Consider the following 103993-nt stretch of genomic DNA (forward strand, 5'->3'; position numbering starts at 1 on the left):
GATGTGTTGAAAAATTACACCGCGTTAACCGGACGACCGGCGTTACCTCCGGCTTGGTCCTTTGGATTGTGGTTAACCACTTCATTCACAACGGATTACGACGAGAATACGGTCAAACATTTTATTGAGGGAATGTTTGAGAGGGATATTCCCTTAAGGGTGTTCCATTTCGACTGTTTCTGGATGAGAGAGTATCAATGGAGCGATTTTGAATGGGACACTCGCGTTTTCCCGGATCCTGAGGGAATGATCCGGAGACTGAAAGAGAAAGGTCTTAAAATCAGCGTGTGGATCAACCCGTATATCGCCCAGAAGTCCCCTCTGTTCAAGGAGGGTATGGAAAACGGCTATCTGCTAAAGAAGCCGAACGGGGATGTATGGCAATGGGATATGTGGCAGGCCGGCATGGGAGTGGTCGATTTTACCAATCCGGCCGCCGTCAAATGGTATCAGGGCAAGCTGAGGCGTTTGCTGGACATGGGGGTTGACTGCTTCAAAACCGACTTTGGCGAGCGCATACCGACGGATGTCGTATATTACGACGGCTCAGACCCGAACAAAATGCACAACTTTTATACCTACTTATACAATAAGGCCGTTTTTGAACTGCTGGAAGAGAAAGTGGGCAAGAACGAAGCGTTGGTTTTTGCGCGCTCCGCGACGGCGGGAAGCCAGCAATTTCCGGTTCATTGGGGTGGCGATTCCTCATCCACCTATGAGTCCATGGCCGAGTCGCTGCGTGGGGGACTTTCCCTGGGTTTGTCCGGGTTTGGCTTCTGGAGCCATGATATCAGCGGATTTGAGAAGACGGCCACGCCCGATCTCTACAAACGCTGGGTGGCTTTCGGATTGCTCTCGAGCCACAGCCGACTCCATGGAAATGTTTCGTATCGAGTGCCGTGGCTGTTTGACGAGGAGGCGGTTGATGTCTTAAGGCATTTCACGAAATTAAAATACCGCCTGATGCCATATCTCTTTGCCATGGCCGTTGAAGCGGCGGAAAAGGGGATTCCGATGATGCGCGCCATGATGCTGGAATTTCCGGATGACCCTACTTGTGAGTATTTGGATCGTCAGTATATGTTGGGCGACGGACTGCTGGTGGCCCCCATCTTTCGGGAGGACGGCACGGTGAAATATTATGTTCCGGAAGGACGCTGGACCCATTTCCTGACTGGGGAAACCATCCAAGGGAGCGGTTGGAGGACTGAAAAGCACAATTACTTTAGCCTTCCGGTATTGGTAAGGCCAAATACGTTTTTGGCCATAGGAGCAGACGACCATCGCCCTGATTATGATTATGCCGATCAGGTTACCTTGAAGTTGTATGAGCTGGAGGATGGCAAGAAGGCAAAAGCAGTGGTATACGACGTAAAAGGAAATATCGAGCTCGAAGTGGCGGCCGAACGATCAGGCCAAACGATCGCCGTTGAAAGCCGGGGATCCGGGAAACCATGGAAAATGGTGTTGGCGGGCATCCCGCGTATCCAATCGGCAGAAGGGGTGAATTGGGAAAGCGATGGATTGAATATCGTCCTGCAACCTTTTACCCATCCGTCTAAATTCACCGTTACCGTATCATCGTGATCCTGGGCGTGAATAAAGGCTACTCCCTTTATATCGGTAGTAGCCTTTATTCGTTTTGCCGCCACATCCCCCATTTTCGTTCCGGGGACCAGGAAATTTATCCCTTTACGGGTTGAATTAACCTTTGACCGCTCCGGAAGCTACGCCTTTGACAATGTATTTCTGCAGGAAAATAAACGCAATGACGGAAGGCAAAATCGCCATGACCAGTGCGGTCATTGCATATTGCCAGTTGGTATTGTACTGGCCCACGAAAGTATAGATCGCCAGGGTTAATGTCTTGGTCTCCGCTGATCCGTTGACCATGATCAACGGAAGTAAGAAATCATTCCAGATCCACATGACATCAATCATGATGATGGTGGCGGTTCCACCAAGGATCAGGCGATTGACGAAATCGAAAAAGGCTCTCAAACATTGGTTGAAACCCTCTTCTAGGTTTGATATGATTTTTCTTATGATAAAAAATTGATAAAAGAAACAGGGCTCGAGAGAATTGGAAGGGAAGTGGCAGGATGCGAGAAATTAGTCGCGAAGAGGCGAAACGGGTGGCGGAGCTGGCTCGGCTTGCCTTAAGCGAAGAAGAAGCAGAGAAGATGGCCCGCACCTTAAACCAGATTCTCCGCTATGTGGAGAAGCTGAATGAGCTGGATACCGAGGAGGTTCCCCCAACCAGCCATGTGTTGGGAATTACCAATGTGATGAGGGCAGACGAGGTGCGTCCTTCCTGGCCCATCGAGGAAGTTTTAAAGAACGCCCCCGACAAAGAGGAGCGCCAATTTAAAGTCCCGGCGATCATGGGCGAGTAGGAGGAGGGAAGAGATGGCACTGTTCGATAAACGTCTGCAGGAGATTCAACAGGACCTACATAACGGGGAATATAAAGTGGCTGATCTGGTAGAAGAATCCCTTCGGAGGATCGAAGAGGTGGATGGAGAGATTCATGCCTTTCTCTCTGTGAATCGCCAGGTGATGGCGGAAACGGAGCGACTGCAGGAGCGCCTGGATAAAAAGGAAGAGAGGGGACTCCTTTTCGGTTTGCCTGCGGGGATAAAAGATAATATCGTAACGAAGGGGTTTAAAACCACCTGTGCCAGTCGCTTGCTGGAAAATTATGATCCCATCTATGACGCCACGGTTACCGTAAAGCTGAAACAGGCGGATGCCCTCATCCTAGGAAAACTAAATATGGATGAATTCGCCATGGGCTCTTCCACGGAAAACTCGGCCTTTCAAAAGACGAGGAATCCCTGGAATCTGGATTATGTTCCGGGGGGATCAAGCGGTGGGTCGGCGGCTGCGGTGGCGGCCGGGGAGGTTTATTTCGCCTTAGGCTCCGATACGGGAGGATCCATCCGTCAACCTGCCTCTTTTTGCGGAGTTGTGGGGCTTAAACCGACCTATGGGCTCGTCTCCCGCTTCGGCTTGGTCGCCTTCGCCTCCTCCTTGGACCAGATCGGTCCCTTGACGAAGAATGTGGAGGACGCCGCCTATGTCTTGCAGGTGATCGCAGGGCATGATCCCCAGGACTCCACTTCGGCCAAGGTGGAGATTCCCGATTATCTCAGCGCCTTGACCGGAGAGATTCGCGGGTTAAAAGTAGGGCTGCCGAAGGAATACTTGGGTGAAGGAATTGATCACGAAGTTCGACAGCGGGTTTACGAGGCGGTAAAGGTATTGGAAGGACTGGGGGCCGAGGTGATGGAGGTTCGCCTCCCCCATACCGAATATGCCGTTGCTACCTATTACATCCTGGCCTCCTCGGAAGCCTCTTCCAACCTGGCGCGCTTTGACGGGGTACGGTATGGAGTGAGGGTGGAAGGGGAGAATCTCATCGACATGTATAAAAAAACGCGGAGTGCGGGCTTCGGGGATGAAGTGAAACGGCGCATCATGCTGGGGACCTATTCTCTAAGTTCCGGTTATTATGATGCCTATTATCTAAAGGCTCAGAAGGTGCGGACACTCATCAAGCGGGACTTTGAGGAGGCTTTCCAAAAAGTAGACGTTATTGTAAGCCCCACCGCTCCCACCACTGCCTTCCCTATCGGGGAGAAGGTGGACGACCCCCTCACCATGTACTTAAACGATATTCTCACCATTCCGGTCAACCTGGCGGGTATTCCTGCCGTCAGCGTGCCGGCGGGATTTCATTCGAACGGTCTTCCGGTAGGCCTTCAAATCATGGGTAAGCCCTTTGCCGAAGCGACCATCCTAAACGCCGCTTATGCCTATGAACAGCATACCGACCATCACCTGAAACGTCCGGCTTTTGAAAGGGGGGTCAGATCATGAAATATGAAACCGTGATCGGACTGGAGGTTCATGTGGAACTTTCCACCGCTTCGAAAATCTTCTGCGGCTGTTCCACCGCCTTTGGGGCTCCCCCGAACCAGAATACCTGCCCGGTCTGCTTGGGGCATCCCGGTGTTCTCCCCGTTTTAAACCGGCAGGCCGTGGAGTTCGCCATGAAAGCGGCTTTGGCCTTACATTGCGAGATCGGCGAATATACCAAATTTGACCGGAAGAATTATTTTTACCCCGATCTTCCGAAGGCTTACCAGATCAGCCAATATGATCAGCCCATCGGGAAGAAAGGTTGGCTGGAAATTGAGGTAAACGGCGAGAAAAAGCGAATCGGCATTACCCGCCTTCATCTGGAAGAAGACGCCGGGAAATTGGTTCACCTGGAGGGAGAGGATGCTTCACTGGTCGACTTTAACCGGGTCGGCGTCCCCCTCATCGAAATCGTCTCCGAACCGGACCTTCGCTCTCCGGAGGAGGCCAGAGCCTACCTGGAGAAACTGAAGGCGATCATGCTCTATACGGAGGTCTCCGACGTTCGCATGGAGGAAGGCTCCCTTCGTTGTGACGCCAACATCTCCCTCCGCCCTTGGGGAGAGCAGGCTTTCGGTACCAAGACCGAGCTAAAGAATCTCAATTCCTTTAGCGCCGTCCAAAGGGCTCTCGAGTATGAAGTAAAGCGGCAGACCGAGATTTTGGAAAGAGGGGGGGTAATCCAACAGGAGACCCTCCGCTGGAATGAAGACAGGAAAGCCACCGTTACCATGCGCTCCAAAGAGGAAGCCCATGATTACCGCTATTTTCCTGACCCGGATTTGGTGGTACTTCATATCACCCGGGAATGGGTGGAAGAGGTGCGGGCAGGAATTCCGGAATTACCCGATGCCCGTAGGGAGCGCTATGTCCGCGAGTGGGGGATTCCCGAATATGACGCCGGTGTCCTAACCCTGACCAAGAAGACGGCCGATTTCTTTGAAAAGGCGGTGGCCGCAGGGGTAGATGCGAAGGCGGTCTCCAATTGGATGATGGGAGAGCTCATGGGCTATTTGAACAAAAACAACATGGAAATTGATCAGATTCCCATGACCCCTGAACAGCTGGCAGAGATGATCCGCCTGATCGAGAAAGGGACGATCAGCGGGAAGATCGCCAAAACCGTATTCGCGGAGATGCTTGAGAGCGGGAAAGATCCGGATCGCATCGTGAAAGAGAAGGGGCTCGTCCAAATTAGCGATGAGGGGGCCATCCGCCAGATCGTGGAGAAAGTGATAGCGGCCAATCCCCAATCGGTGCAGGATTATAAAGCGGGGAAAGAGCGGGCCATCGGATACCTGGTGGGACAGGTGATGAAGGAGACGAAGGGAAAGGCGAATCCCCAGATGGTGAATCAACTGCTCGTGGAGACGTTAAATCGGGAATGAGATCACTCAGAAGAACATAAAAAGGGGGGCAGGAGGAATCCTTGAGGGTCTCCTGCTCTTATTATGAAGCCACGAATGCACAAAGGAGGGGTCGTTACCATCGGACCGGGTGATGAAGATGCTCCACGATGATCATGTCCGTCAAGTGGATCTCGGAATGTGATTGATTTGAAATAGAGAAAAGGATAAGATAACAAAAGAAGTCGGAAAGTGAAAGGGAGAGCCAGTTGGACTTGCAATTTTTAACCGATATCGAATTTTGGCGCAGGATGATGGATCAGTATGCGGCCTTTGGCCCCTTTGTGGCCATGGGACTAGCTGCGTTAGAATCGATTTTTCCTCCTTTGCCCCTTTTCGCCATCGTCATGGCCAATGTGAATGGATTTGGTTTTTTGGGGGGAGCTCTCTTCTCCTGGATCGGCACTGTGGTGGGATCGGCGTTGGTCTTTCTCTTTTTTCGCTGGCTGAGCAAGAAGAGAATGCGCGCCTATTTTCTCCGCCATCGGAGGATGAGGCAGTTCCTTCAGTGGGTAAAGCGCCGCGGATTTACCCCGGTCTTTCTCCTCTACGCTTTTCCCTTTACCCCCTCATCTATCGTCAATGTGGTGACCGGCTTATCCACTTTGCCCCTCGTCTCTTATTTCGTTGCTTTGATCGGTGGAAAGGCGATTATGATCCTCCTCATGTCCTGGGCCGGGAACGACATTTTCGCGATCACGAATCATCCGTTCCGTTTGATTGCGGTGGCCGCCGTTCTCTTCCTTCTTTGGTGGGGAGGAAAAGGGGTGGAGCGGCGTTATCTCGCCAGGGAGAAGAAAACCACCGTATCAGCAAAGGAGTAAAAGGATTGGAATATTGGAATTATGCTTATTCTATAAACCTTTAAGCGTGAAAAGCGCTTGCTCCTTGTGATAATATTTCTCATAAGGACTCCGTTTTAGGAGGTTCTTTGATGTCAGAAACGGGAGAGGAAAGAGAAGGAGAGAAGATGGAACCGATCGTAAAAGAAAAGGTACAATCTATCCTTGAGCGTTTTGTCCATCAGGAGGCATATCTCCATCTGGAGACGACGAATGGCGCCTACGCCGCCCATCATCGCGGGGGCTTGAATGCAGGGGCGTATATCCGCAACGGCCGAATTCATGTGGAAAGGGCAATCATCGCAGGAAACGGCCCTTATCGGGTAGGGCTTAAGATCTCTCAAGGTTGGGTCTATGCGGAAGGATTGACCGATTGGGAAGTAGACCAGAAAGGCCGACTCCTGTTGGCCGGGCATGATCAGGAAGGCCACTTGGCGGTAGCGATGGAATTAAGCCGCCATCCATTCGAATGAGGGAGGAGAAGATAAATGGCAGCGAGACTAAACCGACATCTGCTCGTCGTCCTTCCCCATCCCGATGATGAAACCTTCGGATGTGCAGGGACGATTCTTTTACACTCCAGGGATCATATTCCCGTCACCTATCTTTGCGGGACAAAAGGGGAGATGGGCAGGAATATGGGGAAACCTGTCTTTGCCAATCGGGAAACCTTGGGGAAGATCCGGGAGAAGGAGCTTCGGGATGCATGCCGGGTTTTGGGGATCGAAGATCTCCGCTTCCTCGGTTTAAGGGATAAGACCATTGAATTTGAAGATCCGGAAGTGATTGCGGACAAAATTGAAGAAGTACTTCGGGAGATCCGCCCCTTCCGAGTCCTTACCCACTACCCGGGACAGGCGGTTCACCCGGACCACGATGCGTTGGGGGAGGCCACGATTCGGGCAATTCGTCGGCTTCCGGCAGAGGAGCGCCCTGAGGTGTACGCCCATGCCATCACGAAAAATCGGGAAGAGGTCTTGGGCCCGCCGGATGTGGTGGTGGATATCCGCGAGGTGGTGGAGGGGAAGATTGCCGCCATCCGCGCCCATCGTTCCCAATCGGAACAGATGTTTGAAGGATTGGGTGAGAATGCTGCGTCCGATCCGAAGTTCAGGGAGCGCTGGGGAAATGAGGTCTTTTGGAGATACCGATTCTGAGAGCCTATTTTGAAAGTATATTTTAAAAGCCTATTTTGAGTGTATATAAAAAGATCCCGCCGGTGAAGGATGCGGGATCTTTGTTCTGGCATCTATTTTCTGCTTCGTTTCGAAGATTGTTTTAGAATCTATGTATGGTGACCCTACAGGGATTCGAACCCTGCTTTCCGCCGTGAGAGGGCGGTGTCCTAACCAATAGACGATAGGGCCATTCTACCGGGATAGCACCTTGGCTGATTAGAGGTAACTTGTTCTATTAGATCAGGTGACATCTCTAGATTATACTCGGGAGTAAGGGTGTTGTCAATCCCTACTCCCGTTTTTGGGGAAATCCATTATTTACCTATGATGGATGTCTGTGCTATCCGGTATAAATGTCGGATTGTTAAACGGAGTTTTTTTCCTTATTGGCTAAATCCCCGCTCCTTCCGTCTTATTGCGCAGGCGTATTGCAGCTTGCCGCATCCTTTTTTGGCATTCCTCCCGCCCCAGCAGTTCCATGAGATCAAAAAGACCGGGGCCTACGGTGACGCCGCTTATGGCAAGGCGCGTCGGATGGATCAATTCCCCTCCTTTGATCTGCCAGGTATCGATCAACCTGCGGTAGAGGGTTTCAATGCGGCTTGCCAGAAAGGGCTCCGCCTCACGAAGGGCATCCGCCGCCCGTTCCAGGAGATCCGGAACATTCTCCTGCGCAAAGTATTTTTTCACCCCTTTCTGATCATACGCATCGATGGGCTGGAAGTAATAGGTGAGGCGTTCGACGAGGTCATCGATGGAGTTCGACCTTTCTTGGGCGAGGCGTATCATCCGCCGGATCCAGGCGATCTTCTCCGGGGTGGGATCCGCTTGTGCCCATCCCCTTTCTTCGAGCTTAGGCCAGACCCTTTCCATCAGTTCCGTCTCCGGCATGTGGTGAAGATATTGGGCATTAAACCACTCCAGTTTTTTGATGTCATAGATGGCCGAATGCTTCGTCACCTTCTCAAGCTCGAAGGAAGAGACGGCCTCTTCCCGGGAGAGAATCTCCTCTCCGTTCGCGGGGGTAAAGCCAAGCAGCAAGAGGTAATTGATCAAGGCTTCCGGAAGAATCCCCGCCTCCCGATACTCCTCCACGCTCGTTGCCCCGTGCCGTTTGCTCAGCTTACTCCGGTCCGGAGCGAGAATCATGGGCACATGGGCGAAATGGGGAACCGGGGCGCCCAAAGCATGGAAGAGAGCGATGTGGCGGGGGGTATTGGAGAGGTGCTCCTCCGCTCTGATGATGTGGGTGATTTCCATTAAGGCATCATCGATGCAACTGGCAAAATGGTAGGTGGGGGTTCCGTTCGCTTTCCAGATGATGAAATCATCAATCTCCCGATTATCAAAGATGACGTCACCGCGGACGAGATCATGGACGATGGTTGTCCCTTCTTTCGGGGAACGGAGGCGATAGACATGTGGCTCCCCCCGAGCCAGCCGCTCCCTTTGCTCCTCCTTGGTAAGGCGGGCGCATCGTCCCGCATACCGGGGCGCTTCCCCTTTTGCTATGGCCTCCTTCCGATCCTCCTCCAACTGCTCCGGCGTGCAGAAGCAAGGGTATATTTTATCTTCTGACAGAAGTCGATTAAACTCCTTCTCATAAAAGGACTGCCTCTCCGATTGGCGATAGGGACCGAACGGTCCGCCTACCTCCGGGCCTTCATCCCAATTTAAGCCTAACCAGCGCAGACCCTCGAGAATCTTACGGTAGGACTCCTCGGTAGAACGGCTCTTATCCGTATCGTCAATGCGCAGAATGAAGCGACCTCCCGTTTTACGGGCGAATAGCCAATTAAAATAGGCGGTCCTTGCCCCGCCGATATGTAGAGCCCCTGTCGGACTGGGGGCAAAGCGGACGCGTACTTTCTTTCCTTCCATGTTATAACTTCCCTTCAGCAAGATAGTACAAGAAGACCAACCTTAGTCTATCCCAAAAAAACAAGGGAAGCAACCGTTCTCATCGCGGGCAGGTTTCTTGACGCTCCCCGCTTAACTCCGATCGTGATCCGAGGAAAAACTTTCTCTGCCATCGCGGTGTTGCTTACATCGGAAAATCGATCCCTCGTCTCCCAAGGTCCGGAAATCATCGTGACGGTTCGTAAGCTCGTTACGTTAGAAAATGATTCTCCCCATGCGCTATCCGCCGATGACCCCTTAAGAGAAAGGGTAGGAAATATCGTTGATTTTTGCTACGATGGAGTTATAAGCCGAACCATTTTCTTTTCATGCAATTTATTCAAATCTTATTTGAATCTTATTTGATGTTTTTTCGCGGATTCCCCTCTTTTTTTATGAAGGATGGAGGGAATACGAAACGGATGGTCATCTTTTTTCAAGGACAGGGGGAGTGATCATGCTGTGGGAGGAATATCGGAGAAAGGCGGTTTCCGCAGAAGAGGCGGTGAAGGCGGTTAGAAGCGGTGATTGGGTTGAAATGGGATTTGTCGCCAATATTCCCCGCCTATTGGATGAGGCGTTGGCCGCAAGAAAAGAGGAATTGAAGGAGGTAAACCTGAGGGGAGGGATGCTCCTCGCCCCACTGAAAACCATCGAATCTGACCCAACCGGAATGCATTTCCGATGGAACAGCTGGCACATGGGCCGGATGGAGCGCAGATATTATGAAGTAGGCCTTGCCTATTATATCCCGATGAAATTTTCCGAAGTTCCCAGGTATCTCCGGGAAAATCTCCGAACCGATGTGGTCATGATCCAGGCGGCCCCCATGGATGAACATGGCTATTTTAATTTAGGGGTAACCATTTCCCACTATGCCGCTGCCGTGGAGATGGCTCGAACGGTGATTGTGGAGGTGAATGAGGAGATGCCCGTGGTGCATGGGGGGTATGATCACGCCATTCACCTCTCCCAGGTTGATTATATCGTGGAGGGGGGGAGATTAGAAATTCCTCAAATTCCGCCCGCTGTTCCTACCGATGTTGATCGCAGGATTGCGGAGTTCCTCCTCCCTGAAATCAGGGATGGCGCCTGCATCCAATTGGGAATCGGCGGCATTCCCCAAGCCCTCGGAAGGATGATTGCCGAGTCCGACTTAAAGGATCTGGGTGTGCATACGGAGATGCTCACGGACGCTTTTGTAGAGATGGTGGAGTCGGGGAGGGTGACGAACCGGCGGAAGCAGATCGACCGGGGGAGAATGGCCTTTACCTTTGCTGCCGGAACGGAGAAGATTTATCACTTTATCCATGAGAATCCCATGGTGGCCGCCTACCCTGTCGATTACACCAATGAGCCACGCATCGCCTCGGCAAATGATAACCTGATCGCGATAAACGGCAGCCTGGAAATGGACCTCTTCGGCCAAGTGACCTCGGAGACGGCGGGGGTGAGGATGATCAGCGGCTCCGGCGGCCAGCTCGATTTCGTCGAGGCTGCCTATCTTTCAAAGAATGGGAAGAGTTTCCTCTGTCTCCCTTCTACTTACATCGATGCGAACGGTCATCTCCATTCCCGCATCAAACCGGTTCTAACTCCAGGATCCGTCGTTACAGATCCCCGCGCCTCGGTTCATTATATCGTGACCGAATATGGGAAAGTGAATATGAAAGGATTATCCACCTGGCAGCGGGCAGAAGCTTTGATCGGGATCGCCCATCCCGATTTCCGGGAGGAACTGATCAAGGAGGCGGAGAGGTTAAGGATTTGGCGGAGAAATGAGAAGAGGTAGGGAGAAGGCTCCAATCAAAACGATTGGGGCCTTTTTTGCGATCAGTTGAACAAATGCAAAAGTTACATTAATAGAACATACGTTTCCTGACAAACTATTGTCAAAAAGGTTTGTTATCCTTAATTTAATCACCAATTTAATCGCCCGTAGGCATCACCGCTTCAAGAAAGATTTTTCATCCTCGCCTACACTCAAAAAGGAATAGTGCTCAACTCCTCAAACAAATCACATTTACATGAGGAAATCACAGCAAAAAAGATTGACAGTACCAACTTTTTCTATTATGATGATTTTGAAGAGAGGATTAAATGACAACACTGAAAAAAGAATACATAGAAGAAAGGAGGTGATACAATAATGGAATTGATGTCCCACGTTCCACTTGTTCGTATCCGATTTCCGGTGTTAGGGAGTGAGGTGCCCATCGACCACTATGAAGCCCTTTACGCGAGTTTATCCCGAAATAATTCACAATTCCATCAGTTGGAAGGACTTTCAGTCTCCCCGATTACTGGCGGTGAATCGGCAGGGGAGGTTCTTCGCCTCACCAAGGATTCTTGCCTTTATTTCCAGATGCCATATGAGAGTTTAAACCATCTTGTTCAGCTGGCAGGGAAAAGACTTCAAATTGGGGATAAATTAATTCGTCTTGGAGTTCCTCATCTAATACCGTTGAATCCGCACCCCCGTCTCTATTCCAGATTTGTCACAATTAAAAACGCATTAACGGAAGAAGTTATGCGTTCAAAAGTTCAAGAACAACTCCTCAACATGGATATTACTCTAAGCGAAGAGAAGATTCAAGTTCTGAGACGCAGAGTAATTACGATTCATGATCGAAAAATTGTGGGTTTTGGGATCTTGTTGGAAGGATTAGATGATGAAGCATCCATAAAGGTGCAATTGCTGGGCGTTGGGGGACGACGCAGATATTCATCCGGGTTCTTTTTACCGGTAAAAGGAGATCATTGGGATGAATAGGTTGCTTGCAAAAAAAATGAAGCTTGGGACGGAGTTTGGTGCGTTGTTGCCAGGGCACCTGACCCAAGTCAGGGATGTGGCGAAAATCTTTGTGAATACCCCTGATCTACTTAACCATACAGGGCTGGGAGCAGATGAACTATCTTATTTTCGGAAATCGATCCAGTTGGTTTCCATCTTGCATGATTTGGGGAAAGCCAACCCGTATTTTCAGGGGATGTTAAGCCAGGAAGGGAGGAGGATTACACAACCGATCCGTCATGAAGTCGTTTCTGACTGGATTCTAAGAAAACATGAAGGAATTTACCGCGCAGTCCTGAAATGGATTGATTTGCCTAACCATGAAAATTCAATCCATGATTGGAAATTCGTTTCCCTACGTGTTGCCATCCTTGGGCATCATCTAAAATTTCCGGGATCTGATCATGGGCAGGGGGAAGAAATAACGATTCAGACGGATCACAACGACTTTAAAAATTCGTTACGTTTACTAGAAGAGTTAACAGGGGAAGAGATTAAAAATTTTTCTGTGCCGCCTCTCATAGCCGATTATCGTTGGTTGGACAAAAATGTAAAAAAAGATTTTAGACATTCCCTGGTACAATCCGGTTTGGGAGAAGAATTAAGCAATGAGAAAGGGAAATACGCTTCCCTGCTTAGAACCTTTCTTTTATCCATGGATAGTCTTGGTTCTGTTGCGAGTGAAACGGAAGAAGACTGGCAACATTACCGATCAGTGATTCAGGAATCGATTCAAGGGTCAGATTTAACAAAAACGTTGAAAAAGATGATCGACTTGCGACTTGAGGGGCGTACACCCGATCCCGAGATCAACGATTTTCAAATTCGTGTAGGGAAAAGTGAAGCGTCTGTCACCATCGTAGAAGCCGGATGTGGCTCCGGGAAGACCATCTCCTCCTATTTATGGGCGGAAAAAAGGAATGCGAAAAACTTCTTTCTGGCTTACCCCACCACGGCGACCGCTACACAAGGTTATCTGGACTATGGCCTTCTTGCTCCGGAGGCGAGTAAACTGCTTCACTCCCGCAGTACCGTAGATATGGAACTATTAGCCAACGGTGAAGAAGAGAATGATGAAGATACAGCTGCTGCAATGAACGCAATGGATCGTATACAAAAACCGTTTGTTCTCTGTACGGTGGATACTATCTTAGGGGTGGTTCAGAATTACCGTTCCAGCGCCATTTTATTCCCCAAATTATTAAATGGTGTGGCTGTTTTCGACGAAGTTCACTCCTATGATGATTCATTGTTCCAGCATTTGCTGGAGTTTCTAGATGCCGTATCGATTCCTACTCTGGTGATGTCCGCCTCTCTGCAAGCTCATCGAAAAAAAGAGATCCTAAATCTATTAGAAAAACGGGGGAGGTCGGTGCAATGGATTAAAGGACCAGAAGCGTATGAAAGGAGAATTCGTTACCGGATTCGTATGCGAGAACAATTGGACGAAGAAGTAATTTGGAGTGCTCTGAGAGAAGGGAGAAAGGTTCTCGTTATCGCCAATCAGATAAAGGCAGCAAGAGGCTATTATGAGATGTTAAAAGAAAAAGCCGAAAAGATGGGTATCGAGGCGAAATGGTTCCTATATCATGCGCGATTTGAATATCAGGATCGCGTTGAAAGACAGCAAGAGATCGTCTCTCATTTCCGGGAGGGTGGTGCGGTCTGCGCGGTAACAACACAGATTGCAGAAATGAGCTTCGATATCTCCGCCGATCTCCTCATCTCGGAAATCTCCGATTTTCCATCGATTATCCAACGTTTGGGACGACTCAATCGCTATGCTAAAGAAGGCGATCCGGTGAAGGAAGCCTACTTCTTTAAACCTAAGGAGGTATATCCTTATACCTCAGAGGAAATTACCCAGGCGGAAGAAGTTTTATTGGAGCTTAAAGACCAGGATATATCCCAAATGGATTTAGCCGTTCAACTAAATCATTTGGAAGGCAGAAAACTTCAATCCTCAATTGTTTTTGCTTGGCAGAGCCTTTTATCTGCCAAAGCGGATCAGTCCCTTCGAGAACCTGGATATAGTATCGATTGCTTAAGAGAGCTTCACTATGAGCCTAGGCAACGGCAACCCTGGTCAACTTTGCAAAAATATCTCATACCCATGCCTGGAAACGGCATTCCTCCGGGATTGAGGAAGGTAAGATCAGCCTATCTTATTCCGGAAGAGAAAATCGATTATACCAAAGAGAAAGGAGGTAGATGGAAAGATGAATGATGGATGGGGAATTTTTGATCTGAATGCCCCAGGGATGAGCCCTCTACATCGGGCGGGAATGACGGGATTGGTGGCAAGTTTAAAAAGGATGAAAGAATTGGATTTTTTACGCGATGAGTGGCGGTATGAGATTAAGGGAAACATGCTTCGTCTTCCCCATCTTGGCACAGAGACCGAGGCGATTGCAGAATTGTTTCGAAACGTATACCGCATTGATGAAGATGGCTTAATCGACTTTCCCCTGTATCATGGATTATCCCGGGTGTATAAAGCCCATGTCCAGCAGGTCCTTCTTGGAACCTTCCTACAGCATCCTCGTACCAGAAAAGCGGCGAAGCACCCGGTAAAGATCAACGATCGTATCGATGAAAAAGATATAGAAGTCTCTTTCCTTCCTCTCTATGATTTCCAACATCGAAATGAATCGACTGCAAAAGAGATCAGTGAAGGAATAAAAAAGCAGAAGAAAATCGAGATTGCGGGATGGGCAATGCCCGGGGGAATGGTACGCCACAACGCCGTTAAAGGCACGGCTTTACAAGAGACTCCGGATCGATATTTTCTGCTCATGTTCGCTCCCCTGGGATGTTTGTATTATCTGGGCAGCTCCTTTTTAAAAAATGGAGATTTTGATCCAAAAACCCAATATCTATTGGGAATCCCCCGACCTACCCGACTACAGGAACAGACTGAACAATTGATTGATTTATACAAATACCATAACGGTATTTTAACACGGCATTTGGTCGTGACGGGGGAATCGGATGCCACCCTCCTTTCGGCAGCCTTTTTTCACATCGATACTCATGCATATGAATTAGGGTATGATTTTCAAATTCAGGAAAAGGGAGTACGAAATTTCCAGGTGATGCGCTTTGGCACGGTGGGCTGGAGCAAGCAGCAAAAGACAAGAACCGGTGTAGCCTCGGTCTCTGAGATTAAAATGGAAGTTCTCAAACGGTATCTACTTGTAGATGAAAAACTTTCTCCACGGAGGAGGGTTAGTCAAGCCGGTGAAGAGTATGAGGAAGTAATGCCCATGCGGGACAAGATCTCTGAGAATCTTATTCAGGGGAGGCCGTGGTATGCCGGTTTTGCCGAATATGTGCAGGACCGACGGGGCAGAAAAGTATTAAGTTGGGGAAAGGAGTTGGCTGAATTGACAGAAAAAATCGTTTGGAACGATGAATCGAAAAAACAATTCATTCGTCTCGTGCAAGTAGCCATTAAGAACCGTTATGGGAAAGTGGCGGCGGAGGCGAAACAAAATAATGCAGATCTGTTTAGCCTTTTAGACCGGGAATATGACCGCTTGGTCTTAACCTTTAGCAAATGCAGAACCCGTGAGAACTTTCGAGAAGAACTACTCCGCTTTATCGCTCAAAACCATGCCAATCTTCCCGGTTTAACTCAAGAGCAGAGGATTTCACTTTTATATCTGGGGGCTATCGATACGAACTGGAAAGAAGCCAGGGATCTATGCTTACTGGCCCTCGCCACTTATCAGGGTACAGATCGTACCGATGATAAGGACGCCAATGATAAGGGCACCAAGGGAAAGGATAAGGCTACTGATTTAGGTCAAAACAAACAATCATTATAAGGGAGGAATGAAATATGACGATTCATGTGCATGGAACCGTGGTTACTCAATATGGAGTGGCCGCCAACAACCGAGGGGAAAACGAAGGGAATCTGACGACGTTGCAAAAGGTCCTTTGGAAGGGAGAACTGCATACTAGCGTATCTGCAGAAGCCATTCGCTTTGCCATGCGCTATTACTGGCAAACGGTCTATGATGATACAAAGGATGAAATCTTACGGGTGAACCGCCGCTGGAATGAGGATAGTCAGGACTATACCTTTGAAGACCAAGCTTTTTCCAAAAAGAAGTATATTGATGATGACGTGATGGGGTATATGGATGCCAAAGCGGCGCAGGCTGAGAAGGAAGACGAGGAGGGGGAAGAAGAGAAGAAGCCGGCGAAGAAACAGAAAGGGACGACGAACGCGAGGAGAGGAGCTCTAGAAGTTTCCCGCGCCATATCCCTCTATCCTTACTTTGGAGAGACTTCTTTCAATGCACGGGGAGGGCAAAAAGGGAAGACTTCCCTCTATGCGACGGAGATGCATGCAACTTCATATCAATATAGCTTTTCCTTCACTCCAACCCAATTGGAGAAGCCTGAAAGGGCATCAGCCGTGTTAGATGCGATTGGGGATCTCGCCCAGGTAGGAGGGAATCAAGGACGCTTCCTCTATGACTTCTCTCCCCAGGCCGTTGTTTTTCGGATTACACATGATCCTGCTCCGAGAATTCTCTATGTTTTCAACCAGGAAGTGGGCGGGCCGTTGCAATTGTCTGAACTGATTCGTCGCACACAGGTTGGAGATATTGCAGCAAATGAATTAATTGTAGGCGGATTATTGGAGAGTTCCGAGGCCGCAGTCATCTTACGGGATTATGGAGCCCAAGTCTTTAACGGTGTGCGAGATGCGGTTGTTGCTGCTAAGGAGAGGATCGGAAAGGAAGTGTAATAGATGGCCGATAAAGGGAAGTCACTTTGGTTATCCATTTCGGTACCTATATCTAGCTTTGCGATCCCCCAAGCGAGGGAGTTCGTGGAGAGTTTTCCGTTCCCGCCGCCGGCTACGGTGTATGGGATGCTCCTTTCCTTGATCGGGGAGAAAGACCGGTCCAAGTATAAAGGGACCCGGTTAGGGATTTTGGTAGAATCCCTACCCGCAACATCTATGATCCTGAGAAAAATTCGACGCGTAAAAAATAAGGATTTAAACCACCCCACGAATGTAAAACCGGATTACCAAATGCTTTTAACCGGGCTTTCTTTTATCGTTCATGTGTCGGAAGGGGAAGATATGAAGGAATCGATCGTCACCCATATCGAAGAAGCGGTTACTCATCCTGAGAGAATCAACCGTTTCGGGGGATTATCTTGCGGCGAGAGCCACCACCTCGTCGACCAGATTAAACTCATCTCTTCCGAAGAAGTGGTGAAACGACTGTCCGATGATGTATGGGTCTTAATACCAACAGATGAGGGAGATTGGGCTTGCCCTGTCTGGGTGGATCATGTGGGTTCGGAAAAGACGGTTTGGGAAAGAGCGCAGTTTAGACCCATCCCCTCCGATTTCACGTTAGATGATATGGTCAACTTCCAGATTAGAAATAGCTCTTCAATTTGAGGAAATACGAAATATAAGGGGAGGGATGGTGTGTGGATCCGGCCGAATCGATCGAGCCCTTGATCCGGGTTATGGCTCTCCACGCATTGGAGTATTGTGAACGATTATATTATCTTGAAGAAGTTGAGGAAATCCGTATTGCGGATAAAGCGGTCTATGACGGACGAAGGTTCCATCAACAACTGCCGGAATATGTAGAGATTACTTCATATCCACTTCAAAGTGATACCCTGGGTATTTTCGGAAAGGTTGATTGTGTCCGGTCAGAGGGGGGAGAATGGATTCCCTTTGAATATAAGAAAGGGCATTCGAAGAATTACGAAAAGGACAAGATTGATGCGTGGCCACCGGATAAACTTCAGGTGGCCGCCTATGCCCTTCTTCTCGAAGAACATTTTGACCGAACCATTTCAGAAGGAAGAATCTATTATGCTGCCGATCATCGAACCGTACGTATTCTCATTAATGATGAAATGCGGGAGTGGGTTAAGAGGTCCATAGAAAGGGCTCGATATTTGAGGAAGACAATAAAACGCCCCCCAATTTCAAAGAATGAAAGACTTTGTGCAAGATGTTCATTGGCTCCTGTATGCCTTCCGGAAGAAGAGAGGTTGATTCAAGAGGGAAAAGAAGATCTTCCCCGTTATTTCCCTCCGGACCGGGACCAGGTAGATTTGCACATTCTCCAGCATGGCACAACCATTCGCCGATCGTCCGGGACATTCATCTTAGAGAATCGGGAGGGGATAATTGAAGAGGTATCCAGTGAATCCATCGGATCAATTACTATTCATGGCCATAGCCAGATAACCACGCAAGCCATCCATCTTGCCTCCATGAAAGGAATCCATATTCACTGGATGACCTCAGGGGGTAAATATGTGGGAAGTTTGGTTCAATCGGTGGGTGGTACGCAGAGAAGGCTTAGACAGTATGAGGGTTTGACCAATGAAAGCTTGACCATTCGACTATCCCAATCATTGGTATATTCAAAAGTAGAATCGCAATTACGATATATTCTAAGACTCACCCGGGGAACAAAAGAACGCGATCACCATGAAGAAAATTTACAGATTATGAGGGAATCCCTGCGAAGAATACGTTCCGATTCGCCAAAGCGGGATGGTTTATTGGGATATGAGGGGATGGCGGCAAAAGCCTATTTTAATAGCCTTTCTCTCATTATCTCTGAAGAAGGAAATCCGATGTTTTTTAATGGAAGAAATAGACGACCACCACGGGATCCTGCCAATGCCATTCTTTCGTTCCTCTATAGTTTGTTGTATCGAGATGCAGTACAAGCCATCGTAACCGTTGGTTTAGACCCTACCATCGGTTTCTATCATCAGCCACGATCCCAAGCATATCCGTTAGCTTTAGATCTGATGGAATTGTTTCGGGTTATGCTCTGTGATACCATCCTGGTAGGAACAATTCACAGAAGACAATGGGATGTAGAAAAAGATTTTGAGACTGCAGGGAAGCAAGTCTGGCTCAGTGAGGAAGGGAAAAAGAAGGCAATTAGAGCTTACGAAAAGAGAAAGCAAGATACTTGGAAGCATCCGGTTGTCGGTTATTCCTTAACTTATGATCGAACGATGGAATTGGAAGTCCGGTTATTGGAAAAAGAATGGTCCGGTGTGCCGGGATTATTTGCAATGAATAGGATTCGATGACGATGAGTAAAAAGACACACTATCTTATTTGTTATGATATCACTGATGCTAAGAGGTGGAGAAAGACGTTCAAATTATTAAAAGAATACGGTAATCGGGTTCAATACTCAGTATTTCATTGCGAACTCACGGATATAAAAATGGCAAAATTAAGAGTTGAACTCGACCGATGTTTAGCCCCGGAAGACAGGTTGCTAATTGCTCCGATTGACAATATTGATTCCAATAAATTTGTGATTCAGGGACCCAATCTGGGATGGGATTATCAGCAGAACGAACGTTTCGATTTTTTTTAATCCTCGGATTCAAGGATTACATTCCTTTGTTCATTTACTTTTAATAGAAATCGAAAAAACATAGAAACATTATCGGATTCGATGAACAAACGACTCAATGAGATTCTTGAAAGTGAGACAGGACATACTGTTAAACGCCTTGTATAATGTATCTAGTGGATAATAGGCAGGATTCCATGGAGGGAAAAACAATGGTACTTGAAAGGAGGTTCGAAAAATCCATACGTGAAGAGGGGTTATTGGGAATGCTCCGATATTAGCAGTGACGCCGAAAGGCGTTGAGCACCGAAACGCAGGATACGACAATAGCAAGATAGGCTATCCGATATTAGCAGTGACGCCGAAAGGCGTTGAGCACATGTGATCAGACGATGAGGGATACGGAATCCCTCGAAACCGATATTAGCAGTGACGCCGAAAGGCGTTGAGCACATGAAAAGTTTAATCAAGCTAAGGAGAAAGCGATGCCGATATTAGCAGTGACGCCGAAAGGCGTTGAGCACATTACAACCCGAACCACGTCGCTCCTCCGGAAATGCCCGATATTAGCAGTGACGCCGAAAGGCGTTGAGCACAGATGCCGGAGGTGAGAACGTGAAAAACGGAAAGCCGATATTAGCAGTGACGCCGAAAGGCGTTGAGCACTAGTACAATATGGCGCGTGATATCTGCGTTTCTGTCACCGATATTAGCAGTGACGCCGAAAGGCGTTGAGCACCGGCCAATGTTATGAACGTACATTTGAAAAGGAATCCGATATTAGCAGTGACGCCGAAAGGCGTTGAGCACTTCCCGTGGAGATAAGCGACGTTCTCTGCGCCGTACACCCGATATTAGCAGTGACGCCGAAAGGCGTTGAGCACGAAGCCTTCAGCGAATTTGTAAACTATCCCGTTACAGCCGATATTAGCAGTGACGCCGAAAGGCGTTGAGCACTAATTCTCTTAACTCCGGGGTGTCGATACCCATAACCGATATTAGCAGTGACGCCGAAAGGCGTTGAGCACTACAATAACACTTGGAAATGGAGCATTCCATTTGCTTCCGATATTAGCAGTGACGCCGAAAGGCGTTGAGCACCCATCAAAAGGGCAATGGAGGCAGAGAAGATGGTCGAACCGATATTAGCAGTGACGCCGAAAGGCGTTGAGCACAGACGTGAGCGGGAACGCGCTGAACAAGAGATAACCGATATTAGCAGTGACGCCGAAAGGCGTTGAGCACAGATCATGCATGACGACTTTATTTATATCGTTGTTCCCGATATTAGCAGTGACGCCGAAAGGCGTTGAGCACTATTGGTCACTGCGAAATAGATAAATTTGCAAACAAACCGATATTAGCAGTGACGCCGAAAGGCGTTGAGCACTTGGTGCGGAGTCGCGAATACGCGGTATGACAGTTGCCGATATTAGCAGTGACGCCGAAAGGCGTTGAGCACAGAACATTGTGGATGTTCGTCCTTCCTGTTCTCTCATCCGATATTAGCAGTGACGCCGAAAGGCGTTGAGCACTAAATAGTCTCTCTACGAAGACAGGGGAGATAGAATCCGATATTAGCAGTGACGCCGAAAGGCGTTGAGCACATTATTCTTCAAAGCGAGAATCCTTCTTACCCACCACCGATATTAGCAGTGACGCCGAAAGGCGTTGAGCACATTAAGAACCATATGCAGATCATGAAGCAACTTACGCCGATATTAGCAGTGACGCCGAAAGGCGTTGAGCACAAAATCGTCCGAATCGTTAGGTTCACCGAAACTGGAGCCGATATTAGCAGTGACGCCGAAAGGCGTTGAGCACCAAAAAAAACGGCTATTCGGATTTTCGTGTTGAGACTTCCGATATTAGCAGTGACGCCGAAAGGCGTTGAGCACGTCGCGATCGCTCATCTCGTCGACACTTCGATCGGAGACCGATATTAGCAGTGACGCCGAAAGGCGTTGAGCACATCCCCCTTTCGCTCCTGCTCTACGAAAAAAGCCGCCGATATTAGCAGTGACGCCGAAAGGCGTTGAGCACATAAAAAAGTACGGGTCAGGGCAACCCCCCTGGCCCGATATTAGCAGTGACGCCGAAAGGCGTTGAGCACATACCCAGTCCCTACATAGGGCCGTTCAGGATCCGCCGATATTAGCAGTGACGCCGAAAGGCGTTGAGCACTGTATCGCCCGGGCGGGATGTTGTCATCCGCCGGCCGATATTAGCAGTGACGCCGAAAGGCGTTGAGCACGTGGCCACGATAAGTAGATAAATCGGGGAGGCATGGCCGATATTAGCAGTGACGCCGAAAGGCGTTGAGCACTTAAGCAGGTAGAGGAGATTAAGAAGGAGATCAACCGATATTAGCAGTGACGCCGAAAGGCGTTGAGCACGGGGTTAAATTCAGTCTATGTGAAGGATATTGAGACCGATATTAGCAGTGACGCCGAAAGGCGTTGAGCACAAATGTTCCTTTTCCATTGTCTTTCCCTCCTTTCACTTCCGATATTAGCAGTGACGCCGAAAGGCGTTGAGCACCTCATAACCTCTTCACACTCCCATCCGGGAGGGTTACTCCGATATTAGCAGTGACGCCGAAAGGCGTTGAGCACTCTTTTGGCGTAACTACCTCTTTCTTCTTAACATATAAACCGATATTAGCAGTGACGCCGAAAGGCGTTGAGCACTTGGGATAATTAACTTCATTTCTGTTTTAATTCTTGCCGATATTAGCAGTGACGCCGAAAGGCGTTGAGCACATCTCAAAGCAGAGAAGTTCTGTATCATGGGATAAACCGATATTAGCAGTGACGCCGAAAGGCGTTGAGCACACGCAATTCGGTCCCAATAATCGCGTAAACGTTCGATACCGATATTAGCAGTGACGCCGAAAGGCGTTGAGCACCAAATGTCCTCGATCGCCTGCCGGATCGCGTCCTCACCGATATTAGCAGTGACGCCGAAAGGCGTTGAGCACCCGTAATATAACATTTTGTGTGTTTCTCCCTTTGAGTAACCGATATTAGCAGTGACGCCGAAAGGCGTTGAGCACTGATCAGGCAGGAAATTACGTGGGACGGGGCCTTGGGCCGATATTAGCAGTGACGCCGAAAGGCGTTGAGCACAATGGTAAGAAACCGCCGGCTTCGGAGCAGATTAACCGATATTAGCAGTGACGCCGAAAGGCGTTGAGCACAGAAAATCCTTCGACGTACAACTCGGTGAAATCAACTCCGATATTAGCAGTGACGCCGAAAGGCGTTGAGCACCTGCCGGATTCATATCTGATTTCTACATGAAGGATTCCGATATTAGCAGTGACGCCGAAAGGCGTTGAGCACACAGTCGGCGAAATTAACGCTTGGATCGACCGCCTTAATTCCGATATTAGCAGTGACGCCGAAAGGCGTTGAGCACCATCGATATTTTCATCTGTTACAGGAATTCCTTCCCCGATATTAGCAGTGACGCCGAAAGGCGTTGAGCACTACCGCTCCCCGCTTCTGGAACTCTACCACAACTACCCGATATTAGCAGTGACGCCGAAAGGCGTTGAGCACGTGTGATCATTGGCCTTTAATGGTTTATCTTCTCCCCGATATTAGCAGTGACGCCGAAAGGCGTTGAGCACAAAATGGGATTTGATCTAAGTAAACTTGGAGTACAACCGATATTAGCAGTGACGCCGAAAGGCGTTGAGCACAAAAGTTATTTTGACGTTGAAATGAGTCGAACAACCGATATTAGCAGTGACGCCGAAAGGCGTTGAGCACTTTTCACTGTTAATTCATCATTATCCAAATATATCCACCGATATTAGCAGTGACGCCGAAAGGCGTTGAGCACACTTCCATAGAAACCAAGTGATAAGCCCCCCGATACCGATATTAGCAGTGACGCCGAAAGGCGTTGAGCACGTATATTATTCTTGCAAGGAAAATTCGACAAGAAAGCCGATATTAGCAGTGACGCCGAAAGGCGTTGAGCACACTTATTTTTATTGAGTAACTCCAACCATTCGTTTTCCGATATTAGCAGTGACGCCGAAAGGCGTTGAGCACATAACTTTTACCGCTCCCGGGTGTACCGGTATAACAAACCGATATTAGCAGTGACGCCGAAAGGCGTTGAGCACATACTATGCGTCTCTTTAATCTGGAACAAATTGGACACCGATATTAGCAGTGACGCCGAAAGGCGTTGAGCACTTTGAGGTAAAAAGGGGGACAAGCCTTGCGGAACCCGATATTAGCAGTGACGCCGAAAGGCGTTGAGCACAAAGATGAAATACTGGCGGTCATGCAAAAATGAAATTCCGATATTAGCAGTGACGCCGAAAGGCGTTGAGCACAAGAATTTCATAGACCGGATGATCGGGAGCACGGGTCCGATATTAGCAGTGACGCCGAAAGGCGTTGAGCACCCTTCGGCCTGGCTGCCTCTGACGCTTCCCGCGTCCGATATTAGCAGTGACGCCGAAAGGCGTTGAGCACCTCTCATCGACGACCTCCGCATTTCCTCCCGCGCCCCCGATATTAGCAGTGACGCCGAAAGGCGTTGAGCACAAATTTGAACTTCAGACCAACGTCGCATACCGGCTACCGATATTAGCAGTGACGCCGAAAGGCGTTGAGCACTTCATGATTCATAACCCCTGGTCATTTGCTGTTGGCCGATATTAGCAGTGACGCCGAAAGGCGTTGAGCACAGCTGGCACAAAATTAACGAATGGGCTTTCGGTGACCGATATTAGCAGTGACGCCGAAAGGCGTTGAGCACAGATCAATTCTGGAAAAGCGATTTTAAACGCATTTACAGACCGATATTAGCAGTGACGCCGAAAGGCGTTGAGCACATTTAAAATGCAGGTCAAAAAGAAACGAGGTGTAACCGATATTAGCAGTGACGCCGAAAGGCGTTGAGCACCACCTCCGCATTAGGCTTGTCTTCCACTGCAAGCTACCGATATTAGCAGTGACGCCGAAAGGCGTTGAGCACCACCTCCGCATTAGGCTTGTCTTCCACTGCAAGCTACCGATATTAGCAGTGACGCCGAAAGGCGTTGAGCACATGCGCTGGCCGCCACAAGATCAGCTCTTACCGATCCGATATTAGCAGTGACGCCGAAAGGCGTTGAGCACTGAACCGAATCGAAGGAAATACAAACGCAATTGAACCGATATTAGCAGTGACGCCGAAAGGCGTTGAGCACAAACCATCGAAAGTGTATCAAGGGACTTCATTCACCGCCGATATTAGCAGTGACGCCGAAAGGCGTTGAGCACGGTTATGTGAGCGTTGCGGCGGACCGGGGAAGATCCCGATATTAGCAGTGACGCCGAAAGGCGTTGAGCACTGAACCGAATCGAAGGAAATACAAACGCAATTGAACCAATATTAGCAGTGACGCCGAAAGGCGTTGAGCACTTGCTTTTGTCGTGCAAGATAGGCTCGTGGAAAGCCGCCGATATTAGCAGTGACGCCGAAAGGCGTTGAGCACAAGATGGAAAGCGGAATACACACAGGAAAAAGCCACCGATATTAGCAGTGACGCCGAAAGGCGTTGAGCACCATTTGAGGCTATCGCAGTATTTCAGAAAGTGCTGTACCGATATTAGCAGTGACGCCGAAAGGCGTTGAGCACGGGGCAAAATGATGCAGATTGCCCCCAAATTGCCCCCACCGATATTAGCAGTGACGCCGAAAGGCGTTGAGCACAAAGTAGGTGCTATTATGACTTCATTTGGAGATAGGTCCGATATTAGTAGTGACGCCGAAAGGCGTTGAGCACCCGGCCGCTGCGAACACATCCCCACCCCATGAGTCAACCGATATTAGCAGTGACGCCGAAAGGCGTTGAGCACCTCCGGACGGCGGTATATACCCATCCTGATGGGCAAGCCGATATTAGCAGTGACGCCGAAAGGCGTTGAGCACCAACCAGGCCTTGCCCTTGTTGATCGCCTCTTTACCCGATATTAGCAGTGACGCCGAAAGGCGTTGAGCACATACGTAAAACCATTATTACTTGAAACCGTAAAAACCGATATTAGCAGTGACGCCGAAAGGCGTTGAGCACACAATTCGATCCGGTACGCCATTATGACCTGGGCTCACCGATATTAGCAGTGACGCCGAAAGGCGTTGAGCACATTGTCCGGACGCATAATGTGGAGTATTTAGCCGCCCGATATTAGCAGTGACGCCGAAAGGCGTTGAGCACGCAGAGAGATCTTACTCCACATAGATTGCCGCAGTGAATAATCGCTTTACAACTTTAAAATCCCTAATAAAGTGAGCTACAAACTAGGCCGCCATGTAGATGCATAGGCGAATCAACTACTACAGCTTTTACAGATGATGATGAAAGAACCTGTGGTATATTTGGTGGTGAAGCTTCAGTGAACAGATTGGTGATTACGGTGGGCAACGAGATGATGGGCGATGATGGTGCCGGCCCGCTGTTGGCACGACTTCTGGAAAAAAATCCGATCCCCGGATGGGAAGTGATCGATGGCGGAACCATGCCGGAGAATTATTTCCATCAAGTGCAGGACATGAAACCAAAGCTTGTAGTAGTGGTGGATGCCTGTGAAATGGATCTTGAGGTTGGAAGCATACGCCTCGTTTCCGAACGGGATATTGCCCAGGAGTTCTTTTTAACTACGCATCGGCTTCCTTTGTCATTTTTTATCTCTTTTTTGAAAGAATTGGTTCCGGACGTTTTTTTTGTGGGGATCCAGCCGGCGGCCGTTTCCTTTGGCGCGCCGGTCTCTTCCGCAGTGAAGGAAGCGGTGAAGAGGGTGTATGAAACGTTAAAAACGGGAAAACCCGACTTTCCACACCTTACGTGAACAAGGAGAGAGATTGCGGAGGGTCCGAGGAAATCGCAGGAAAGATTTGATGAAAAAGGGGGATTGTTGAAGCAGGTGTTTATCAAAAGAATATCCCCCAATTAACTCGATTAATCTAACGTCTCCACAAAAATCCTTTTTCATTTCCTTTCTTTCCCCTATAATAGAATTGTGATTTATTCAAAGCTTCATAGAATAGGAGGAGAAAAAGGGAGAGTGGAGACGTTCGTTGTAGCACTATTTCTAATTTTTATTCTGGGCAGCATCGCTTCGCTCCTCTTGCGAAGGAGTCGATGGCATGACCGGGCTGCCTATATCTCTTCATTACTCGGAACTATGTTGGCACTGATTCTCTCTCTAAACGCATTGATCGGTGGAGCAGGAGGCAGCTTTTCCTTATGGGAGATCGCGCCGGGTCTTGTGCTCCAATATCGCTTGGACAGTCTCTCTTCCTTCTTCCTCCTCATCCTCTCCCTTGTGGGGATGGCCTTATCCATTTATGGATTGGGTTATGGAAAGGAGTATGCGGATAAGGGGAAAGGAACCCTCATGGGGGCGGAGTGGAATCTCTTTTTCCTCTCCATGCTCCTCGTCCTCCTGGCAGCCGATGCATTTACCTTCCTTTTTGCCTGGGAGGCCATGTCTCTCATCTCCTTCCTCCTGGTGATGACCGACCATGACAGGGAGCCGGTGCGAAAAGCGGGATATCTATATGTCGCCATGACCCACCTGGGGACCCTCTTTCTCTTTCTTGCCTTTTTTCTTCTGTATAAGGAGTTGGGAGATTTCTCCTTCCTCATGTGGGAAAAGTTGGGCCCGACGTTGGATGGCGGCTTGCGGTCAATCCTCTTCCTCCTTCTCCTGATCGGTTTCGGGACGAAAGGGGGGCTCATGCCTCTTCATATCTGGCTTCCCAGGGCTCATCCGGTGGCGCCGAGCCATGTGTCGGCCTTGCTATCGGCCGTCATGCTAAAGATGGCGGCGTATGGGATGGTTCGGTTCTTCTTTGGGGTGTTGGGGGAGGTTTCTCCTTGGTGGGGGGCATTGCTCCTATGGATTGGGGGAGCGTCCGCTTTCATCGGTATTCTATACGGAGTTGTCGAGAATGAATTGAAACGGTTTCTGGCCTATTCCAGTTCGGAAAACATGGGATTGATCGTGATGGGCATCGGGGCATCGCTTCTGTTCCGTACGAACGGAAACGAGCTCTTCAGTTCCTTCGCGCTCATGGCCGCTTTATTCCATGGGTTAAACCATGCCCTCTTTAAAGGGGTCCTCTTCATGGGGGCGGGTTCGGTTCTCTGTGCCACCCATACGCAGAATAGCAACCGTCTCGGCGGGCTGATCCACCGCATGCCGCATACGGCCTTTCTTTTTTTGCTCGGAGGGGTGGCCCTCGCGGCATTTCCTCCTCTGAACGGGTTTATGAGTGAATGGATGCTTTATCAGTCGCTCCTCCAAATCTCCTTCTCCGCTCCTTCCTTTTGGCAAGGGGGGCTCGGCATCTTAGCCGCCGTCCTATTAGGCATGGCCGGGGCGCTGGCGGCGGGAGGCGTGGTGAAACATTTTGGGACCGCCTTTTTGGCCGTTCCCCGAACGGAGGAAGCCGCTAAAGCGGAGGAGGCCCCCCTCTCCATGCGGTTGGGGATGGCTTTCCTTACGCTATTTCTCATCTTGTTCGGACTCTTTCCCGGGATCGCCACCGGTCTTATTGGGAGAGTCATTCAAAGCATCGGATTCAAAACAGGGGCCGTATTCCCCCTTCTCCTAGTTGTACCAGAGACGGAGACGGAGATATTCCTATCGCCCCTTCTCTTTCCCTTTCTCATTTTCCTCTTCATCGGTGGAGCCTGGGCCCTCCTCCGCTGGAAACTGGGTGCGACGAAGGTTAGCGAAGGGGAGACTTGGAACTGCGGTACCCCCTATACTCCTTCCATGGGATATACGGCCACTTCCGCATCCCATCCGCTCCTCCTGATGTTCCGCCCCTTTTTCCGACTGGAGCGGAGAGTCGAAATGCGGGGGGAATATGCCTACTTTCCAAAAGGGATCGCCCACCGGATCGATGCTCACACCCTCTTTGAACAATTCCTTTATAAACCGCTGCTCCAATTTGTTCTCTTTTTATCCCGACAAATCCGTAGGATTCAAAACGGGAATCTGCAGAGTTATCTCCTATATATGATCGTTACGCTCATTCTCCTTTTGTTATGGGCACAAAGGGGGTGATGATGTGGAGATTTTTTGGACGGTCCTTTTTTCGGGGGTTCAGCTCTTTTTCATCCTCCTCTTTTCTCCGCTGGTTCAAGGGGTGATCAAAAAGACGAAAGCCGTGATGCAAAACCGTGTAGGGCCTCCCCTGTTGCAGCCTTATTATGATTTAATGAAATACTTAAAAAAAGATTCGGTGGTTTCCAAGCAGGCTTCCTGGCTGACCCGGTTTACTCCCTATCTCTTATTTGCATTGATCCTTTCTGCCGGGTTGTTCATTCCCACCTTTCTTCCCATCTCTCCACTAGGGGGATGGGGGGATTTTCTGGTGGTGGTTTATCTATTCGGATTGGCCCGTTTCTTTACGGCACTTACCGCTTATGATGCCGGCGGTTCCTTTGGGGGAATGGGGGCGAGCCGGGAGATGGCTCTATCCGCCTTTGGGGAAGGAGCATTTCTCTTTACTGCCTTTGCCGTTCTCTTCGTCGTCGGGACGACTCAGTTAAATTTTTTGGCCCCAGACCTCCTCGCCCATCATTGGGGCTGGGAGAATCCGGCCTATTGGCTCACCTTTGTCGCCATGCTCATCGTGCTGATCGCGGAAACGGGACGAATTCCTGTGGATAATCCCGATACCCATCTGGAGTTAACGATGATTCATGAAGGGATGCTTCTGGAGTATTCGGGGAGGCATCTGGGGCTTGTCCATTGGGCGGCGATGATGAAACAATTCCTTTTCTTAAGCCTCTTTCTTCAGTTTTTCTTTCCCTGGGGAGTTCCGGAGAAGATGAGTGTGGGTCTTCTTCTCCTTTCCATCCTTCTTTTCTTGGGGAAGATCTTCTTGATAGGGTTTTTCCTGGGGCTGATCGAAACGCTCTATGCGAAGATCCGGCTCTTTAAGGTTCCGCGCCTTTTTTTATCGGCCATGTTTCTGGCGTTTCTCGCCATGATCATTCATCTCGCATTATAGGAGGGGGAACTCTTGATCGAACAGTGGGTGGCCATGATTTTATTTGGGAGCACGCTTCTCACTCTCCTCATCCGAAAGGTGGCGGATACGGTGGGGGTGGTCGCTTTCCAGTCGTTTATCCTCTCCATCACGGCAGGGGTGATGTGGTTTCGTACCGGTGTGGCCGATCTTCTCATCGCCGCGCTGCTCACCCTCGGTGTAAAGGCGCTCCTTATTCCCTTTATTTTGTATTACACGATCCGGAAACTGAAGATAAAAAAGGAGGTGGAGCGTTATACCTCCAAGTCGGTGACGCTGATGATCGGGCTCGCTTTGGCGGTTTTAGGGTATTACGTGACCGCCCGTTTGGACCTGCCGGGAACGGCGTTGGGCAAGATCTTCCTTCCGGTCTCCGTCATCATGATTTTTCTGGGGACGTTGATCATGATCAATTATAAGAAGGCGATCATGCAGGGGGTGGGCCTCATCACCATAGAAAACGGCCTTTTTCTCGTATCCCAATCCTTGAGTTACGGAATGCCCCTGATGATCGAACTGGGGATCTTTTTCGACATGCTGGTGATGGTGGTGATCATTGGCATTCTCTCCACCCGGATCCAGAGCACCTTTGATAGCCTGAATACAGATCGGTTAACTCGATTGAAGGGATGAACGTGATGAACAGCATACTTTTCCTTTTCCTTCTCCTTCCGTTGGCGACAGGGATGCTCGCTTGGCTTCTTCCCTGGAGGAAGATGGGGGAGATCTTACAAGGGGTGGGTTCCTTCTTCCTCCTCCTCTTATCCGTTTGGATGATGGTGGCGGTGATGAGGAAAGGGGCGATCATCGCCTGGAATGAATGGTTTTATGTGGATGCCTTTACCGCCTATTTTATCTTCTTAATCGCCCTGGTGGGTTTTACGGCTTCCCTCTATTCGATTGGCTATATGGGGCATGAACTTGAGACAGGACGGTTCACGGCGAGGCAATACCATCGCTATTATCTCTGGTTTCATCTCTTCCTTTTTGCCATGCTCCTCACCGTGGTGATGAATAACCTGGGCTTCTTGTGGGTGGGAATTGAGTTAACCACCCTGGTTTCAGCCCTACTGGTTGCCTTTTACCAAAAGGGAACCGCCCTTGAGGCGGGGTGGAAATATCTGATGATGGGAAGTGTGGGGATCGCCTTTGCCCTTTTGGGGATCCTCTTCCTCTATCTCTCCGGGGTGAATCTCCTGGGAGAAGATCCCCGGGCCCTCAACTGGACCTATTTGATGGAGTCGGCCCATCGGTTCAATCCCCGCTGGATGGAGATGTCTTTCCTCCTCATCCTGGTTGGTTTCGGCACGAAAGCGGGACTTGCTCCCATGCACTTCTGGCTCCCGGACGCCCATAGTGAGGCCCCATCCCCGATCAGCGCCGTTTTATCCGGGGTTCTGCTGAATACGGCCCTTTATGGGATCTTCAGGGTCTACCTGATCGCCAATCAGACGCTTCAAGGGGAGGCAGGCCGGTATTTGATCCTCTTTGGTCTCTTGTCCATCGCCATTGCCGTTCCCTTTCTCCTGGTTCAACATGACTTGAAGCGGATGCTGGCTTACTCCAGCGTGGAACATATGGGGATTATTACGTTGGGGATGGGTATCGGAGGACCTGTTGGAACTTTCGGGGCGCTTCTCCATATGGCCAATCACTCCATGACCAAATCGCTTCTCTTTTTCGCTGCGGGAAATATGGTTCAGAAGTATCATTCGAAGCGGATCGATCGCATTGCAGGCGTCCTTTCCAGCCAACCGGTTACGGGAGGCCTCTTTCTGCTCGGCCTATTGGCCATCACAGGGCTTCCGCCTTTCAGCATCTTTGTGAGCGAGTGGATGATCATGATGGCCGGATTCCAATCCGGATATCTCTGGCAAACCACTCTCTTCCTCGTGCTGATCGGTATCATTTTCGCAGGGATGGGCTTTTATGCCGTGAAGATCCTGTTTGGGGATAGGCCGGCCAAGATGGATAAAGGGGAGATGAGCCCGTGGTCCACCTACCCCCTCTTTCTTCCCCTGCTGTTTGTGATTTTCTTCGGACTCTATCTGCCGGAGGGGGTTCGTGAGGTGCTTCAGCAGATCGTCCATCTATTTAAGGGAGGGATTTAGGGATGGAGGCGGCGCGAAAGCAGTGGTTTTTATGGCTTCGGCGGGAGGCTGCCCCCTTTCTTTCCTGGGAAGAAAAAGCCCCGGGCGAAGTGAGGATGGAGATTTCCAGGGAGCAGCTGGAGAAAGTGACCCGTTTAGTAAAAGAGAGGGGAGGGCGCCTCTTTACCATGGTGGGAAATGATGAGCGGGAGAGGGAGGGGCATTTTGCCCTTTATTACGTCTATGCCTTTGACCCGATTCACGCGTTTGTGACGGTAAAGGTGAGAATCCCGGAAGAGGAGCCTACCTTTCCCTCTCTATCTTCTCTTTTTCCTGCCTTTAATTGGTATGAGCGGGAGGTGAAGGATCTCTTCGGTCTTCGTCCCCTGGGCCATCCCGATCCGCGACCGCTGGTCCTGCATGGGGACTGGCCGGAGGACCTTTTCCCTTTGCGAAAGGATTACCCGAAGACCATGGAGGCGCCCCGAATGGAGAGCAGGGAGACCTATATGCCTTACGGCGGTGAAGATGTGACGGAGGTGCCGGTCGGTCCGATTCACGCAGGCATTATTGAGCCGGGGCATTTTCGTTTCGGCGTGGTGGGGGATACGATCCTCCATCTGGATGCCCGCCTCTTTTATACCCACAAGGGATTGGAGAAGGAGGCGGAGGGAATGCCTGTGGAGCAGGCGCTGCTTCTCGCGGAGCGTGCCTGTGGGGTTTGTGCCTATTCCCACGGGCTGGCTTTCGCCCAGGCGGTAGAGCGGATCGCCGGAGTGGAGGTTCCTCCCCGGGCGAAGGCGTTACGGGCGATCTACCAAGAGTTGGAAAGACTCTACAACCACATTGGAGAGGTGGGGAATCTCTGCGCCGGTTTTGGCCTGGCGGTCGGGGTAAGCCATGGAGCCCGGTTGAAGGAGCTCCTCCAACAGCTGAATGAGCGCCTAACCGGACACCGTTATATCCGGGGAGCGGTATCCTTAGGCGGAGTGAAGGAGGATCTGGGGAGCCGCGAGATCCGGGATCTCCATGCCACCTTGCCGAACGTACGGGAGGATTTCTCTGAATTGGCGGAGCTCATTCTGGGACATGAGGTGGCGATCAATCGGATGAACGGGACGGGGGTTCTTTCCCCGCAGGTGGCCCAGGATTTGGAGGTGGTGGGACTGGCTGCCCGGGCTTCGGGGCGGGATTTGGATACGCGCCGGGATCTCCCTTACGGTTTTTATGAAGGGATCACGGTGAAGGTCCCCCTTCAACGTACCGGGGATGTCCTTGCCCGTCTGAAACAGCGGATCGAGGAGGCGGAGGTCTCTTTTTCCTTGATTGAGGCGATTCTCACGAAACTGCCCCGTGGCGAGATCCGCACGGAGATCGGCCGCCTTCCCTCCTATGAAGCGGGGTTCGGTTGGGTGGAGTCTCCCAGAGGGGAGACAGTTCACTGGTTGATGACGGGGCCGGAGAACCGGGTGGAGCGTCTCCGTATCCGCTCCGCCACCTATTCCAATTGGCCCGCCGTCCCTTTTGCGGTAAAGGGAAACATCGTTCCGGATTTCCCTTTGATCAATAAGAGTTTTGAACTATGTTATGCTTGCTGCGATCGGTAAGGAAAGGGGGGATGATCCGTGTTTGATCTACTTTGGAAGATGATCAGGGCAGGTCGGGTAACGCGCCGGGATCTCTTCGCCAGGCCGCTGCCAGATCGGGTGAAAGGGAGCCTGGAGATCGTGGGAGAGGAGTGTACCGGCTGCGCCCTCTGCATGGAGAGCTGCCCCACGGGGGCGATTACGTATACTGGACAGGGAGAGGAAGGGGAACTTCACCTGGATGTGGGAAATTGCATCGCCTGCGGGCTCTGCGTGGAGGTCTGCGAGACCCGAATTCTCCGCCTTTTGCCCAACTCTCTCCCTCCTTCCCGGGAAAGGGAGGGGTTTCGAATCGATCGCCGGGTCAGAAAGGGAGTTCCGGTGAGGGACTTGAGCGGAGCGGAAGAAGTGGCGGCCGGGGCGGAAATCCTTTCCGAAGAAGAGGAGAGGTTAACGGGGATGCTTTCCGTTCCTGTTCCGGTGATGCCCGGGATGCAGGAGAAAGGGGGGGAGAACGATTCTTCCGTAGATCTCCCCGAGGCATCGGAAGTCCCCCTGGAAGAGAGACTTCGCCAGCGGATTCGGGAGGTGCTGGGTCCCTCCCTCCATATCCGTCATCTTGATTCCGGCTCCTGCAACGGCTGTGACTTCGAGATGAACGCCTTAACCAATCCGATCTACGACATCCAGCGCTTTGGGTTAGATTTCGTCGCCTCCCCCCGCCATGCCGACCTCATCATGGTGACCGGGGGTGTGACAAGACACCTGGAGGAGGCGGTGCGGGCCACCTATGAAGCGGCTTCGGAACCGAAGATGGTGGTGGCGGTAGGCACCTGTGCCATTGGGGGAGGCATCATCGGACATCAATATGCCCATCACGGCGGTGTGGACGGGATTCTCCCGGTTACCGTTTATGTGCCGGGTTGCCCCCCTCGCCCTGAGGCGATGATTGAAGGGATTCTGATGGCGTTGGACCGCTATAAGGAGAGGCGAAAAAAGGATTCTTCCATTCCATCAAAGCCGCATAGTTCATAGACTCCTCATCATCCAAATAGTTTGGGATTACCCCGAGGGGAGTCCGCCCGCAGCGGAGGAGGAAGGTGATGACCGGATCTTTTAACTCTCCTTTTACGACTTTGGAGAGATATTCGTCCGCCGACATTTCGGCGGCTTTTTTATGGTATCCGGGCATTCTCCCCCCTCCCAAGAGGCGTTTCAACCCTTTATACACCACCACTTCATACATGGACTGCATCAGCCACCTGCCGAGCCCCATCTTCCGATAAGAGGGACGGACGCTGATGTCGACCACATAGAGGGTATCCCCGTCCGGGCGGTGGTTCCGAATATACCCGTGGTCGGTGATCTCTTCCCAGGTGTGTTGGGGGTGATCCGGATCAAAAGGGACGATCAGTCCGGTCATGGATCCGGCCACAACCCCTTCCACCTCAATGAGGAGGGCTCCTTCCGGGAAAAGGGTGACATGGTTTAGAAGCTGTTCTTCTTTCCACCAGAGCTCCGACGGGAAGGGGGGAGGGAAACTCTCTCGCTGGATATCGATCAGGGCTGGGAAATCTTTCGCGGTATAATTGCGGATCACTGCTCTCCGAGGCGTGTCCGAATCGAAGAGGTAGAGCTCTTTGTGATAGGAATACATAGGAATCCCTCCTCACTTCTCTTGCGCATATGTTACGTTTTATGCGACAGACGTTCCTTTAGACGACGATGGTTCCCTTCATCTCCCGGGATGATTCTCCCGGGATGATGAGGGTGATTCTCCCTTTAGGTATACTGCTATTTCCAGTCCGGGTAGAGGTCGGTTCGCCGGTCCTGCCAGGTGGTGACCGAACCGGAATCCCTGACCTCCTGAAGGAGGGATAGATTCAGATCGGCGGTTATGATCATATCCTGGTTCAGATCCCCTTGGGCCAGGATGCCATCGGGAGGAAAGGGGATGTCGTTGGGGGTGATGATGGCGGACTGCCCGTAATTGGCCCGCATGAAATCCACGGTAGGAAGCGCCCCCACCGTTCCGGACGTTACCACGTACACCTGATTTTCCACCGCCCGGGCATGGGCCGTATACCGAACCCGGAGGAAGCCATGCCGGTCATCGGTGCAGGAAGGGACAAAGAGGAGATCGGCTCCTTTCGCCCTTGCCATGCGGACCAGCTCCGGGAATTCCACGTCATAACAGATGAGGACGGCGATTTTTCCTTTCTCGGTATCAAAGGTGCGAAGTTCATCTCCTGGTGTTAGCTTCCACTCCTTCACCTCGGTGGGGGTGATGTGGAGCTTCTCCTGAATCTCTATTTTCCCATCGGGATAGAAAACATGGGCGGTATTGTAAAGGCGGTCGCCTCTCCGGATCACATGGGTACCGCCGATGATATGGAGGTGATGTTCCCGGGCAAGGCGGGTGAAGAGGGAGAGGTAAGAGTCGGTAAAGGAGGGCAGCTCCCCGATGGAGAGTGCCTTTCTCTCTCCGTTCCCGATGGAGAGGAGCTGGGTGGTGAAAAACTCCGGAAAGAGCAGGAATTCGGCGCCAAATTCCTTGGCCGTTTTCACATAATGCTCCACCTGTTCCGCGAACTCTGCGAACGACCGAATGGTGTGCAGATGGTATTGGACGGAAGAAACGCGTACGTTCATGCAGATCTCTCCTTTAGACAAACAATGAAGTGTAGATGATGATTCTTTTCGAATCCGTCATTCTTCGTTCTACCCGCCAAACCGGGCATTTTAGAGATGAGCACTTCTCCAGATAAGTTAAACGTTGGGAATTACTCTCGTTATGATGGTATTATAGCAGAAGATACGACGCGAAACCAAGCGTTAAAAACCGAAGGGGAACATCCCATTTTTTATAGATAACCGCTAGGATCGAATGTGATATACTAGGTGTACATTTCTTGCGTGGAGGAATTTTGATGAGCAAGTGAGAGGAGATTCTCGAATTGAATCGTCAGTTTTACGAAATTCGTGTAGCGGAAAATGCTATAGCATACAAACCATAAAGAGAAGTGAACGGGATGATCGAATGATGAAAAGGAAAGGTATGCATAAGAAGATTGAGGAAGGAAAAATGAACGGGAAACCGCCGAAGGAAATGGCGGCCGGCCAACTGACGATGCAGGATAAAAAGGCCGATGATCCGGCGAAAAAGAAGCTCCGGACGAACGGGGGGAATCCTTTGGACCAAAAAGAAATTCCCGTGGAGAAAAACATGGAGATCCCCCTTTCCATCGAACGTTTGAACCACGAAGGGGAAGGGGTTGGCCGGTATGAGGGATATACCCTCTTCGTCCCGGGAGCCCTCCCCGGAGAAGAGGTTCGGGCCAAAGTGGTGAAAGTGAAGGCTACCTACGGGTACGGGAAAATGCTGGAGATCATCAAGGCGAGCCCGGAGCGACGCATTCCGCCCTGCCCCATTTACAAGCGGTGCGGTGGCTGCACGCTGCAACATCTTTCCTATGAAGGGCAGCTCCAATTTAAACGGCAGCTCGTGGTGGAGAGCCTGGAGCGGATCGGGAAGTTAGAGGGGGTCCCGGTTCATCCCACCCTCGGCATGGCGGACCCCTGGCGGTATCGGAACAAGGTGCAGGTTCCCATCGGGGAGCGGGAGGGAGGGCTGGTCGCCGGGTTTTACGCCCCCAGGAGCCATGAGTTGGTGGAGATGGAAGCCTGCCTCATCCAGCATGAGAAAGGGGATGAGGTGATTCGGAAGGTGAAGGAGATCGCCTCCCGCCTGGGCATTCCCGCCTATGACGAGAAGAGGGGAACGGGTCTTTTGCGCCATGTTTTGATCAAAGTAGGTTTTGCCACCGGGGAAATCATGGTGGTCCTAGTGACCAATGGGGAGAAGATCCCCCGGGCAGGGGAATTGGTGGAAGGGATACGGAATGAGATCGATGGCGTGGTAAGCATCGTCCAAAATATAAACCCCTTGCGGACCAACGTGATTCTGGGAGAGAAGACCCGGACACTCTGGGGGCGAGATGTCATCTATGATCAGATCGGCGACGTGAAGTTTGCCATCTCCGCCCGTTCCTTCTACCAGGTGAACCCGATACAGACAAAGCTCCTCTATGAGAAAGCGGTGGAATACGCCGGATTAACCGGGACGGAGACGGTGATCGACGCCTATTGCGGCATCGGGACGATCTCCTTGTTCCTGGCACGGAAGGCGGGGAAGGTGTACGGCGTGGAGGAGGTGGCGGAGGCGATCGCCGATGCCAAGAAGAATGCGGCGTTGAATGGGATCGATAACGTGGAATTTGCCGTCGGCAAAGCGGAGGAAGTGATGCCGCGGTGGAAGGAGGAGGGGATCACCCCGGATGTGATCGTAGTCGACCCGCCCCGTAAAGGCTGTGACCGCAGCCTGCTCGACACCATGATCGAGATGAAGCCGAGAAGAATCGTCTATGTCTCCTGCAACCCCAGCACCCTCGCCCGTGATCTCCATATTTTGGAGGAGGGAGGCTACAAAACCGTCGAAGTTCAGCCCGTCGATATGTTCCCGCAGACGGCGCATGTGGAGTGTTGTGTGTTGTTAAAATTGAAAGGGATAAGTGATTAAGCCCCTGATTTTAAGTCCAATTTGTTTTCGTCATTTTGCTTTGATAAAATCATTGAACAATGCAAAAGGAAGGGGACTTAGTGATGATTAACAAAATCGGGAAAGTAACTGTATATGTAAATAACCAGCAACAAGCGAAAGACTTTTGGATCAATAAAATCGGCTTTGTCTTGAAAATGGAGCAACCTATGGGACCGAATGTTTCTTGGATCGAAGTCGGACCAAGTGAAGACGAATTTACCACCCTGGTTCTTTACTCTAAGTCAGTGATGCAACAACAGAATCCATCTAAAGTTGCACATCCGTCCATTCTTTTCAGCACAACGGACATTGAATCGGCGTATGAGAAAATGAAACGTAATGGAGTAGAAGTAGGGGAAATGATGAGGATGCCATTTGGCACAATGTTTACATTTAAAGACCAAGATGGGAATGAGTATTTGTTAAGGGAAGATAAGTAGGAAAAAAGGTCCTTGACAATCGGATAAACTCCGGCGGTTAGAATGCCGGAGTTTCCACTTTATTTAACCCACCCCCGTTGTAACGAATCTTGATTGATCGGTTTGATCCACAATCCATAAATTGTCTAATGAGATGAAGAGCAATTCAAATGAAAGAAAAGATGATCAACATCTATTTACATCTGATGGAAGATTGAACATATATAATCGATAATGTAGGTTAAAACTTTTTACCATTATAAATATAAAAAATAAAGGAGAACATCACATGACAAGGAATAATGAAATCAGGAATAACAAAGAGTTGTCACCCGAACAACGCGAAAAACTACTTGAAACATTGAAATCCCGTTTTGAGAAAAACATGAACCGCCATGAAGGCCTGGAATGGGCTAAAGTACAGGCAAAGCTCGAAGCGAATCCTGAAAAACTGTGGTCGCTCAATGAAATGGAGAGAACAGGCGGTGAACCGGATGTGGTCGGTTATGATAAAGAGACGGACGAATATATTTTTTTTGATTGTTCAGCGGAAAGTCCTAAAGGCCGCAGAAGTGTTTGTTATGACCGCGAAGCGCTGGAGTCAAGGAAAGAACATAAACCGGAAAATAACGCAGTTGACATGGCTAGTGCCATGGGCATTGAACTTTTAACGGAAGAACAATACCGGGAGTTGCAGAAACTAGGAAAATACGATACGAAAACATCGAGCTGGGTGAAAACACCCGAGAAGATTAGAAGACTAGGCGGGGCCATTTTTGGTGATCGTCGCTATGACACTGTTTTTGTGTACCACAATGGAGCAGAATCCTACTATGCTTCTAGGGGGTTCCGTGGCTCGTTAAGGGTCTAAATTTGGCTGAAAACTGACCGGATTAAGGTGCGGGATAAAAGGTTGAAGCCGGAAGTATGGAAGTAACAATCGGTTTATCAAATCTACCGCTCTGTTCAATCTCTTTTTTACAAAAGTTTTTTGCTGCCATGCATGAAGAAAAGGCAAGAAAAGGTTTTTTTGTAACCACATCTTTTTTTGCTGATACTGCTTATGAGTATGCAAAAGACAAGAACATAGAACTTATAAGTGGAACAAAACTGGTTCAATTAATGCGTCAAGCTTATCCTGAGTATAATGATGATACTGTTGATGTAATGTGCCTACAATGTGGGGACATTGTTACATTCGATTTAGCCTTGCAAGATATAACAAGGAAGTATTGTAAAAATAAGCATATCGTTGAAAATAACATTTATTATAGTGATTTATTCAAAAGACCAAGTAGGTCTAATTCAATCAGATATAGAAAAAGGAGAATATAAAAGATTTTACCTGAAATACAGACAATAGAGTTGGTAAGATAAACAGTTTGTAAAAGATGCGATTGGCTTTTTGACTCATTCGGTCAGAAGGCATACATTGATTAGATGGACATTCAAATGCCACGTACAACAAATTAATCAACCAACAAATAAATCAACGAACAAACTGCTCAAGCAAAAGATTTCAGCGTGCAACAAGTCTATCGTGTTATCCACGCCAGGGAGTATAGAATTCATATGGATTCTCTGGGAAATCGGCGTAGCCGATGGCAAAAGGGAATCGACAAAATCGCCATTTTACCTAGTGTAGTGGATTCAAGGACATGGCCAGAGCGGGAAAAATATGAAATTTATGTAAGCGTAAAATAATACCCAGCGCGCCTAGCTAAACTAGGCATAACTAACTGATGAAAGTTCAGTCGAGTAGGTAGGTACCAAGCCGCCTCGTAGTTAGCAGGCAGATATCAACGAAATCTGATGGCTGGAGCCCTGTGAAAAGCTGTAAAACATACAGTGAAACAAATGCTCAGGCTGTAACGACCGTGAATCTTGCCGCATCGTCAATATGTAACCCGTTAAGGGACTAGAGAGTGTCGAGCCCCATGGGTGTAGGCGAAGACCATGGAACACGTGAAGAACTTGGGAGCTCAGCGTAGATAAGGAAAATCCAAAGAGATGGTTTCATGCCTTGTATGACAAGATGGCGGCTAAGATCGTATAAGAGCCCGTTTTGAAGCAGATTTCAAAGGCTGCTCATTCGGCTTTCGATCGAAATGGAGCGCACATGATGCAACGCGGAGGATACGGGAAACCATAAACGAAGGACGAGTCTATTGGGTGGTTGACGTGGACATTACCGGATACTTTGACAACATTTCACATGCCAAACTTATGAAACTGGTGGAATAAAGAATAAGCAGTCGACGAATATTGAAACTCATACGGAAATAGCTTAAAGCGGGATTCGTGAAAGAGGGGCAGGTTCACGAAACGGTAATCGGAAGTCCCCGGGGCGGCGTAATCCGTCCACTTCTGGTCAATCTCTATCTGAACTACTTAGATACGATATGGGAAAGACAATTTACCCAAACAGGAACATTAGTTCGATATGCGGATGATCTGGTCATTTTATGCCATCGGAAAGAACAAGCTCTTAAAGCCATACGAGTATTAAAAGCAGTGTTTGCGAAATTGTAACGAACGATCAATGCGAAGAAGTCGAAGTGGTTAAAATCTGGGATGATACACAGGGATTTGACTTTCATCATCGGACACTTCCGGTCATGAGGAAAGGCGGGATCACAGCAAAGATTTTACGTACCCTTAGGAATACGGAATGAGTTGGAAGGGACCACGACATCCATGTGAATGACAAGCCACATCAATCGCGTCATTAACATCCAATCCACCATTAAGTACAAAAGGCAAGGCTGCACAAAGTATGTCCAGAGTGGGACACTGTATAGATAATGGACCGATGGAAGGTTTCTGGGGCATCCTGGAACGGGAGATGTACTACGGTCACAAATTTCACCAGCCGGGAATAGCTGATACAAGCCATTTCAGCCTATATCTATTATTACAACTACCCGCGGTTGCAGTGTCGGCTATCCGTCATGACGCCTATGGAAAACCACGAGCGGTACGCAAAGGCCGCATAGAGATTGCTGCCCACCGTTAGGGAGGCAGCTATCAAGTTCCTTTATTTTTTCATTGTCCTCTTGACGGGCGCATATCAGCTAGGCAATGAGGCTTATTTATATTTAGCCGTCATTTCGCTTACGACCATCAAGCAAATAAAATACAAGGGGCATCAAGCCATTAAGCATCTGAAACAGCTTTTAACAGATGTAGTGGAACGAACGACCTAATTTGTGAATCAAGTCAAGCTAGTGGTTTCCGGAAGACGCATAATCATGGATTGTATGGTAAGATTCTTTGATCCGGAATTACGACCGATTAAGAAAGGGAGCTTTCTAAAGGAACCGAGTTCGGCTAAAAAACCCGGATTGACGAAACCGAAAGCGGCTTTATTAGGGAGGTGAAGTTTATTTAGACAACCCCTCCGACGATGAATTTCTGGTGCTCGCTGTAAAAACGCATAAGAAACAATTTGGTAAAGCTCCAATGGTGACCTTCCGTTGGTTTTTCAGCAAGAAAAACAAATCACATTTACGGAATTGGGCATCAAGCAATGAATCCTTTCATGAAATGACAAAAATGGCCAAGAGAAAACCGGATATGAAAACCGACCTAGGTTCAAAGGCTTGCAATGCTTCCGTACTGCAGGTAAAGTGAAGATCAGCCTTCTCAAAAATACGGATTGAGACGTAGTAGTATCGGGCCCTACTCGACTCAAAAAACTGGGTCAGATTCAGTCAAAATGTTCATCTAGGGCGGACGATAAGTAAAAATAATGTTAATTGGACAATCCTGAAAAAGTGATGAGGAAAGAGCAACGTTCACAAACGGGCTTTTCAAGAGCACTACTTTTCTCTACAAATTGGGTTAATCTCCCTATGAATTCCTCCATAATCAGAAATAGCGACCTCTTCTCTTTGAAATCATAAAGAAACCGCATTTTACAGCGTGTTTGTTTTGTTTTTTCAGTCGGGACAATTACAAATTTTTGGCAATAAAATAACCTTCTCGTGTTGCATCCATCACATTTCTTGGTTTATTGGCATCACCTATGACAAATGTATCCGGCACAATGCCGTAAAAAGAGTCGATCAAGTGCGGATTTGTTCGCATTCCGGTAGAAAGAATAACCGTCGAAGCCGGTATAAACTTCTGTTTTCCAGCTTCTTCATAAACAACGCCATCCCGGGCAATTTCCACAACCTTGATGTTAAGCTTGGTGTGCAAAGTTGATTCCTTCTCCAAGGCCTGTCTTAAACCGATACGATAAAGGATATTGCTGTTTTTAGCCAGGATGTCCCCCATCTCCAAAATGGTCACGTTTTTACCTCTTCTCGCTAGTTCAATGCCCAATTCGCATCCGGTGGACCCGCCACCGATAATAGCAACTTCTTGCCCAATTTCGTCCATTTTGGTATATACATCTAATGCTCCATAAACATGATCTTGGTCAACCCCTTTAATAGGAGGCGTAAAAGGAATGGCGCCTAGATAAAAAGAAAAATGTCATATTTTTGAGAATAGCGGAACAGGTAAAAGCGCACCTAGCCACCGAATCTCCCTCATTCTAAACGGATATAAGGTTAAATTCATAATCGCTCAACACTTCGTCAAAGAACTCCCCACGGCTATGCTAAAGCTTAATCTCGAGGCATTTGAACATAAATGGCTCCTACCGTAATCGGCATCGGTGTCCCGGCGTCCGTCCGCGGTTTCGTTTTTGTTCTTGCGTTTGACAAAGGAGGAGAAGGCTTTGCTGTTGATTGGCAAAGTCCGGGAGTAATTCTCGGAACTCTTCTACCATGATAAGGGATTATTGAATATAAAACCGATTCTTACATAATATAATCTTCAACATAAAGGGTGAATTAGGTTAATTAAGATAGGGAACCTCACCAAGACGAGTTTCCTTAATATGGATATTAAGAAGGGGAGCCGATGATTAGGCTCCCTTTTAAAGGCGCATTTTATTGAAAGCAATGTAATAATGGATCTAGCAATATGAAAGAAAGCAATTGAAATCAAAAAATTATCCGGTTTACAAGATATAATACAGGTACATAACAAAGTTGAGTCCGTATAATTGGTGTAAAATCAATCGTTCAGCTGGGTGACATAATACACAGGTGCCACCCCCGCCCTTCTCTGGTAGAATGAGTTTGTGAACAAAATCTACAGGGAGGTATGGAGATGGCACAATATAATATTACCTTGAACGATGAAATTTTGAAAGATCTATTTTCTGGAGATAAGGGGGTGGCTGTCTTACTAGAACAGGTGCTGAATCAGGTTCTTCAAGCCCAGGCCACNGANCAGTTGAATGCGGAGCCCTACGAACGGTCTGAAGATCGTCAGGGTTATCGCAATGGTACTCGCCCCCATCCCATTACGACCCGCGTCGGTACGCTGGTATTGCGGGTGCCACGACTCCGTAGCGGCAAGTTTTCCACAGAGCTTTTTGCCCGTTATCAGCGCAGTGAACAGGCACTTTTACTGGCGATGATGGAGATGGTTATTAATGGTGTATCCACAAGGAAGGTAGCTGCCATCACGGAGGAGCTATGTGGTGAAGAGTTTTCCAAGTCTACCGTATCGGAGCTCTGTAAACGATTGGACCCCGTTGTCCAAGGATGGAACGAACGAAGCCTGAAGGACAAGGAATACCCCTTTGTGATCGTGGATGCCATGGTGCTAAAGATTCGTGAGGATGGCAGGGTGCGCTCGAGGGCTGCTTTGATTGCTACTGGTGTGGGTGAAGACGGATACCGTGAAGTGCTAGGAATGCGNATCGGGGATAGCGAGTCTGAAGCCAGTTGGAGTGCGTTTTTCGGCTGGTTGAANGACCGAGGNCTGCATGGTGTGGATATCGTTGTCTCTGACAGCCACAGCGGGCTTGTGAAAGCCCTACACACCCAGTTTCAAGGCTGTACCTGGCAACGATGCCAAACGCACTTTATGCGCAACTTCTTGGACGCCGTGCCTAAGAGTTTACAGGAGGAGCTGTATGGGAAAATGCGGGCCATCCTTGATGCGCCGGATGTGAAGACAGCCCGTTTATTAATGGAGCAGGTTGTGGATAATTACAGTGATAAAGCCCGTAAGGCTGTGGATATCCTCGAGTCGGGCTTTGATGACATCACGGCAGTACTGGAGCTACCAGAACGGTACAGGAAACGTCTGCGTACTACCAACGGTCAGGAGCGCCTTAATGAGGAAATCCGCAGGCGAGATCGGGTGATTCGAATCTACCCGAATCGAGACTCGGCGATACGGCTTCTAGGTGCCTTGCTGATGGAGATTGACGAGAAATGGCAATCTGGTCACCGGTACTTTGACATGGAAGACTATTACGTCTGGCGGGAGGAGCGTAGGAAGAAGGAGGTGGCGGAGTCACAGCAGAGCGTCCGAAAGGTTAGTTAACATAATGCAATCACCGGGGAGGGGAGAATTTACACCACATTTAGGACTTGACCCATAACAACAAAGGAACTTCTAAGGTAACCCATATATGAAATGTGAAAGGGTGAATGGATGAATCAATACGACGGAAGCATTTTAAAAGCCATTGAATATATAGAGAATCGAATTGATCATGAAATACCGCTCGATGAAATTGCAAAAGTAGCCGCATTTTCCAAATTCCATTTTACTCGGATCTTTAAAGCTGTTACTAAGGAGAACCTCAATGATTACATTCGCAAACGCAGGCTGACTTTAGCGGCAAGGGCGTTAATCGAAACCGATATGCCCATTCAGCAGATCGGTTTCACCTATGGATATTCGTCGCAAGAAGCGTTTACCCGGGCGTTTAAACAATACATGGGCATATCGCCGAAAAGCTACCGGAATAAAGGGATTCATTACCACAACTTGTACAAAGAGGCTTTATCCGAACCGCTTTTATATCTAAAAAAGCGGCAAGTACCCTATAAAGCATCAATCATTCAAAAGCCTTCATTTATGATTGGTGGCATCTGCTTAAGCGGTGAGCTTAATCATCATCAGATATCAGTGCTTTGGAATCGGTTCTATGATGAGCTGCAAAGATTCTCGATCAATCCGGAAACGGTCGCATGCTACGGATACGAATCGATAGATGAAACCAACACCCCCTATTATCTGGCTGCGATTGAAATGGATCGACTGGAAAACTTGCCGCCGGGTTGGAGAAGAGAGGTGATCCCTGAACACAAGTACGCAGCTTTTACGTTGGAAAATGTCATTGAAAATATCCCGAACGCGATGGAAGAAATCTATCAAAATCAACTTCCGGCTATGAATCTAAAACCGGTTCAGAATTTTAGCATTGAGTATTACGAAGCGGATTTTATGGCAAATGATCGTACGTATACCCTAAAATTTTTAGTACCTGTTGAATAGGAGGAGAATGTATGTATATTGGAAATGGTGCATATTGCTACGCCAATTCTGCAAGCATGTTGATCAAAGGGATAGATGAGAATGTATCGCCATCATTGCTGGAAGTACTATCAGGGGTTAGTCTTGGCGTTACATTGTATGGGAATGGCAGCCTGTTTCTGCATAATAACATAGCTGATCCCGATGTCGCCATATCCAATGCCATGAAAATATTGGGTTTTGCTTTCAGTGAGGAAATTTCGGCAGAAGATGCAGAATGTCCTTTAGACCAATTACGGAATGTTTTAAAGACTTCAACCGCAATTTTGGGACCTGTAGATATGGGTTATCTTACGTATTCACCAAACCACCGTTACGCAAAAGGTTCCGATCATTACGTCTTGGCTTATGATATGGACGATCAGTATGTATATCTCCATGATCCGGCAGGCTTTCCGTACGTAAGGCTATCGCTCGAAAACTTAAAATTAGCATGGAAAGCGAAAGATATTCCTTATGGCAGAGGTCCTTACCAGTACTGGCATTCGATTAAAAGGATCAATCAACCTGCGGATGAAGAAATCTACGAGAACTCCATCCGTTATTTTCAACAGATTTATAAGGAGACGGGAAAAGTAGGTGCAACCATTGGTGCCAAAACCGGGACAGAGGCCATCGCTTCATTTTGCAATAAACTAGAGAACCATGAAATCACCGAAGCTGCGGCAGATAATCTAAAATATTTTGTATTCCAATTGGGAGCCAAGAGGGCAAACGATTTCTCGGCGTATTTTGAGAAACGGAATCCTGTTCTTGCCCGTTTAAAAAGAAAACAATCCGAACTCCTGGGATTATGCCATTCACTTGCGGTAGAAGAAGATTGGCAAAACCTTTCTTCTGTACTACGGGATTTCGGGAAGATTGAAGAGGAATTTGAAAGAGAGATCCTTGCGTTAGAAGTATATGTTTCTTAAGAAGGCCATCCTCATCTGGATGGCCTTCAGACTGAAGAGAAACCTACATTTTTCTTGAAAGGAGTCCTTCTGCATAGTGACCAAGGGTTGTACATACACAGTGATTACTTTGACAGTTGGAAATAATAGCTATGCGCCTGTAATCTATGAATTTGGACTCTACTTGATTTCTTCCCCGGATGCGCCGACGATAGCAAGCGTCACACCGGGCAACAAGCAAGCGACAGTCAGCTTTAACGCTCCGGTAAACGACGGAGGAAGAACCATTACAAGTTATACGGTCACGGCAAGTCCCGGAAATATTACGAGAACAGGCACAAGCAGTCCGATTGCGGTGACAGGATTGACAAACGGTATATCGTATACGTTTACGGTAACGGCAACGAACGAAATCGGCACTTCCCACCCTTCCGCCGCTTCAAATCCGGTCACTCCCATGCCCGATCCGGCATATACCGCCAGTGCCGCCGTCAATGATGCCGCGCCTATTGCAGGGATGGATACTACCGTAACGCTGACCGTATACAACTCGGATGGCGGGATCGATGCCACGTTTGATGGAACGCGCAATGTAACCTTATCCGGCTATGCGCAAGCTCCTGACGGATCGTACGGTGGCTTTAACGATCCCTACCATTTTCCATCGTTTGGTCACTTGTAAAAACAAAAGCCCCGAAAAAAACGGGGCTTTGCCAACAATCCGAAAGGCCCAACTTCGGTTGGGCCCAACTGCATGTACTTTTCTTTAGTAATAAATCTAATCATCCTCCTCATTGTCATCTTTGCCGCCGTCATTCTTAATCTCTACTTTTACTTCTTTTCCGCTCGAAAATTTGATTTTTAGCTTTAATTCTTTAACGTTGTTTTGATCTACATTTAAAGCGGATAAAATCTTGTCGGCGATCTCTTTTTTGTCCATATTTTCGGAGATGCCCGCATTGGTTAGTAATTTTTCAATGGCATTAACGGCTTTTTGACCTTCCATCTTCTGTTGCTCATTTTTGGATGCAATTTTCAGTTCAGCCTCTGCATGGCCATCTTTGTTTTTGTAATCCAGTTCCACTTTCCCTTTGTCAGATAGTTTCACTTCCAGTTCGAATTGACGAATGCCTATATCAGAGGTGGAGGTTGGTTGGTCCTCTTCATCCTGTTCGTCATCCTTTTCTTCCGATTCATCATTTTGTTTCGGGTCTAACAAAACGGCTTCTTTCACTGTTTCTCCCAATACGAGCAAGCGAACATAGTCATTTACGGCTAGCTGATCGGCACGGATCAATTTGTTATGGTATTCTACGAGAAGTTCGGAAGAGATGCCGTAGGTTAACGAATCTTGACCGTCCGTTGTAAGGGTAATCTCGCCATTGACAGAATCGTAGACTTGATCGGTTACCGTATCCGAATTGTAGACACTGCCGGTTACGTTAAATTGTATGTTTTTAATCACTCCACTTACTTTAAAGGCACCGGCATTTTCGAGCAATCCGTCATCGGTTCTGTCCAGTAACGCCGCCATCTCGGCGCGCGTTACATTTTTATTGGGTTGAAAAGTACCGTCCGAATAACCGTTGATCATTTTCTTTTCCACAGCTACATTGACGTAACCGATGGAACCGGCGGGGATTTGGTCCGCATCGGTGAAATTGGGAATTTTAGTCATCTCGTGAAGCGCTTCCGATTGCAACCCCAGGGCTTTCACGAGCAGACCCGCTACCCATACTCTGCTCGCGGGCTTCTCCGGTTGAATCTTGTCTTCGGAAGCATCGAAGAGACCATTCTCCAGGGCAACAATAATATACCCTTTAGCCCAGGGGAACTTTTTGTCGATCTGTTCGGCATCTTTAAAATGGAGCTTCGTATCTGGAGATTTGGCTTTGGCTTCGTTTTCGAGTCCCAATAACCGGACAGCCGTCACAATCGCCTCAACCCGGGTTACCGGTTGATTCGGCCTGAATGTGCCGTCTTTGAAGCCTTGAAAGACGTTTTTTGTTTTCATTTTGGCAATCGATATAGCGGCCCATTCCGCTTCTTGGATATCATTAAAATCGAGCATAAGCTGCCCTCTTCCGTCCGCCGAAACGGCTCTTTTCATTCCGCCTGCTGCCGACGCCCAACCGGAAAAGCCGAACAGCAGGATGCAGACCAACGTCAAAAACAGGAAATTTCTAAAATTCTTCATCCAACTCATCTCCTTTAACGAGTGAATTTTTACTTTTTCCATCCATGCCCTCTCCAGTCCTCCGCTTCATTTCCTACGTTTCCTGATGGATGATTACGTCGAACAGAAACGTTTTATGGGGGTTGCAAGGAAATTCCCTAGTCGCCCTCATTTCCGCTGCTTTCTTTTTCCCCTTCGTTGTCTTTCTCCATATTGTCTTTCTCCTTACTGTCTTTCTCCTTACTGTCTTTCTCCTTACTGTCTTTCTCCTTACTGTCTTTCTCCTTACTGTCCTTTTCCTGATTGTCCTTCTCCTGATTGTCCTTTTCTTTCTCCTTTTCCTTATCGCTTTTTTCCTCTTGGGATGTTTTTTCCTGGCCATATATGGGGTTATTCAGTTCGATCGCCGCTTTTTTCTGTTCGGAAGATGGATTCTCTGCGTTCTGAGCGTCCGGTTTGGGTTCAGGTCTTTCCGTGCGTTCGGATGCCGGATGATCTTGATTTTCGTCTTTCGTTTTCCTTTGCTTTATCTCGGGCCGATCGGCTGCGGGCGTTGTCTCACCGGTTTGCTTCTTCGATTGCTCTTTAGGCAATGGGTAAGTTGTGTCCGATTGAATCGGCTGCACTACCTTCTGCGTGTCGTCGGAAGGCTTCTCTTCCCGGATTGAGTTGTTATCGGAAATCTGTTCCGCTTTCTGATTGATTATTGAACTCTTCTCATCGGAATTTTTTTCGAAAAATTGTTCCGGGGGAATTCCCGCGCGGATAAGAGAGGAGACAATCGAATGCGTGCGCAATTCCTCCACGCTTAATTCAATCCCCTTACGTTTGGCCTGTTCGTATACGATGTATTTGTTCAGCGTTAACCTTGCTTTTTTCGCTTGTTCCATCTGATGTTCATTTGCATCGAACATTTTGATTTTGTAATCTTGATCCCCTGCGATGATTTTTTTGGTATCTACATCAAAGGCAGCCTTGCCGAAATCAACAACGGATATCCAGATCCACCTCTTATCCGTTTGAGTATCCAAAAAACCTCGTTCTTCCGCTTTCTTGACGATGAACCTGACGGCTGTATAAAATTCTTTCCCTATTAATTGCTCTTCCGACATGATCCATTTCGCGTCATCGTTCACCGGAACGGCTTTTTCGACTTTTCCCTTTCCGTCAACGAAAAGCTCAAACCCCGGATTAATGTCGATCGCGACTAGAGCCACCGGTTGAGACGAGATTTCCATAAGCTTTACCAGTATGGTAATGCCGATAAGAAACAAAAAAGCGGCGGCAATCATTCCATATTTTTTAAACCTCTGCCATCGATTGCGCTTTATGGTTATCTCCGCATCGGGTACCGGGATGATCTCTCCCAATTTCGGCATGACAGGCGGGTGGGGTAAATTGCGGAACTTCCCGTCTTCACAGAGGACGACGATACATTGTTCGGTTATTTTCATGACGGTACCATGCATCATCATCACTCTCCTATCTCCGAAAATGAGATCGTATTGCGAATACGGACGAATTCATCACAGGAAAAAATCAAGATCAGGGCGATCAAATATTTTCGGTGTCTTTCCAACGTCTTTTTGCTGACTCCCGCATACCGCATCATCTCTTTCAAAGGAAGATGTTTCGTTCTCTCCAAATAAAGCTTCATTTCGGGATAGTCGCAAAAACGCTTGGCTATTCGAATGAGCTGTTTCCTGGTATCCTGGTGGCTTGGGGAACATTCCTCCAATTCTTCGAGCCGTATGCCATATTCCTGCAGCCGTTCATCGTACAGGGTCAGTTCCTGGGCTAAAGCCGCTGCGGATTCCTGCTGCGCGTAAATCTCCAAGGAACCGGCAATTTCTCCGGCGGTCAATTCAAACTCGTCGTTGTTGTCCAACACCAAGCTTTCGGACTTGGAGATTTTGCCCTGTTTGCGAAATTCGTCGATGAGACGGCGGCGTATCATCATGAAGGCAAAATGATCGAATGTTTTTCCACGCGACGAGTCGTATCGGTCGATGGCTTCGTTGAAAGCGATCAGACCGATGCTCGCCTCGTCATCATTCCATTCGACCTTGCGCTTGCAAATCCGGCGGACCGAACGGAGGATAAAGGGGCGGTACTGCCCGATCAACCATTCTCTGTTTTGGCTGTTCCCTTTCTGAATGTCCAATACAATTTTTTCGATGGATCTGTCCATGAATACGCATCACTTCCTAATTCGACGCAGACTCCTCCGTTATGGGGGTGATTGAACCACATTGTTCTTGTCAAAATGATGGGCTCCTTTACGTACTATGTATATCGACACATGTCGATAACTTTTTAAACTCAGACGAGATGGCACTCCATCTCGTGCAATCAGATTACGTGCAACTTGTTCTTCCGACGGACATAAAGAAGAAGAAGTTTACGAAATAACATATATTCCGGAGGATGTATTGCCCCGGATGAACCGAATCAGAGCTTAAGGGGTGGGAAGATGAGGAGAGCCATTTCGGATCGGCACTTCATTGGGCATTACCGTTCTTTACAAGATCGGCCTGAAGACGTTGAGAAATGTGTAGAATTTCTTCTTTCATTGGTTAGGACAAAAGGGGATCCGCCCCCGCCGATTGTGGAGTTTGTCACATTATTAAAAAATGAGAAGCCCATTTTATATGCCCATGTGCGCAAACGAATTCAAATGCACCCAAATTTGAGGCTTATATTTGAAATCGATGCGGATTATGAACAAGCCAAAAAACGTTTGAACTTAGGCTAAAGGGAGGTTGCGATGAAGTTTATCGAATTGCGTCGTCATAGGGAAAGGAAAAGGCCTTATGATCTTGTCCCGCTTTTTGTGCGCAAAGCACAAGAAGTGGATGAGGGATTATACATATTCATGTGTTATTCAACATTGACAGATAGAATTTTAATATTATAGAATACTATCAGAACTGAAAAAATATATTTAATATAGTGTTAAAGGTAATTAAGGTGTACAAGTGAAAAAGGAAATCGGGTAAAGGAGGTGGATGGCGCCGCAAAACGGAGTTCTAGTCATTTGATCGCGATCGGGAAAGGAGGGTGTTAACGGTGGAAAACGGAAAAGGAGGAGTTATGGAGGCACCTGTCGATCAGTTGCTGGTAGAAAAGCTTTCGGATCCGGTGATCATCGGGCAGTTGATCCGCCTGCTCGATAAGTTGGAGAATGTGACGTTTTTGATGGACATGGTGGAGGGCTTTTTACGCCGTGGACCGGAAATTGCGGATTCGGTAAACGAACTGGTCGTTCTTCTCCGCAAGAATTGGTCCCGTCCCGAATACAGCTCCCGTGTTGAAAGCGCTTTTTTGGCCCTTCGTCGGTTGCAGGAATTCCTTGATTCTCCCCAAGTTCAGGCGTTGTTTAAATCCGATGTCTTAGATGTACGGTCGGTGCAACTGGTAGGGAAAGTGGCACGTTCGATGATACGGGCTACGCAGGAGACTGAACAAACGGAGGCGAAACGCATGGGCCTTTTTGGACTGATGAAGGCGGTGAACGATCCGGAGATCCAACCGGCAGTTCATTTTATGATCAATTTTGCACGTAACTTTTCGAAGGAACTGAAAGATGCATGAACTTTCCATCGCCTACAGCTTAGCGGAAATCGCCGTGGAAGCGGCGGAGGAAGCAGGATTGAAACAGGTGAAAGCCCTTTACGTGAAACTGGGTGTCTTGTCGGGGGTGGCAAAAGAGGCGTTGCTCTTTTCCTTTGATGTAGCAATCCAAGGGACACCTTTGGAAGGGGCAAGGCTTATCGTGGAAGAGGTTCCTGTAAAGGTGTTCTGCCCGGACTGTCAAGAAGCGCGTATTTTGCCTGCACCTTTTCCCATGCGGTGTCCGGTTTGTGGAGGGAAAACCGGTCAGGTGCTGGAGGGGCGGGAGATGGAGTTATCGGCCCTGGAGGGAGGCGATTCGAATGCAGGAGACGGCATCTACCCCGCGGATTGTGGAAATTCGTCAGAATATCCTGAAGAAAAATGATCTTCTCGCCGCTCGGTTGAGAAAGCGGTTTCATCAAGCGGGAGTGTACGTGGTTAATTTGGTCTCCAGCCCGGGAGCTGGAAAGACGACTTTTTTGACGGAAGTGTTGAGCCGCCTGGCCGAACGGTACAAGGTGGCGGCTTTGGTAGGTGATTTGGCCACCGATCATGACGCGGAACGCTTGCGCCAAAGCGGAGCGAGGGTAAAGCAGATTACCACCGGGACGGTTTGTCACCTTGAGGCGGAGATGATTGAAAGGAGCCTGGAAGACTGGGACTTGTCGGACATCGATTTTCTCTTTATCGAAAATGTCGGCAATCTCGTCTGCCCCGCCGGTTACGATCTGGGAGAAAACCGTCGTGTCGTCCTTTTTTCGGTGACGGAGGGGGAAGACAAACCGATGAAGTACCCCACCATCGTAAACAGCGCCGACGAGTCGATCATTACAAAGATGGATATGGCCGAGTTGGCCGGTTTTCAACGGGATCGCTTCTATGATTCGATCTACAAGGTCAGACCCGGCATTTCCGTCTATGAAGTTTCCGCCCGAACCGGGGAGGGTATCGGGGAGTGGATCTCCCGTTTAGAGGCGGAGAAAAGGGCATTTCAACAAAGAGCAGGCACATTGTGATGGAGGTTTCTGCCCTTCGCATCGCGATTCAAGGGTGAGATCAAAGCAAGGGTAAAATCATTCTTTCTTGGAGGTGGGGAAAGTGGCCAATCTTCTTTGGATGCACGGCGGTGCATGCAATGGGAACACGCAATCGTTTTTAAATGCGGATGAGCCGACGGTGATTGATTTGGTTGTCGATTTCGGCATCAACATCCTGTATCATCATTCCGTTTCCATGGAATTTGGCAATCAGGTGCGCCGTTTGTACGAGGAGATTCTTCAGGATGAAATTCCCTTGGATATTCTGGTTGTGGAGGGGACGATCATTCAAGGGCCAAACGGAACGGGCCGCTACGATATGCTTTTCGATCGGCCGAAAAAAGAGTGGATCTGGGAGTTGGCCCATAAGGCACAGTACGTGGTTGCCATCGGCGACTGCGCCTGTTGGGGAGGCATACCGGCGACCAAACCGAATCCGTCCGAATCGATTGGTCTTCAATATTTAAAAGGGGAGCGGGGCGGATTTCTCGGCAGTCATTTCCGTTCAAAGGCGGGGTTGCCCGTCATTAATATTCCGGGCTGTCCTGCCCATCCCGATTGGGTGACGCAAATCCTTGTCGCCGTGGCCACCGGCCGTGCAGGAGACGTGCTTCTGGACGAACTACAGCGGCCGCAAACTTTCTTTAAGACCTTTACCCAAACAGGTTGTACCCGGGTACAGTATTTTGAATGGAAAGAACCGGTAGAAGAGTTCGGACAGGGGACGCGCAAAGGATGCCTCTTCTATGAACAGGGATGTCGGGGACCGGTAACCCATTCCCCCTGCAACCGCATTCTCTGGAACCGCCAATCTTCCAAGACCAGGGCGGGGATGCCTTGCATCGGCTGTACGGAGCCCCAGTTCCCGTTCTTCGATCTGGCGCCGGGTACGGTCTTTAAGACTCAAAAGATCTTCGGCTCCATTCCCAAGGAAGTACCGCAAGACATCGATCCGTTAAGCTATTCCGTCCATGCGGCCATCGCCCGATCTGTAGCCCCGAAGTGGGCGAAGGAAGAGATGTTCGTGCCGTAGGAGGCGGGTGGATGGGCCTGTACTCCAACTTAAAATTTTTGAGGGAAAACCATTTTTAAGGGGGGATCGATCTCGATGAACAAGCAAGAGGCTGTCGCGAAGAAAAAGATGGAGATGAAAGTCCATTCGCTCGGGCGCGTGGAAGGCGACTTGGATGTCAAAGTGCTCGTGGAGGACGGGATTGTCGTGGACGCTTGGACGGAAGCCACCATGTTCCGCGGTTTTGAAATGATTTTAAAGGGAAAGGACCCTCAGGCCGGCCTCATCGTGACTCCTCGGATTTGCGGCATTTGCGGCGGTAGCCACCTGACCAAGGCCGTTTATGCGTTGGATACGGCATGGGGAACGGAAGTGCCGCCGAACGCGACATTGATCCGCAACCTGGGTCAGGCGGCGGAAACGATTCAGAGCATTCCGCGTTGGTTCTATGCGCTGTTCGCGATTGGATTGACCCATAAGAACTATGCCTCTTCCCATTTGTATGAAGAGGCGGTTCGCCGTTGGGCCCCCTTTGTGGGAGAACATTATGAGATCGGTGTTCTTGTCTCCGCCAAGCCCGTTGAGATCTATGCGATCTTTGGCGGACAGTGGCCCCATTCCAGCTTCATGGTGCCGGGGGGAGTGGTGAGCGCGCCGACGTTATCCGACATTACCCGTTCCATTTCCATTTTAGAGCAGTATCGGGAAACTTGGTTGGAAAAAATTCTCCTCGGGTGTTCCGTGGAACGCTGGCTGGAAAACAAGACATGGGCGGATATCTTGGCATGGCTGGATGAGAAGCCGGAGCACCGGGATTCCGATCTAGGTTTCTTCATTCGTTACAGCATGGAACTGGGCCTTGATAAATACGGGGCAGGTCCGGGCCGCTATTTGGCGATGGGAAGCTTTTTCCATCCGCAAAATTATCGCTATCCGACCATTGAAGGGCGAAATGCCGCCTTAATTGCCCGCTCCGGGGTCTTTGACGGGGAGGATTACCACGATTTTGACCAGACCCGTGTCCGGGAAGACCACACCTACTCGTTCTACCGCGGTGGCGGCTCCTATCATCCCTTCGAGGGAGTGACCGATCCCCTCGATCCGATGGAGGGGCAAAAAGAAGGGAAATATACGTTTGCGAAGGCGCCCCGGTATGCTTTACCCGGAGTCGGGGAGATCCCCCTTGAGGTAGGTCCGTTGGCCCGGCAGGTGATCGCCGGTCGCCCGGGCGCGGAAGATTGGCAGGATTTTGACCCTCTCTTCCGCAATATCATCAAGGAAATCGGCCCGAGCGTGATGGTGCGCGTGCTGGCGCGCCTGCACGAAGCGCCCAAGTACTATTTGCGCATGCGGCAGTGGCTAAACCAGATCGACCTGGATGAGAAATTCTACATCAAGCCGAACGAACTGCCGGAAGGGCGCGGTTTCGGGGCGACCGAAGCGGCCCGCGGCGCATTAGCGGACTGGATTCAACTCAAGGATGGGAAGATTGAAAATTATCAAGTGATTACGCCGACCGCATGGAACATCGGTCCGCGGGACCGTCATGGCCAGCGGGGGCCCATTGAGACGGCAATGATCGGCGTACCCATCAAAAATCCTGAGGATCCGGTGGAATTGGCACATATTGCGCAAGGATATGATTCCTGCCTCGTCTGCACGGTTCATGCGTATGATGCGAAGTCGCATAAAGAGCTGGCCAAATATGAGGTGATCAAGGTCTAAGAACGGCTGGGGATGAAAGGACCGGCTCCTCACTGCGGCTCAGGATAAGTGTTTCGAGAGGGAGGAAATGGGGATGACCGTTGTCATTGGTTGTGGCAATTTACTTCGGAGCGACGACGGAGCGGGTCCCATGCTGATTCGCAAATTATGGGAGCGGGGGGTTCCCCCCGGAGTCCGCTTGGCCGACGGGGGGACCGCCGGTATGGATGTGGCTTTTCAGATCGGGGATGCGGAAGAATTGATTCTGGTAGATGTCTGCACTTCCGGCGCAGAGCCCGGCACGATTTTTGAGCTTCCGGGGGAAGAGGTGGAAACGCCTCCTCTGGAAGATCTGAACCTCCACGATTTTCGTTGGGATCACGCCATTACCATGGGACGCTGGCTGCTCAAAAGCCGCTTTCCTAAAAAAGTGACGGTTTTCCTCATCGAGGCGGAGAACTTGTCCTATGGATTTGGCTTATCGCAAACGGTGGAGAAGGCGCTCGATCGTTTGGCGGAGGAGCTGATTCAACGTCTGGGAGGGAAAGGAAGTGAAACTTGAACTCACCTCTGGGGGGTATCTTCATCTTCCCGCTGAAGAAGCGGTGCGGTTCCCAACGGGAACCGCCATCGCTTTGGTGCGGGGGAAAGAACTGTGGCTTATGCCGGTTAGTCATCCGGGGGCGGGAGGATTATTGTTAAAATTTCGCAATCCCCGGGGAGATCGAAGCATTTTCGTCCGGGAATTGTTGCCTGAAGGGGTGCTGCCGGGAGGGCGCGCGGCCGTGTGGGATGACAAGCTGGGAGCGCTCCGCATCCCTCTTTTTTAGATCTCCTTATGCCGTCGCGTATGGAGGAATAACCTTTAAGAGTATGACCGATCTTTTTGGGAGAAAGGGGAATAGAACGTGCTGCGTCCGCAACCGATCGGCGTTTTTCCCGGGACGACAGGCTTTCTTCTCTTACCTTCCGTTCCGGATGAAGAGAAGCTCTTGCCCCTCCTTCTACGTGGCGATCTTCCGGAGAAATGGCCGGAAAGCTGGAGGTTTTTTGCATTAAGCCTGGAAGGAAGGGACCGGGGAGAGGTGTTATCCTTATTGCCGCCGGGACCGGTAGGGATTTTTAATCGATTTATTCTAGAACCTACGGTCCAACTGTATGCTTTGTCTAAAGAAGAATTGACGGGGGAATTGGCCCTTCTCCTGGATGCGGCGGCGTGGCGCTTTGGTTTTCGGGAGGCGCCTCCTTCTTCTTCCGGCACCACCGGGGAAATTCGGGCTTTTCTGTTGGTCACTCAAGCCTATGAAGATTTTCAGCGGAACGAATGGCAGGAGGGATTGGACAAACTCTGGGAAGCAGCGGGAACCGTTCAGGATCTCTCCCCTGTTTTTTCCTCCCGCCTTTACGCGGAATGGGCGGCGGTTCGTCAAAATCTTGGTGATTACGGCACGGAAACGGTGAACGGGTACCTCAAAGCCCTCTCTCTTTTAGAAAATACTTCCTTTCATGAGGCACGGGCGGAGCTCTGGTTTCAATTGGGTACTCTTCATCAAGGGGGAGCAGCAGGTCGGAAGGGTCCTCTGCTGGAAGCGATCCGCTGTTACCATGAAGTGCTGAAAGTGTATCGTAAAGAAACGCATCCTGAAAGTTACGCCATGGTTCACATGAACCTGGCTTTGTCTTATCTCTCCATGCCTTCCTTGGACCGCAGTGCCCATTTGCGGACAGCCATGGCCGTACAATCCCTCAGGGAAACCTTACAAATTTTTAAGAAGGAGACTCATCCCGATCTTTGGGCGAGTGCCACTATGAATATGGCCAATGCTTTGCAGCATCTGCATAGCTCCCATCCGGAAGAGAACCTCTGGGAAGCGGTGGCACTTTATGAAGAGGTATTGAGCGTTCGCCGGCCCGAGGAGGATATACTGGGTTACGCCCGTGTCCTGGCCAATCAGGGGAACGCTCTTGCTCATCTGGGAGCATTCTCGCGGGCAGAACCGCGCTTGCAAGAGGCGATCCGGCTTTTTCGCGCACACGGGGAAGAGGAAGCAGCCGAGTCCGTTGAGGCCATATTGGAAGAAATCGACCGCATACGGAAAGGTGCGGCGGCGAATGAGAATTTATGAGGCGAAAAAGCACAAGAGAAGCACCCGAGGGAGGGGGAATGGGGCATGAATCCCCATGAACGGCAGTACTTTAATCTTTTGTTGGCCATGGCGGTTGAGCGTTTTAGCGAACGCATCATCCAGCGCAACGAAGGGGCGGAAAACGCCTTATACCGCCTCCGTACGAATCCCCAGGGAGACGGCGTGTGGCTGAATGCGTTTGTGGATGCTTTTTTTCAGGATGCCCTCCTTGATAACCCTGCCGGTGCGTGCCTGATTCTGCAAGCTTTGGCCAATCGGCACGTAAACGACCCTTCCCGCCTCTTCGAACGCATCACCGTCGGGGAGGTACTGCTGGAGCTGGCCAAAGAAGGCTTTGCTACCCTGTTGCGGCAGAAAACCGAAGAATCGCTTGAGCAGACCTTGGCTTTTGGAGGTGATTGACGATGCAAACCAAGCAGGAGGATTTCCACGCTTTGGCGGAACGTGTGGATCGGGAGTTGGCTATGGTGAAAGAACTTCCGGAAGATTCACGCAGGAAGGCGATGGAGCTGAAAAAGGCTGTCGAAGCGTTTCATGCGCATGCCCTTCGCCAGCTGGTCCGTACGTTTCGCGAATCGGATGCGGGAAAAGAGTTGCTGCTGAAGGCGGTGGAGGACCCTGCCGTCTACGCCATGTTTTTGATGCACGGGATCATCAAACCAGATCTGTTTACCCGGGTTGCAGCGGTGCTCGAAGAAGTGCGCCCCTACATGCGTTCTCACGGAGGCGATGTGGAGTTGGTGAAAGTGGAAGGGGAGACGGTATATGTGCGCCTTCAAGGCGCCTGTTCCGGCTGTTCCCTGTCCGCTGTGACGTTGAAAAACGGGGTCGAGGAAGCGATCAAAGCGCGCCTCCCGGAAATTGCATATGTCGTCATGGTGGAAGACGAAGTCGCCTCCGGCTACCTGCCCCCGCATGCGGCCGATCCTGCGGGCGCCCTGGAACAAAACGGCTGGCTGCAAGGTCCGGCCATCCGGGAATTGGAAGAAGGGCGGCCGCTCCGGTTTGCCCGGGAGGAGGGTGACATCCTGGTGGTGCGCATCGAAGGAAAGGTGATGGCGTTTCGCAATCAGTGTCCCCATATGGGGATGCCTCTCGACGGTGGATTCGTCGATGGATCTGTGATGACCTGTCCGTGGCACGGCTTCCGTTTCGACCTGTCGACCGGAGAATGCATGACGGCGCCCCACGTGCAGTTGGAACCGTTTCCGGTGCGAGTGGAGGACCGGCGAATATGGATACGGTTAGGTTGACGGCATATCCTGAACGCTTCGGAAAAACGGCCGCCCGGCCATCTTCTGGACCAGGGGCTAGCCCATTCCGTTCTCCTTACGGCATGAGATGCGGCGAGCTGCCTGCGGTGGCAGATGCGGACGACAGCCGCGCTCTTTTTTCACCGGGATGAGGCAAAAGGGGTATCTCCTGCCTTATACGTCCGACAGTCTAATACCACGGTTCGGAAAATGATGGTGATCCAGGGTATCACCATGCCTTATCCGTCCGACAGTATCGATTTGAACAGGCTATGGATTACGAAACGGGGAGGAACGAGTTCATGTGCTTGGCTATTCCGGGGCAAATTGTGGAGCTTCTCGACGGTGACCATCACTACGCCATGGTGGACGTATCCGGCGTGCGCCGGAAAATTAACATTCACCTGCTGAAACAGGAAGGAGCCCATCTTGGGGATTGGGTGCTTATCCACGTCGGATTTGCCATGAGCAAGATCAGTGAAGAGCAAGCGGCCGAGCAATTAAGACTGCTCGGCATGTCGGGAGAAGCGGACGAGGCCATGCAGGAAGTCTTGGGGTATCAATTTGGTGAAGGAAACAAAACCTGAAATGAACGTGCAAACCCTCAACTGAAAACGGGCAAGAAGGAGTAGGGTTGTGCGTGGCTTAGGGCGATGATGGGAGGTGCGCGTATGAAGTACGTTGACGAATTTCGTGATCCGGAGTTGATCCGAAAGACATCGGATGAGATCCATCGTGTGGTTGATCCGGATTATCATTACCGTTTTATGGAGGTTTGTGGCGGGCATACGTTTTCGATCTTTCGATTCGGGTTACAGAACTTGCTGCCGGCAAACATCGAACTGGTCCATGGGCCGGGATGTCCGGTTTGCGTCCTGCCCATGGGGCGTATGGACGACGGCTTGTCCATCGCCAGGCAGCCGGGTGTGATTTTTACCGCGTTCGGCGATGTGATGCGCGTTCCGGGGAGACAAGGAACTCCTTTGGAACTTCGGGCCAGGGGGGCCGATATCCGTATGATCTATTCTCCCTTGGACGCTTTAAAGATGGCCATCGACCATCCTGACCGGCAGGTGGTGCTGTTCGCCATCGGCTTTGAAACGACGGCTCCCTCGACGGCGCTGACACTCCTGCGCGCCCGCGAACGTAACGTGTCCAATTTTTTCGTGTTTTCCAATCATGTTCTCATTATACCCGCGATTCGCGCGATCCTGGATTCCCCGGATATGCGCATCGACGGATTTATTGGACCCGGCCATGTTTCGACGGTAATCGGTGCCCATCCTTATGAGTTTATTGCAAAAAATTACGGGAAACCCGTGGTGATCTCCGGTTTTGAACCGCTGGATCTATTGCAATCCATCCTCATGCTGGTCAAACAAATGCGGGAAGGCCGATCTGAAGTGGAGAATCAGTACAGCCGCGTTGTCCCCGCACAAGGGAACATCCCTGCGCTGCAAGCGATGAACGAAGTCTTTGAAGTTCGTCCCTTCTTCGAATGGCGGGGACTTGGGTTCATCTCCCAATCGGCATTGAAACTTCGCCCCGAATTCGCCCGGTGGGATGCGGAGGTCCGTTTCCCAGTCGAAGGCGTTCGCGTCACGGATCCAAAGGCGGCTCAATGCGGCGAGGTGTTAAAAGGGGTGTTGAAACCGCATCAATGCAAATTATTCGGCAAAGAATGCACGCCCGAGCATCCGGTGGGGGCTCTCATGGTGTCGTCGGAGGGGGCATGCGCCGCCTATTACCATCATGTCCACTTGCGTCAGGCGGCCGGTGAGTAGTTCTGTTCGCATAAGGACGCGCTGCAAGAAAGTACAGCTTGAGATGAATGGGGGAAAAAGGATGAAAACCACCAAGGTGCAGTTTACCGATGCACAAATAGAACTGGCTCATGGCGCCGGCGGCAAGGCAAGCCGTCGGCTCATCGAGGGATTATTGATCCCTTACCTGATGGATGTGATCCCGCCGGAGTTAAACGATGCGGCGTATGTCGATGTCGATGGGCGCCGCTTGGCTTTTACGGCAGACAGCTTTGTCGTTAAGCCGTTGGTTTTCCCGGGCGGTTCCATTGGAGAGCTTGCCGTCAACGGAACGGTGAACGATTTGGCGATGGGCGGAGCCAAACCGTTGGCACTGGTGACCGCACTCATTTTGGAGGCAGGCTTGGCGACAGCCGAGTTGGAACGGGAGGTGGCCGCCATGGGCAAAGCGGCCGAACGTGCCGGGGTCTCTGTGGTTGGGGGCGATACGAAGGTGGTGGAACATGGGAAAGTGGACGGGCTCTTCATCGCTACGGCAGGCATCGGTCTCGCCGACCCGCGTGTTATCCTTTCTGCTCAACGTGTTCACCCCGGTGATCAGGTGATTCTCTCCGGGCCCATTGGAGATCATGGGATCACCGTCCTTTTGGCCAGGGGTGAATTGGATTTGGAAGCCGATCTTACCTCGGATACGCGTCCATTATGGCCATTCGTATCCGCCCTCATCGAAGCTGCGGCACCGGGATTGCGATGGCTGCGCGATCCGACGAGGGGAGGTGTGGCGACGGCGTTGAACGAACTGGCAAGGGATACCAAGCTTGCCGTGGTGCTGGAAGAGGAAGCGATTCCGGTACGTCCGGCGGTACGGGGAGCCTGTGAAATATTGGGCCTTGATCCCCTCCACATCGCCAACGAAGGGCAGTTTATCGCCATCGTTTCACCGGAATATGCCGATGTTGCCGTAGCGGCGATCAGAAGTGTTCCGGGCGGAGAGGAGGCACGACGTATCGGAGAAATCCGGGAAGAGCCGAAAAGAGCGGTTCTCGCCCGTTCCCGGTACGGGGGCACGCGAGTCATCGATATGCTTGTGGGCGATCCCTTGCCGCGTATCTGCTGACAAATCCTGAGGAAGGAATGTTGGATATGGAACGTTTCACGTTATGGGTCAAGGAACGTCTTTATGCGCGTAACGAGTCTTCGCGGCGCTTTTTCCCCCGTGAATCGGAACGGCTTGCGCAGGCCTGCCGGAATATGGCCGCGCGGTTTCTCGACGGCGGCCGTCTTCTTGCGTTTGGCCGGGGAGTCTATGCCACCGACGCGCAGCACGTTTCCGTCGAATTTGTACATCCGGTGATCGTCGGCAAACGGGCACTGCCCGCTCTGGATCTTTCCATAGCGTTTTCCGAATGGATGAGAACAATCGTCCGGCCGGAAGACATCGTGATGGGGTTTTCGCCTCCGGAAGGGGACGAAGCGGTGGAAGAAGCGTTGGCCTTCGCCCGATCAAAAGGAGCGCAAACATTTGCCCTGCCGGGGAAACAAGGCGATTATGCCGTGGCCTCGCCGGATAAGGATCCGTTCGTCCAGCAGGAATTAATCGAGATCTTGTATCATACCTTGTGGGAGACGGTGCATGTCTTTTTTGAACATCGGGAATTGGGCCTGGAAGCGGGAGAAGCATCGTTTTTATACCCGTTTCTCGGAACGGAACAACAAGATACAACGCGTGTCGTAACCGCTGTGGCCCGTTCGATCGAGGAGAAGGCGAAAGAGGTAGAACGGCTGCGGGAAAAAGTGGCGGATGAGGAGTCCCGACAGATTGTCCGCGCGATCCACACCCTGGCGGAGAAAACAGGAAGGGGAGGGAAACTGGTTGTCTTTGGCAACGGCGGATCCGCCACCGATGCCAACGATTGGGCGTTGGACATGATGCTCCCTCCTAAAGGGATGACACCCTATCCGGCCGTTTCGTTGTCCATGGAACCGGCGATTCTCTCGGCGCTGGCCAATGACGTGGGCACGGAGGTCATCTTTTTGCGCCAGTTGATTGCCCAAGCCGAGGCCAGCGATGTCGTTGTGGCGATTTCCACCAGCGGTGGCTCCAAAAACGCGCTCATGGCCCTGGAAGAAGCGAAAAAACGCGGCTTGACCACGATGGCCCTGCTCGGCTACGACGGGGGTGAGGTGGTTCAGAGGGGGCTGGCGGACATTCCTATCGTCATTCGCTCCGACTACATCCCGCGAATCCAGGAAGCGCAAGCGAGCGTCTACCACATCATCCGCGAAGGACTGGAGGTGCTGAACAGAGATGCTTGAACTTTATGGTTCGAAAGGCTGCCCATACACGAAAGAAGTACGGGAGTCCCTGCTATTGGACGGGGAGGAGTTTGTGGAATATGACGTGGAGGATAACCCCGAGATGTTAAATCGGTTGATTTCCTTGACAGGGGGAAGCACCGTCCCTGTTCTTGTGGAAAGGGGGCGGGTTCTCCAAGTGGGCTATTTAGGCCGCGGCTGCATCGTGGGACCTTATGACCAAAAGAGAGGGAACCCTTCGGCAGGGTAAGAACCACTCCGGACGCCCATTAATCTCCGCAGGAAGGCTTCTTCTAGGCTTAACCTTTCCCCTGTGGACGCGCATTCTTTCCATTTTTCGAGGGAATCGTGAAAGTGAACTTTTCCGCGGTCTATCCAAAGGATTCTGTCTGCCTGATTTTCCCATTCTTGGAAATCGTGTGTTGAGGCGACCACACATCGATTGCGGGCATAACGGTTCAGAAGGGAGACGAGGTGTTTTCGTTCCCTCGTATCCAGGTCATTCATGGGCTCGTCCAGAAAGAGATAGGCTGGAGAGCCGATCCATGCTTGCGCGAGAGCCAGCCTTTGTCGCAAGCCTTGAGGAAGCTTCCCGATCTTCCGGTTCTCAACCTTAAGGAGATCAAATTCTTTAAGCAGCTTCTCCACTACTCCTCGATCATGAACCCCTTTTAACTCCACCAAGTAACGGAGAAACCTCCTTGGAGTCATCTCTTCGTAGAGCTCGATTCCGGTGGGCAAAAAACCGATTTGGCTGCGAATCAGCGGCAAATCCTTTGTTACCCTTCGGCCTCCGTACCTTATCTCACCCTGATCCGGCAGGAGCGCCGTGGCTAAAAGCTGCAGGAAGGTGGATTTTCCCGCTCCGTTTCTCCCCACCAAAAGGGTGATGCCTGCATGTAAGGTAAGCCTTGGAATTTCCAGTTGAAATTCGTTTCGAGCAAACAATAATTGATCGATATCTATCACCGGAACTTTCCCTCCGCTTCCATGGGATGACGATAGATCCGGCGATAAGACAATGCGATGAGGAGAGCGCCCACGAGAACCAATGAGATTTCCATTTGCCATTCCCAATGATCGCCAATGTTTCCGCCGGCGCCGAGGAACCGACCCTTTACGTATATCCAACCCCCCCAGGCAAGCAAGGAGGTGATGGTGCCTGCGACTACGCCGAGGCGAAAGATCAAGAAGGCGAGCAGCCCTCCGGTTAGGAGAAGGGGCGCCAACCAATGCATCAAGAAGGGAAACAAAGGATAGGATTTCGACATAAGGCTAAGATAAAAGCTTCCAATCATGCCCAAAACCATCGTGAGAGCGATCAAGATGAGGAGGCGGTTCAGCAACAAAAGGGCCGGAGGAAAGGGTGTGATGCTCTCCACCATCCGCATCTCCCGGTTCCAGGACTTGTAGTTGTAGGAAAAGGAGATGAGGAGATAGAGGGGAACGGAGAGGGAGAAGAGGTCCACATTTCCGAAAAGACCGGGGGTATAGACGCCGCCCATCAGCGTGAGCATGGCAAATAGGATGAGGCTCGTTAGCCAAAACGCTTTTGGATAAGTCTGTACCTGCAAAATCAGTTGCTTTATCAGAGAGGGCTTCCTCATCTTCTCATTAAAAGTCAATTGAAAAGGGTGCGGCTCTTGTTGAGGTTCTTCCTTCATCCGGTTAAACTCGCCTTGCAATCGCCGGATCAATGCCAGGGTCTCCTCCGTTTTTGGCGATTTGGTCATATAGCGGGATAAATGGGGGCGAAGCTCCCGTTCCAATTCTTCCAATTCCTGATTCATCGAATCATGCATGAGAACTTCCCTCCTTTTCTTCCGGATTCTCCTTTTTTTCTTCAATAAGATGGTGCTTCAGCTTTTTCAGGGAGTGGAAGAGGTTGGACTTCACACTCCCAAGCGGCATCTCCATGACCTCGGCAATCTCCTGCAGTTTGAGTTCTTGGAAGAAACGGAGGAACACGATTTGCCGCTCCTTCTCCGTCAGCTGCCCCAAGGCGGAAAGAATCTCTTTGCGGCTCTCCTGCCGTTCATAGATTTCTAGAACGGTAGGACGTGGATCTTTCTGCTCCGGGATTTCTTCTTCAGAGAGGTACTCGGATCGATAACGGCCGCTGCGCCAGTAATCGTTACATAGGTTGGTAGCCACCCGGTAGAGCCAGGGGCGTATTCTCTCGGGAATCTTTTTCCGCCGCAATTGTTGGAGGAGGCGGAGAAACGTCTCCTGGACAAAGTCCTCTGCCTTCTTCTCGTCTTGCAGCATCCGTTCCAGATATCCCAGCAAAGGCCCGTGGTAGCGGTGAATAAATGCCTCGAAGGCGGCCTGATTTCCCTGAGCCATTTCTTCAACCAATTGTTCATCCGTCATCATCGGCTTCTCCCATCTATTCCATTTCATCATCCATGATCCAACCTCGCCGTCGGTTTACGAGACCCATCGAAACCATGAATTATCGTCCCGACATAGGATTGGCAAAAACCTGCTTCCATACCGCATGCCAATCTTCCAAGGTGATGCGGGGGTAAAGGGGTTCATGGCTCTCATCGTCCATCCGGGTGAGCCCCTTTGAACGGAAGTGGTTCAACACCTTCTTCACCTGTTCCGTCTTTCCGGCGTCAATGGCGCGATCGATCTCTTCCAAGATCGGATTCAGGACCGGGTGCCGTTCAGGGTTATAGATCGGTGTGGGGAAGCGTTTCTCCTCGGAGTCGGGTGGCATTCTTATGCTATCCATCGCCTCCTGTCGGGTAAGATGCAGGGCATCCCGTCCGTAAAGGTAGTAAAAAGCAAAGCGAATCTCGCTTGCAATGGAATGATTTGTTACATCCGACGGCTCCTCCGAGAAAAAGGTGCGCGGCTCGATGTCGTTAAAGAGGAGCTTATTCACCGCATTGACGAGTTGTCTTTCATCCAGGTTGTGAAATGTGGATTCGGCGATGAGGTAATAATCCGGTCCCGGCTCTTCAAAAAAATTTTGAGGATTACCGAGGGGACTAAAGTAAAAGATTCGCTGAAGAGGATTTAGGGGCTTCTCCAACCACCCTGTGTAATATCTCTTCATCTCGGTAAACCTGAGGAGATATCTCTCGGCCTCCAGACGATTGCTGGGTGATGTGATCACTACGGTGGACTCCTGGGGGAGTTTTACCTCCGTAAGGTCTCCGCTGTAGAGGGAAACCGCATTCGCCTCACCGGCGAAATGGTTTTGATCATCTTGATTCGACTCAGGATCACGGGTTTTCCCCTCCGGGAGAGTGCTGTATACTTTATTCTTTACACCATAGATTCTTACCGTAAATTGAGATGCATGGGTGGGGAGATGATTGTTAAGGAACAGTTTTTCTTTGCCGCTTCCGGAACTGATGTGATAAAGCCCCGTTTCCCCCGCCAATGGATACCATCCGGCTTCAGCACGGAGGTATACGGTTTTCTCATCTACAAAGGCATGAAAGTAATCATAAAGACCGCTGTCATAGTTCCAATCGATCGCTTTGCCGGTATAGCGGAGAGTAATCCGGACCGGATCGGATGGAGGGCTATGGGTGGATGGGTTCACCCGAACCAGATCGCCCTCCTGGGAGAAGGGAACCGCCTGGCCATCGGCGAATGCTTCCGTCACATGGAAAATAGGGTTTAGTGTAAACGGCAGAGGGGATTTTTCCACCTCTTCCTTGGGGATCTCCATGGAGGCGGAGACGCTTAACTCCCCTTGGGGATTTACCATCAAGTCGATCTCGTAGGAACGGATCGGGAATCGATGAACTACCCCCCTGGTTCCCATGGCGGCGGCATCTTTCGCTTTCTCCGCAAAAGCTTGGTAGCGCTCCTGCCACAACAGACCGTACGGTAGAAAGGCCGCCAAAGCCAGGATGAAGGATGCTGCTGAGAGTCCTATCCACCATCTATACGTTCGGCTTGGCCTGATCCCTTTTAAAACGGCAATCATTAAAACCATGAGGAGGAGAATGAAGGCAGCCACGAAAAGGCGAGAAAACCAGATTTCTTTCTGGGCGAGGCGCATGCCCCAAACCTCCTGCTCCAGCGGGGAATGACGGAAAAATTGATTTAAGTGAAACGTCTTTAAAGGATAAAGGTCGTTTTGTGAAACGATGAAGATATCCATGAAAAAGGTGCCGAACATCCAGGCGTTAAACCCGATGAGGTAAGCCACCCGCCCCTTGATAAAAACCGCCAGGCTCATGGCCAAAGCAAGGGTTACCCCATAGGACCATTCATACTGCAATCCGAAGAAAGTTAGATACGTGCCGATCTCCGGGAGAGTCATCCTCCTCATCAGAGCAAACGCGGCGTATACCATGGACATGGCCAGGGTAAACAAGGTGAGATAGAGCACCCCGGCGGCATATTTGGCGGTGAGCAAGGTGGCGCTGGAGACGGGCAAACTGCCGAGCCAATCATAGGAGGGCTTTTTCAAATCCCGACGCACCATGTGCATGCCAAGAAACACGGCGACGCCCAGACTTAACGTCTGTTTCACTTTATGAAAGTCGTAGGCAAAGTGATAGAGATCTTCAGACCGTGGCGGAGAGATGGCCGATAAATCGAAAGCGAACCAGATCCCAAACAGGATGGGAAGCAAGAGAAAAAGAGGTTGGGTGAAAATCATCCGAATCTCTAACATAAACGACTTGAACCACTTATTCATAATCCGCACCCCCGATCAAAGCGAGATATCCCTCTTCTACGGAAGGGGAGATGGATCGGGCTGCACTCTCCACTTCCCGAACTTTCCCCTCCGCGAAGTGGCGCAGCCGGGGGAGATCTCCGGAATATCTCAAACGTCCTCCATCCAATACCCCTACGGTATGGCAGAGGTTTTCGATATCGGAAACGATGTGGGTTGAAAGAATGAGAATCCGATCCAGGCCGAACCGGGCGAAAAGATTGCGAAGTCTGACCCGTTCCTCCGGGTCAAGCCCTGTCGTGGGTTCATCCACGATGAGGATCTCAGGGTTTCCCAGCAGGGCTTGAGCAACCCCCAATCGTTGTTTCATTCCACCGGAGTAAGTGCCTACCTTCTTATGGGCGACGGAAGAGAGATTTACCTCCTCGAGCCGTGCCATGATTTCCGCTTTTCTGCGCCGGGGATCCCCGATTCCCTTCATCACCGCCACATAATCCAGGAATTCCATAGCGGTGATCTTTGGATAGATTTGAAAATGTTGTGGTAAATAGCCGATGATCTTACGAACCTCTTCCGGATGGTCTAACGATCTCCCGTTGAGGAGGGCCGTACCGTTCGTCGGTTTTAATAAAGTGGCCAAGATCCGCATGAGCGTCGTTTTTCCTGCCCCATTTGGCCCTAGGAGCCCAAAAATCCCCTTCTCGATCTTCAGGTTCATCTCCACCAGCGCCCATTCATCTCTTCCATATTTCTTTGATAGATTCGTTATTTCGATCATATAATTCCCTGACTTCCTTTGCAGCTTTAAGGTACCTCCACTCTTACGACGGAAAACAGGCAATAAAGGTTCACCACACATAGACATACACCCAAATGAAATCCCCTCATATGGTATAACGGATTCGATTTGGAGAGGGGAGAAATATGTTGGAACGATTGGTTATTCTGGCGTTCATCGGATTTGTGGCACAACTTGTAGACGGCTCCTTGGGAATGGCTTATGGGCTTACCTCCACTTCCTTTCTGCTCATGTTCGGCATAGCGCCTGCGGCAGCCTCTGCATCCGTACATTTGGCGGAAGTGATTACAACGGCGACCTCCGGATTGTCCCACCTCAAATTTGGGAATGTGGACCGGGGAATCGTTTCAGGGATTGTACTGCCCGGATCGATCGGCGCTTTTCTTGGCGCCCTCTTTTTGGGAAGTATTCCGGGGGAACTGGTGAAGCCTTATGCCTCGATCCTCCTTTTTGCCCTCGGTTTATTTATCCTGATCCGTTTTCTCAGGAGACCTGTGCATCGCAGGACTTTACCTCATGAGGAGCCATCCCAAAATTTCTCCAAAAAGGGGCTTATTCCTTTGGGATTTGTAGCCGGTTTTATTGATTCCACAGGGGGGGGAGGCTGGGGGCCAATTACGACACCGGTTCTTTTGGCCCGAAAAAATGCGGAAGCAAGGAAAGTGGTGGGCTCAGTAGATACGAGCGAATTTGCCGTTGCCCTTTCCGCAACGCTCGGTTTCCTCATTTCTTTAGGATGGCAGCAGGTACATTGGGAATGGGTGATCGCCATCATGGCGGGGGGGATAATCGCCGCTCCCATCGCCGCCTGGTTGGTGCGAATCATTCCATCTCACTTTCTCGGCATCTTGGTCGGAGGGATGATTCTCGTAACCAATGCGCGAACCATCCTTACCTCCTACCCGATCGATTCCCATATGATCCCGTGGGTTTATGGACTTCTTTTTTGCCTTCTCGGAGGAGCGGTCACCTATTCCATGATTCGCTTGAAAAAGGCAAAAAAAAAGATCCAATTTCAAGGGAAATAACATGGGAAGGAAGAAAGGGGTGTTAGAACCTGGAAAAGGAGCCCACAACCGTATGGAGCTCCTTTTTCTTTTACATTTTCTTCGTTTTCGCGAAGAGAAATAAACGGACCTACTCTTTCACCCCGCCGGTGGTGAGACCGGAGACGATTTGTTTCTGGAAGAAGAGGACGATGATCAAGGTGGGAATGGTGACGATGGTGGTGGCGGCGGCCACTTCCCCCCAGAGGATTTCAAACTGGGTCCGGAGGAAGGAGATGGCAACCGGGACCGTGTGGAATCTTTCGTTGGCATTCATGGTAATGGTAAGGAGGAATTCATTCCAAGCGGCGATGAAGACGATGATGGCGGTGGTAAATACGCCGGGCGCCGCCAGGGGAAAGACGATCTTATACAGGGTTTGTAAGGGAGTTGCCCCGTCGATTTTGGCCGATTCTTCCAGGGCTAAGGGAATTTGGTTAAAGTGGGTAACCAGAATCCAGACAGCGACAGGCAGGGTTATGGTGGAATAAGGAAGAACAATCCAGTAACTGTTTAGAAGACCTAATTTTAAAAATAGGGTATAGATCGGACCTACGACCACCATTTGGGGGAACATGGAGACCGCCAGGATTAACCCGAGGAGGAGATTTTTCCCCCGGAAGTTAAATCGGGAAATCGCATAGGCGGTTAGGGTTGCCACGGCGACGACATAAAGAGTGGTGGTTGTGGCAACGATAAAGCTGTTTTTAATGGCGTTAAGAATTCCCTTCTCAAATAGGATGATGGTGTAGTTTTTTAATGTGGGCGACTGGGGAATGACGCGGAAAGCACCGTCGCCAAAGATCTCTCCCGAAGTTTTAAAGGATGTGATGAAGATCCAAAAAAAGGGGAAGACCATGATCACGAGATAGATGAGGACGACCAGTCCAAAGAGAATCAAGAAATTTCTTTTCATCGCTTTCATCGTAGCTTCCCCCCTAATTTTTCTCCATCAGATTTGCTCCGAGAAGTTTAACGTAAAAAATGGCAATCAGGGCGACACAGACAAACATCAGCATGACGACGACGGAACCGTACCCGAAGTTGGATTGGGCGAACATGACTTTATACCCGTAAACCGAGAGGGTTTCCGTAGATCCACCCGGCCCCCCTCCGGTTAATACGTAGATCAGATCAAAGACCCGGAAGGCGTCCAGGGTACGAAAGAGGAGAGCGACCAAGATGGAAGGTTTCAGAAGCGGGAGGGTGATTCGAAAGAAAGACTGAAACCGTCCCGCCCCATCGATGGAGGCGGCTTCGTAGAGGGTTCCTGAGATATTTTGAAGTCCTGCCAGGAGAAGAAGAGCCATGTACGGGGTGGTCTTCCATACATCGGCGAAGATGGTGGAAAACATGGCTCCCCCACCGGTTAATAAGAGATCACGGGAGTCCGGCACAAGCCCGATCCATTGAAAGAGGTTGGCCATGATTCCACTCGTCCCGTCGTACATATAGCTCCACATGAGGGCGGCCACGGCTGTAGGGATCGCCCAGGGGATGAGGGAGGTGGTTCGTATAAAGCCCTGCCCGACCATGGCTTTATTCAGGATGAGAGCTAATCCCAGTCCCAAAAGAAGTTCGATGAAGACCGAAACCACGGTGAAAAAGAAGGTATTCCAGAGGGCGATTCGCACCCTTTCGTCGGAAAGAACCTTTGCGTACCCGTTGAGGCCGATGAAATTGGAGGGAATGATGCTGTTCTTTAAGTCCTCGGTTAAGGCTGGAAGGTCCTCTTTATGGATTAATGGATATTTCTTGACCAGGGAGGATACCAGAGAGGCCGTCTCCTCGTAAAGGGTGGTCATCTCCTTTTTCTCCTCCGCACTTATGGAGATCACCTTTTCTTTCCCTTTGTAGGCTTTCGCCAGTTGATCGAGCCGCTTTATCGTTTGATTCACCTTTTCCAGATCCGCCGAATCCGTGATATTTTTCTTATCCTCATCCAGGAACATGCCGATATAGAGGGCGGTTTCCTGAAAGAGATCGGTATTAAACCGCTCATTGATATAGAGACCTGCTTTTTGTTGATCATTAAGGCGGTAATCGAAGAAGGTATAGACGAACGATTGCAGGACCGGCCAGAGGGAGAAGATGCCGATTAAGAGTAAAGCAGGAAGGATGAAGAGGAATTCCTTAAAACCCATTCGTTTCACCATGGGAATCATCCTTTCTTTGGGAATGGAGGAAAGAGGGAAGAAAGGAATAAGAAAAGGCTCTAATCTTATTAGAGCCTTTTCTTTCCAATCCGTCCACGGAGATTATTTTCCCTCTATGGCAGCTTGGATTGCAGAAACGGCTTGGTCTAATCCGGAACCGGAGCTTAAGTACTTATGCGCTTCAACCTGGATGGTGTCGGAGACCTTGGAATATTCAGGAGAGACCGGACGGGCGATGGTGGAGGCAAGGGCTTTTTGGAAGCCGGGATAGGTGAGCATTACGTTGGCTGTTTTAACCTCTTCATCACTCAGGAGAGCATTAAACCCGGGGAGATATCCGCCCTCCTTCGACATGATCTTCTGCCCTTCCGGACCGGCGACGAATTTTAGGAATTCCCATGCGCCCTCCATATTTTTGGAGTTTTTGTTAAGCCCTAAGAGCCATCCACCGACGGAGCCGCCGTTCGGGAGAGGAGCAATGCCCACCTGATCCACGGAGACCGTCACGCCATCTTCTTTCCCATTGATGCGTCCGAATTGGTAAGGCCAGTTCCGCGCAAAGACGGCTTTTCCTTGTTCAAACGCGGTATGGGTTTCTCCCTCGGTAAAATTAAGAATATCTTTTGGGGTGAAGGGTGCGGTGGTGAATTGATACATCATTTCCAGCCCGCCTTTAATGTCTTGGAAAGACTTCGTAAATTCCGTGACATTTACGGTTAAGCCTTCATATTGCTTCGACTGATAAACGAAACCATATTCCGTTCCGCCTTGTTTCGCATATTTTTTGGACATGTCATAAAGATCTTGATAGGTATAATTACCGCTTTCCAGTTTAGCGGCATCTTCGGCACTTACGAGATCTTTGCGGAAATAAAGGAGTCCCAAGTCAGGAAAGAATGGGAGGGTGTATTGTTTTCCTTTGTAGTTCCCGGAAGCCATCGATCCGGCGTTATAATCCTCTTTGTTTAATCCGGCATCCTTCATAAAGAGATCGATCGGTTCCAGATATCCCGCGCCGGCAAACTCCCCTGCCCAGACTACGTCCATAGAGAGCACATCATATTCGCTGGAGCCGCTGGATAAGGAGTTTAAAAGCTGATCATGCATTTGGGCCGAGTCATTGGTCATCTGCACCCATTCCACGGTGTATTTGTCCTGGCTCTGATTAAAAGCATCGATGACCTTCTGCGTCGCCGGGGTGTTATCATTTTGGGCGGCAAATTTTAAGGTGATCTTGGTGGCGGCGCCTTGATTGGTCTGACCGCCCTGATCTGTCGGAGGCGTGCCTCCTTGATTCTGAGTAGAAGTTCCTCCTCCACAACCTGCCAGGGCGAGCAGCAGCACCAACGAAAACGCTAACAGTTTAAATGAAACTCTTTTCATCCTTGATCCCCCTTATCGTGAATATTCAAACCCGCTGATACTTGAATTTTATCGATGAAAGCGATATCATTATATTATAATTTTAATATTTTTGTTATTATATTTGTATTGGGGGAAATTGTCGTTGGACGTTCAAAAAACGAATGAAAAAATATTGAAGAAGTTTTTTGAGGGATGGATGGAGAACCAGCTCAATTTTTACTCTCATCCTTCCTATCGCCTGGAGAAACAGCTCGTCCATGCCATCTCTCTGGGGAATTGGGAGGAAGCGAAAGAAACGCTGGATGAGATTAACCGAATGGATCGGGCCATCCTGGCGAAAGATCCGCTACGGTCCCTCAAGAACTCTCTTATTTGTTCATGCACCCTCTTTACCCGGGCGATCATACAAGGCGGAGTGGATCCGGAAAATGCGTACAATTTAAGCGACGTCTTTATTCGGCAGATTGAAGAGACGAGGGACCGGAAAGATTTAGAGGAATTGGAGTATGAGATGCTTTACTCCTTCATAAATCGGGTGAGGGAGGAGAAGAAGGTTACTTATCAATGGGTCGTCAGTCGCGCTTTGGAGTATATCCATGATCAGATTTTGAGCAATTTAACGCTAAAAGAGATCGCTGCTCATATTGAAGTTCATCCTTCCTATTTGTCTAAGGTTTTTCATGCCGAGGTGGGAATCTCCCTCATCGAATACGTAAACCGAAAAAAGATTGAAGCCTCCCAGTATTTCCTTCTCCACAGCAATTCTTCGATTTCGGAGATCGCCCAGCTCTTCGGTTACTGCAACCAAAGTTATTACACGTTGCTTTTTAAAAGGTACATCGGATTAACTCCGAAACAATATCGAAACGGCGCTTCGGCCTCATCTTCCCCGATAAACGCCTTTTAATGGGGACGGGTCCTCAATTTTTCAATTCCTTCTTTACATACCCCATAGCTTAACCAAGAACATCCGGCACAGAGGGTATCTAGGTCTTCCGGGTGAACCCGTTCCCTCGTTCGCTTGATCAGCTCTGATTTCAGATACGATTGTCCGGGAGTAAGCCCTAAATGGTGCAACACTTTTCCATCCATTCCCTTCACATGTTCGTCGGATCCCTCTTTTGCGTTACAGAAGTCTTTTCCTTTATGGGGACAGGCGGAACATGCTTCATCGAGATCGATCAGGACTTGGATGGGGAAATCAAGGGAATGATCGCGGATTTCGCGGACGATCTCTTCCATTTTTTTTACGAAGGCAGGGCTATAGCCCATGCCTTGAAAGCCGTGAACACAGAGAAGATGGTGCCCCCTTAATTTTCGCATGGTTTCCTCCTAGATCGGTTCACCGATTCATTCAACTTGCTTTACGTTGATTGTAACATAAACAATCTGCTCTTTTTGATTTCCTCCCTCCTTTTTTATATGATGGTATCATCAAGTGTTGATTCGTCTAAGGAATAGACAAGAGAAGGAGGATCTCCTCTAAGCCTCCATCGAAAGTGAGGATGTAAATGGCAAAACCGAAGTATTATGTCGTTTGGAAAGGAAGAAGACCAGGAATCTATACCCGTTGGGAAGAGTGTAAGGAACAGATTCACCACTTTCCAGGGGCGAGATATAAATCATTTTCCACAAAGGAAGAGGCGGAACGGGCATACAAGGAAGACATAGAAGGAAGTTTTTTCACCAAAGGGAAATCCCACAAAAGCTCCAACGACGGCGCCCCTCCTTCTTTCTTTACGCCTGACCAAGGGATCGATTTTGACAGCATTTCCGTTGATGTAGGCACCAGGGGGAATCCTGGCCCGGTCGAGTATAAAGGTGTGGATACACGTACCGGAGAGGTGATTTTCTCTTATGGCCCGATCCCGAAGGGGACGAATAACCTTGGTGAGTTTTTGGCCATCGTCCATGCGTTAGCCTATTTAAAGAAAAAAGGAAGCAAAAAGACCGTCTACTCCGACTCAAGGACCGCCTTAAAATGGGTTAGGGAGAAGAAGGTCTCCTCCGAGCTGCCCCGGGATTCTTCTACGGAGGAAATTTGGCGGTTAGTCGATCGGGCGGAAAAGTGGCTTAAGCAAAACACGTATGAAAATAAGGTGCTCAAGTGGGATACGGAGCGCTGGGGAGAGATCAAGGCGGATTATGGGAGAAAATCGGGCGGATGATGGATTCTTAGTGTAATAGCAGGGGTAACATCCGCCCGTTGGGCACATAGACTTCATTTAGTTTTAGGATTAAGGAACTGGTAACGATAAAAATAATGGCTACTTGTGGCAAGAAAAGAATATGATCCACCATTCCTTGTGTCAGGAGGGAGGCAACGATCGCTCCCAATATGGCCGCATAGGGATGGCCCGCCGCACTAAGGGAAATCAGATCATGAATCACTTGGTAGATCATGACCAATAAGAGAAAGAGGCCGACAATGCCCAAATCGACAGCCATGGAGAGAAAGATATTGTGAGCATGGGGCAACCTCATGGGATAATGTGTAACCCATGGATCAAGGAACCACATGTTAGCCAGTCCATAGCCTGTAATGGGTTTGTGAAGGAAAAGGTTCCAGCCGGTTCGCCAAATCTCCAAGCGGGTATCTAAGGACTTCCAAAAAATATCACTTCTAGGCAATAGTTCCGGATTCCAGACAAATATCCCTAATCCCAAGGAAAAGGCGGAAGTAAGATAGTAAGGGGCTTTCGTGCGGAAACGAATAAGGAGATAGACAAAAAGCCCGGCGATGACGGCAAGGATTCCTCCCCGTGAACCTGTGAAATAGAGGGCTCCTGCAGTAAAAGAAAGTTCAAAGCCAATCACATATTGCCAAAGCTTCCCGGTTTTTTGTTCCCAGATGAAGATCCCGATTAAGATTAAAGCCGTGTACCAAGCGGCCGCAAAATTGGGATTGCTAAAGGTTCCGGAGATCCTCGGTTCGTCGATGGGGACGAAAGGGACCCATCCTAATGCCCATGTCCATAGATTTCCCTCATTGGGAAGGAAACTCCATTGCTCCAACCATCCGATTAAAGCGGTTCCTGTTCCGAGATGGAACGTTTTGGAGAGGAGGGAGTAAAGTTTTTCTTCATCCCAATGTAGGTTTAGAATGACTTGACTTAACAGCCAAAAAAGAAGTAAGGCGAGGGAAGCCGTCAGACTAACGATGCTGTTTTGCTCCATCGCCACAAAGATGCTCCAGACCGTGAGCAGAAAAAGGCTGTCCGTCCAAATGTTCGCCCTAAATTGGGAAAGCTTAAGACGAAAAAGGGCATAAAGTCCTGTTCCCACCAGGAACAGAATGCTGCTAACCGGTGAATAGAGGATTGCGGCGATTGACAATCCCAAAAACATTTTCATTGACCCCCAAAGATCTTTTTCTATATTTATCTGTATGTCTTATTTTTCGCTTCTTATTACGTTTTACTAAATGTTTTTTTCACTCTATCCATTATACTCAATCCCCCGCAGATCACAAGGGTCTTTAGTAGGATATGGGTAAATTTTATTGAAACCTCTGTCATGAATCACACGGTCGTAGGCGATGCCAATCTGGCGACAGAAGAGGAGATCGAACAGTTGGGGTTACACGATGTGAAGCGTTAGGAAGTGCGAAGCACTGAAAGTTGATGAGAGCTCCTTTTGAGGGTAGACTATCAGTGTGAAGAAACTGTTGAAAGGAGGGTTTATTACGCGATGAAGGAATTTAAAGTAACGGTAGAGTTCTGCATGATGTGAAACTATTCCCCGAAAGCCGTGAGTTTCACGGAAGCGTTGTATGATCGTTTTGGAGGCCAGGTCAAGGAAGTGACACTCATCACCAGCAAAGGCGGCGTCTTTGAAATAACGGTAAATGGGAAAAAGATTTATTCAAAGAAAGAGACAGGTAAGTTCCCGGATGTAGAACAATTACTGGATGAAATGGCATCGATGTAAAGATGCAAGGAGTGAAAATGGGCAATCTTCTTCGATGGGGAAGGTGCCCTTTTTATTTTGAATATCGAAAAAGTAAGCTTATAATGAGGATGTATGAAATAAAAACATGAAAGGGAGGAATTCCTGTGATAGACCCACGCCTTACGAAATTGGCCGATCTTCTTGTAAACTATTCCATTAAGGTACGGGAGGGGGAAAACGTCCTCATTGAGGCCTTTGGAATTGAACCGGTTTTCGTGAATGAATTGGTGAAAAAGGTTCAAGAAGCGAGGGGGAATCCCTTTGTAAACATCCGGAACCAATCCGTGATGCGGCAACTTGTTAAAGGGGCCACCGAGGATCAGATCCGTACTTGGGCAGAAACCGATAAAGCAGAGATGGAAAGGATGCAGGCCTATATCGGAGTGAGGGGGGAACATAACATGAATGAGATGTCCGATGTCCCCGACGACAAAATGAAGCTCTACCAGAGCATTTACTATCAACAAGTACATATGCTGACACGAATAAAGAAGACGAAATGGGTGGTCTTAAGATATCCCACTCCCTCGATGGCTCAGCTCGCTTCCATGAGTACGGAAACCTTCGAAGATTTTTACTTCGACGTATGTACGCTGGATTATCAAAAAATGTCAAAAGCGATGGATCCATTAAAAGAATTGATGGACCGGACGGACAAGGTTCGCCTGGTGGGTCCCGGCACCGACCTTACATTTTCAATCAAAGGGATCGGCGCGGTGAAGTGTGACGGGCAATTGAATATCCCGGATGGGGAGGTTTACACGGCGCCGGTGCGGGATTCGGTAAATGGTGTGATCACCTTCAATACTCCTACCCCTTACCAAGGATTCACCTTTGAGAATGTGCATCTTGAATTTAAAAAGGGAAAAATCGTGAAGGCGACTTCCAACGATACGGAGCGGATCAACAAAATCTTCGATACCGATGAAGGGGCTCGCTACGTAGGGGAGTTCTCTTTGGGATTAAATCCATTTATTCAGCATCCCATGAAGGAAATTCTCTTCGATGAGAAGATTGACGGCAGCTTTCACTTTACTCCCGGAGCTTGTTATGATGATGCGTATAACGGGAATCGATCGGCCATTCACTGGGATATGGTGATGATTCAGCGTCCCGATTACGGCGGTGGGGAGGTATGGTTTGATGACCGCCTGATCCGTAAAGATGGCCGCTTTGTCATTCCGGAATTAGAGGGCCTTAATCCGGAGAATTTGAAGTAAGCGATGTTTCAAAAAGGAGAAGAACCATGGGAACGAAAAATCCCGTAGGAAGATCCTACCAAGTGCGAAGTGGAGGCGATCCTGGACTTGGATTCATAAACATCCCGACGATTGGAACCGTATAAGCGATCAAAACGAGGGCAAAAGTAATCGCTACCCAGAGAGACCAACGTTCTAGGATAGGCGGTGGTGCCGGAGCTTTATCATTCACTTCTCCGATGGGGTATTCGATGCTCTGGGCCGCTTTTGGCGCAAAGTACCAGAGGTAGATGGCGATCCCCAGGAAAATAACAATTCCGATAAAGAGTAGGGTACCTCCCATGGCCATCATGGCCCGATAAGGACGCCAGATCTCGGCAAGGGGTGCATTCCCATAAGTGGTATAGGCGGTTCTACGAGGTTCTCCTAGAATCCCTGTGATGTGCATCGGCACAGACATGAGGAGCATGCCAAGGGACCAGATGACCGTCTGCAGGATTCCCAAGCGATTCGCCACCGGGGTTAAGATCCGGTTCGTTAAGGCAGGGATGAGCCAATAGGAGATGCCGAAGAATGTAAGGATCACCGTAGTGGCTAAGGTCATATGGAAATGTCCCGTAACCCAAAGGGTGTTATGAACCACCTGATTCATCTGGTAACTGGCGTTAATAATCCCTCCGGCACCTCCGGGAATGAAAAAGAGCATGCCCACCACCGGGGCAAGGAAACGGACATCTCCCCATGGCATCTTCCTCACCCATCCGAATCTCCCCTTGGCCCCTAGGGAACGGCCGGCCAGTTCAAAAGTGGCCAGGATGGTAAAGGCTGTGAGGAGGGAGGGAATGACGACGAAAAAGGTAAGGATGACTTGGAGAAATTTCCAAAAGTATCCGATCCCGGGCTCCATCAGTTGATGATGAAACCCGACGGGAATGGAGTAGAGGATGAAAAGAATGAAGGTGAGGCGAGGGAGAGAATCACTGAAGATTTTCCCCTTGATGATCCGCGGGATGTTGACGTACCAGTAGATATAAGCCGGAAGAAGCCAAAAATAGACCAACGGATGTCCAAAATACCAAAAGAAGGTTCGGGAGAGTTCCACATCGATGCGTGGAACCCATCCGAAGGACCAAGGGATGAGCTGGAAGAGCACCTCAACGGCTACCCCCAAGGTGGCGATGATCCAAAGGATCATGGTAGCCACAGACATGAAGGAGAAGAGGGGAGCGGGTTTGCCTGGGTTGGCCTTTTTCCATCGACCGTAACTCATAAAGATCGCCACCCCGCTTACCCAGCTTCCAACGATCAGGAGGGCAGACCCGATGTAGAACCAAGGAGAAGCGTGAAGGGGGGCGTAGAAGGTATAAAGAACCGTTGCCTGATTGGTCAAGATCATGAGGCCGGCCATGATAACTCCGATCAGCATCATGTAAAACCCTACCCAGGCTACTCTTCTCTCCGCGTTGCTGTAGGCGCCTCCTAAGGTTTTAACGATGCCGGAATGGAGAAAGCCGATGATAAACAAAGTCGTAAAGACAAGTCCTAAAAGAACGCCATGCAAGGTGAGAAGCTGGTAGTACCCGGTTCCTAAAGGGAGAGAGATGACCATCCCTGTCCGTTCCAAGGCTTGCAACAACCCTGCAATCGCCCCAAGGCCTAAGGAGATGTAGGCGAACGCGAGATGTGCTTTAATCATTGCCTTATCCTTTGCGTCAAACTCCGCCTTCGCATCATGGAGTACCGCCCCGTCATAGCCTGGATGAGCTTGAGACATGTTGACTCCCCCTTTTCGCTCTTATTCCACGATCTTATTCCACGATCAGTCTGGATGCCATGAGTTGATGACCGCTGCCGCAATATTCGTTGCAAATCAGATAGTAATTTCCTTTATGCTTAAAGGTATACGTAAATTGGGTGATGCGACCGGGAACCACCAACATGTTCACATTGGTCCCGGGAATCATGAGGCCATGTACCACATCAGGGCTGGTTACTTCAAAATGGACCGTCGAGCCTGCCGGAATTCGCATCTCTGTGGGGAGAAACGTAAAGGTCTTCGCCACAATGGCCGCTTTATAGTTCCTGCTTCCGGAAGGATAAAGTCCCGGTTTATCAAAGGGAGGGGTGATCGAGATGGCTTCCGGGATGATCGTTCGGTTATCCCCCGGGGGGTGAAGGTCCATGGTAAAAGCCATCACACCGATTATGATGAGAAAAGCAGCCAATGTCCCAATTCCAAAGGTGATCCATATTTTTTCATAACGGGGTAGATCGATTTTCATAAAAACTCCTCTTTCAAAAAGGTTGGAGTGCAAAGAATCGTCAAAGAGAAAACCTTCACAGTCTGCCGATATAGATGGTAAAGACGGCGATCCATGAAAGGATGATAAAGCCGGCGATAAAGAAGACGGCAACGAAAGTATCTTTCATCCCTTCCTCAGATTCTCCGCGTTCTAAATCTTTCTTCACATCCTCAGGCACAGGATTCACCTTCTTTCCTCTCTTTCTTTATTTTTCCATGTTTGGTTCCATCTTATACAAACCAAAGATTTACCGAAAAGAAATAAATCCTTAACAATAGGCATATATTCCCACTGTAAACTTAGATTGAATTTTAAAATGAAAGGGGAGGTTTTGATGAAAAAAGTTTTTCTTTCCATCTCGGCCCTCTTTCTTCTCCTAATCTCTTTTTCCTCCGTTATTCCTGTAGAAGCGGGCAGCTTCTTCAATCCCCCAGCGGTGGCCGAGCCGGGAACCTGGTATATGGGCGCTACTCCGGAGAATGTAAATCCGGCCTATCCTGTATTACTCTTTGTCCAGGGTTTAAACAGTTCATCACACACCTGGTATGAAAACAACGATATGTATCAGACCGCTTTTAACAATGGGTATCAGACCGCATTTGTAGAGCTCTACGATTCCGGAGGAACTCCGGAAGATATGTGGGACAATGGGGCGCTTTTAGCGGAGAAAATAAGAGAGATATCTCAAACCTTCCATAAGCCGATTGCCCTCATCACCCACAGCAAAGGGGGGATTGATGCGGAAGCTGCGCTGGTTCATTATGGGGCCTATCCTTATGTTACCAATGTGGTTACTTTAAGTTCCCCCCATTATGGCTCACAGCTGGCTGATTTAGCCTATAGTTCCTGGGCCGGATGGCTGGCCGGGATACTTGGAGCGAAAAGCGATGCGACCTATTCTCTCCAAACCTCCTACATGAGTTACTTCCGTTCTGTAACCGATTCCCATCCTAATGCGGGAAGAAATCCCTTTTACACCTTAGCAGGCACCAGTTGGGGATCCTTTGGTTCTTCTCTGTACTGGGGAGGGCTTTATCTTTCCCAATTTGGGCCAAATGACGGAGCAGTCACCGTAAGTAATGCGTATCATCCAAATTCCTCCATGATTAAAGTGGGGAACTGGAATCATACCAATATCAAATACGGTTCCTCTACCTTTGCCTGGTTCCGTTCTTATCTGAGCGGTTCAACTCCTTCTTCTTCCTCTTCGTTATCTGCCTCCGCGTTATCTTCAAGCGAACAATATACGGCTTCCCAATTGATTAGGGGAGGGAGCGCGAAAGGAACGGCCCGAGAAAAAATTTGGGTGGAAAATGGAGTGGAACGCCTTACCATTGACTGGATCAGTAATCAGGAACTAAGAAGTATCAACCTCCTTACCCCCGACGGAGAAAAACAGGAGGTTTTCCCTGCAAAAGTTCAGGATGACCAGATCTTCAAAGGAGCTTGGCATCATACCTTTACCATTTCCAAACCGGCGAAAGGGGAATGGCAACTGGAAAGCAACACCCCCTCTTCCTCCGCTTATCTAATGCTGGTTCAGTTCACTTCTCCTCTTTCCGATAAGATCAAAGTAAAGAAAGATAAGAAAGCCGGGAAACTCTCACTCCTTTTTGACACGAAAACAAAAGGAAAAGCCGCTTATACTCTTGATTTCACTCCTCTTCATAACAACAAAGGGAAAAAGATCGGGCAAAGGCTAAAGGAAAAATTCCCGCTTCAAGGAGATCAGAACCTTACGATTCAGGGGAAGACTCCCGGTGTATACACCTATACCATTGAAGTGGAAGGAAAGACGGATGAAGGGGTTCCTTATCAACGGACGTTCATTCAATCTGTCTTCGTGGATGACCAAGGAAAAATGTATTAAATGGGTGCTCACCGTGTCATCCGAAAGGCTCATAAACTTATTCCGTTTCCGGTAAGAAGCCGCCTTTTGGTCTGCGGATGAATATGGAGCCAAAGGAGATTCCGCCAAAGAGAGCTAGGCTTATGATCAATCCAATTCGCTGGGTGGGGTCGTTTAAGGTACCGGATAGGGCGACCAGTATAAGGAGAATCCCCCCGTAGGAGAGGTAAGGGGATCCGGTTAATCCCCAATTTTTGGCGAGGCGAATGTGGGATGAGAGAATCAGGATCCAGTTCAAGATGAGAAGCACTCCAGCTGAAGAGGTTACCAGTTCATAGAGGCGGGCAGGGAGGAAAAAGGAGAGGAGGATCGTCAGGGCAAGGCCGGTGGCGCTTAACAGTAAAGCATAAATGGCGATGCCTCTGGAATTGATATGGGCCAGCTTGGGGGGAGCATCCCCATCCTGGGCCAGGGAGACCATGATCCGGCTGATGGAGAAAAGGGTGGCCACCATGATGGAAAACGCTGCAGTGATGATGATGAAGTTAAAGAAGGAATCTAAATAAGGAATTTGAAAGGCTGCGAGAGCCGTCACAAACGGGCTTTTTGCAGGAGAGATGCTCTGCCAGGGGGTCATCAGGAGGACGAAATACAGGGCCAGAATGTAGAGGAGGGTGAGAGAAGAAAGGGTTGCCCGCCCGGCGCGCATTAAATCTTCCCTTTTCTTTAACTCGGCGGCAGCAATCCCTAAGACCTCAACTCCACCATAGGAGAAAAGGACGAAAAGAAGGGAAGACCAAACACCTCTGAAACCGTTTGGAAACCAATCGTTCCATTGAAAGGAGAAGGTGAGATGATCCAATCGGCTTAAAGTGGGGGGGATGAGTCCTAAGAGGATGAGGAACCCGAAGAGAATAAAAAGAAGAAGAGTCCCCAGCTTTATGATGGCGAAGGAGGATTCGATCCTTCCGAAATTTTTTACTCCCATCAGGTTGATCCCCAAGGCAAGCGCAGAATAAAGAACGGCAAAAATCCAAAGTGGGATCCAGGGAAACCAGTATCGGGTAAATACGGAGATGGCCGTTACTTCGCTGGACATGATGAGGACACCTGCGATCCAGTAGACCCAGCCGCTTAAAAAACCTACGTCAGGCCCAAAGGCAAAGCGAGCATAAGCGCGAAAGGCTCCTGATTGTGGAGCGTGAATGGACATTTGTGCTAAAGCGCGAAATACAATAAAAACCGTTATTCCACCGATCAGGTAGGAGAGTAGGATCGATTCTCCTGCCAACCGGACCGATACACCTGTTCCCAGGAAGAATCCGGCGCCGATGATGGAGCCGATCCCGATGAGGGAAAGCTGCCACCAAGATAATTTCTCACTCCCTCTCTTTTCCTTGTTTACTTTTTGCGCCCGTTTGATGGATTGATGGATCGCTTCCGGTCTCAAGGATTTCCCTCCTTTTTTCTTTTCGGTTCTTTCTGCGGTTGCTCCGATTATTCTCCCCGATTTTAATACATTTCATTCGAATGGGTGGGAACAGAAGCCTTAGGGGAGGAATAGACTGCTATCGTTATAAAACCAAAAAAGGAGAGAGATCCCAATGATTCCCCACTATCCTTATTTCGGCGTAGAGTGGAAAATCATCCCTTTACCGATCACTTTCCCGCCCCAGCATCAGGATAGGCATCCAGGTTTTGAGTATGAGATGGTCCCCCCTCCCATCTTTGACAATCCTGCTTATCAAGGCAGCGGTAAACTTCTTCATCGCGTGGCTATTATTACAGGAGGAGATTCAGGGATTGGCCGGGCCGTTGCCGTCGCCTTCGCCAAAGAAGGGGCGGATCTCCTTCTTGTTTATTTGAATGAAGAGGAGGATGCCCGTTTCACGAGGGAATATGTGGAGAAATTTGGAAGGAGAGTGATCACCCTCCCCATCGATCTTCGTGAACCTCAAAACTCACGGGAGATTGTGGAAACGGCTCTCCGGCATTTCGGCAAGATCGATGTGTTGGTGAATAATGCGGCGGTTCAATACGAACAGCCTTCTCTCTTCGAGATTAGCAACGAACAACTGGAAAATACATTTCGTACCAATGTCTTTTCCTATTTCTATCTAACGAGAGAAGTACTTCCCTATCTTGCGTCGGGTTCTTCGATCATTAATACCGCTTCCATTACGGCCTACCAGGGGGAGAAGACTCTGATTGATTATTCCGCTTCAAAGGGAGCGGTGGTTACCTTTACCCGCTCTCTTTCTCTAAACCTCGTGAATAAGGGAATCCGGGTGAATGCGGTGTCTCCCGGGCCTGTCTGGACACCCCTGATTCCTTCCAGTTTTTCGGCGGAAAGGGTGGCTCACTTCGGACTGGAGACCCCGATGAGGCGAGCGGCCCAGCCTTTTGAACTGGCTCCGGCATATGTATATTTGGCCTCGGATGATTCCAGTTATGTAACCGGTCAGGTGATCCATGTGAACGGGGGAGCGATGGTGGAGTCTTAATCTTAATTGTTACAAAATAAAGGAGAAATCAAACCGGCTACAATTCTCCCTTGAAATTCCCCTTCAATATGTTATATAATGAACACAAACAAAAGCGGAATGTAATATAACAGAGCTTGAAGGAGGAAGAAAGGATGTATGATTGCCCGGTGTGTCATGGGAATGGAGAGGTGGAATGTCACGAATGCGGGGGGACCGGAATGGTCCATGGGGAAACCTGTTCTTCCTGCGGGGGACATGGAATCCATATTTGTGTTCGCTGTGACGGGGCAGGCGCCTTGGAAGAAGCGGTCTGATCGGTGAGTAAATTAGATGATGGGAACCACCTGTACCTAACATGGGTACAGTTTTTTTTATCCTCCCTGAAACCTATGATCTCCTTTGCCCGTCTAATGGGTTTGAGCACCTTAAAGGGAGACTTTATCCGATGAAAAAAGGACTTGGGAGGGGCGAAACAGTTTCGTTCTAGCCGATTTCCCCTCGCTTCGTTTAAAATAGATCTGTGAGGGAAAAAGAGGATAGAGGTGAATGGTATGGATCCGGTCATTTCGGCGGAATGGGTGGTTGAGCATCTAAACGATCCGACGCTTCGGATCGTAGATTGCCGTTTTGATATGGCGGACCCTGAGCGGGGAAGGAGGGAATACTCCCTCCTTCATCTTCCCGGAGCAATCTATGTAGATCTGGAAAAAGATCTGACAGGGAAGTTGGGAGAACATGGAGGACGCCATCCGCTCCCTGATTTCGATCTTTTCGCGGCGAAGATGGGAAGGCTGGGGATCTCCCCGGAACATAAAGTCGTTGCGTATGACGATCAATGGGGAGAATTTGCCGGACGCTTTTGGTGTTTGATGCATCTGTTGGGGCATGAGGAGGTATATCTCCTCGACGGTGGATTGTTAGGCTGGGAAAAGAGGGGGTATCCCGTTACCTCCGATCTGCCTGCTTATCCACCTTGTACATTTAAACCTCGGATTCGAGCTCCTTTTCTTGCCGTGATGAGTGAGGTAAAAGAGAAGCTGGGCTCTCCGGAAACCATTCTCATCGACTCCCGGGAACGGAGAAGATATATTGGCGAGGCCGAACCCATCGACCCGATTGCCGGACATATTCCGGGAGCGAAAAATTTCTACTACCAGGAAGTGATCAATTCTGAAGGAAGCTGGAAAACTCCGGAACAATTAAAGGAACACTTTGGTTCCATCGATCCGGAGAAAGAGCTCATCGTCTATTGCGGATCGGGGATTACCGCCTCCCCCAATGTTATCGGCCTCATGCGAGCCGGGTTTAAAAAGGTACGCCTTTATGCCGGCAGCTGGAGCGATTGGATTAGTTATCGGGAGAATCCCATCGCTACAGGAGAAGATTAAAAGAAAGAAACGGTTTTTTCGGGTTGTGTCGGGCTACCCAGATAGCGTGGCACAACCCTTTTCCTTTGATCTCAAGATCCTATTTTCGAGGTGTACCATCGTCTTTAATCCATTTTTTAAACCGTTCAGCATGAGAATAGCCTCCGATTATCTCTTGTCAAGAGATGAAAAGAGGCTCATAATCAAATGGGAGGCATGCGACCCATGGAAAAGGATGTATAAGCCCATGGAACCACAAGAGAATGGTTACGCTATGGAATAAGGATGTTTTTTAGAAAGATCGTGTCGGCTTCGGGCAAATCCAGGATTAAGGGAACGAAGGGAATGCGATGATCGGATTTAGCGCTTTAATCATTTTATTTTTGCTGTTGGCCACCGCTTTTTTTGTCGCGGTGGAATTTGCCGTCGTCCGGGTGCGTCCGAGTCGGATCGAACAACTGGTGATGGAGGGGGATCGACGGGCGTTTAACGTACAGCGGGTGATCCATAATCTGGACAACACCCTTTCCGCTGCCCAACTTGGAATTACGATTACGACGGTAGGCCTAGGATGGATGGGAGAACCCGCGGTGGAACACATTTTCCATCCCCTCTTTTCCTATTTCCCCATCTCGGAACAGGCGGTTACCGTAGCTTCCGTACTTTTTTCCTTTATCCTGATCACCCTTCTAGAGGTGGTCTTAGGGGAATTGGTCCCCAAAACCTATGCGATTCAAAAAGCCGAAGAATTCAGCCTGAGTGTGGCGGGGGTGATCATTTGGTTTTACCGGCTCATGTTTCCCCTCGTGTGGGTATTAAACAGCCTGGCTACCCTGATCAGCCGTCTCATCGGATTAAAACCGGTGAAAGAACTGGAGGAGAGCCATTCTGAAGAGGAATTGAAGATCATCCTCTCCGAAAGCTATGAGAGCGGCGAGATTAATCAATCCGAGTATGGATATGTGAACCGGATCTTTAATTTTGACGATCGCCTTTCCCGGGAGATCATGGTTCCCCGTACCGACATGGTATGCCTTTATCTGGATAAGAGCCTGAAGGAAAATTTAAAGATTATCAAGGAGGAAAGGTATACCCGCTTTCCTGTTGCCGTAGGGGATAAGGATCATATTGTCGGCATGATTAACACGAAGGAGTTTTTCCTTCGCTATATGGATGATCCTAACCTCGATTTTAGCAAGTTGGTTCGTCCTGTCCTTACCGTGATGGAGGCAACTCCGATCAAGGATCTGTTAAAGGAAATGCAAAAAAAGCGCGTTCATTTTGCCGTACTGGTAGATGAATATGGAGGAACCGCCGGCTTAGTAACCATTGAAGATATCCTGGAGGAAATCGTCGGTGATATCCGTGACGAATTTGATGAAGAAGAAGTGGCGGAGATACAGACTCTGGCAGAGGGGCATCTTCTCGTCGACGGAAAGACGCTCTTGGAGGAAATCAATGAACGTTTTCATACCCATATTGAAAGTGAGGATTATGATACCGTAGGGGGATGGCTTTATGGAGAGAATCCGATCCTTCGGGAAGGGAGTGAAGTGGAGAGGGAGGGCCTTCTCTTTCGGATCAAGGAAATGGAGAGGCATCGGGTTCGAAAAGTGGAGATTATTCGTCAATCTCCCCACGAAATGAGTGAAGAGGAAAAAGAAAAAGAGGAACAGAATTAGGTGAATAACCATATGGATAGTAGTAAGAGCGATCATAGAATAGGTAAAGGGGTTTTAGAGCATGAAGCATGGGAAGAAGATTCGTATCGCCCTCCTTTATGGGGGGAAATCGGGGGAGCATGAAGTTTCCCTTCTCTCGGCTCGCTCCATCCTGGCGGCGATTGACAGGGAGAAGTATGAACCGATCCCCATCGGCATTTCCAAGGAAGGGAGATGGCTCCCACGGGAAGAATCCTTAAAACTATTGGGAATAGAAGAAATACAGGGATACTTGGAAGAGGGAAACTCGGAAAGAACCCCTTTGCAAAAAAATCAGCTCCGATCCCCTGCTCCGGATGGGGAAATTCAACCTGTTTCTTTTTATTTTCCGGGAGATGTCGATGTTATTTTTCCGGTTCTGCACGGACCGAATGGAGAGGATGGAACCATCCAGGGGCTTTTGCAATTGGCCGATCTTCCCTATGTGGGGGCAGGTGTGCTTTCCTCTGCCGTTGGAATGGATAAGGTGATCATGAAGAGACTTTTCGCCCAGGCTGACCTTCCCCAGGCGAAGTATCTTTCCTTTTTGAGAAAAGATTTGGAGCGCCGTTTGGAAGAAGTGTTTCAGGAGATTGAAGAAGTTTTGGGCTATCCCTGTTTTGTGAAACCTGCCAATCTCGGCTCCAGCGTAGGGATCTCCAAAGCGAAGGATCGCAATGCCCTAAAAGAGGCTTTATCCTTAGCAGCCCGTTACGATCGGAAGATCATCGTGGAAGAATATATCCCCGCTCGGGAAATCGAAATGGGAGTATTGGGGAATGATGACCCCATCGCCAGCATCCCAGGGGAGATTCTCCCTGGAAATGAATTTTATGATTATGAGGCAAAATACTTTGACGGGAAGTCTCAACTGGTTATACCGGCTAAAGTAACCGAAGAGGAGAAGGAGAGGCTTCAGGAATTAGCGATTCAGGCATTCAAAGCAATTGATGGAGCCGGGCTGGCCCGAGTCGATTTCTTTATTCATAAGGATACGGGGGAAATCCTGGTGAATGAGATAAATACCATGCCCGGCTTTACCCCTTACAGCATGTATCCGCTTCTCTGGCAGCACAGCGGCATTCCTTATGGGGAGCTGATCGATCGATTAATTGACCTCGCCTTAAAGCGGTATGAAGAAGGAAAAAGTATATAGACAAGAGAAGGAACTTATAGTACTTTAGAACTAGGTAACTTATTCCCAAAGGAATCCCATGATGTTGACTTGGGATGCAGAAAGGGGATTCTTCTCGTGTTGGATACGGCGATGAAAAATTTCTTTCTCTTTCTCTCCAAAAACCGAACGTTAAATCGAGCAGCAAAGAAATGGGGTCTGCGTTTCGGAGCCAATCGGTTTGTGGCAGGGGAGAGCATCGATGAGGCGATGGCAAAAGGAAAAGAACTGAACGATCTTGGTCTCCTCTGCACCTTTGACCATTTGGGAGAGTTTGTGAAAGATGAGCCGGAAGCGATAGATGCGGCGGAGTTTAACTTACGAACCCTGGACGCGATTCACCGGACGGGAGTAAAATCTACCTTGTCGGTGAAATTAACCCAGATGGGACTCGATATTAGCCGTGAGCTTTGCATCGCCAATATGAGGAACATCTTAAAGCGGGCGAAACAGTATGATAATTTTGTCCGCATCGACATGGAAGATTCGGCTCATTGTGCCGTAACCATTGAAATTTTTAAGGAACTACGCCGGGAATTTGATAATGTTGGGCTTGTGCTGCAAGCCTATCTCTATCGGACGGAGCAGGACTTAAGAGATCTGATTCCATACCGGGCGAACCTGCGCTTGGTGAAAGGAGCCTATAAAGAACCGCCGGATATTGCCTTTCCGGATAAAAAAGATGTAGATGCGAATTTTAAGAAGTTGATCGCCCTTTCTTTGGAACAAGGGGCTTATACGGCCGTTGCCACCCATGATGACCAGATCCTGCAGTTTACGAAAAACTTTGTGAAGGAGAAGGGCATTCCCCTCGACCGCTTTGAGTTTCAAATGTTGTACGGGATACGGACACAGTCCCAATTGCAATTGGTGAAGGAAGGATATACGGTGCGGGTTTATGTTCCTTACGGGAATGATTGGTACGGATATTTCATGCGCCGCCTTGCGGAGCGGCCTGCGAATGTCGCCTTTGTCCTAAAAGGGATGTTTCGTTAATCGATTTTTTGCAAAGAAATCATTCATTTTTTTTGAAGAGGATGATCATTGGGATCATGAAAGTAGCAGAGGCACTTGCGTCGGACTTGTTAAGTTGGTATGGGAAGAGGAAACGCTCCCTGCCGTGGAGAGAAACCCGGGATCCTTATCAAATCTGGGTTTCTGAGATCATGCTGCAACAAACCCGTGTTGAAACCGTGATTCCTTATTTTGAACGGTTCATGGAAAAATTTCCAACACTACACCATTTAGCCGCCGCAGAGGAGGCGGAGGTTTTAAAAGCCTGGGAGGGTTTGGGCTATTACTCCCGTGCCCGGAATCTCCATCAGGCGGTTAAAGAGGTGGAAGAGAGATATGGAGGGGTGGTACCTGACGAAGAGGAAGAATTGACTCGGCTCCCCGGAATTGGCCCTTACACGAGCGGAGCAATTCTAAGCATCGCTTATGGAAAAAAGATTCCAGCCATCGATGGAAACGTTTTGCGAGTCGCTAGCCGCCTTTTTGCGATAACGGAGGATGTAGGGAGGGGAAGCACCCGGAGGAAGATCAAGGAGCTTCTTCTTACGATCATCCCAGAGGAGGCGCCGGATCAATTTAACCAAGCTCTCATGGAAATTGGTGCCCTCGTCTGCCTTCCTAAGGCTCCTACCTGTGAAGAATGTCCGGTACGTCATTACTGCGAGGGGAAGAAGAAGGGGATAGAAAGTAGCCTCCCGAGAAGGAAAAAAGTAGAAAAAGTAAAGGTGGAACAACGTCTTACCTTGCTCCTTTACTCTCCAAAGGGGGTGTTGATGAGAAAGAGAAAAGAATCGTTGCTACACGGAATGTGGGAATTTCCGAATTGGCTCCTAAAGAAAGGGGAGAACCCTCTCCCTTTCTTAGAAAAGGAGCTTTCCCTTCTGGGGATTCCTCTCCATGAAATTCCCCGCCCCATGGGGGAGGTGCACCATGTCTTTAGCCACATGATATGGCAGCTTTCCGTCTTTCTCCTCATGTTAGAGGAAGGGGATGTAGCCCGGGAGGACAAACTAGGGGATTATTGTTGGGTGAGCAAAGAACGGTATCACGAACTTCCCGTTCCCATCCCTTTTCAGCGGGTATACCAATTGAACGATAGATAAAAGAAAAGCGGAAGACCTCGTAGGTTTTCCGCTTTTCTTCGGTTTTATGCCCTCAGGGAAAAGGCTTATTTGTACTGATTAAAGTTCTTTTCAACCTGCTCCCAGTTTACCACATTCCAAAAGGCTTTAATGTATTCCGGGCGCTTGTTTTGGTATTTCAGATAGTAAGCGTGCTCCCAAACGTCAAGGCCTAAGATCGGCTTTTTCCCTTCCATGATGGGATTATCCTGATTTGGAGTGGAGGTAAGGGAAAGTTTTCCTCCCTGTTCTACCAAAAGCCATGCCCAACCGCTGCCGAAACGGCCTGCCGCAACCTTGCCGAACTCCTCTTTAAACGCGTCGAAACTGCCGAATTGGGCATCGATGGCTTTGGCCAATTCCCCGGAAGGAGTACCCCCACCATTCTTTTTCATGAGCGGCCAAAAGAAGCTGTGATTCCAGTGACCTCCGGCATTATTTCGTACAGCGGTGCGGATGTCTTCAGGTACCTGATCGAGGGAGGCGAGGAGATCTTCCAGGCTCTTTTCGTACAATTCCGGGTGTTTGTCCAAAGCGGCATTTAAATTGTTAACATAAGCGGCATGGTGTCCCGTGTGGTGAACTTTCATGGTTGCCTCATCGATATAGGGTTCCAGCGCGTCATAGGCATAGGGAAGTGCGGGTAACTCATACTTTGCCATATTATCTTCCTCCTTTTTATCTGAGTATGTAACATTAACACCTTCATTATATAAATAATCAGGAGAAAAAATCAATACTTTGATAATAAGAAAGTTTAATAACCCTTGGAGCCTTCTTTACGTTAAAGTATGCCCATTCCCATGCGGGTGATTCAGTTCTCTCTCTGATACGGGACGGATATTTTTTTTTAGACGGGAAAGCCTAGAGGTATGGGAGGTGATCATTGTGGCGAAGAAAACACCTGCAGGCACCAATGTACAAAAGGTAGCCCAACAGAACAATGCTTCCGCTCAAAATCTTGAGAGCACCAATGCAGAATTCGCGAGTGAAACGGATGTTTCTGCGGTTCGTCAGAAGAACCAGAAATCGCAGCAGAATAAAAAGGGTTAAGGATGAGTGGTTAAACATTTTGTCGAAACCCGTCAACCGGACGGGTTTCCTTATTGTGTTAAAACAAGTCATAAAATGACAAATATAGTCAAAGGAACCAGGCGCTGGAGGGAGAAATAGGATGAGTACAGAAAGGAGGAAACAGGGATGAGACAAGTTGATCATCTTCTAGGGACTGAGGAATTAATGGCAAGTTATGAAGCCGACTTGGAACGATTGAAGAGATACCGTAACTTAAGGGAGGATCTGAAAAGGCGTTTGGAGAGGCATCAGGTCTTTGAACTTCTTGGGCTAAAGAACGAACGGAAAGAAATTGAGGTGGCTCTTCACTATATCGAGAGGCAGCTCGTTTTTATGGAAACCATTGAGCATCGTTATGCTCAATTGCAACAGAAACAGATGAATTAATGCGGAGATGTTCTTTTTTAGAATCGGGAGTTTGCATCGAACGTGGGAGAGGGCCGTCCTTCTTTCTCTGAAAGAACCTTTGATCTGTGCTGACGAACGTTTAGATGAACGGGGATTTTAGGAGAATCGGGAGAGGATGGGATTTCCTTTAAGGACGGTCGCCCGGATCCGCACCTCTGCCCGGAAACTCCTCGGTCAAGTGGAACACGAAAAAAACCTTTTCAGCATGATTACATAGTCGGTATGAGAAATATTGCCGCCTTATAGGGAAGTCTTAAGCAGTGCGAAGCTCTCTTCCGCTGCTTGTAGGGTCTTTTCCATATCCTCTTCGCTATGGGGAGCTTGTATAAACCAGGCTTCAAATTTAGAGGGGGCAAGCAGGACTCCTCTTTTTAGCATCTCTTTAAAAAAGATTCCGTAGAGATGGCTGTCTGCTGCCTTAGCATCGGCATAATTTCGGACAGGATGAGAGGTGAAATGGGTGGAAAAGGCTCCTTTCACCCGGTTAATCGTAAGGGGTATATGATATTGAGAGGCTAGGTAAAGCAGTCCTTCGGTAAGAAGGGCGGCCAGATGATCTAAATGCTCATAAAGCCCCTCCTTTTTAAGTTCCTGTAGGGTTGCGATTCCTGCCAGCATGGAGGCAGGATTCCCGGCCATCGTTCCCGCCTGATAAGCCGGACCAAGAGGGGAAACCTGTTCCATCACCTCTTTTTTGCCGCCATAAGCTCCAATGGGAAGTCCCCCTCCAATAATTTTTCCCAATGCGGTTAAGTCGGGAGTCAACCCGTATAGATTTTGGGCTCCGCCGTAGTGAAAGCGGAAAGCGGTAATCACTTCATCATAAATCACCAAGGAGCCATGTGCATGGGCAATTTCATGAATTCGATTGAGAAACCCTTCTTGTGGAGGTACGATGCCAAAGTTGCCCACGATAGGCTCCACAAGGACCGCAGCCACTTCTTCTCCCCATTTCTCCATGGCGAATTCCAGAGAGGATGGATCATTATACGGAACGGTGATCACATCATGGGAGATGCTTTCAGGAATTCCTGCGCTGTCCGGAATACCGAGGGTAGCCGGTCCAGAACCGGCCGCTACCAAAACTAAGTCGGAATGGCCGTGGTAACAACCTTCAAATTTTAGGATTTTTGTCCTTCCGGTGAAAGCCCTGGCGACCCGAATGGTGGTCATGACCGCTTCAGTCCCGGAATTGACAAAGCGGATTCTCTCCATGGAAGGGATTGCTTCCCGAATCATGGTGGCAAACTCAACTTCATAGGGGGTTGAGGTTCCATAGAGGGTACCGTTTTCCGCAGCTTGGGTAATCGCTGCCACCAACGATGGGTGTCCGTGTCCGAGGATGAGGGGCCCATAGGCAGCCAAAAAATCGATGTACCGGTTCCCGTCCACATCCCATATGTAGGCTCCTTTCGCCTTTTCCATAAAAAGTGGCGTTCCTCCCCCTACCGCTTTATAAGACCGAGATGGGCTGTTTACCCCTCCGATAATAACCTGAAGTGCCCTTTGATACATCTCCTCCGATTTGATCCAATTCACAGAGATCCCTCCTAAAACATATGAGCATTTTTTTAAAAAAGAAGAGGTATGGATACACTATACCTAAGTTAACACAATCGTTTTAAAAGGGAAAGGAATGTTAAGACAATGCATGGAAAAGTGAAATGGTTTAATGCAGAAAAAGGATATGGATTTATTACAGCGGATGATGGGAAAGAGATCTTTGTCCATTATACCGCAATTGAAGGGGAGGGTTTTCGTACATTGGATGAAGGCCAGGATGTAGAATTTGATTTGACGCAAGGGGATCGGGGTCCACAAGCTGCTCATGTGGTGAAGAGGTAAACGCGGCCGCTCCTCAAGGAGTAAAGGAGGGATAAAAAAAGGATCACCGTCTCAGGTGATCCTTTTTAGGTGGAACGGAATCATTATCTCTCATCGCTTTGATTGAAGATCCAGATGTACTCAAGAAGTTGAAGGACAGCCATGAGGGTAGCTGCCACATACGTGAGGGCGGCTGCCCCTAAAACTCGGCTTGCCCCTCCCACTTCCCTGTCGTCGATGATTCCCATCTGCACCATCAATTTTTTGGCTCGGGCGCTGGCATTAAATTCAACTGGGAGGGTAATCACCTGAAAGAGGACGGCGAAACTGAAGAAGATGATTCCCAATAAGAGAAGTCCGGTCAGATTGAAGAAGAAACCGGCCAATAGGAGTAAAGGGGCTGCTCCAGCCGTTAAATTAACCAAAGGAAAGATATGATGTCTGGCAACCAGCATGGGGTATTGAACTTTATGTTGAATGGCGTGCCCTACCTCATGGCAGGCTACCGATACGGCGGAGATGGAATTGCCGGCATAGACGGGTTCCGAAAGACGGACAACTTTATGAATGGGATCATAATGGTCGGTTAGACGGCCTGCAACAGGCTCCACAGGGATATGGTAGAGCCCATTGGCGTCTAACAATCTTCTCGCCGCCTCCGCTCCGGTCATTCCGGAGGAGGTGCGATAACGGGAAAATTGACTAAATGTCCCTTGAACCCTGAATTGCGCCCATAAACTAAGCCCAAAGGCAAGCAGAATCAAGAGGGTCCACGGTGTGAAAATAGGCATTTTTAACTTCTCCTCCTTTATAAACCATCCTTTTCGTCTCGTAGATTTATCGTTTCGTCGAGCAGAGAAGAATGCTAAAGGATCTACTGCTTGACTTTACTCTTTATACGATCATTTAATGGTCTGGTTTCATGTTTACGCCCCCTATTATAACAAAAAAATAGGGAGATGGGTATATGGATTAGGGATCTACCTCAAGTTTATAGACCTCCGTATAGTCCCCCTTTTCAATTTCTTCTTCCGTTGCTCCGATTTCTAAAACATCATCTTCGATCCCCGGAGCGACGGTGGGTTGATCCTCCATGTTTTCCTTCCTTGTTTTGAACGCTTTGGAGGCGATCCTATGCTCGTTGGGACAGGAATTTTTGTGATGCTCCATTTTGCGGGTTACCCTCATTGCTTTCTCCTTTCATTTTTCATACGTTTACGGAAGCCTAATTATTTGATTCCCTTTTTTGTTCCATGTAAACTGGGAATTGAAGAGAATGCTGAGAGAAGGCTAAATCCGAAGGAGGAAAAGAATATGGTTCAAATAGGGGAAAAGGTTCCCGATTTTACGCTGCCGGGGAGTAATGGGGAGATGGTCTCCCTTTCCGATTTCCGAGGGAAGAAGGTGATTCTTTATTTTTATCCAAAGGATATGACGCCTGGATGCACCACCGAAGCCTGCGATTTTCGAGATGCCCATGATAAGATCCTTGATAAAGGAGCGGTGGTGATTGGGATTAGTCCTGATCCCATCAAAAGCCATGCGAAATTTATTGAAAAACATGCGCTTCCTTTTCTTCTCTTGGCCGATGAAAATCATGAGGTGGCAGAGATGTTCGGGGTATGGAAATTAAAAAAGAGGTACGGAAGGGAATATATGGGGATTGAACGTTCCACCTTTCTCATCGATGAGGGAGGAGTTTTGAGGGAAGAATGGCGGAATGTAAAGGTGGAGGGGCATGTGCAAGAGGTGGAGTCGGTCCTTAGCAAGCAGGTGAATGGGAGATGAAGATCGCCTCCTCTGCGAAAATGAGCGAGAAACATCAGAACGAATTGCGGGAAACCTATCCGGACCTTCACTTTTCCTTTTTTTCCTCCATGGAAGAGGTGATGAGTAAGGCAGGAGATCTGGAGGTTCTCCTCACCTACGGCGATGACCTAAGCGATGAGCGTTTATCCCGAATGCCCCGGTTGAAGTGGATTCAGGTTTTAAGCGCGGGATTGGACAAAATGCCCCTTGAAGCGCTTGAAAAGAGAAATATCCTCGTTACGAACGCCAGAGGGATTCATGGAATACCGATGTCCGAGTATACCCTGGGGGTGATGCTTTATCACGTCCGCCGATTCGGGATCGTTTATGAGCATCAAAAGGAGAGGGTTTGGGATCGGAGCATCCGAGTGGATGAATTGGAAGGGAAGCGCCTGGGCATCATCGGGGCAGGGGCGATTGGAACAGAGATAGCCCGGAAAGCCCGTCTTTTCGGCATGGAGGTGATCGGCCTTTCCAAAAGCGGAACCCCTTTGCCCGAATATGACCGGGTGGTCAACCGGGAGGGACTTCCCCAACTTCTCGCCGAAAGCGATTTTGTCGTATTGGTCGCTCCTCTTACCCCGGAGACCTACAAGATGATGGGGGAAAAAGAGTTCCGAGAAATGAAGAGGGAGGCCGTCTTTATTAATATAGCCAGGGGAGCCCTGGTTGATGAGAAGGCATTGGTGAAGGCCTTGGAGGAGAAATGGATTGCGGCTTGTTACCTTGATGTTTTCACGGAAGAGCCCCTTCCTCCCGACCACCCATTCTGGGGACTTCCCAATTGCTGGATCACCCCTCATATGTCGGGCCTTTCCCCCCGTTATATGGAGAGAGCATTGCGCATCTTTACCTACAATCTCACCCGCTATCTAAACGGCGAATATGGGGAGATGAAGAATCGGATTCATTTCACGAAGGGGTATTAGGAGGTATAGAATGAAGATCTATACGAAAAGCGGTGACAAAGGAGAAACCTCTTTAAACTATGGGATCCGGGTGCCAAAAGATGATCTGCGGGTAGAAGCATATGGCACCGTAGATGAGGCGAACAGTTTCGTCGGGCTTGCGTTAAGTCTTCTCCCGGAGACGGGAGGCGATCCGGCGGAGCTGGAGCGGATCCGCCATGGGCTCAAGGAAATTCAGACGAAACTCTTTCACATCGGGGCGGAGCTTTCTACTCCGGAAGGAAAGGAGGTCCCCTGGCCCATCCGGGAAGAGGATGTTGCCTTTCTAGAGCAGGAGATTGATCTTATGGAGGAAAAACTTCCTCCCCTTGCCCAATTTATCTTACCGGGTGGACATCCCGCCTCTGCTTCACTTCATGCCGCCAGAACAGTGGTTAGGCGAGCGGAAAGAAGAGTGGTATCCCTCTCTTCAAAGATTCCGCTCCAGGCTGTGGTGGTGCGCTATCTCAACCGTCTCTCCGATTACTTATTTGTGGCGGCCAGATGGGTGAATCACCTTGCGGGCATTCCGGATGCGGGACTTCATGAAATTAACAAAGAAGTTGGAGAACAGAAAGAATAAGCAGAGGAGAAACAGACTCCTATTGCTTTTATTTGGATGAATGCATAGAAAAGGAGATGATTGAAGGGGAAATGACAAAGACGGGGAAACAGCCGGTTCCTGTCCGGTTGATCCTGGACCGGTTACAGGAGACCTATCCGAATGCCCACTGTGAGCTTCACTTTACAACACCGTTCGAACTCTTGGTGGCAACCATCCTGTCCGCCCAAACAACAGACCAGAAGGTGAATGAAGTAACCAAGGATTTATTCCCCGAATATGGAACTCCGGAGAGACTTCTCACCCTTTCGGAAGAGGAACTTTCCGAAAAGATTAAAACGATTGGATTGTACAAGAATAAAAGCAGGAATCTTTTACGAACGGCGCGCATTATCCTGGAACGGCATGGGGGAGAGGTGCCCCGAACGATGGAGGAATTGCTCTTACTTCCAGGGGTCGGAAGAAAAACGGCCAACGTCGTCCTTTCCAATGCATTTGGAGTGCCTGCGATTGCCGTTGATACCCATGTTTTTCGGGTGAGCAACCGGATCGGCCTGGCGAATAGCGAGGATGTTTTGGAGACAGAGAAACAACTGATGGATCTTATCCCTCGAAGCGAATGGTCATTTGCCCATCATCTCCTCATATGGCACGGACGGAGGATTTGTCATGCCCGCGCTCCACGGTGCATGGAGTGTCCCATTTTTCCCTACTGCCGATTCGCGTCCCAATCTGATGCGGTCCCGAAAAAAAACGACAAAAAATGACCGGTTTCAGAAATTTGTCATTGACATACTATCTATGGAAGGAATAAACTAATTGTGATATCTTAAAGATGATATAAAATAATAATTCCTATTGTGGATTGCGAGGTGAAGATCATGATCGCGCGCGCAATCGAGAGAGCCGTTGATGTTCTAAAAGGCACAGGCGTGCGGATGACCCCCCAGAGATATGCGATCCTCGCTTATTTGCTGGAAACCAAAAGACATCCCACTGCAGATGAGATCTATAAAGCGTTGGAGAGCCGCTTTCCCAGCATGAGTGTAGCGACGGTTTATAATAACTTAAAGCTTTTTAAGGAAGCAGGCTTAGTTAGAGAATTAACCTTTGGGGATCATTCCAGTCGTTTTGATGCCGATACACATGAACACTATCACATCACTTGCACATCCTGCGGAAGAATCGAAGATTTTGAGTATCCAACCTTAAATGAGGTGGAAGAACAGGCAGCCCGGAGTACAGGTTTTATCCCCAGCAGCCATCGGATGGAGATCTATGGAATTTGTCCGGATTGCCAAAAGAAAGCCTCTCATCATCATTGAGAAGCTTTTCTTTAAAAGGATACCGGCGTATCGCTTTTTGTTACAAAAAGAGAACTTTAGAGAAAAGTGGGAGAAAACTTAAAAAGGATGGGTAAGATGGGGACAGTCATCAATTTAGAACCGAGGAGAAGCAGAAAGAGAAGATTGAATCTTTTCTTATGGCTTCTCCTTCTCTTTTTCATTTTAGTTATCATCGCCGCCGGCTATCTCTATTATTTTTTTTATTGGCCGAATTCACAAAAAATATCTCCTTATCCCAATCGTCCCCATCCCATTTGGGTGGGGGATACCCTGTGGGAAGGCAAGGGACCTTATGTGAAGGATGGAAAGGTTTGGCTTCCTTATAGTTTTATCCGGGAGAAGATTGATCCCTACCTGTATTGGGATGAATCCATTGACAGCCTCATTCTTACCACCGAGAAGAAAGTGCTCCGCCTGCCCAATCAACAGGTTACCGCTTTTTTGAACGAAAAGACCTTTCCCCTCACCTTTCCCGTGGAAAAGATAGATGGGGAGCCTTTCTTACCCATGGAGGTGGCGGAAAAGTTTTATCCCTATTCCTTCTCCTATCAGCCGGAAACGGGGGTTCTCCTCATTAAACCTTGGGGGTATGTGGTGCAAACAGGGACCATTCTGGGAAATCCTGAAAAAGATAAAGGAAAGCCCCTGCGATCCGGACCCTCTATAAAGGAGCCGCTTTATCTTCTCCTTTCACCAGGGGAGAAGGTGGAGATCCTTGGTGAGGAAAAAGGGTGGTATGAGGTTCGGACTGGAAAAGGAATTGTAGGTTATATGGAGAAGAAAGATCTCTTCCTTAGTGGGATGGAGAAGGTTCCGGAAGGGGAGAGGGAAGAAGATTACCGCCCCTGGAATCCTGTGGGAAAACCGATCCTTCTCACCTGGGAGCACGTGGTTCGGAATACGCCGGATCCCAGCACGATCGGAAATTTGGCAGGGGTAAATGTGGTGGCTCCCACCTGGTTTGAAATTATAGATGAAAAGGGTACGGTTCAAAATCTGGGAGATCTCACCTATTCGAAGTGGGCCCATGAACGGGGGTATCAGGTATGGGGGCTTATTTCAAATGGATTTGACCCCGACCGCACGCAAGCATTTCTTTCCAATTTTGAAACGAGACAAAGAATCTTGCGGCAAATGCTTCAGCTTGCCTCCATCTATAATTTAGATGGATTTAACATTGATTTTGAAAATGTTTATTTAAAAGATCGGGAAGTGCTGGTCCAGTTCATCCGGGAAATCACCCCCTACCTACATGAACAAAATTTAACGGTAAGCATCGATGTGACGATAAAGTCGGAGAGCGAGACTTGGTCAAAGTTTTATGATCGGAAAGCACTGGGCGAGACCGCCGATTATGTGGTGGTGATGACCTATGATGAACATTGGGCCGGAAGCCCTATAGCCGGTTCTGTGGCCTCCCTCCCTTGGGTGGAAATGGGCTTAAAAGGGGTATTGGAAGAGGTTCCACCCGAAAAGGTTCTTTTGGGAGTTCCTTTCTACACCCGCCTTTGGTCCGAGTCGAAGGGTACGGACGGGAAGTTGGTTGTAAAACAAAGGGCGCTCTCGATGGAACAGGCGGAGAACTGGATGAAGGAGAGGAAGCTAACCCCCGTCTATGACGAAGCGAGTGGCCAGCAATATGTGGAATACAAAGATCCGATGACGGGAACCGTATATAAAATGTGGCTGGAAGATGCCGGTTCGATAAAAAAAAGGGCGGAACTGGTAAAGAAGTATAACCTTGCGGGTCTTGCCGCATGGCGTAGGGGATTTGAAAAGCCGGAAGCTTGGGCGGCTATACAAGAAGCGTGGGCACGTTAACCTCAGCAATCCTATAAAGAAATCCCTCCCCTTGATCGGAGAGGGATTTTTTTAGGGTTTTTCGGAGGAGTTAATTTTCGGAGGATTTATTTATTTTTACGGAATCCTTTACATCGTGAACTTCTTGGTCCCTATTTTGAAAAGCGGGGTCGAGCGTAAGCTTCTGTTTACAAAACATGCATTCATCATTTTTCCCCAGCATCTTGGTCGTTTTTCCACACGTAGGACATTGAACCAATACGGCGCGGGAAGAAAGGAGTCCGATCCAGAAGTAGGAGGAGGCGGAAAGTATCACGACGAGGAAACCGACGAGCATGAGCAGGGCCATGAGAATCGGTATCTGCTTCACAAGAATTGCAAGGTACATGATACCGACACCGGCGATCAGTGCAATCATGGAGTAGGTTCTTAATTTATTTAATTTGCCTGAGAACATGGACGCGTACCCCTTTATCGTTTAGCAAAAGAATGGTTGCCCGTTCTTTACGATTTAATAGATTGGGGTGAAAAGAACGGGTTCTTTTGCAAATCGTTTTTTCTATATAAAGTCTATAATCGTTGAAATGCCGTGTCAAATTTTTTACCAACGAAGAGCATATCGGTTGGAAACGTAAAATTGCCAAAAAAATGACTAGACTTTTGGGGCGAGGCGTGGTATATTACATCTTGCTTCAGGTTAACGGATGATAGCTCAACGAACGAAAGAATTACCAGTTGACGAAACGGCATCCGTTATGGTATATTAAAGAACGTCGCTGCGACGGCGGCGAGGGAAGAAAGGCCCATGGTTCCTTGAAAACTGAACAGAAACGCCTGTGAGGAATAAAAGCAAGAAGAACTGAGAGTCGAGGAAGAAGACTCGAGCAGAGGGGGGAAGGGAGGAAACTTCCGGAACCTTCTTAATGGAGAGTTTGATCCTGGCTCAGGACGAACGCTGGCGGCGTGCCTAATACATGCAAGTCGGACGGTTTAGAGGTGAGAGGCTTGCCTCTCGCTTCTAGACAGTGGCGGACGGGTGAGTAACACGTAGGCAACCTGCCCGTAATACCGGGATAACCTGGGGAAACCGAGGCTAAGCCCGGATAGGCTCCTTTTTCGCATGGGAGAGGAGGGAAAGGGTGCGACCCGATTACGGAGGGGCCTGCGGCGCATTAGCTAGTTGGTGAGGTAACGGCCCACCAAGGCGATGATGCGTAGCCGACCTGAGAGGGTGACCGGCCACACTGGGACTGAGAGACGGCCCAGACTCCTACGGGAGGCAGCAGTAGGGAATCTTCGGCAATGGGCGAAAGCCTGACCGAGCAACGCCGCGTGAGTGAGGAAGGCCTTCGGGTTGTAAAACTCTGTTGTTTGGGAAGAAGGGAAAGGGTAGGCCCCTTAGGTGACGGTACCAAACGAGAAAGCCCCGGCTAACTACGTGCCAGCAGCCGCGGTAATACGTAGGGGGCGAGCGTTGTCCGGAATGATTGGGCGTAAAGCGCGCGCAGGCGGTCCTTTAAGTCTGATGTGAAAGCCCGCGGCTTAACCGCGGAAGGTCATTGGAAACTGGGGGACTTGAGGCTAGGAGAGGGAAGTGGAATTCCTGGTGTAGCGGTGAAATGCGTAGAGATCAGGAGGAATACCGATGGCGAAGGCAGCTTTCTGGCCTAGAACTGACGCTGAGGCGCGAAAGCGTGGGGAGCAAACAGGATTAGATACCCTGGTAGTCCACGCCGTAAACGATGAGTGCTAGGTGTGAGGGGTTTCAAGGCCCTTCGTGCCGCAGTACACACAATAAGCACTCCGCCTGGGGAGTACGGTCGCAAGACTGAAACTCAAAGGAATTGACGGGGGCCCGCACAAGCGGTGGAGCATGTGGTTTAATTCGAAGCAACGCGAAGAACCTTACCAGGGCTTGACATCCCTCTGACGGGAGTAGAGATACTTCGTCCCTTCGGGGCAGAGGAGACAGGTGGTGCATGGTTGTCGTCAGCTCGTGTCGTGAGATGTTGGGTTAAGTCCCGCAACGAGCGCAACCCTTGAGCTTAGTTGCCAGCATTGCGGATGGGCACTCTAGGCTGACTGCCGCAGACGATGCGGAGGAAGGTGGGGATGACGTCAAATCATCATGCCCCTTATGTCCTGGGCTACACACGTGCTACAATGGCCGGTACAGAGGGAGGCGAAGGAGCGATCCGGAGCGGAACCCAAAAAGCCGGTCGTAGTTCGGATTGCAGGCTGCAACTCGCCTGCATGAAGTCGGAATCGCTAGTAATCGCGGATCAGCATGCCGCGGTGAATCCGTTCCCGGGCCTTGTACACACCGCCCGTCACACCACGAGAGTCGGAAACACCCGAAGTCGCTCAGGCGCCTAAGGTGGGGCCGATGATTGGGGTGAAGTCGTAACAAGGTATCCGTACCGGAAGGTGCGGATGGATCACCTCCTTTCTATGGAGAACGCCTCGCAGGGGAAGTTTCTGTTCGGTTTTGAGGGAAACCTCAGCGTTCCTTGAAAACCGGATACAGGCAAGAAGCGAAGAAAGCGGTGAAG

At 49.3% G+C, this 103993-nt stretch carries 94 protein-coding genes, 1 tRNA gene, 1 rRNA gene, 3 pseudogenes and 1 CRISPR repeat array (1 of these 100 cut by a window edge); of the genes and pseudogenes, 71 read left to right on the forward strand and 28 right to left on the reverse strand.

What is annotated here, in order from left to right; all coding sequences use genetic code 11:
- A protein-coding gene (yicI, locus tag THEAE_RS0101455; RefSeq protein ID WP_028986283.1) for an alpha-xylosidase crosses the window boundary here: on the forward strand, nucleotides 1-1587 show its 3' portion. The gene continues 741 nt to the left of window position 1, outside the view; the window shows 1587 of its 2328 coding nt (coding positions 742-2328); its start codon lies beyond the left edge, outside the window; it ends in the stop codon at nucleotides 1585-1587.
- Between the two features lie 117 nt (nucleotides 1588-1704).
- Here yicI and THEAE_RS19665 read toward each other — a convergent pair.
- Nucleotides 1705-1962 (reverse strand): annotated as a pseudogene (locus THEAE_RS19665) (carbohydrate ABC transporter permease); the annotation flags it as partial.
- A gap of 140 nt (nucleotides 1963-2102) precedes the next feature.
- Here THEAE_RS19665 and gatC point away from each other — a divergent pair.
- From gatC to bshB2, 6 genes are all read left to right on the forward strand, one after another.
- Complete coding sequence (gatC, locus tag THEAE_RS0101465; RefSeq protein WP_005582012.1) at nucleotides 2103-2396, forward strand: Asp-tRNA(Asn)/Glu-tRNA(Gln) amidotransferase subunit GatC; 294 nt, start codon at nucleotides 2103-2105, stop codon at nucleotides 2394-2396.
- Between the two features lie 13 nt (nucleotides 2397-2409).
- Nucleotides 2410-3882, forward strand: a complete 1473-nt coding sequence (gatA, locus tag THEAE_RS0101470) for an Asp-tRNA(Asn)/Glu-tRNA(Gln) amidotransferase subunit GatA (protein WP_028986284.1) — start codon at nucleotides 2410-2412, stop codon at nucleotides 3880-3882.
- Nucleotides 3879-5312, forward strand: a complete 1434-nt coding sequence (gatB, locus tag THEAE_RS0101475) for an Asp-tRNA(Asn)/Glu-tRNA(Gln) amidotransferase subunit GatB (protein WP_039944189.1) — start codon at nucleotides 3879-3881, stop codon at nucleotides 5310-5312. Before gatA ends, gatB begins: the two co-directional genes overlap by 4 nt.
- 227 nt (nucleotides 5313-5539) lie before the next feature.
- Nucleotides 5540-6154 (forward strand): TVP38/TMEM64 family protein, encoded by a 615-nt coding sequence (locus THEAE_RS0101480; protein WP_028986286.1) that lies wholly within the window; start codon nucleotides 5540-5542, stop codon nucleotides 6152-6154.
- A gap of 146 nt (nucleotides 6155-6300) precedes the next feature.
- Nucleotides 6301-6645, forward strand: coding sequence for a YojF family protein (locus THEAE_RS0101485; protein ID WP_028986287.1), 345 nt, complete (start codon nucleotides 6301-6303; stop codon nucleotides 6643-6645).
- Between the two features lie 15 nt (nucleotides 6646-6660).
- A complete protein-coding gene (bshB2, locus tag THEAE_RS0101490; protein WP_005582017.1) occupies nucleotides 6661-7329 on the forward strand; it encodes a bacillithiol biosynthesis deacetylase BshB2 in 669 nt (222 codons plus the stop codon).
- Between the two features lie 135 nt (nucleotides 7330-7464).
- Here the strand turns inward: bshB2 and THEAE_RS0101495 are convergent.
- Nucleotides 7465-7539, reverse strand: a tRNA-Glu gene (locus THEAE_RS0101495).
- 201 nt (nucleotides 7540-7740) lie between these two features.
- Nucleotides 7741-9231 (reverse strand): glutamate--tRNA ligase, encoded by a 1491-nt coding sequence (gltX, locus tag THEAE_RS0101500; RefSeq protein ID WP_028986288.1) that lies wholly within the window; start codon nucleotides 9229-9231, stop codon nucleotides 7741-7743.
- Nucleotides 9232-9706: 475 nt separating this feature from the next.
- Here gltX and THEAE_RS0101515 point away from each other — a divergent pair, with 475 nt between their 5' ends.
- From THEAE_RS0101515 to THEAE_RS22365, 15 genes and pseudogenes are all read left to right on the forward strand, one after another.
- Nucleotides 9707-11041 carry an acetyl-CoA hydrolase/transferase family protein gene (locus THEAE_RS0101515; protein ID WP_028986289.1) on the forward strand — a complete coding sequence of 445 codons (1335 nt, stop codon included), beginning with the start codon at nucleotides 9707-9709 and terminating at the stop codon, nucleotides 11039-11041.
- A gap of 357 nt (nucleotides 11042-11398) precedes the next feature.
- Nucleotides 11399-12022, forward strand: a complete 624-nt coding sequence (gene cas6 / locus THEAE_RS0101520) for a type I-MYXAN CRISPR-associated protein Cas6/Cmx6 (protein ID WP_028986290.1) — start codon at nucleotides 11399-11401, stop codon at nucleotides 12020-12022.
- On the forward strand, nucleotides 12015-14270 hold the full coding sequence (locus tag THEAE_RS21820) for a CRISPR-associated helicase/endonuclease Cas3 (protein ID WP_028986291.1): 2256 nt from the start codon (nucleotides 12015-12017) through the stop codon (nucleotides 14268-14270). The genes cas6 and THEAE_RS21820 overlap by 8 nt, the downstream gene beginning before the upstream one ends.
- Nucleotides 14263-15873, forward strand: coding sequence for a type I-MYXAN CRISPR-associated Cas8a1/Cmx1 (gene cas8a1 / locus THEAE_RS0101530; RefSeq protein ID WP_005582027.1), 1611 nt, complete (start codon nucleotides 14263-14265; stop codon nucleotides 15871-15873). Before THEAE_RS21820 ends, cas8a1 begins: the two co-directional genes overlap by 8 nt.
- Before the next feature lie 14 nt (nucleotides 15874-15887).
- On the forward strand, nucleotides 15888-16808 hold the full coding sequence (locus tag THEAE_RS0101535) for a DevR family CRISPR-associated autoregulator (RefSeq protein WP_005582029.1): 921 nt from the start codon (nucleotides 15888-15890) through the stop codon (nucleotides 16806-16808).
- 3 nt (nucleotides 16809-16811) lie between these two features.
- Nucleotides 16812-17477, forward strand: coding sequence for a CRISPR-associated protein Cas5 (cas5, locus tag THEAE_RS0101540; RefSeq protein WP_005582030.1), 666 nt, complete (start codon nucleotides 16812-16814; stop codon nucleotides 17475-17477).
- Nucleotides 17478-17509: 32 nt separating this feature from the next.
- Complete coding sequence (locus tag THEAE_RS0101545; protein ID WP_052329685.1) at nucleotides 17510-19153, forward strand: type I-MYXAN CRISPR-associated endonuclease Cas4/Cas1; 1644 nt, start codon at nucleotides 17510-17512, stop codon at nucleotides 19151-19153.
- A gap of 2 nt (nucleotides 19154-19155) precedes the next feature.
- On the forward strand, nucleotides 19156-19449 hold the full coding sequence (gene cas2, locus THEAE_RS19675; RefSeq protein WP_005582032.1) for a CRISPR-associated endonuclease Cas2: 294 nt from the start codon (nucleotides 19156-19158) through the stop codon (nucleotides 19447-19449).
- A 250-nt stretch (nucleotides 19450-19699) separates the two neighbouring features.
- Nucleotides 19700-25654: a CRISPR direct-repeat array (repeat unit 36 nt; unit sequence CCGATATTAGCAGTGACGCCGAAAGGCGTTGAGCAC).
- Between the two features lie 178 nt (nucleotides 25655-25832).
- Complete coding sequence (hycI, locus tag THEAE_RS0101555) at nucleotides 25833-26285, forward strand: hydrogenase maturation peptidase HycI (RefSeq protein WP_028986293.1); 453 nt, start codon at nucleotides 25833-25835, stop codon at nucleotides 26283-26285.
- A 216-nt stretch (nucleotides 26286-26501) separates the two neighbouring features.
- The gene (locus THEAE_RS0101560) at nucleotides 26502-28514 is read left to right on the forward strand and encodes a proton-conducting transporter transmembrane domain-containing protein (RefSeq protein WP_028986294.1); all 2013 of its coding nucleotides are present in this window, start codon (nucleotides 26502-26504) and stop codon (nucleotides 28512-28514) included.
- A 4-nt stretch (nucleotides 28515-28518) separates the two neighbouring features.
- Nucleotides 28519-29466 (forward strand): respiratory chain complex I subunit 1 family protein, encoded by a 948-nt coding sequence (locus THEAE_RS0101565; protein WP_028986295.1) that lies wholly within the window; start codon nucleotides 28519-28521, stop codon nucleotides 29464-29466.
- 12 nt (nucleotides 29467-29478) lie between these two features.
- Nucleotides 29479-30117: a hydrogenase gene (locus THEAE_RS0101570; RefSeq protein WP_052329686.1), complete on the forward strand. Its 639-nt coding sequence runs from the start codon at nucleotides 29479-29481 to the stop codon at nucleotides 30115-30117.
- Between the two features lie 5 nt (nucleotides 30118-30122).
- Nucleotides 30123-31595 (forward strand): hydrogenase 4 subunit F, encoded by a 1473-nt coding sequence (locus THEAE_RS0101575; protein ID WP_245605507.1) that lies wholly within the window; start codon nucleotides 30123-30125, stop codon nucleotides 31593-31595.
- Between the two features lie 2 nt (nucleotides 31596-31597).
- Nucleotides 31598-33181 (forward strand): hydrogenase large subunit, encoded by a 1584-nt coding sequence (locus THEAE_RS0101580; RefSeq protein WP_028986298.1) that lies wholly within the window; start codon nucleotides 31598-31600, stop codon nucleotides 33179-33181.
- Between the two features lie 39 nt (nucleotides 33182-33220).
- A pseudogene (locus THEAE_RS22365) lies at nucleotides 33221-34084 on the forward strand (NADH-quinone oxidoreductase subunit B family protein); the annotation flags it as partial.
- On the opposite strand, the gene THEAE_RS22370 reads toward THEAE_RS22365, so the two are convergent.
- Nucleotides 34065-34817 carry a GNAT family N-acetyltransferase gene (locus THEAE_RS22370; protein WP_245605508.1) on the reverse strand — a complete coding sequence of 251 codons (753 nt, stop codon included), beginning with the start codon at nucleotides 34815-34817 and terminating at the stop codon, nucleotides 34065-34067. The pseudogene THEAE_RS22365 and the gene THEAE_RS22370 overlap by 20 nt on opposite strands.
- Nucleotides 34818-34954: 137 nt before the next feature.
- Nucleotides 34955-35812, reverse strand: coding sequence for a carbon-nitrogen hydrolase family protein (locus tag THEAE_RS0101595; protein WP_028986300.1), 858 nt, complete (start codon nucleotides 35810-35812; stop codon nucleotides 34955-34957).
- Nucleotides 35813-36203: 391 nt separating this feature from the next.
- On the opposite strand from THEAE_RS0101595, the gene rlmD reads away from it, so the two are divergent.
- The 5 genes from rlmD to THEAE_RS23800 all read left to right on the forward strand — a co-directional run bounded on the left by rlmD (nucleotide 36204) and on the right by THEAE_RS23800 (nucleotide 40711).
- Nucleotides 36204-37739 carry a 23S rRNA (uracil(1939)-C(5))-methyltransferase RlmD gene (gene rlmD / locus THEAE_RS19685; protein ID WP_245605509.1) on the forward strand — a complete coding sequence of 512 codons (1536 nt, stop codon included), beginning with the start codon at nucleotides 36204-36206 and terminating at the stop codon, nucleotides 37737-37739.
- 83 nt (nucleotides 37740-37822) lie between these two features.
- Nucleotides 37823-38200 carry a VOC family protein gene (locus tag THEAE_RS0101605; protein WP_028986301.1) on the forward strand — a complete coding sequence of 126 codons (378 nt, stop codon included), beginning with the start codon at nucleotides 37823-37825 and terminating at the stop codon, nucleotides 38198-38200.
- A gap of 268 nt (nucleotides 38201-38468) precedes the next feature.
- On the forward strand, nucleotides 38469-39050 hold the full coding sequence (locus tag THEAE_RS0101610; protein ID WP_028986302.1) for a DUF4256 domain-containing protein: 582 nt from the start codon (nucleotides 38469-38471) through the stop codon (nucleotides 39048-39050).
- Nucleotides 39051-39106: 56 nt separating this feature from the next.
- Nucleotides 39107-39514: a restriction endonuclease gene (locus tag THEAE_RS0101615; RefSeq protein ID WP_028986303.1), complete on the forward strand. Its 408-nt coding sequence runs from the start codon at nucleotides 39107-39109 to the stop codon at nucleotides 39512-39514.
- Nucleotides 39515-40480: 966 nt separating this feature from the next.
- Nucleotides 40481-40711 (forward strand): reverse transcriptase domain-containing protein, encoded by a 231-nt coding sequence (locus tag THEAE_RS23800; protein WP_028986304.1) that lies wholly within the window; start codon nucleotides 40481-40483, stop codon nucleotides 40709-40711.
- A gap of 1422 nt (nucleotides 40712-42133) precedes the next feature.
- Here THEAE_RS23800 and THEAE_RS0101635 read toward each other — a convergent pair.
- Nucleotides 42134-42637, reverse strand: a complete 504-nt coding sequence (locus THEAE_RS0101635; RefSeq protein WP_084213407.1) for an FAD-dependent oxidoreductase — start codon at nucleotides 42635-42637, stop codon at nucleotides 42134-42136.
- A 708-nt stretch (nucleotides 42638-43345) separates the two neighbouring features.
- Between THEAE_RS0101635 and THEAE_RS0101640 the strand changes: the two genes are divergently transcribed.
- The 4 genes from THEAE_RS0101640 to THEAE_RS0101655 all read left to right on the forward strand — a co-directional run bounded on the left by THEAE_RS0101640 (nucleotide 43346) and on the right by THEAE_RS0101655 (nucleotide 47149).
- Entirely contained in the window at nucleotides 43346-44575 is a 1230-nt protein-coding gene (locus THEAE_RS0101640; RefSeq protein ID WP_028986307.1) for an IS256 family transposase, read from the forward strand.
- Nucleotides 44576-44686: 111 nt separating this feature from the next.
- Nucleotides 44687-45535, forward strand: coding sequence for a helix-turn-helix domain-containing protein (locus tag THEAE_RS21830; protein ID WP_052329688.1), 849 nt, complete (start codon nucleotides 44687-44689; stop codon nucleotides 45533-45535).
- An 11-nt stretch (nucleotides 45536-45546) separates the two neighbouring features.
- On the forward strand, nucleotides 45547-46488 hold the full coding sequence (locus THEAE_RS0101650; RefSeq protein ID WP_028986308.1) for a hypothetical protein: 942 nt from the start codon (nucleotides 45547-45549) through the stop codon (nucleotides 46486-46488).
- 76 nt (nucleotides 46489-46564) lie between these two features.
- Nucleotides 46565-47149 carry a fibronectin type III domain-containing protein gene (locus THEAE_RS0101655; RefSeq protein WP_028986309.1) on the forward strand — a complete coding sequence of 195 codons (585 nt, stop codon included), beginning with the start codon at nucleotides 46565-46567 and terminating at the stop codon, nucleotides 47147-47149.
- 96 nt (nucleotides 47150-47245) lie between these two features.
- Here the strand turns inward: THEAE_RS0101655 and THEAE_RS21835 are convergent, their stop codons facing one another.
- The 3 genes from THEAE_RS21835 to sigI all read right to left on the reverse strand — a co-directional run bounded on the left by THEAE_RS21835 (nucleotide 47246) and on the right by sigI (nucleotide 50834).
- A complete protein-coding gene (locus THEAE_RS21835; protein ID WP_052329690.1) occupies nucleotides 47246-48664 on the reverse strand; it encodes an S-layer homology domain-containing protein in 1419 nt (472 codons plus the stop codon).
- 137 nt (nucleotides 48665-48801) lie between these two features.
- On the reverse strand, nucleotides 48802-50115 hold the full coding sequence (locus tag THEAE_RS0101675) for an anti-sigma-I factor RsgI family protein (protein WP_028986310.1): 1314 nt from the start codon (nucleotides 50113-50115) through the stop codon (nucleotides 48802-48804).
- 2 nt (nucleotides 50116-50117) lie between these two features.
- A complete protein-coding gene (gene sigI / locus THEAE_RS0101680) occupies nucleotides 50118-50834 on the reverse strand; it encodes an RNA polymerase sigma-I factor (protein ID WP_028986311.1) in 717 nt (238 codons plus the stop codon).
- Nucleotides 50835-51116: 282 nt separating this feature from the next.
- On the opposite strand from sigI, the gene THEAE_RS0101685 reads away from it, so the two are divergent.
- The 17 genes from THEAE_RS0101685 (at nucleotide 51117) to THEAE_RS0101765 (ending at nucleotide 63740) form a co-directional block, all read left to right on the forward strand.
- Nucleotides 51117-51398: a hypothetical protein gene (locus THEAE_RS0101685; RefSeq protein WP_028986312.1), complete on the forward strand. Its 282-nt coding sequence runs from the start codon at nucleotides 51117-51119 to the stop codon at nucleotides 51396-51398.
- 314 nt (nucleotides 51399-51712) lie between these two features.
- Nucleotides 51713-52237, forward strand: a complete 525-nt coding sequence (locus THEAE_RS0101690) for a helical membrane plugin domain-containing protein (RefSeq protein ID WP_028986313.1) — start codon at nucleotides 51713-51715, stop codon at nucleotides 52235-52237.
- The gene (locus THEAE_RS0101695; RefSeq protein ID WP_028988539.1) at nucleotides 52230-52643 is read left to right on the forward strand and encodes a hydrogenase maturation nickel metallochaperone HypA/HybF; all 414 of its coding nucleotides are present in this window, start codon (nucleotides 52230-52232) and stop codon (nucleotides 52641-52643) included. Before THEAE_RS0101690 ends, THEAE_RS0101695 begins: the two co-directional genes overlap by 8 nt.
- Nucleotides 52579-53274 carry a hydrogenase nickel incorporation protein HypB gene (gene hypB / locus THEAE_RS0101700; RefSeq protein WP_028986314.1) on the forward strand — a complete coding sequence of 232 codons (696 nt, stop codon included), beginning with the start codon at nucleotides 52579-52581 and terminating at the stop codon, nucleotides 53272-53274. The genes THEAE_RS0101695 and hypB overlap by 65 nt, the downstream gene beginning before the upstream one ends.
- Nucleotides 53275-53356: 82 nt before the next feature.
- On the forward strand, nucleotides 53357-54328 hold the full coding sequence (locus tag THEAE_RS0101705; RefSeq protein WP_028986315.1) for an NADH-quinone oxidoreductase subunit B family protein: 972 nt from the start codon (nucleotides 53357-53359) through the stop codon (nucleotides 54326-54328).
- Nucleotides 54329-54403: 75 nt separating this feature from the next.
- Complete coding sequence (locus THEAE_RS0101710) at nucleotides 54404-56032, forward strand: nickel-dependent hydrogenase large subunit (protein ID WP_028986316.1); 1629 nt, start codon at nucleotides 54404-54406, stop codon at nucleotides 56030-56032.
- Nucleotides 56033-56105: 73 nt separating this feature from the next.
- Nucleotides 56106-56573 carry a hydrogenase maturation protease gene (locus THEAE_RS0101715; protein WP_028986317.1) on the forward strand — a complete coding sequence of 156 codons (468 nt, stop codon included), beginning with the start codon at nucleotides 56106-56108 and terminating at the stop codon, nucleotides 56571-56573.
- Nucleotides 56563-56841 (forward strand): hypothetical protein, encoded by a 279-nt coding sequence (locus THEAE_RS0101720; RefSeq protein ID WP_028986318.1) that lies wholly within the window; start codon nucleotides 56563-56565, stop codon nucleotides 56839-56841. The genes THEAE_RS0101715 and THEAE_RS0101720 overlap by 11 nt, the downstream gene beginning before the upstream one ends.
- Nucleotides 56842-56919: 78 nt before the next feature.
- On the forward strand, nucleotides 56920-58137 hold the full coding sequence (locus THEAE_RS0101725; RefSeq protein WP_245605510.1) for a tetratricopeptide repeat protein: 1218 nt from the start codon (nucleotides 56920-56922) through the stop codon (nucleotides 58135-58137).
- Nucleotides 58138-58182: 45 nt separating this feature from the next.
- A complete protein-coding gene (locus tag THEAE_RS0101730; RefSeq protein WP_028986320.1) occupies nucleotides 58183-58560 on the forward strand; it encodes a hypothetical protein in 378 nt (125 codons plus the stop codon).
- Nucleotides 58561-58562: 2 nt separating this feature from the next.
- On the forward strand, nucleotides 58563-59411 hold the full coding sequence (locus tag THEAE_RS0101735; protein WP_028986321.1) for a NifU family protein: 849 nt from the start codon (nucleotides 58563-58565) through the stop codon (nucleotides 59409-59411).
- Nucleotides 59393-59563: a hypothetical protein gene (locus tag THEAE_RS22805; protein ID WP_156920524.1), complete on the forward strand. Its 171-nt coding sequence runs from the start codon at nucleotides 59393-59395 to the stop codon at nucleotides 59561-59563. The genes THEAE_RS0101735 and THEAE_RS22805 overlap by 19 nt, the downstream gene beginning before the upstream one ends.
- Before the next feature lie 150 nt (nucleotides 59564-59713).
- Entirely contained in the window at nucleotides 59714-59998 is a 285-nt protein-coding gene (locus THEAE_RS0101745) for a HypC/HybG/HupF family hydrogenase formation chaperone (protein WP_028986322.1), read from the forward strand.
- Between the two features lie 84 nt (nucleotides 59999-60082).
- The gene (gene hypD / locus THEAE_RS0101750) at nucleotides 60083-61195 is read left to right on the forward strand and encodes a hydrogenase formation protein HypD (protein ID WP_028986323.1); all 1113 of its coding nucleotides are present in this window, start codon (nucleotides 60083-60085) and stop codon (nucleotides 61193-61195) included.
- 61 nt (nucleotides 61196-61256) lie between these two features.
- Nucleotides 61257-62291: a hydrogenase expression/formation protein HypE gene (gene hypE / locus THEAE_RS0101755; RefSeq protein ID WP_039944192.1), complete on the forward strand. Its 1035-nt coding sequence runs from the start codon at nucleotides 61257-61259 to the stop codon at nucleotides 62289-62291.
- Nucleotides 62292-62317: 26 nt separating this feature from the next.
- Nucleotides 62318-63490 (forward strand): SIS domain-containing protein, encoded by a 1173-nt coding sequence (locus tag THEAE_RS0101760; protein WP_211233462.1) that lies wholly within the window; start codon nucleotides 62318-62320, stop codon nucleotides 63488-63490.
- Entirely contained in the window at nucleotides 63483-63740 is a 258-nt protein-coding gene (locus tag THEAE_RS0101765) for a glutaredoxin domain-containing protein (RefSeq protein ID WP_028986326.1), read from the forward strand. Before THEAE_RS0101760 ends, THEAE_RS0101765 begins: the two co-directional genes overlap by 8 nt.
- Here THEAE_RS0101765 and THEAE_RS19705 read toward each other — a convergent pair.
- Genes THEAE_RS19705 through THEAE_RS0101790 form a run of 5 tightly spaced genes read right to left on the reverse strand, consistent with a single transcriptional unit; the run spans nucleotide 63704 to nucleotide 68919 of the window.
- A complete protein-coding gene (locus THEAE_RS19705; RefSeq protein ID WP_052329692.1) occupies nucleotides 63704-64459 on the reverse strand; it encodes an ABC transporter ATP-binding protein in 756 nt (251 codons plus the stop codon). The genes THEAE_RS0101765 and THEAE_RS19705 overlap by 37 nt on opposite strands.
- A complete protein-coding gene (locus THEAE_RS0101775; RefSeq protein WP_028986327.1) occupies nucleotides 64456-65292 on the reverse strand; it encodes a hypothetical protein in 837 nt (278 codons plus the stop codon). The genes THEAE_RS19705 and THEAE_RS0101775 overlap by 4 nt, the downstream gene beginning before the upstream one ends.
- Nucleotides 65285-65896, reverse strand: a complete 612-nt coding sequence (locus tag THEAE_RS0101780) for an RNA polymerase sigma factor (protein WP_245605511.1) — start codon at nucleotides 65894-65896, stop codon at nucleotides 65285-65287. Before THEAE_RS0101780 ends, THEAE_RS0101775 begins: the two co-directional genes overlap by 8 nt.
- A 49-nt stretch (nucleotides 65897-65945) precedes the next feature.
- The gene (locus tag THEAE_RS0101785) at nucleotides 65946-68162 is read right to left on the reverse strand and encodes an ABC transporter permease (protein WP_028986329.1); all 2217 of its coding nucleotides are present in this window, start codon (nucleotides 68160-68162) and stop codon (nucleotides 65946-65948) included.
- Nucleotides 68155-68919 (reverse strand): ABC transporter ATP-binding protein, encoded by a 765-nt coding sequence (locus tag THEAE_RS0101790; protein WP_028986330.1) that lies wholly within the window; start codon nucleotides 68917-68919, stop codon nucleotides 68155-68157. The genes THEAE_RS0101785 and THEAE_RS0101790 overlap by 8 nt, the downstream gene beginning before the upstream one ends.
- A gap of 149 nt (nucleotides 68920-69068) precedes the next feature.
- On the opposite strand from THEAE_RS0101790, the gene THEAE_RS0101795 reads away from it, so the two are divergent.
- Complete coding sequence (locus THEAE_RS0101795) at nucleotides 69069-69968, forward strand: TSUP family transporter (protein WP_028986331.1); 900 nt, start codon at nucleotides 69069-69071, stop codon at nucleotides 69966-69968.
- Nucleotides 69969-70077: 109 nt separating this feature from the next.
- On the opposite strand, the gene THEAE_RS0101805 is transcribed toward THEAE_RS0101795, so the two are convergent.
- The 3 genes from THEAE_RS0101805 to THEAE_RS0101820 all read right to left on the reverse strand — a co-directional run bounded on the left by THEAE_RS0101805 (nucleotide 70078) and on the right by THEAE_RS0101820 (nucleotide 73525).
- Complete coding sequence (locus tag THEAE_RS0101805) at nucleotides 70078-70902, reverse strand: carbohydrate ABC transporter permease (RefSeq protein WP_425426415.1); 825 nt, start codon at nucleotides 70900-70902, stop codon at nucleotides 70078-70080.
- Between the two features lie 22 nt (nucleotides 70903-70924).
- A complete protein-coding gene (locus THEAE_RS0101810; protein WP_028986333.1) occupies nucleotides 70925-72139 on the reverse strand; it encodes a carbohydrate ABC transporter permease in 1215 nt (404 codons plus the stop codon).
- Between the two features lie 105 nt (nucleotides 72140-72244).
- Nucleotides 72245-73525 carry an extracellular solute-binding protein gene (locus THEAE_RS0101820; protein WP_028986334.1) on the reverse strand — a complete coding sequence of 427 codons (1281 nt, stop codon included), beginning with the start codon at nucleotides 73523-73525 and terminating at the stop codon, nucleotides 72245-72247.
- A gap of 124 nt (nucleotides 73526-73649) precedes the next feature.
- Between THEAE_RS0101820 and THEAE_RS19710 the strand changes: the two genes are divergently transcribed.
- Nucleotides 73650-74414: a helix-turn-helix transcriptional regulator gene (locus tag THEAE_RS19710; protein WP_039944196.1), complete on the forward strand. Its 765-nt coding sequence runs from the start codon at nucleotides 73650-73652 to the stop codon at nucleotides 74412-74414.
- Here THEAE_RS19710 and THEAE_RS0101830 read toward each other — a convergent pair.
- Entirely contained in the window at nucleotides 74411-74830 is a 420-nt protein-coding gene (locus tag THEAE_RS0101830; RefSeq protein WP_028986335.1) for a DUF1284 domain-containing protein, read from the reverse strand. The genes THEAE_RS19710 and THEAE_RS0101830 overlap by 4 nt on opposite strands.
- A gap of 188 nt (nucleotides 74831-75018) precedes the next feature.
- Here THEAE_RS0101830 and rnhA point away from each other — a divergent pair, with 188 nt between their 5' ends.
- A complete protein-coding gene (gene rnhA / locus THEAE_RS0101835; protein WP_028986336.1) occupies nucleotides 75019-75675 on the forward strand; it encodes a ribonuclease H in 657 nt (218 codons plus the stop codon).
- Nucleotides 75676-75682: 7 nt separating this feature from the next.
- Here the strand turns inward: rnhA and THEAE_RS0101840 are convergent, their stop codons facing one another.
- On the reverse strand, nucleotides 75683-76855 hold the full coding sequence (locus THEAE_RS0101840; protein WP_028986337.1) for an O-antigen ligase family protein: 1173 nt from the start codon (nucleotides 76853-76855) through the stop codon (nucleotides 75683-75685).
- A gap of 396 nt (nucleotides 76856-77251) precedes the next feature.
- Here THEAE_RS0101840 and THEAE_RS0101845 point away from each other — a divergent pair.
- A pseudogene (locus THEAE_RS0101845) lies at nucleotides 77252-77437 on the forward strand (Rdx family protein); the annotation flags it as partial.
- A gap of 125 nt (nucleotides 77438-77562) precedes the next feature.
- Nucleotides 77563-78678 carry an aminopeptidase gene (locus THEAE_RS0101850; RefSeq protein ID WP_005588647.1) on the forward strand — a complete coding sequence of 372 codons (1116 nt, stop codon included), beginning with the start codon at nucleotides 77563-77565 and terminating at the stop codon, nucleotides 78676-78678.
- A 55-nt stretch (nucleotides 78679-78733) separates the two neighbouring features.
- On the opposite strand, the gene THEAE_RS0101855 is transcribed toward THEAE_RS0101850, so the two are convergent.
- The 3 genes from THEAE_RS0101855 to THEAE_RS23470 are packed head-to-tail and all read right to left on the reverse strand — an operon-like array spanning nucleotide 78734 to nucleotide 81147.
- On the reverse strand, nucleotides 78734-80431 hold the full coding sequence (locus THEAE_RS0101855; protein ID WP_028986339.1) for a b(o/a)3-type cytochrome-c oxidase subunit 1: 1698 nt from the start codon (nucleotides 80429-80431) through the stop codon (nucleotides 78734-78736).
- 34 nt (nucleotides 80432-80465) lie between these two features.
- Nucleotides 80466-80939, reverse strand: coding sequence for a cytochrome c oxidase subunit II (locus THEAE_RS0101860; RefSeq protein ID WP_005588646.1), 474 nt, complete (start codon nucleotides 80937-80939; stop codon nucleotides 80466-80468).
- Nucleotides 80940-80994: 55 nt separating this feature from the next.
- Complete coding sequence (locus THEAE_RS23470) at nucleotides 80995-81147, reverse strand: cytochrome c oxidase subunit 2A (protein WP_245605512.1); 153 nt, start codon at nucleotides 81145-81147, stop codon at nucleotides 80995-80997.
- Between the two features lie 147 nt (nucleotides 81148-81294).
- On the opposite strand from THEAE_RS23470, the gene THEAE_RS0101875 reads away from it, so the two are divergent.
- On the forward strand, nucleotides 81295-82830 hold the full coding sequence (locus tag THEAE_RS0101875) for an esterase/lipase family protein (protein ID WP_028986341.1): 1536 nt from the start codon (nucleotides 81295-81297) through the stop codon (nucleotides 82828-82830).
- Nucleotides 82831-82867: 37 nt separating this feature from the next.
- Here the strand turns inward: THEAE_RS0101875 and THEAE_RS0101880 are convergent, their stop codons facing one another.
- Complete coding sequence (locus THEAE_RS0101880) at nucleotides 82868-84259, reverse strand: amino acid permease (protein ID WP_052329693.1); 1392 nt, start codon at nucleotides 84257-84259, stop codon at nucleotides 82868-82870.
- Nucleotides 84260-84413: 154 nt separating this feature from the next.
- Here THEAE_RS0101880 and THEAE_RS0101885 point away from each other — a divergent pair, with 154 nt between their 5' ends.
- The 7 genes from THEAE_RS0101885 to mutY all read left to right on the forward strand — a co-directional run bounded on the left by THEAE_RS0101885 (nucleotide 84414) and on the right by mutY (nucleotide 91653).
- Complete coding sequence (locus THEAE_RS0101885) at nucleotides 84414-85313, forward strand: SDR family oxidoreductase (RefSeq protein WP_028986343.1); 900 nt, start codon at nucleotides 84414-84416, stop codon at nucleotides 85311-85313.
- A 134-nt stretch (nucleotides 85314-85447) separates the two neighbouring features.
- Nucleotides 85448-85609 carry a hypothetical protein gene (locus THEAE_RS22815; protein ID WP_156920526.1) on the forward strand — a complete coding sequence of 54 codons (162 nt, stop codon included), beginning with the start codon at nucleotides 85448-85450 and terminating at the stop codon, nucleotides 85607-85609.
- A 237-nt stretch (nucleotides 85610-85846) separates the two neighbouring features.
- On the forward strand, nucleotides 85847-86683 hold the full coding sequence (locus tag THEAE_RS0101895; protein ID WP_028986344.1) for a sulfurtransferase: 837 nt from the start codon (nucleotides 85847-85849) through the stop codon (nucleotides 86681-86683).
- 329 nt (nucleotides 86684-87012) lie between these two features.
- On the forward strand, nucleotides 87013-88344 hold the full coding sequence (locus THEAE_RS0101905; RefSeq protein WP_028986346.1) for a hemolysin family protein: 1332 nt from the start codon (nucleotides 87013-87015) through the stop codon (nucleotides 88342-88344).
- Nucleotides 88345-88405: 61 nt separating this feature from the next.
- Nucleotides 88406-89518 carry a D-alanine--D-alanine ligase gene (locus THEAE_RS0101910; RefSeq protein ID WP_028986347.1) on the forward strand — a complete coding sequence of 371 codons (1113 nt, stop codon included), beginning with the start codon at nucleotides 88406-88408 and terminating at the stop codon, nucleotides 89516-89518.
- A gap of 99 nt (nucleotides 89519-89617) precedes the next feature.
- Complete coding sequence (locus THEAE_RS0101915; protein WP_028986348.1) at nucleotides 89618-90532, forward strand: proline dehydrogenase family protein; 915 nt, start codon at nucleotides 89618-89620, stop codon at nucleotides 90530-90532.
- A gap of 56 nt (nucleotides 90533-90588) precedes the next feature.
- On the forward strand, nucleotides 90589-91653 hold the full coding sequence (gene mutY / locus THEAE_RS0101920) for an A/G-specific adenine glycosylase (protein WP_039944664.1): 1065 nt from the start codon (nucleotides 90589-90591) through the stop codon (nucleotides 91651-91653).
- A gap of 65 nt (nucleotides 91654-91718) precedes the next feature.
- Here mutY and THEAE_RS0101925 read toward each other — a convergent pair whose 3' ends face one another.
- Nucleotides 91719-92333 carry a superoxide dismutase gene (locus THEAE_RS0101925; RefSeq protein ID WP_028986350.1) on the reverse strand — a complete coding sequence of 205 codons (615 nt, stop codon included), beginning with the start codon at nucleotides 92331-92333 and terminating at the stop codon, nucleotides 91719-91721.
- A 226-nt stretch (nucleotides 92334-92559) separates the two neighbouring features.
- Between THEAE_RS0101925 and THEAE_RS0101930 the strand changes: the two genes are divergently transcribed.
- Nucleotides 92560-92724 carry a gamma-type small acid-soluble spore protein gene (locus THEAE_RS0101930; protein WP_005584008.1) on the forward strand — a complete coding sequence of 55 codons (165 nt, stop codon included), beginning with the start codon at nucleotides 92560-92562 and terminating at the stop codon, nucleotides 92722-92724.
- A 147-nt stretch (nucleotides 92725-92871) separates the two neighbouring features.
- Entirely contained in the window at nucleotides 92872-93132 is a 261-nt protein-coding gene (locus tag THEAE_RS0101935; RefSeq protein WP_028986351.1) for a hypothetical protein, read from the forward strand.
- A 261-nt stretch (nucleotides 93133-93393) separates the two neighbouring features.
- Here THEAE_RS0101935 and THEAE_RS0101945 read toward each other — a convergent pair whose 3' ends face one another.
- Nucleotides 93394-94692 carry a glutamate-1-semialdehyde 2,1-aminomutase gene (locus THEAE_RS0101945; protein ID WP_028986352.1) on the reverse strand — a complete coding sequence of 433 codons (1299 nt, stop codon included), beginning with the start codon at nucleotides 94690-94692 and terminating at the stop codon, nucleotides 93394-93396.
- 108 nt (nucleotides 94693-94800) lie between these two features.
- Here THEAE_RS0101945 and THEAE_RS0101950 point away from each other — a divergent pair, with 108 nt between their 5' ends.
- Entirely contained in the window at nucleotides 94801-94998 is a 198-nt protein-coding gene (locus THEAE_RS0101950; RefSeq protein ID WP_028986353.1) for a cold shock domain-containing protein, read from the forward strand.
- An 83-nt stretch (nucleotides 94999-95081) separates the two neighbouring features.
- Here THEAE_RS0101950 and THEAE_RS0101955 read toward each other — a convergent pair whose 3' ends face one another.
- Together THEAE_RS0101955 and THEAE_RS22820 are read right to left on the reverse strand one after the other, a co-directional pair.
- Nucleotides 95082-95768 (reverse strand): zinc metallopeptidase, encoded by a 687-nt coding sequence (locus tag THEAE_RS0101955; protein WP_028986354.1) that lies wholly within the window; start codon nucleotides 95766-95768, stop codon nucleotides 95082-95084.
- 181 nt (nucleotides 95769-95949) lie between these two features.
- Nucleotides 95950-96165, reverse strand: a complete 216-nt coding sequence (locus THEAE_RS22820; protein WP_156920527.1) for a hypothetical protein — start codon at nucleotides 96163-96165, stop codon at nucleotides 95950-95952.
- 126 nt (nucleotides 96166-96291) lie between these two features.
- On the opposite strand from THEAE_RS22820, the gene bcp reads away from it, so the two are divergent.
- From bcp to THEAE_RS0101990, 6 genes are all read left to right on the forward strand, one after another.
- The gene (gene bcp / locus THEAE_RS0101965) at nucleotides 96292-96765 is read left to right on the forward strand and encodes a thioredoxin-dependent thiol peroxidase (RefSeq protein WP_005583849.1); all 474 of its coding nucleotides are present in this window, start codon (nucleotides 96292-96294) and stop codon (nucleotides 96763-96765) included.
- Nucleotides 96762-97715 carry a D-2-hydroxyacid dehydrogenase gene (locus THEAE_RS0101970; protein ID WP_028986355.1) on the forward strand — a complete coding sequence of 318 codons (954 nt, stop codon included), beginning with the start codon at nucleotides 96762-96764 and terminating at the stop codon, nucleotides 97713-97715. Before bcp ends, THEAE_RS0101970 begins: the two co-directional genes overlap by 4 nt.
- Before the next feature lie 10 nt (nucleotides 97716-97725).
- Nucleotides 97726-98316 (forward strand): cob(I)yrinic acid a,c-diamide adenosyltransferase, encoded by a 591-nt coding sequence (locus THEAE_RS0101975; RefSeq protein WP_028986356.1) that lies wholly within the window; start codon nucleotides 97726-97728, stop codon nucleotides 98314-98316.
- 71 nt (nucleotides 98317-98387) lie between these two features.
- Nucleotides 98388-99062, forward strand: coding sequence for an endonuclease III (gene nth, locus THEAE_RS0101980; RefSeq protein WP_039944666.1), 675 nt, complete (start codon nucleotides 98388-98390; stop codon nucleotides 99060-99062).
- 114 nt (nucleotides 99063-99176) lie between these two features.
- On the forward strand, nucleotides 99177-99620 hold the full coding sequence (locus tag THEAE_RS0101985; protein ID WP_005583844.1) for a Fur family transcriptional regulator: 444 nt from the start codon (nucleotides 99177-99179) through the stop codon (nucleotides 99618-99620).
- Nucleotides 99621-99716: 96 nt separating this feature from the next.
- On the forward strand, nucleotides 99717-101462 hold the full coding sequence (locus tag THEAE_RS0101990; protein ID WP_028986358.1) for a glycosyl hydrolase family 18 protein: 1746 nt from the start codon (nucleotides 99717-99719) through the stop codon (nucleotides 101460-101462).
- 70 nt (nucleotides 101463-101532) lie between these two features.
- On the opposite strand, the gene THEAE_RS0101995 is transcribed toward THEAE_RS0101990, so the two are convergent.
- The gene (locus THEAE_RS0101995) at nucleotides 101533-101898 is read right to left on the reverse strand and encodes a DUF2614 family zinc ribbon-containing protein (protein ID WP_005583841.1); all 366 of its coding nucleotides are present in this window, start codon (nucleotides 101896-101898) and stop codon (nucleotides 101533-101535) included.
- A gap of 463 nt (nucleotides 101899-102361) precedes the next feature.
- On the opposite strand from THEAE_RS0101995, the gene THEAE_RS0102000 reads away from it, so the two are divergent.
- A 16S ribosomal RNA gene (locus THEAE_RS0102000) occupies nucleotides 102362-103890 on the forward strand.
- The last annotated feature ends 103 nt before the right edge of the window (nucleotides 103891-103993 follow it).

The sequence above is a fragment of the Thermicanus aegyptius DSM 12793 genome (assembly GCF_000510645.1).
GTDB classification, from domain to species: domain Bacteria; phylum Bacillota; class Bacilli; order Thermicanales; family Thermicanaceae; genus Thermicanus; species Thermicanus aegyptius.

Coding starts and splice junctions, on each gene's coding strand:
- gatC (WP_005582012.1), top strand. CDS start 2,103: ATGCGAGAAATTAGTCGCGAAGAGGCGAAACGGGTGGCGGAGCTGGCT.
- gatA (WP_028986284.1), top strand. CDS start 2,410: ATGGCACTGTTCGATAAACGTCTGCAGGAGATTCAACAGGACCTACAT.
- gatB (WP_039944189.1), top strand. CDS start 3,879: ATGAAATATGAAACCGTGATCGGACTGGAGGTTCATGTGGAACTTTCC.
- THEAE_RS0101485 (WP_028986287.1), top strand. CDS start 6,301: ATGGAACCGATCGTAAAAGAAAAGGTACAATCTATCCTTGAGCGTTTT.
- bshB2 (WP_005582017.1), top strand. CDS start 6,661: ATGGCAGCGAGACTAAACCGACATCTGCTCGTCGTCCTTCCCCATCCC.
- gltX (WP_028986288.1), bottom strand. CDS start 9,231: ATGGAAGGAAAGAAAGTACGCGTCCGCTTTGCCCCCAGTCCGACAGGG.
- THEAE_RS0101515 (WP_028986289.1), top strand. CDS start 9,707: ATGCTGTGGGAGGAATATCGGAGAAAGGCGGTTTCCGCAGAAGAGGCG.
- cas6 (WP_028986290.1), top strand. CDS start 11,399: ATGGAATTGATGTCCCACGTTCCACTTGTTCGTATCCGATTTCCGGTG.
- THEAE_RS21820 (WP_028986291.1), top strand. CDS start 12,015: ATGAATAGGTTGCTTGCAAAAAAAATGAAGCTTGGGACGGAGTTTGGT.
- cas8a1 (WP_005582027.1), top strand. CDS start 14,263: ATGAATGATGGATGGGGAATTTTTGATCTGAATGCCCCAGGGATGAGC.
- THEAE_RS0101535 (WP_005582029.1), top strand. CDS start 15,888: ATGACGATTCATGTGCATGGAACCGTGGTTACTCAATATGGAGTGGCC.
- cas5 (WP_005582030.1), top strand. CDS start 16,812: ATGGCCGATAAAGGGAAGTCACTTTGGTTATCCATTTCGGTACCTATA.
- cas2 (WP_005582032.1), top strand. CDS start 19,156: ATGAGTAAAAAGACACACTATCTTATTTGTTATGATATCACTGATGCT.
- THEAE_RS0101575 (WP_245605507.1), top strand. CDS start 30,123: ATGAACAGCATACTTTTCCTTTTCCTTCTCCTTCCGTTGGCGACAGGG.
- THEAE_RS0101580 (WP_028986298.1), top strand. CDS start 31,598: ATGGAGGCGGCGCGAAAGCAGTGGTTTTTATGGCTTCGGCGGGAGGCT.
- THEAE_RS22370 (WP_245605508.1), bottom strand. CDS start 34,817: ATGTATTCCTATCACAAAGAGCTCTACCTCTTCGATTCGGACACGCCT.
- THEAE_RS0101595 (WP_028986300.1), bottom strand. CDS start 35,812: ATGAACGTACGCGTTTCTTCCGTCCAATACCATCTGCACACCATTCGG.
- rlmD (WP_245605509.1), top strand. CDS start 36,204: ATGAAAAGGAAAGGTATGCATAAGAAGATTGAGGAAGGAAAAATGAAC.
- THEAE_RS0101605 (WP_028986301.1), top strand. CDS start 37,823: ATGATTAACAAAATCGGGAAAGTAACTGTATATGTAAATAACCAGCAA.
- THEAE_RS0101610 (WP_028986302.1), top strand. CDS start 38,469: ATGACAAGGAATAATGAAATCAGGAATAACAAAGAGTTGTCACCCGAA.
- THEAE_RS0101615 (WP_028986303.1), top strand. CDS start 39,107: ATGGAAGTAACAATCGGTTTATCAAATCTACCGCTCTGTTCAATCTCT.
- THEAE_RS21830 (WP_052329688.1), top strand. CDS start 44,687: ATGAATCAATACGACGGAAGCATTTTAAAAGCCATTGAATATATAGAG.
- THEAE_RS0101650 (WP_028986308.1), top strand. CDS start 45,547: ATGTATATTGGAAATGGTGCATATTGCTACGCCAATTCTGCAAGCATG.
- THEAE_RS21835 (WP_052329690.1), bottom strand. CDS start 48,664: ATGAAGAATTTTAGAAATTTCCTGTTTTTGACGTTGGTCTGCATCCTG.
- THEAE_RS0101675 (WP_028986310.1), bottom strand. CDS start 50,115: ATGATGCATGGTACCGTCATGAAAATAACCGAACAATGTATCGTCGTC.
- sigI (WP_028986311.1), bottom strand. CDS start 50,834: ATGGACAGATCCATCGAAAAAATTGTATTGGACATTCAGAAAGGGAAC.
- THEAE_RS0101685 (WP_028986312.1), top strand. CDS start 51,117: ATGAGGAGAGCCATTTCGGATCGGCACTTCATTGGGCATTACCGTTCT.
- THEAE_RS0101695 (WP_028988539.1), top strand. CDS start 52,230: ATGCATGAACTTTCCATCGCCTACAGCTTAGCGGAAATCGCCGTGGAA.
- hypB (WP_028986314.1), top strand. CDS start 52,579: ATGCAGGAGACGGCATCTACCCCGCGGATTGTGGAAATTCGTCAGAAT.
- THEAE_RS0101710 (WP_028986316.1), top strand. CDS start 54,404: ATGAACAAGCAAGAGGCTGTCGCGAAGAAAAAGATGGAGATGAAAGTC.
- THEAE_RS0101715 (WP_028986317.1), top strand. CDS start 56,106: ATGACCGTTGTCATTGGTTGTGGCAATTTACTTCGGAGCGACGACGGA.
- THEAE_RS0101730 (WP_028986320.1), top strand. CDS start 58,183: ATGAATCCCCATGAACGGCAGTACTTTAATCTTTTGTTGGCCATGGCG.
- THEAE_RS0101735 (WP_028986321.1), top strand. CDS start 58,563: ATGCAAACCAAGCAGGAGGATTTCCACGCTTTGGCGGAACGTGTGGAT.
- THEAE_RS22805 (WP_156920524.1), top strand. CDS start 59,393: ATGGATACGGTTAGGTTGACGGCATATCCTGAACGCTTCGGAAAAACG.
- THEAE_RS0101745 (WP_028986322.1), top strand. CDS start 59,714: ATGTGCTTGGCTATTCCGGGGCAAATTGTGGAGCTTCTCGACGGTGAC.
- hypD (WP_028986323.1), top strand. CDS start 60,083: ATGAAGTACGTTGACGAATTTCGTGATCCGGAGTTGATCCGAAAGACA.
- hypE (WP_039944192.1), top strand. CDS start 61,257: ATGAAAACCACCAAGGTGCAGTTTACCGATGCACAAATAGAACTGGCT.
- THEAE_RS0101760 (WP_211233462.1), top strand. CDS start 62,318: ATGGAACGTTTCACGTTATGGGTCAAGGAACGTCTTTATGCGCGTAAC.
- THEAE_RS0101765 (WP_028986326.1), top strand. CDS start 63,483: ATGCTTGAACTTTATGGTTCGAAAGGCTGCCCATACACGAAAGAAGTA.
- THEAE_RS0101775 (WP_028986327.1), bottom strand. CDS start 65,292: ATGCATGATTCGATGAATCAGGAATTGGAAGAATTGGAACGGGAGCTT.
- THEAE_RS0101780 (WP_245605511.1), bottom strand. CDS start 65,896: ATGATGAAATGGAATAGATGGGAGAAGCCGATGATGACGGATGAACAA.
- THEAE_RS0101785 (WP_028986329.1), bottom strand. CDS start 68,162: ATGAATAAGTGGTTCAAGTCGTTTATGTTAGAGATTCGGATGATTTTC.
- THEAE_RS0101790 (WP_028986330.1), bottom strand. CDS start 68,919: ATGATCGAAATAACGAATCTATCAAAGAAATATGGAAGAGATGAATGG.
- THEAE_RS0101805 (WP_425426415.1), bottom strand. CDS start 70,902: ATGAAAAGAAATTTCTTGATTCTCTTTGGACTGGTCGTCCTCATCTAT.
- THEAE_RS0101820 (WP_028986334.1), bottom strand. CDS start 73,525: ATGAAAAGAGTTTCATTTAAACTGTTAGCGTTTTCGTTGGTGCTGCTG.
- THEAE_RS0101830 (WP_028986335.1), bottom strand. CDS start 74,830: ATGCGAAAATTAAGGGGGCACCATCTTCTCTGTGTTCACGGCTTTCAA.
- rnhA (WP_028986336.1), top strand. CDS start 75,019: ATGGCAAAACCGAAGTATTATGTCGTTTGGAAAGGAAGAAGACCAGGA.
- THEAE_RS0101840 (WP_028986337.1), bottom strand. CDS start 76,855: ATGTTTTTGGGATTGTCAATCGCCGCAATCCTCTATTCACCGGTTAGC.
- THEAE_RS0101855 (WP_028986339.1), bottom strand. CDS start 80,431: ATGTCTCAAGCTCATCCAGGCTATGACGGGGCGGTACTCCATGATGCG.
- THEAE_RS0101860 (WP_005588646.1), bottom strand. CDS start 80,939: ATGAAAATCGATCTACCCCGTTATGAAAAAATATGGATCACCTTTGGA.
- THEAE_RS0101875 (WP_028986341.1), top strand. CDS start 81,295: ATGAAAAAAGTTTTTCTTTCCATCTCGGCCCTCTTTCTTCTCCTAATC.
- THEAE_RS0101885 (WP_028986343.1), top strand. CDS start 84,414: ATGATTCCCCACTATCCTTATTTCGGCGTAGAGTGGAAAATCATCCCT.
- THEAE_RS22815 (WP_156920526.1), top strand. CDS start 85,448: ATGTATGATTGCCCGGTGTGTCATGGGAATGGAGAGGTGGAATGTCAC.
- THEAE_RS0101895 (WP_028986344.1), top strand. CDS start 85,847: ATGGATCCGGTCATTTCGGCGGAATGGGTGGTTGAGCATCTAAACGAT.
- THEAE_RS0101905 (WP_028986346.1), top strand. CDS start 87,013: ATGATCGGATTTAGCGCTTTAATCATTTTATTTTTGCTGTTGGCCACC.
- THEAE_RS0101910 (WP_028986347.1), top strand. CDS start 88,406: ATGAAGCATGGGAAGAAGATTCGTATCGCCCTCCTTTATGGGGGGAAA.
- mutY (WP_039944664.1), top strand. CDS start 90,589: ATGAAAGTAGCAGAGGCACTTGCGTCGGACTTGTTAAGTTGGTATGGG.
- THEAE_RS0101925 (WP_028986350.1), bottom strand. CDS start 92,333: ATGGCAAAGTATGAGTTACCCGCACTTCCCTATGCCTATGACGCGCTG.
- THEAE_RS0101935 (WP_028986351.1), top strand. CDS start 92,872: ATGAGACAAGTTGATCATCTTCTAGGGACTGAGGAATTAATGGCAAGT.
- THEAE_RS0101950 (WP_028986353.1), top strand. CDS start 94,801: ATGCATGGAAAAGTGAAATGGTTTAATGCAGAAAAAGGATATGGATTT.
- THEAE_RS0101955 (WP_028986354.1), bottom strand. CDS start 95,768: ATGCCTATTTTCACACCGTGGACCCTCTTGATTCTGCTTGCCTTTGGG.
- THEAE_RS22820 (WP_156920527.1), bottom strand. CDS start 96,165: ATGAGGGTAACCCGCAAAATGGAGCATCACAAAAATTCCTGTCCCAAC.
- bcp (WP_005583849.1), top strand. CDS start 96,292: ATGGTTCAAATAGGGGAAAAGGTTCCCGATTTTACGCTGCCGGGGAGT.
- THEAE_RS0101970 (WP_028986355.1), top strand. CDS start 96,762: ATGAAGATCGCCTCCTCTGCGAAAATGAGCGAGAAACATCAGAACGAA.
- THEAE_RS0101975 (WP_028986356.1), top strand. CDS start 97,726: ATGAAGATCTATACGAAAAGCGGTGACAAAGGAGAAACCTCTTTAAAC.
- nth (WP_039944666.1), top strand. CDS start 98,388: ATGACAAAGACGGGGAAACAGCCGGTTCCTGTCCGGTTGATCCTGGAC.
- THEAE_RS0101985 (WP_005583844.1), top strand. CDS start 99,177: ATGATCGCGCGCGCAATCGAGAGAGCCGTTGATGTTCTAAAAGGCACA.
- THEAE_RS0101990 (WP_028986358.1), top strand. CDS start 99,717: ATGGGGACAGTCATCAATTTAGAACCGAGGAGAAGCAGAAAGAGAAGA.
- THEAE_RS0101995 (WP_005583841.1), bottom strand. CDS start 101,898: ATGTTCTCAGGCAAATTAAATAAATTAAGAACCTACTCCATGATTGCA.